This is a genomic window from Actinomadura sp. RB99 (assembly GCF_014706005.1).
Classification (GTDB): domain Bacteria; phylum Actinomycetota; class Actinomycetes; order Streptosporangiales; family Streptosporangiaceae; genus Spirillospora.
Map to the genome: position 1 here is coordinate 220,013 of NZ_JABMCA010000001.1, position 111,477 is coordinate 331,489.

General features: G+C 71.9%; 115 protein-coding genes, 3 tRNA genes and 1 riboswitch (2 of these 119 only partly in view). Of the genes, 52 read left to right on the top strand and 66 right to left on the bottom strand.

Annotated elements, in window-relative coordinates; genetic code table 11:
* Window positions 1-846, top strand: partial view of a HAMP domain-containing sensor histidine kinase gene (locus tag amrb99_RS01130; RefSeq protein WP_190850938.1) — the 3' portion only. Its footprint begins 504 nt before the window's first position; only the last 846 of its 1,350 coding nucleotides appear in the window; its start codon lies beyond the left edge, outside the window; it ends in the stop codon at window positions 844-846.
* Window positions 847-857: 11 nt separating this feature from the next.
* Here amrb99_RS01130 and amrb99_RS01140 read toward each other — a convergent pair whose 3' ends face one another.
* Window positions 858-1,691, bottom strand: coding sequence for a glycoside hydrolase domain-containing protein (locus amrb99_RS01140; RefSeq protein WP_241755114.1), 834 nt, complete (start codon window positions 1,689-1,691; stop codon window positions 858-860).
* A 427-nt stretch (window positions 1,692-2,118) separates the two neighbouring features.
* On the opposite strand from amrb99_RS01140, the gene amrb99_RS01145 reads away from it, so the two are divergent.
* Complete coding sequence (locus amrb99_RS01145) at window positions 2,119-2,757, top strand: acetate uptake transporter (RefSeq protein ID WP_190850940.1); 639 nt, start codon at window positions 2,119-2,121, stop codon at window positions 2,755-2,757.
* 107 nt (window positions 2,758-2,864) lie between these two features.
* Here amrb99_RS01145 and amrb99_RS01150 read toward each other — a convergent pair whose 3' ends face one another.
* The 4 genes from amrb99_RS01150 to amrb99_RS52190 all read right to left on the bottom strand — a co-directional run bounded on the left by amrb99_RS01150 (window position 2,865) and on the right by amrb99_RS52190 (window position 5,365).
* A complete protein-coding gene (locus amrb99_RS01150) occupies window positions 2,865-3,263 on the bottom strand; it encodes a VOC family protein (RefSeq protein WP_190850942.1) in 399 nt (132 codons plus the stop codon).
* An 11-nt stretch (window positions 3,264-3,274) separates the two neighbouring features.
* A complete protein-coding gene (locus tag amrb99_RS01155) occupies window positions 3,275-4,486 on the bottom strand; it encodes an ammonium transporter (RefSeq protein WP_190850943.1) in 1,212 nt (403 codons plus the stop codon).
* A 115-nt stretch (window positions 4,487-4,601) separates the two neighbouring features.
* The gene (locus amrb99_RS01160) at window positions 4,602-5,123 is read right to left on the bottom strand and encodes an EF-hand domain-containing protein (RefSeq protein ID WP_347256483.1); all 522 of its coding nucleotides are present in this window, start codon (window positions 5,121-5,123) and stop codon (window positions 4,602-4,604) included.
* Window positions 5,124-5,233: 110 nt separating this feature from the next.
* On the bottom strand, window positions 5,234-5,365 hold the full coding sequence (locus tag amrb99_RS52190) for a hypothetical protein (protein WP_277819781.1): 132 nt from the start codon (window positions 5,363-5,365) through the stop codon (window positions 5,234-5,236).
* A gap of 443 nt (window positions 5,366-5,808) precedes the next feature.
* On the opposite strand from amrb99_RS52190, the gene amrb99_RS01165 reads away from it, so the two are divergent.
* Entirely contained in the window at window positions 5,809-6,576 is a 768-nt protein-coding gene (locus amrb99_RS01165) for an oxidoreductase (RefSeq protein WP_190850945.1), read from the top strand.
* 17 nt (window positions 6,577-6,593) lie between these two features.
* On the opposite strand, the gene amrb99_RS01170 is transcribed toward amrb99_RS01165, so the two are convergent.
* Together amrb99_RS01170 and amrb99_RS01175 are read right to left on the bottom strand one after the other, a co-directional pair.
* A complete protein-coding gene (locus amrb99_RS01170) occupies window positions 6,594-7,490 on the bottom strand; it encodes a LysR family transcriptional regulator (protein WP_190850947.1) in 897 nt (298 codons plus the stop codon).
* Window positions 7,491-7,577: 87 nt separating this feature from the next.
* Entirely contained in the window at window positions 7,578-8,405 is an 828-nt protein-coding gene (locus amrb99_RS01175; RefSeq protein ID WP_190850949.1) for an AraC family transcriptional regulator, read from the bottom strand.
* Between the two features lie 116 nt (window positions 8,406-8,521).
* Between amrb99_RS01175 and amrb99_RS01180 the strand changes: the two genes are divergently transcribed.
* Complete coding sequence (locus tag amrb99_RS01180; RefSeq protein ID WP_190850951.1) at window positions 8,522-8,875, top strand: VOC family protein; 354 nt, start codon at window positions 8,522-8,524, stop codon at window positions 8,873-8,875.
* Between the two features lie 78 nt (window positions 8,876-8,953).
* Here the strand turns inward: amrb99_RS01180 and amrb99_RS01185 are convergent, their stop codons facing one another.
* Window positions 8,954-9,916 (bottom strand): transcriptional regulator, encoded by a 963-nt coding sequence (locus amrb99_RS01185; RefSeq protein WP_190850953.1) that lies wholly within the window; start codon window positions 9,914-9,916, stop codon window positions 8,954-8,956.
* A 62-nt stretch (window positions 9,917-9,978) separates the two neighbouring features.
* Between amrb99_RS01185 and amrb99_RS01190 the strand changes: the two genes are divergently transcribed.
* From amrb99_RS01190 to amrb99_RS01220, 7 genes are all read left to right on the top strand, one after another.
* Window positions 9,979-11,115, top strand: a complete 1,137-nt coding sequence (locus amrb99_RS01190) for an epoxide hydrolase family protein (protein ID WP_190850955.1) — start codon at window positions 9,979-9,981, stop codon at window positions 11,113-11,115.
* Between the two features lie 100 nt (window positions 11,116-11,215).
* On the top strand, window positions 11,216-11,470 hold the full coding sequence (locus tag amrb99_RS01195) for a hypothetical protein (protein WP_347256484.1): 255 nt from the start codon (window positions 11,216-11,218) through the stop codon (window positions 11,468-11,470).
* A gap of 89 nt (window positions 11,471-11,559) precedes the next feature.
* Window positions 11,560-11,922: a BlaI/MecI/CopY family transcriptional regulator gene (locus amrb99_RS01200; RefSeq protein WP_190850957.1), complete on the top strand. Its 363-nt coding sequence runs from the start codon at window positions 11,560-11,562 to the stop codon at window positions 11,920-11,922.
* Window positions 11,919-12,809, top strand: a complete 891-nt coding sequence (locus amrb99_RS01205) for a M48 family metalloprotease (RefSeq protein WP_190850959.1) — start codon at window positions 11,919-11,921, stop codon at window positions 12,807-12,809. Before amrb99_RS01200 ends, amrb99_RS01205 begins: the two co-directional genes overlap by 4 nt.
* 51 nt (window positions 12,810-12,860) lie before the next feature.
* A complete protein-coding gene (locus amrb99_RS01210) occupies window positions 12,861-15,122 on the top strand; it encodes a sensor histidine kinase (RefSeq protein WP_190850961.1) in 2,262 nt (753 codons plus the stop codon).
* A gap of 97 nt (window positions 15,123-15,219) precedes the next feature.
* Window positions 15,220-15,873, top strand: coding sequence for a response regulator transcription factor (locus amrb99_RS01215; RefSeq protein WP_190850964.1), 654 nt, complete (start codon window positions 15,220-15,222; stop codon window positions 15,871-15,873).
* Window positions 15,874-16,002: 129 nt separating this feature from the next.
* On the top strand, window positions 16,003-17,280 hold the full coding sequence (locus amrb99_RS01220; RefSeq protein ID WP_190850966.1) for an alpha/beta hydrolase: 1,278 nt from the start codon (window positions 16,003-16,005) through the stop codon (window positions 17,278-17,280).
* Here the strand turns inward: amrb99_RS01220 and ftsH are convergent.
* The 7 genes from ftsH to amrb99_RS01255 form a co-directional block, all read right to left on the bottom strand.
* Entirely contained in the window at window positions 17,277-19,142 is a 1,866-nt protein-coding gene (ftsH, locus tag amrb99_RS01225) for an ATP-dependent zinc metalloprotease FtsH (protein ID WP_190850968.1), read from the bottom strand. The genes amrb99_RS01220 and ftsH overlap by 4 nt on opposite strands.
* 158 nt (window positions 19,143-19,300) lie before the next feature.
* On the bottom strand, window positions 19,301-20,440 hold the full coding sequence (locus amrb99_RS01230) for a site-2 protease family protein (RefSeq protein ID WP_190850970.1): 1,140 nt from the start codon (window positions 20,438-20,440) through the stop codon (window positions 19,301-19,303).
* Between the two features lie 109 nt (window positions 20,441-20,549).
* Window positions 20,550-21,116, bottom strand: a complete 567-nt coding sequence (locus amrb99_RS01235) for a dihydrofolate reductase family protein (protein ID WP_190850972.1) — start codon at window positions 21,114-21,116, stop codon at window positions 20,550-20,552.
* 54 nt (window positions 21,117-21,170) lie between these two features.
* Complete coding sequence (locus tag amrb99_RS01240; protein WP_190850974.1) at window positions 21,171-22,343, bottom strand: hypothetical protein; 1,173 nt, start codon at window positions 22,341-22,343, stop codon at window positions 21,171-21,173.
* Between the two features lie 37 nt (window positions 22,344-22,380).
* Window positions 22,381-24,609 carry a bifunctional glycosyltransferase family 2 protein/CDP-glycerol:glycerophosphate glycerophosphotransferase gene (locus amrb99_RS01245; RefSeq protein ID WP_190850977.1) on the bottom strand — a complete coding sequence of 743 codons (2,229 nt, stop codon included), beginning with the start codon at window positions 24,607-24,609 and terminating at the stop codon, window positions 22,381-22,383.
* 94 nt (window positions 24,610-24,703) lie between these two features.
* Window positions 24,704-25,912 (bottom strand): formaldehyde dehydrogenase, glutathione-independent, encoded by a 1,209-nt coding sequence (fdhA, locus tag amrb99_RS01250; protein WP_347256485.1) that lies wholly within the window; start codon window positions 25,910-25,912, stop codon window positions 24,704-24,706.
* Window positions 25,913-26,021: 109 nt separating this feature from the next.
* Window positions 26,022-26,348, bottom strand: coding sequence for an NUDIX domain-containing protein (locus tag amrb99_RS01255; RefSeq protein WP_206699750.1), 327 nt, complete (start codon window positions 26,346-26,348; stop codon window positions 26,022-26,024).
* A gap of 95 nt (window positions 26,349-26,443) precedes the next feature.
* Between amrb99_RS01255 and amrb99_RS01260 the strand changes: the two genes are divergently transcribed.
* Window positions 26,444-26,719 carry a DUF6225 family protein gene (locus amrb99_RS01260; RefSeq protein WP_190850981.1) on the top strand — a complete coding sequence of 92 codons (276 nt, stop codon included), beginning with the start codon at window positions 26,444-26,446 and terminating at the stop codon, window positions 26,717-26,719.
* A 114-nt stretch (window positions 26,720-26,833) separates the two neighbouring features.
* On the opposite strand, the gene amrb99_RS01265 is transcribed toward amrb99_RS01260, so the two are convergent.
* The 8 genes from amrb99_RS01265 to amrb99_RS01300 all read right to left on the bottom strand — a co-directional run bounded on the left by amrb99_RS01265 (window position 26,834) and on the right by amrb99_RS01300 (window position 34,572).
* Window positions 26,834-27,322 (bottom strand): RDD family protein, encoded by a 489-nt coding sequence (locus amrb99_RS01265; RefSeq protein WP_190850983.1) that lies wholly within the window; start codon window positions 27,320-27,322, stop codon window positions 26,834-26,836.
* 471 nt (window positions 27,323-27,793) lie between these two features.
* Window positions 27,794-28,825 carry an LLM class F420-dependent oxidoreductase gene (locus amrb99_RS01270; protein ID WP_190850986.1) on the bottom strand — a complete coding sequence of 344 codons (1,032 nt, stop codon included), beginning with the start codon at window positions 28,823-28,825 and terminating at the stop codon, window positions 27,794-27,796.
* A 10-nt stretch (window positions 28,826-28,835) separates the two neighbouring features.
* Window positions 28,836-29,636 (bottom strand): SDR family oxidoreductase, encoded by an 801-nt coding sequence (locus amrb99_RS01275; RefSeq protein ID WP_190850988.1) that lies wholly within the window; start codon window positions 29,634-29,636, stop codon window positions 28,836-28,838.
* Window positions 29,636-30,520, bottom strand: coding sequence for an amidohydrolase family protein (locus amrb99_RS01280; protein WP_190850991.1), 885 nt, complete (start codon window positions 30,518-30,520; stop codon window positions 29,636-29,638). The genes amrb99_RS01275 and amrb99_RS01280 overlap by 1 nt, the downstream gene beginning before the upstream one ends.
* A 45-nt stretch (window positions 30,521-30,565) precedes the next feature.
* The gene (locus tag amrb99_RS01285; protein ID WP_190850994.1) at window positions 30,566-32,161 is read right to left on the bottom strand and encodes an AMP-binding protein; all 1,596 of its coding nucleotides are present in this window, start codon (window positions 32,159-32,161) and stop codon (window positions 30,566-30,568) included.
* An 80-nt stretch (window positions 32,162-32,241) separates the two neighbouring features.
* Window positions 32,242-33,018 (bottom strand): helix-turn-helix transcriptional regulator, encoded by a 777-nt coding sequence (locus amrb99_RS01290; RefSeq protein ID WP_190850996.1) that lies wholly within the window; start codon window positions 33,016-33,018, stop codon window positions 32,242-32,244.
* A 540-nt stretch (window positions 33,019-33,558) separates the two neighbouring features.
* Window positions 33,559-34,197: a hypothetical protein gene (locus tag amrb99_RS01295; RefSeq protein WP_190850998.1), complete on the bottom strand. Its 639-nt coding sequence runs from the start codon at window positions 34,195-34,197 to the stop codon at window positions 33,559-33,561.
* Between the two features lie 111 nt (window positions 34,198-34,308).
* Entirely contained in the window at window positions 34,309-34,572 is a 264-nt protein-coding gene (locus tag amrb99_RS01300) for a hypothetical protein (RefSeq protein WP_190851000.1), read from the bottom strand.
* A 177-nt stretch (window positions 34,573-34,749) separates the two neighbouring features.
* Between amrb99_RS01300 and amrb99_RS01305 the strand changes: the two genes are divergently transcribed.
* Window positions 34,750-35,052, top strand: a complete 303-nt coding sequence (locus amrb99_RS01305) for a tyrosine-type recombinase/integrase (protein WP_347256496.1) — start codon at window positions 34,750-34,752, stop codon at window positions 35,050-35,052.
* Between the two features lie 105 nt (window positions 35,053-35,157).
* Here amrb99_RS01305 and amrb99_RS01310 read toward each other — a convergent pair.
* Window positions 35,158-35,250: transfer RNA gene (locus amrb99_RS01310), tRNA-Ser, on the bottom strand.
* 151 nt (window positions 35,251-35,401) lie between these two features.
* Window positions 35,402-35,833, bottom strand: coding sequence for a hypothetical protein (locus tag amrb99_RS01315; RefSeq protein WP_190851002.1), 432 nt, complete (start codon window positions 35,831-35,833; stop codon window positions 35,402-35,404).
* A gap of 192 nt (window positions 35,834-36,025) precedes the next feature.
* Here amrb99_RS01315 and amrb99_RS01320 point away from each other — a divergent pair.
* Window positions 36,026-36,098: transfer RNA gene (locus tag amrb99_RS01320), tRNA-Arg, on the top strand.
* Window positions 36,099-36,122: 24 nt separating this feature from the next.
* Here the strand turns inward: amrb99_RS01320 and amrb99_RS01325 are convergent.
* From amrb99_RS01325 to amrb99_RS01335, 3 genes are all read right to left on the bottom strand, one after another.
* Window positions 36,123-36,587 (bottom strand): site-specific integrase, encoded by a 465-nt coding sequence (locus amrb99_RS01325; RefSeq protein ID WP_190851004.1) that lies wholly within the window; start codon window positions 36,585-36,587, stop codon window positions 36,123-36,125.
* Between the two features lie 257 nt (window positions 36,588-36,844).
* On the bottom strand, window positions 36,845-37,147 hold the full coding sequence (locus tag amrb99_RS01330; protein WP_190851006.1) for a hypothetical protein: 303 nt from the start codon (window positions 37,145-37,147) through the stop codon (window positions 36,845-36,847).
* A gap of 172 nt (window positions 37,148-37,319) precedes the next feature.
* Window positions 37,320-37,613: a hypothetical protein gene (locus amrb99_RS01335; protein WP_190851008.1), complete on the bottom strand. Its 294-nt coding sequence runs from the start codon at window positions 37,611-37,613 to the stop codon at window positions 37,320-37,322.
* 292 nt (window positions 37,614-37,905) lie between these two features.
* Between amrb99_RS01335 and amrb99_RS01340 the strand changes: the two genes are divergently transcribed.
* Together amrb99_RS01340 and amrb99_RS01345 are read left to right on the top strand one after the other, a co-directional pair.
* Window positions 37,906-38,814, top strand: a complete 909-nt coding sequence (locus amrb99_RS01340; protein ID WP_206699738.1) for a DUF5919 domain-containing protein — start codon at window positions 37,906-37,908, stop codon at window positions 38,812-38,814.
* Window positions 38,811-39,623 (top strand): inositol monophosphatase family protein, encoded by an 813-nt coding sequence (locus amrb99_RS01345; RefSeq protein WP_190851011.1) that lies wholly within the window; start codon window positions 38,811-38,813, stop codon window positions 39,621-39,623. The genes amrb99_RS01340 and amrb99_RS01345 overlap by 4 nt, the downstream gene beginning before the upstream one ends.
* Before the next feature lie 1,111 nt (window positions 39,624-40,734).
* On the opposite strand, the gene tcmP is transcribed toward amrb99_RS01345, so the two are convergent.
* Entirely contained in the window at window positions 40,735-41,877 is a 1,143-nt protein-coding gene (tcmP, locus tag amrb99_RS01355; protein ID WP_190851016.1) for a three-Cys-motif partner protein TcmP, read from the bottom strand.
* 484 nt (window positions 41,878-42,361) lie between these two features.
* Between tcmP and amrb99_RS01360 the strand changes: the two genes are divergently transcribed.
* From amrb99_RS01360 to amrb99_RS01370, 3 genes are all read left to right on the top strand, one after another.
* A complete protein-coding gene (locus tag amrb99_RS01360; RefSeq protein WP_190851019.1) occupies window positions 42,362-42,805 on the top strand; it encodes a hypothetical protein in 444 nt (147 codons plus the stop codon).
* A gap of 214 nt (window positions 42,806-43,019) precedes the next feature.
* Window positions 43,020-43,373 (top strand): hypothetical protein, encoded by a 354-nt coding sequence (locus tag amrb99_RS01365; RefSeq protein WP_190851021.1) that lies wholly within the window; start codon window positions 43,020-43,022, stop codon window positions 43,371-43,373.
* Window positions 43,374-44,431: 1,058 nt separating this feature from the next.
* Window positions 44,432-44,899, top strand: coding sequence for a hypothetical protein (locus amrb99_RS01370; RefSeq protein ID WP_190851023.1), 468 nt, complete (start codon window positions 44,432-44,434; stop codon window positions 44,897-44,899).
* Here the strand turns inward: amrb99_RS01370 and amrb99_RS01375 are convergent.
* Entirely contained in the window at window positions 44,850-45,452 is a 603-nt protein-coding gene (locus amrb99_RS01375; RefSeq protein WP_190851025.1) for a TetR family transcriptional regulator, read from the bottom strand. The two genes, amrb99_RS01370 and amrb99_RS01375, sit on opposite strands and share 50 nt — an antisense overlap.
* A 97-nt stretch (window positions 45,453-45,549) precedes the next feature.
* Here amrb99_RS01375 and amrb99_RS01380 point away from each other — a divergent pair, with 97 nt between their 5' ends.
* Window positions 45,550-46,452: an SDR family oxidoreductase gene (locus tag amrb99_RS01380; protein ID WP_190851027.1), complete on the top strand. Its 903-nt coding sequence runs from the start codon at window positions 45,550-45,552 to the stop codon at window positions 46,450-46,452.
* On the opposite strand, the gene amrb99_RS01385 is transcribed toward amrb99_RS01380, so the two are convergent.
* Complete coding sequence (locus amrb99_RS01385; RefSeq protein WP_190851029.1) at window positions 46,449-46,763, bottom strand: hypothetical protein; 315 nt, start codon at window positions 46,761-46,763, stop codon at window positions 46,449-46,451. The genes amrb99_RS01380 and amrb99_RS01385 overlap by 4 nt on opposite strands.
* Before the next feature lie 170 nt (window positions 46,764-46,933).
* Here amrb99_RS01385 and lepB point away from each other — a divergent pair, with 170 nt between their 5' ends.
* Window positions 46,934-47,851, top strand: coding sequence for a signal peptidase I (lepB, locus tag amrb99_RS01390; protein ID WP_190851032.1), 918 nt, complete (start codon window positions 46,934-46,936; stop codon window positions 47,849-47,851).
* Between the two features lie 163 nt (window positions 47,852-48,014).
* On the top strand, window positions 48,015-49,256 hold the full coding sequence (locus amrb99_RS01395; protein ID WP_347256486.1) for an ion channel protein: 1,242 nt from the start codon (window positions 48,015-48,017) through the stop codon (window positions 49,254-49,256).
* A 14-nt stretch (window positions 49,257-49,270) separates the two neighbouring features.
* Here amrb99_RS01395 and hpnH read toward each other — a convergent pair whose 3' ends face one another.
* Window positions 49,271-50,272, bottom strand: a complete 1,002-nt coding sequence (hpnH, locus tag amrb99_RS01400) for an adenosyl-hopene transferase HpnH (protein ID WP_190851034.1) — start codon at window positions 50,270-50,272, stop codon at window positions 49,271-49,273.
* A gap of 117 nt (window positions 50,273-50,389) precedes the next feature.
* Between hpnH and amrb99_RS01405 the strand changes: the two genes are divergently transcribed.
* Together amrb99_RS01405 and pabB are read left to right on the top strand one after the other, a co-directional pair.
* Entirely contained in the window at window positions 50,390-50,992 is a 603-nt protein-coding gene (locus tag amrb99_RS01405; protein ID WP_190851037.1) for a TetR/AcrR family transcriptional regulator, read from the top strand.
* A gap of 70 nt (window positions 50,993-51,062) precedes the next feature.
* Window positions 51,063-51,144, top strand: a riboswitch (ZMP/ZTP riboswitch).
* Window positions 51,145-51,168: 24 nt separating this feature from the next.
* The gene (gene pabB, locus amrb99_RS01410) at window positions 51,169-53,283 is read left to right on the top strand and encodes an aminodeoxychorismate synthase component I (protein ID WP_190851039.1); all 2,115 of its coding nucleotides are present in this window, start codon (window positions 51,169-51,171) and stop codon (window positions 53,281-53,283) included.
* On the opposite strand, the gene amrb99_RS01415 is transcribed toward pabB, so the two are convergent.
* Entirely contained in the window at window positions 53,194-53,853 is a 660-nt protein-coding gene (locus tag amrb99_RS01415; protein WP_190851042.1) for an XRE family transcriptional regulator, read from the bottom strand. The genes pabB and amrb99_RS01415 overlap by 90 nt on opposite strands.
* Before the next feature lie 92 nt (window positions 53,854-53,945).
* Between amrb99_RS01415 and amrb99_RS01420 the strand changes: the two genes are divergently transcribed.
* The 4 genes from amrb99_RS01420 to amrb99_RS01435 all read left to right on the top strand — a co-directional run bounded on the left by amrb99_RS01420 (window position 53,946) and on the right by amrb99_RS01435 (window position 58,236).
* The gene (locus tag amrb99_RS01420; protein WP_190851044.1) at window positions 53,946-54,929 is read left to right on the top strand and encodes an FAD-dependent oxidoreductase; all 984 of its coding nucleotides are present in this window, start codon (window positions 53,946-53,948) and stop codon (window positions 54,927-54,929) included.
* Entirely contained in the window at window positions 54,926-56,128 is a 1,203-nt protein-coding gene (locus amrb99_RS01425) for an MFS transporter (protein ID WP_190851046.1), read from the top strand. The genes amrb99_RS01420 and amrb99_RS01425 overlap by 4 nt, the downstream gene beginning before the upstream one ends.
* 82 nt (window positions 56,129-56,210) lie before the next feature.
* On the top strand, window positions 56,211-57,293 hold the full coding sequence (locus amrb99_RS01430) for an FAD-dependent oxidoreductase (protein ID WP_190851048.1): 1,083 nt from the start codon (window positions 56,211-56,213) through the stop codon (window positions 57,291-57,293).
* A 37-nt stretch (window positions 57,294-57,330) separates the two neighbouring features.
* Complete coding sequence (locus tag amrb99_RS01435; RefSeq protein ID WP_190851050.1) at window positions 57,331-58,236, top strand: RNA polymerase sigma-70 factor; 906 nt, start codon at window positions 57,331-57,333, stop codon at window positions 58,234-58,236.
* 26 nt (window positions 58,237-58,262) lie between these two features.
* Here amrb99_RS01435 and amrb99_RS01440 read toward each other — a convergent pair whose 3' ends face one another.
* Entirely contained in the window at window positions 58,263-58,733 is a 471-nt protein-coding gene (locus tag amrb99_RS01440; protein WP_190851053.1) for an STAS domain-containing protein, read from the bottom strand.
* 420 nt (window positions 58,734-59,153) lie between these two features.
* Between amrb99_RS01440 and amrb99_RS01445 the strand changes: the two genes are divergently transcribed.
* The 5 genes from amrb99_RS01445 (at window position 59,154) to amrb99_RS01465 (ending at window position 62,572) form a co-directional block, all read left to right on the top strand.
* Entirely contained in the window at window positions 59,154-59,387 is a 234-nt protein-coding gene (locus amrb99_RS01445; protein ID WP_190851056.1) for a hypothetical protein, read from the top strand.
* 126 nt (window positions 59,388-59,513) lie between these two features.
* Window positions 59,514-60,449 (top strand): DUF5996 family protein, encoded by a 936-nt coding sequence (locus tag amrb99_RS01450; RefSeq protein WP_190851059.1) that lies wholly within the window; start codon window positions 59,514-59,516, stop codon window positions 60,447-60,449.
* Between the two features lie 25 nt (window positions 60,450-60,474).
* On the top strand, window positions 60,475-60,933 hold the full coding sequence (locus tag amrb99_RS01455) for a VOC family protein (protein WP_190851062.1): 459 nt from the start codon (window positions 60,475-60,477) through the stop codon (window positions 60,931-60,933).
* Window positions 60,934-61,117: 184 nt separating this feature from the next.
* Complete coding sequence (locus tag amrb99_RS01460) at window positions 61,118-62,074, top strand: sigma-70 family RNA polymerase sigma factor (protein ID WP_190851065.1); 957 nt, start codon at window positions 61,118-61,120, stop codon at window positions 62,072-62,074.
* Window positions 62,075-62,122: 48 nt separating this feature from the next.
* On the top strand, window positions 62,123-62,572 hold the full coding sequence (locus amrb99_RS01465; protein WP_190851073.1) for a MarR family transcriptional regulator: 450 nt from the start codon (window positions 62,123-62,125) through the stop codon (window positions 62,570-62,572).
* Here the strand turns inward: amrb99_RS01465 and amrb99_RS01470 are convergent.
* Together amrb99_RS01470 and amrb99_RS01475 are read right to left on the bottom strand one after the other, a co-directional pair.
* The gene (locus amrb99_RS01470) at window positions 62,544-63,734 is read right to left on the bottom strand and encodes a hypothetical protein (RefSeq protein WP_190851077.1); all 1,191 of its coding nucleotides are present in this window, start codon (window positions 63,732-63,734) and stop codon (window positions 62,544-62,546) included. The two genes, amrb99_RS01465 and amrb99_RS01470, sit on opposite strands and share 29 nt — an antisense overlap.
* 84 nt (window positions 63,735-63,818) lie before the next feature.
* On the bottom strand, window positions 63,819-64,826 hold the full coding sequence (locus amrb99_RS01475; protein WP_190851081.1) for an adenylate/guanylate cyclase domain-containing protein: 1,008 nt from the start codon (window positions 64,824-64,826) through the stop codon (window positions 63,819-63,821).
* Window positions 64,827-64,917: 91 nt separating this feature from the next.
* On the opposite strand from amrb99_RS01475, the gene amrb99_RS01480 reads away from it, so the two are divergent.
* Entirely contained in the window at window positions 64,918-65,685 is a 768-nt protein-coding gene (locus amrb99_RS01480; RefSeq protein ID WP_190851085.1) for a MerR family transcriptional regulator, read from the top strand.
* A gap of 42 nt (window positions 65,686-65,727) precedes the next feature.
* Here the strand turns inward: amrb99_RS01480 and amrb99_RS01485 are convergent, their stop codons facing one another.
* Complete coding sequence (locus amrb99_RS01485) at window positions 65,728-67,443, bottom strand: sigma-70 family RNA polymerase sigma factor (RefSeq protein WP_190851092.1); 1,716 nt, start codon at window positions 67,441-67,443, stop codon at window positions 65,728-65,730.
* A 251-nt stretch (window positions 67,444-67,694) separates the two neighbouring features.
* Between amrb99_RS01485 and amrb99_RS01490 the strand changes: the two genes are divergently transcribed.
* Both amrb99_RS01490 and amrb99_RS01495 read left to right on the top strand, forming a co-directional pair.
* On the top strand, window positions 67,695-67,940 hold the full coding sequence (locus amrb99_RS01490; protein WP_206699739.1) for a hypothetical protein: 246 nt from the start codon (window positions 67,695-67,697) through the stop codon (window positions 67,938-67,940).
* A complete protein-coding gene (locus tag amrb99_RS01495; RefSeq protein WP_190851097.1) occupies window positions 67,937-68,401 on the top strand; it encodes an SRPBCC family protein in 465 nt (154 codons plus the stop codon). The genes amrb99_RS01490 and amrb99_RS01495 overlap by 4 nt, the downstream gene beginning before the upstream one ends.
* Here amrb99_RS01495 and amrb99_RS01500 read toward each other — a convergent pair.
* Entirely contained in the window at window positions 68,362-69,984 is a 1,623-nt protein-coding gene (locus amrb99_RS01500; protein ID WP_190851099.1) for a long-chain-fatty-acid--CoA ligase, read from the bottom strand. The genes amrb99_RS01495 and amrb99_RS01500 overlap by 40 nt on opposite strands.
* Before the next feature lie 532 nt (window positions 69,985-70,516).
* Entirely contained in the window at window positions 70,517-71,005 is a 489-nt protein-coding gene (locus amrb99_RS01505; protein ID WP_190851101.1) for a SigE family RNA polymerase sigma factor, read from the bottom strand.
* A 283-nt stretch (window positions 71,006-71,288) separates the two neighbouring features.
* Between amrb99_RS01505 and amrb99_RS01510 the strand changes: the two genes are divergently transcribed.
* From amrb99_RS01510 to amrb99_RS01520, 3 genes are all read left to right on the top strand, one after another.
* Window positions 71,289-72,278, top strand: coding sequence for a hypothetical protein (locus amrb99_RS01510; RefSeq protein ID WP_190851103.1), 990 nt, complete (start codon window positions 71,289-71,291; stop codon window positions 72,276-72,278).
* The gene (locus amrb99_RS01515; RefSeq protein WP_190851105.1) at window positions 72,272-73,102 is read left to right on the top strand and encodes a MauE/DoxX family redox-associated membrane protein; all 831 of its coding nucleotides are present in this window, start codon (window positions 72,272-72,274) and stop codon (window positions 73,100-73,102) included. The genes amrb99_RS01510 and amrb99_RS01515 overlap by 7 nt, the downstream gene beginning before the upstream one ends.
* Before the next feature lie 67 nt (window positions 73,103-73,169).
* Window positions 73,170-76,427 carry a S41 family peptidase gene (locus amrb99_RS01520; RefSeq protein ID WP_190851107.1) on the top strand — a complete coding sequence of 1,086 codons (3,258 nt, stop codon included), beginning with the start codon at window positions 73,170-73,172 and terminating at the stop codon, window positions 76,425-76,427.
* A 3-nt stretch (window positions 76,428-76,430) separates the two neighbouring features.
* Here the strand turns inward: amrb99_RS01520 and amrb99_RS01525 are convergent, their stop codons facing one another.
* Window positions 76,431-76,817 (bottom strand): hypothetical protein, encoded by a 387-nt coding sequence (locus amrb99_RS01525; protein ID WP_190851109.1) that lies wholly within the window; start codon window positions 76,815-76,817, stop codon window positions 76,431-76,433.
* Between the two features lie 289 nt (window positions 76,818-77,106).
* A complete protein-coding gene (locus amrb99_RS01530; protein WP_190851111.1) occupies window positions 77,107-78,303 on the bottom strand; it encodes an AAA family ATPase in 1,197 nt (398 codons plus the stop codon).
* A gap of 378 nt (window positions 78,304-78,681) precedes the next feature.
* Between amrb99_RS01530 and amrb99_RS01535 the strand changes: the two genes are divergently transcribed.
* From amrb99_RS01535 to amrb99_RS01545, 3 genes are all read left to right on the top strand, one after another.
* Window positions 78,682-79,395, top strand: a complete 714-nt coding sequence (locus amrb99_RS01535) for a hypothetical protein (RefSeq protein WP_190851113.1) — start codon at window positions 78,682-78,684, stop codon at window positions 79,393-79,395.
* Between the two features lie 53 nt (window positions 79,396-79,448).
* Window positions 79,449-79,928 (top strand): macro domain-containing protein, encoded by a 480-nt coding sequence (locus amrb99_RS01540; RefSeq protein WP_190851120.1) that lies wholly within the window; start codon window positions 79,449-79,451, stop codon window positions 79,926-79,928.
* Window positions 79,929-80,035: 107 nt separating this feature from the next.
* Window positions 80,036-81,178, top strand: coding sequence for a serine hydrolase (locus amrb99_RS01545; protein ID WP_190851123.1), 1,143 nt, complete (start codon window positions 80,036-80,038; stop codon window positions 81,176-81,178).
* A 2-nt stretch (window positions 81,179-81,180) separates the two neighbouring features.
* On the opposite strand, the gene amrb99_RS01550 is transcribed toward amrb99_RS01545, so the two are convergent.
* From amrb99_RS01550 to amrb99_RS01560, 3 genes are all read right to left on the bottom strand, one after another.
* Entirely contained in the window at window positions 81,181-82,431 is a 1,251-nt protein-coding gene (locus amrb99_RS01550; protein WP_190851126.1) for a sigma-70 family RNA polymerase sigma factor, read from the bottom strand.
* Window positions 82,428-82,781, bottom strand: a complete 354-nt coding sequence (locus tag amrb99_RS49780; RefSeq protein WP_190851129.1) for a YciI family protein — start codon at window positions 82,779-82,781, stop codon at window positions 82,428-82,430. Before amrb99_RS49780 ends, amrb99_RS01550 begins: the two co-directional genes overlap by 4 nt.
* A gap of 161 nt (window positions 82,782-82,942) precedes the next feature.
* Window positions 82,943-84,094, bottom strand: coding sequence for an epoxide hydrolase family protein (locus amrb99_RS01560; RefSeq protein WP_190851131.1), 1,152 nt, complete (start codon window positions 84,092-84,094; stop codon window positions 82,943-82,945).
* A 63-nt stretch (window positions 84,095-84,157) separates the two neighbouring features.
* Between amrb99_RS01560 and amrb99_RS01565 the strand changes: the two genes are divergently transcribed.
* Window positions 84,158-85,135 carry a WYL domain-containing protein gene (locus amrb99_RS01565; protein ID WP_190851133.1) on the top strand — a complete coding sequence of 326 codons (978 nt, stop codon included), beginning with the start codon at window positions 84,158-84,160 and terminating at the stop codon, window positions 85,133-85,135.
* A 59-nt stretch (window positions 85,136-85,194) separates the two neighbouring features.
* On the opposite strand, the gene amrb99_RS01570 is transcribed toward amrb99_RS01565, so the two are convergent.
* Window positions 85,195-85,494, bottom strand: a complete 300-nt coding sequence (locus tag amrb99_RS01570; RefSeq protein ID WP_190851135.1) for a DUF6191 domain-containing protein — start codon at window positions 85,492-85,494, stop codon at window positions 85,195-85,197.
* 62 nt (window positions 85,495-85,556) lie between these two features.
* Window positions 85,557-86,300, bottom strand: coding sequence for a UTRA domain-containing protein (locus tag amrb99_RS01575; RefSeq protein WP_190851137.1), 744 nt, complete (start codon window positions 86,298-86,300; stop codon window positions 85,557-85,559).
* Between the two features lie 126 nt (window positions 86,301-86,426).
* Here amrb99_RS01575 and amrb99_RS01580 point away from each other — a divergent pair, with 126 nt between their 5' ends.
* Together amrb99_RS01580 and amrb99_RS01585 are read left to right on the top strand one after the other, a co-directional pair.
* Entirely contained in the window at window positions 86,427-86,813 is a 387-nt protein-coding gene (locus amrb99_RS01580; RefSeq protein ID WP_190851140.1) for an ATP-binding protein, read from the top strand.
* A gap of 186 nt (window positions 86,814-86,999) precedes the next feature.
* Window positions 87,000-87,293: a hypothetical protein gene (locus amrb99_RS01585; RefSeq protein ID WP_190851142.1), complete on the top strand. Its 294-nt coding sequence runs from the start codon at window positions 87,000-87,002 to the stop codon at window positions 87,291-87,293.
* Window positions 87,294-87,651: 358 nt separating this feature from the next.
* On the opposite strand, the gene amrb99_RS01590 is transcribed toward amrb99_RS01585, so the two are convergent.
* Complete coding sequence (locus tag amrb99_RS01590) at window positions 87,652-88,521, bottom strand: oxidoreductase (protein WP_190851144.1); 870 nt, start codon at window positions 88,519-88,521, stop codon at window positions 87,652-87,654.
* Between the two features lie 63 nt (window positions 88,522-88,584).
* On the opposite strand from amrb99_RS01590, the gene amrb99_RS01595 reads away from it, so the two are divergent.
* Window positions 88,585-89,166, top strand: a complete 582-nt coding sequence (locus tag amrb99_RS01595; RefSeq protein WP_190851147.1) for a TetR/AcrR family transcriptional regulator — start codon at window positions 88,585-88,587, stop codon at window positions 89,164-89,166.
* A gap of 98 nt (window positions 89,167-89,264) precedes the next feature.
* Here the strand turns inward: amrb99_RS01595 and amrb99_RS01600 are convergent, their stop codons facing one another.
* A complete protein-coding gene (locus amrb99_RS01600) occupies window positions 89,265-90,266 on the bottom strand; it encodes a pirin family protein (protein ID WP_190851149.1) in 1,002 nt (333 codons plus the stop codon).
* A 92-nt stretch (window positions 90,267-90,358) separates the two neighbouring features.
* On the opposite strand from amrb99_RS01600, the gene amrb99_RS01605 reads away from it, so the two are divergent.
* Window positions 90,359-90,817, top strand: coding sequence for a MarR family transcriptional regulator (locus amrb99_RS01605; RefSeq protein WP_190851151.1), 459 nt, complete (start codon window positions 90,359-90,361; stop codon window positions 90,815-90,817).
* A 64-nt stretch (window positions 90,818-90,881) separates the two neighbouring features.
* On the opposite strand, the gene amrb99_RS01610 is transcribed toward amrb99_RS01605, so the two are convergent.
* Window positions 90,882-91,313, bottom strand: a complete 432-nt coding sequence (locus amrb99_RS01610; protein ID WP_190851153.1) for a hypothetical protein — start codon at window positions 91,311-91,313, stop codon at window positions 90,882-90,884.
* Between the two features lie 164 nt (window positions 91,314-91,477).
* Between amrb99_RS01610 and amrb99_RS01615 the strand changes: the two genes are divergently transcribed.
* Window positions 91,478-92,236 (top strand): M15 family metallopeptidase, encoded by a 759-nt coding sequence (locus amrb99_RS01615; RefSeq protein WP_190851155.1) that lies wholly within the window; start codon window positions 91,478-91,480, stop codon window positions 92,234-92,236.
* 60 nt (window positions 92,237-92,296) lie between these two features.
* Here the strand turns inward: amrb99_RS01615 and amrb99_RS01620 are convergent, their stop codons facing one another.
* The 4 genes from amrb99_RS01620 to amrb99_RS52195 form a co-directional block, all read right to left on the bottom strand.
* Window positions 92,297-92,461 (bottom strand): hypothetical protein, encoded by a 165-nt coding sequence (locus tag amrb99_RS01620; protein ID WP_190851157.1) that lies wholly within the window; start codon window positions 92,459-92,461, stop codon window positions 92,297-92,299.
* Between the two features lie 71 nt (window positions 92,462-92,532).
* Window positions 92,533-92,621 (bottom strand) — tRNA-Ser (locus amrb99_RS01625).
* Between the two features lie 39 nt (window positions 92,622-92,660).
* The gene (locus amrb99_RS01630) at window positions 92,661-93,041 is read right to left on the bottom strand and encodes a signal peptidase I (RefSeq protein ID WP_190851159.1); all 381 of its coding nucleotides are present in this window, start codon (window positions 93,039-93,041) and stop codon (window positions 92,661-92,663) included.
* Between the two features lie 65 nt (window positions 93,042-93,106).
* Window positions 93,107-95,371, bottom strand: coding sequence for an AAA family ATPase (locus amrb99_RS52195; protein WP_347256487.1), 2,265 nt, complete (start codon window positions 95,369-95,371; stop codon window positions 93,107-93,109).
* Window positions 95,372-95,573: 202 nt separating this feature from the next.
* Here amrb99_RS52195 and amrb99_RS01640 point away from each other — a divergent pair, with 202 nt between their 5' ends.
* Complete coding sequence (locus tag amrb99_RS01640) at window positions 95,574-96,530, top strand: NAD(P)H-quinone oxidoreductase (RefSeq protein ID WP_190851161.1); 957 nt, start codon at window positions 95,574-95,576, stop codon at window positions 96,528-96,530.
* Window positions 96,531-96,543: 13 nt separating this feature from the next.
* Window positions 96,544-97,092 carry a bacterial proteasome activator family protein gene (locus amrb99_RS01645; protein ID WP_190851163.1) on the top strand — a complete coding sequence of 183 codons (549 nt, stop codon included), beginning with the start codon at window positions 96,544-96,546 and terminating at the stop codon, window positions 97,090-97,092.
* Window positions 97,093-97,138: 46 nt separating this feature from the next.
* On the opposite strand, the gene amrb99_RS01650 is transcribed toward amrb99_RS01645, so the two are convergent.
* Complete coding sequence (locus amrb99_RS01650; RefSeq protein ID WP_190851166.1) at window positions 97,139-97,942, bottom strand: HAD family hydrolase; 804 nt, start codon at window positions 97,940-97,942, stop codon at window positions 97,139-97,141.
* Window positions 97,943-98,116: 174 nt separating this feature from the next.
* Between amrb99_RS01650 and amrb99_RS01655 the strand changes: the two genes are divergently transcribed.
* Window positions 98,117-99,022, top strand: a complete 906-nt coding sequence (locus amrb99_RS01655; RefSeq protein ID WP_190851168.1) for a tyrosine-protein phosphatase — start codon at window positions 98,117-98,119, stop codon at window positions 99,020-99,022.
* Between the two features lie 48 nt (window positions 99,023-99,070).
* Here amrb99_RS01655 and serS read toward each other — a convergent pair whose 3' ends face one another.
* From serS to amrb99_RS01685, 6 genes are all read right to left on the bottom strand, one after another.
* Window positions 99,071-100,330 (bottom strand): serine--tRNA ligase, encoded by a 1,260-nt coding sequence (gene serS / locus amrb99_RS01660; RefSeq protein ID WP_190851170.1) that lies wholly within the window; start codon window positions 100,328-100,330, stop codon window positions 99,071-99,073.
* A gap of 102 nt (window positions 100,331-100,432) precedes the next feature.
* Window positions 100,433-101,248 (bottom strand): class I SAM-dependent methyltransferase, encoded by an 816-nt coding sequence (locus amrb99_RS01665; RefSeq protein ID WP_206699740.1) that lies wholly within the window; start codon window positions 101,246-101,248, stop codon window positions 100,433-100,435.
* 54 nt (window positions 101,249-101,302) lie between these two features.
* A complete protein-coding gene (locus tag amrb99_RS01670) occupies window positions 101,303-102,937 on the bottom strand; it encodes a hypothetical protein (RefSeq protein WP_190851172.1) in 1,635 nt (544 codons plus the stop codon).
* Between the two features lie 8 nt (window positions 102,938-102,945).
* Complete coding sequence (locus amrb99_RS01675) at window positions 102,946-104,571, bottom strand: hypothetical protein (protein ID WP_190851174.1); 1,626 nt, start codon at window positions 104,569-104,571, stop codon at window positions 102,946-102,948.
* Window positions 104,568-106,187, bottom strand: coding sequence for a hypothetical protein (locus tag amrb99_RS01680; RefSeq protein WP_190851176.1), 1,620 nt, complete (start codon window positions 106,185-106,187; stop codon window positions 104,568-104,570). Before amrb99_RS01680 ends, amrb99_RS01675 begins: the two co-directional genes overlap by 4 nt.
* An 86-nt stretch (window positions 106,188-106,273) precedes the next feature.
* Window positions 106,274-107,104 (bottom strand): NAD(P)H-binding protein, encoded by an 831-nt coding sequence (locus amrb99_RS01685; RefSeq protein ID WP_190851178.1) that lies wholly within the window; start codon window positions 107,102-107,104, stop codon window positions 106,274-106,276.
* Window positions 107,105-107,302: 198 nt separating this feature from the next.
* Here amrb99_RS01685 and amrb99_RS01690 point away from each other — a divergent pair, with 198 nt between their 5' ends.
* The gene (locus amrb99_RS01690) at window positions 107,303-108,232 is read left to right on the top strand and encodes an RNA polymerase sigma-70 factor (protein WP_190851180.1); all 930 of its coding nucleotides are present in this window, start codon (window positions 107,303-107,305) and stop codon (window positions 108,230-108,232) included.
* Between the two features lie 15 nt (window positions 108,233-108,247).
* Here the strand turns inward: amrb99_RS01690 and amrb99_RS01695 are convergent, their stop codons facing one another.
* The 6 genes from amrb99_RS01695 to pheA form a co-directional block, all read right to left on the bottom strand.
* The gene (locus tag amrb99_RS01695) at window positions 108,248-108,649 is read right to left on the bottom strand and encodes a hypothetical protein (RefSeq protein WP_190851183.1); all 402 of its coding nucleotides are present in this window, start codon (window positions 108,647-108,649) and stop codon (window positions 108,248-108,250) included.
* Between the two features lie 13 nt (window positions 108,650-108,662).
* Window positions 108,663-109,181 (bottom strand): EndoU domain-containing protein, encoded by a 519-nt coding sequence (locus amrb99_RS01700; RefSeq protein WP_190851185.1) that lies wholly within the window; start codon window positions 109,179-109,181, stop codon window positions 108,663-108,665.
* Between the two features lie 61 nt (window positions 109,182-109,242).
* Window positions 109,243-109,737: a hypothetical protein gene (locus amrb99_RS01705; RefSeq protein WP_190851188.1), complete on the bottom strand. Its 495-nt coding sequence runs from the start codon at window positions 109,735-109,737 to the stop codon at window positions 109,243-109,245.
* Window positions 109,737-110,060 carry a hypothetical protein gene (locus tag amrb99_RS01710; protein WP_190851190.1) on the bottom strand — a complete coding sequence of 108 codons (324 nt, stop codon included), beginning with the start codon at window positions 110,058-110,060 and terminating at the stop codon, window positions 109,737-109,739. The genes amrb99_RS01705 and amrb99_RS01710 overlap by 1 nt, the downstream gene beginning before the upstream one ends.
* Window positions 110,061-110,071: 11 nt before the next feature.
* Window positions 110,072-110,860 (bottom strand): hypothetical protein, encoded by a 789-nt coding sequence (locus amrb99_RS01715; protein ID WP_190851193.1) that lies wholly within the window; start codon window positions 110,858-110,860, stop codon window positions 110,072-110,074.
* A gap of 176 nt (window positions 110,861-111,036) precedes the next feature.
* On the bottom strand, window positions 111,037-111,477 hold the 3' portion of the coding sequence (pheA, locus tag amrb99_RS01720) for a prephenate dehydratase (protein WP_347256488.1). Its footprint extends 498 nt past the window's final position; the window shows 441 of its 939 coding nt (coding positions 499-939); its start codon lies beyond the right edge, outside the window; it ends in the stop codon at window positions 111,037-111,039.

Sequence of the window (111,477 nt, forward strand, 5' to 3'; positions counted from 1 at the left end):
CTGATCCACCGCGGGCTGCTGCCGCTGGACCGGATGGCCGCCACCGCGCAGGCGATCACCGCGGGCGGCGACCTCGGCGCCCGCATGCCCGGCCCCGGCCACCGCACCGAGACCGCCCGGCTCGCGACCGCCATCAACGTCATGCTCGACCGGATCGAGCAGGCGTTCTGGGCCCGCAGCCGCTCCGAGGCCCGCGTCCGCGCGTTCGCCGCCGACGCCTCGCACGAGCTGCGCACCCCGCTGACCACCATCCAGGGCTACGCCGAGCTGTACCGGCACGGCGCCCTCGGCCCGGACGAGCTGCCCGACGCGATGCGCCGTATCGAGGACGAGGCCGGCCGGATGAACCGGCTGGTCACCGACCTGCTCGACCTCGCCCGCCTGGACCGGGAGGCCGCCGTCCGGCCCGCCCCGACCGACCTCGTCGCGCTGGCCAGGGACGCGGTGGCGGACGCGACCGCCGCCGCGCCCGGCCATCCCGTCCGGCTCGACGCGCCCGGCGAGCTCGTCGCGGACGTCGACGAGGCCCGCATCCGGCAGGTCTTCGCGAACCTCCTCGCCAACGTCGCCGCGCACACCCCGCCGGGGACGCCCGCGACGATCCGGCTCGCGCCCGGCGTCATCGAGGTCTCCGACGAGGGCCCCGGGATGTCGCCCGAGGACGCGGCCCGCGCGTTCGAGCGCTTCCACCGCGCCGAGCAGGGCAGCACCGGCACCGGCCTGGGCCTGCCCATCGTCGCCGCCATCGCCGCCGCCCACGGCGGGCGCGCCGAGCTCCGCTCCCGCCCGTCGGGCGGGACGACCGTCCGCGTCACCCTTCCCGAGGCGCCCCCGCCCGCCGGCTGACCGGCGGCCCGTCAGGTGACCGGCGACTCCCACGCCGCCTTCCAGGTCGCCGGGCCGACGATCCCGTCCACGCCGAGGCCCTTCTCGGCCTGGAACGACCGGCACACCGCCTCCGAGGCCGGGCCGTACACGCCGTCCGCCGTGATGGACCACCCGCGCGCCTTCATCCGCGCCTGCCACGTCCGCACGTCGTCGCCGCGCATGACGGGCGGCTGCGTGAGGTACCGGCCGGGCCACGCGGGGGCGTGCGGCGCGGACGTGCCGCCCGCCTTCCACTGCCCGTAGTCGTCGTGGACGGCCCGGTCGTAGTCGACCCCCACGCCGTTGATCCGGTGGTCGTTCGAGTACTGCTGGAGCTGCGCCCGCGAGTCCCAGTTGCCGCCCGACCACGCGTACGTCTGCCACCCGAACGTGATCTTCTTGGCGTCGAAAGCCCGCTTGACCGGCCAGTATCCGCCGTAGAGCCCCACCCGACCGCGCCCGAGGACGGACGCCGCGCCGTCCGCGTACGCGTTGATCGCCGCCTGCTGCTCCGGCGTCGCGTCGAAGTCGACCGCGAAGTAGATCGGCCGGTCCGCGGGCATCCCGCAGGCCCTCGCCTGGGCCGCGGCGTCCCGCGCGTCCGCGGCGCCGCCGTCCCGCCCCGACAGCGCCCGCGACGCCGTGCTCTCCCACACGACGACCAGCCACAGGCCGGCCACCGACAGCTCCCGCGCCTCGGCGGCCGTCAGGTTCTTGCCGGTCGTGTCGTGCGAGAGGTAGCGGCAGACGAACTTCGCCCCCGCATCGCGCAGCGCGGACGCACCCGGGCGTCCCCACGCGTAGTCGACACCGAACACGCTCATCCCGCCGTCCCTTCCCCGGGGTCAGTCGAAGGCAGGCAACACCCTCCGAACCGCCACGACCACCGATGTTCCGCGATGTTCAACGCATGGCCGTCCGAACGCCGCATCGGGCGGCGGGGCTCCGTCATCTTCCGGCGATTCTTTGGTGAAGCGACGTCCAACAGGACAGTGACCTGAGACACATGCGGAGTTATGATCGCCTCGAGGCCAGCGACACTACGGGTCTCCGCAGTTACTGGGCGCATCTGACGCGCGTCCAACCTCGCGCCAGATGCACGGCATGACGGTGAGGTCGGACCAGCATGCGGCATGGCGAGTCCCTGTCCCGCCGATGCGGCCTTTCCGAACGTCTGTTCCCGCGTTCCCTCGTCCATCCCCGCCTGCTCCCGAGCAAGCCGCGACGTGGGGACTCCAACGAGGAGGCAACATGACCTACGTCGAGCAAGAGTCCACTCCTCAAACCCCGCCCTCGGCCGCCGACCCCGCCCCGCTCGGGCTGGCCGCCTTCGCCCTCACCACGTTCCTTCTCTCCGCCAAGAACGCCCAGTGGACGGACGGCACCGACGCCTGGCTCGGCTACGCGCTCGGCTACGGCGGCCTCGTCCAGCTCCTGGCCGGCATGTGGGAGTTCCGCAACCGCAACGTGTTCGGCGCGACCGCCTTCTCCTCGTACGGCGGCTTCTGGATCGGCCTCGGCCTCTACATCCTGCTCGTCGCCAAGGAGGGCAACGCCGACCAGGTCGCCAACGACCTCGGCTGGATCCTGCTGGCCTTCGCCATCTTCAACACGTACATGCTCCTGTGGAGCACGCAGGTGAACCTGGCCGTCTTCGGCGTCTTCCTCGCCCTGGAGATCACCGAGATCATCCTGTTCATCGGGAACTTCTCCACCAGCGAGACGACGATCAAGATCGGCGGCTACTTCGGGGTGATCACCGCCCTGGTCGCCTGGTACACCTCCGCCGCGGGCGTCATCAACGGCATGCTCGGCCGCACGACGCTCTTCGTCGGCAAGCCGATGCTCAACCTGACGCCGACGCCGACGCAGCCCCCCGCCCAGCCCTGACCCGTCCGGCCTCCGAGGCCCCTCGCGCACTCCGCGAGGGGCCTCGTCCGTGTCCGCCTCGCCCGTGTCCACCTCGCCCGTGTCCACCTCACCCCCTAGCCGCCTCGTCACCCGTCCGCCGGGCCGAGCAGGTCCCAGCGGTTCCCGGCGATGTCGAGGAACACCGCGACCCGCCCGTACGGCTCGTCGCGAGGCGCGGTGACGAACTCGACGCCCGCGCCCGCCATCCGCGCGTACGCGGCGTCGAAGTCGTCGACGCGCAGGAAGAAGCCCACGCGCCCGGCGACCTGGTCCCCGACGGCGCCGGCCTGGCGCGGGCCGTCCGCGCGGGCGAGCAGCACACCGGTCTCCGCCCCCGGCGGCCGGACGACCACCCACCGCTTCGGACGGCCGTCGTTGGTCAGCGAGGGCGAGTCCTCGACCAGGTCGAACCCGAGCGCCCCGGTGAAGTAGGCGATGGCCCGGTCGTAGTCGTCGACGACGATGGTGATCAGCTCGAGTCGCACGCCCGCCAGTCTCAGCCGTCGGCGAAGGCGGCGTCCATCCCCGCGGCCTGCTCGGCCTCGGTCGTGCGCATCCGGAACAGCCGGTCGATGACCTTGCCGATGGCGAAGGTGACGAGGAAGGCGTAGCAGCCGACGGCGGCCACGGCGACGGCCTGCTTGCCCAGCACCGAGGCGGATCCCCCGTAGAACAGTCCCGCCGCGCCGCGGTCCCAGCCGGTGGCCAGGAAGCCGAGGGACAGCACCCCGACGGCCCCGCCGGCACCGTGGATCCCGGTGACGTCCAGGGTGTCGTCGTACCCGGCGACCAGCTTCAGCTCCACCGCGTAGGTGCACACGACGGCCGCGACGACGCCGATGAGGAACGCGCCCTCGACGCTGACGAAGGCGCACGACGGGGTGATGGCGACCAGCCCGGCGAGCGCGCCGCTGGTGGAGCCGAGCCTGGTGAGCCGCCGGAACCGGAGCCATTCCACCAGCCGCCAGGTCAGCATCCCGGCGGAGCCCGCGATCATCGTGCTGACGAACGCCCGGGTCGCGAGCGCGCCGTCGGCGAGCGCGGAACCCGCGTTGAAGCCGAACCAGCCGAACCACAGCAGCCCGAGACCGAGCAGCACGAACGGGATGTTGCCCGGCCGGGGGCCCTCCCGGCGCCGGAAGGCGACGCCCGGCCCGAGCACGAGCGCCATCGCGAGCCCCGAGATGCCGGAGTTCAGCTCGACAACGAGCCCTCCGGCGAAGTCCATCACGCCCCACCTGTTCAGCCAGCCGGACCCGGCGAACACCCAGTGGGCGACGGGGATGTAGACGAGCGTCACCCACACCACGACGAACAGCATCCACGGGCCGAACCGGGCACGGCCCGCGATCGAGCCGCTGATGAGCGCGACGGTGATGATGGCGAAGGTCAGCTGGAAGCAGGCGTAGATCTGCTCCGGGATCCGGCCCTGCAGCGCCGTCGGCGCGATGTGGCCGAGCCGCCAGTCGCCCCAGCCGATGAGCCCGGCGCCGCCCGCGTCCTTGCCGAACGTCAGCCCGTACCCGTACAGGAACCACAGGACCGTGACGAGGCTGATGCTGATGAAGCTCATGTACAGCATCGTCAGCATGTTCTTCGAACGGACCATGCCGCCGTAGAAATAGGCGAGCCCGGGGGTCATCAGCAGCACCATCGCCGTGCTCACCATGAGCCAGGCGGAATCACCGGTATTGAGGCCCGTCGACATATTCGAACCAATCGGTCGATTCACCTGGCGGCGCGCGGCACCGCGGCTCCTACCGATGGTTCGCCATTCGCGTGGCGGCGCAAACCACGCCTTCCATACCTTGACCGGTGATTGGTCAGCCGGGGACGCGCCCGAAGATCCGGCTGCCCGGGGCGGCGGGGTCGTCCCCTGCCCAGAACTCGTACCAGTGGGCGGCGAACTCCGCCCGGGAGATCGCGCCGTCGCCGTCCGAGTCCAGCAGCGCGAAGGCGTCGCCGGCGTCGGCGCGGCCGCCGCTCCACGCCTCGATCATCCGCCGGTACTCGGCCGGGGAGACGCGGCCGTCGCCGTCCTCGTCCACCGCCTCGAACATCGCGTCGGCGGTCGCGGTGACCGCGCCCGGCATGCCGTCGAGCAGGTCGACGACGGTCAGGACGTCGTCGATCGTGACCGCGCCGGCCGTCCGGGAGTGCGCGGCCAGGGTGTCCCACCAGCCGCGCATGACCGCGAGGAGCCGCTCCTCGTCGCCCGCGGCCCGGACGGCCGCCCACCGACGGGCGAGGTCGTCGAAGTCGGCCTGCCGGAGGGCGCCGTCCCCGTCGCCGTCCATGGCGTCGAAGACCAGCCGGACCTTGTCTCGCTGAAAGGAGCTCGCCACGCTCCCGTCGTCCCCGTTCCCTCGCCGGGGAACACTGCCCTCACGGCCCCCTTGCCGTCACAGCGCGGTGACGAACCGCTGGCCCGGAGTGACGATCACGGCCGCCCCCGTCAGAGGGACGGGCCAGGGCCGTCGTCGTTCAGCCATTCCCAGGCGATGCGCACGGCCTCGAGCGCGAAGCGCCCGAGGGCGGCGAAGGCCGCGACCTGCCGCCAGTTCCAGCGACGGTGATGCTTCCCCATCCCGATCACCTTCCCTCTCCCGCCTGTTGACACTGCGTCCGTCCACCACCACTCTCCGCAAGGAGAGCGTACCCAGAACCATGCGGCAGATATCGAACACAAGTTCGAAGTCAGCTAAAATCAGACACCCGCGCCCTCAGGCCCCGCGACGCCGAGCGCCCGGCACACCCGAGCGCTCCGGACGGCCCCGGACGACCCCGCCGGCCACCGGGCGCCGCGCGAGGCGGCCGGGCGTCGCCTCACGGCGCGACCGGGCCGCCATAGGAATCTCCTATAGCCTCCGCTGTCTTTTCGTCTTTGCCTCTCGTCCTTTTCCGGCCGTACCGTGAAACGGCTCGACGAGGCGAGGTGCTCACCGCGATTCCTTCGACAATTCGCGGACCCGTGCACGTCGCTTCTTCTTCCGTCGAGCGAGCCAAAACGCTATCGAGAGGACCATTGGCATGACCACGATGGAGAACGAAGCGGGAACGCGGGAACTCGCGGGAAAGCGGGCCCTGGTCACGGGCGGCTCTCGCGGGATCGGCGCGGCCGTCGTGCGCCGGTTCCTGGACGCGGGCGCCGAGGTGCTCACGACCGCGAGGTCAGCGACGGCCACGGTGCCGGACGGGGCCGCCTTCGTGGCGGCCGACGTGCGGACGAAGGCCGGAGCGGAGGCGGTCGCCGAGGCCGCGCGGGAAAGGCTCGGCGGGGTGGACGTCCTGGTGCACAACGCGGGCGGGGCGCAGCCGTTCAAGGACGCCGCGGCCATTCCCGACGAGGAGTGGCGGGAGGCGCTGGAGCTGAACTACCTCGCGTCGGTGCGGCTGGACGCGCTGCTGGTCCCGGGGATGCGGGAACGGCGTTCGGGGGCGGTCGTGCACGTCTCCTCGGCCGCCGTCCTCACCCCGATGGGGCCGTTCCTGCACTACACGGCGGCGAAGGCGGCGCTGGAGAACTACAGCCGGGGGCTGGCCCTGGAGCTGGCCCCGTTCGGGATCCGGGTCAACACCGTGAGTCCCGGCAGGGTCGCCACTCCCGGCGGCGAGGCGACGCGGGAGCAGTGGGCGCGCCTGGACGTCGGGCCGGGCGCCACCGCCGCCACCCCGCTCGGGCGCGACGGCGAGCCCGACGACATCGCCCAGGCGGTGCTGTTCCTCGTGTCCGGCCGGGCGAGCTGGCTGACCGGGAGCAACCTCTTCGTGGACGGCGGCGAGTTCCCCCGGGGGTGACGCCGGAGGCCGGCCCGTCAGGACACCGGCGAGAAGGAGGCGGACGCCGACCAGGTCTCCTGCCGCAGGAGGTCGAGCAGGGCCGTCTCCGCCGGGCCCGCGTCCTGCCGGACGACGGCGATGACGGGCTGGGTGACGGCCGGGGACACCGGGCGGGCGAGGTGCTCGTGCCCCTGCGGGACCGCGGAGGCGGGGACGAGCGTCACCCCCAGCCCGTGCGCGGCCCAGCGCACGGCCGTCGCCGTCTGGGACGCGCGGGCGGCCGTGGCCGGGGACAGGTCGTTGCGGCGCAGCACGTCCAGCAGCACGGCGTCGAGCGCGCTGTCGCGGTCGAACCGCACCCACGGCTCCCCCTCCAGGTCGCGCAGCTCGACCCGGTCGGCGGCGAGGCGGGGGTGCCCGGCGCCCAGCACCACGACGAACTCCTCGCCGCCGAGGCGGTGGGCGTGGTCGGGGCTCTGGTCGCACGCCGCCATCAGGGCGAGGTCCAGCACGCCCCGGCGGCACAGCCGGTCCAGCTCGGCGGAGCTCGGCTCCTCGAAGACGGTGACCTCCAGCCGGGGGAAGCGGCGGCGCAGCGCGCCCAGCGCGCCCGGCAGCTGCCGCGTCCCGAAGCCCATCTGCGCCGCGACCACCAGCTCGCCGGCCAGCTCTCCGGCACCGGCCTGCGCCGTCGCCCTCGCCCGCCGCGCGGCGGTCACCGCGACCTCCGCCTCCCGCAGGAACGCGCGGCCGACGACGGTGGGCACCAGTCCGGTCGGCGTGCGGGCGAACAGCTTCACGCCGAGTTCCCGCTCCAGGCCGCGGATCTGCTGGGACACCGATGGTTGAGCGACGTGCAGCAGCTCCGCGGCCGCCGTCACCGAGCCCTCCTCGGCGACGGCCAGGGCGTACTCGTACTGGCGAAGGCTCATCGGCTCCCGTTCCCTCCCCTGCGGTGGACCGCGGTCCGGCCGGCCGTCATCGCGGTAATCACCATTACACCGGGGGAGCGGCGCGTTTTATTCCGGCCCGCCGGTCGCGCCGAGGCCCGTGCCCGCGGGACGGGCGGCGAGCAGCCGGCGCAGCGCGGTCGGCGTGCGGCCGAGGTGCTCGCGGACGGTGCGGGCCAGGTGCGCCTGGTCGGCGAACCCGAGATCGGCGGCCAGGTCGGCGAGGCGGGCTTCGCCCTGCGCCAGCCGGTCCATGGCCCGGCCGACCCGGACCCGGTTGCGGTAGCGGGTCAGCGACACCCCCATGTCCCGCGAGAACGCCCGGCTCAGCCGGTACGGCGAGACGTCCAGGAGCCGGGCGAGCGGGCACAGCCCCGCCGCCTCCGGCGCCCCCGCGATGATCGCCTCCCGGGCCGCCGCGACCAGCGTCCGGTCGGCGGGCCCCGGCCGCTCGGCCGGCCGTCCCACGGCCGCCGCGACGAGGCGGAGCAGCTCCTCCACCAGGGCATAGTCGACGTCGCCGCCCTCTGCGGCGGCGAGCAGGCGGCGGTGGGCGAGATCGACGCGCGCGTCCACGTAGACCGTCGCTCCGCGCTCCGCCGGCCCGTCCGTGAGCTCCTCTGCGAGCCACGGCGTGAAGCTCACCGAGGTGCAGGCGTCGCCGCCGGCCGGGTGCGCGAACCGTTCCTCCGCGCCCGGTGCGCCCAGGTAGCCGACCGTCGGGTCCAGGTCGGCGGCGGCGCCGTCGGCCCACCTGCGGAACCGGCCCCGCCGGACGAGCACCATCCGGTGGTCCCGGTGCGCCTCCGGCTCGGACCACCGGACGTGGTCGGAGCGGCAGTCCACCGAGGTCACGGCGAACTGCGGCCGGGCGGCGAGGGTCACGGCTGACAGCACACCGCGGACGCTACGCCGCCGGTACGACGGAACGGCCCGCAAGGATCTTCAAGACCCGGCGGCGCCCCGGGACGGATGCTGGGCGGGCAAGGCGACGACACCAAGGAGCCATCGATATGACCGCCCGCACGGAACTCACCACGATCATCCTCGACTGCGCCGCCCCCAAGGCGCTCGCCGAGTTCTACCGGCACCTGACCGGCTGGGAGATCACCCAGAGCGACGGCGACACCGCCTACCTGGGCGACGGCCCCGTCCAGCTGGCCTTCCAGCGCGTCGACGGCTACAAGGGCCCCGGCTGGCCCGCCGACGGCAAGCACGCGCACCTGGACTTCAAGGTCGACGACGTCGACGAGGCGGTCCGGCGGTTCGAGGCGCTGGGCGCGGCCAAGCCCGACTTCCAGCCGGGCGCGGGCGGGTGGACCGTCCTGACCGACCCCGAAGGCCACCCGTTCTGCATCATGTCCTGAACCGGAACGGCACGGCCGTGCGGCATCCCGGACGCCGCACGGCTCTGCCGACCGTCCGCCGCGACGTGCGGGAACCCCTCATCGCCCCGTCGCGTCGGACGCGGCGCGGAGGCGGTCGGCCAAGACGGCGATCCGCTCGACCAGTTCCGGCGGTTCGTGCACCTCGAACCCGATGTCCATCAGGGCGACCCACACGACGATCTCGTCCAGGTCGTTCGCCCCGCACAGCAGGGTGCAGGTGTCCGCGTCGACGGGCTCCACCGTCCCCATCGTCGGCGGCATGTGCCCGGTCACGACCTCCGCCGGGGCGTGCATGGTGAAGCGCGCCCGGTGGCGGTACGGAGCGCTGGAGATCGCCCGGGACAGGTAGGAGGCGAGGTCCTCGTCGGGCGGGTCCCGGGGGACGAAGCGCGGCCCGTTCGGCGTCCGCAGGCGCAGCCGGTCGACCCGGTACGTCCGCCAGTCCTCCTTGCCGACGTCCCAGCCCACGAGATACCACCGGCGTCCCGAATGCACGAGCCGATGGGGCTCGGCCGAACGGCTGCTCTCCCGGCCCTCGTGCGACCGGTAGTCGAACCGCAGCACCTCATGGTCGCGGCAGGCGGCGGCGATGGCGGTCAGCACCTCCGGGGCCACCGGCGCCGCCGCACCCGTCATGGGCACCGTCATCGACTGGAGCGCGTGCACGCGGTGCCGGAGCCGCGACGGCAGCACCCGTTCGAGCTTCGCGAGCGCCCGGACGGACGTCTCCTCGATCCCGGAAACCGTGCCCCCGGCGGCCGTCCGCAGCCCCACCGCGACCGCGACCGCCTCGTCATCGTCGAGCAGCAGCGGCGGCAGGTCGGACCCGGCGCCCAGCCGGTAGCCCGGCGCGCCGGGCACGGCGTGCACGGGATAGCCCAGCGCCCGCAGCCGCTCCACGTCCCGCCGGACGGTCCGCATCGTGACGCCGAGCCGCTCCGCCAGCTCCGCGCCGGACCACTCGCGGTGGGTCTGCAGAAGCGACAGCAGCCTGAGAAGTCGCGCCGAGGTCTCCGCCATGTCCCCAATCCTGCGGCAACCTAGGACCGAATCCGTCCTAAGCGGTTCCTAGCGTTCAGGGCATGGCGAAGATCAACCCGTTCCGCATCGACATCCCGCAGGCCGACCTGGACGACCTCCACGACCGCCTGGCCCGCACCCGCTGGCCCGACGACCTGCCCGGCGTCGGCTGGTCGTACGGCGTCCCGACCGCCTACGCCCGGGAGCTGGCCGAGTACTGGCGCACCGGCTACGACTGGCGGAGGCAGGAGGCGGCGCTCAACGAGCACCCCCAGTTCACCACCGAGATCGACGGCCAGAACATCCACTTCCTGCACGTCCGCTCCCCCGAGCCGGACGCGCTCCCGCTCGTCCTCACGCACGGCTGGCCCGGGTCGGTCGCCGAGTTCATGACGGTCATCGGCCCGCTCACCGACCCCCGCGCCCACGGCGGCGACCCGGCCGACGCCTTCCACCTGGTGGCGCCCTCGCTCCCCGGCTTCGGGTTCTCCGGCCCCACCCGCGAGGCCGGCTGGAACCTGCGGCGGGTCGCCCGCGCCTGGGCCGAGCTGATGCGCCGCCTCGGCTACGACCGGTACGGCGCCCAGGGCGGCGACACCGGCTCGTTGGTCTCCCCCGAACTCGGCCGCGTCGCGCCGGAGAACGTCATCGGCGTGCACGTCAACGGCTCCCTCGGCTTCCCGACCTTCGCGCCCGACGAGACGGAGGGCCTCACCGAGGCGGAGCGGGCCCGGCTGGCCGTCTACACCGACCAGGACCGCTCGGGCTACGCCATGATCCAGTCCACCCGCCCGCAGACGCTGGCCTTCGGCCTGCACGACTCGCCCGCCGGGCAGATGGCCTGGATCGTGGAGAAGTTCAAGGAGTGGACCGACCCCGCCCACGACCTCCCCGACCAGGCCGTGGACCGCGACCAGATGCTCACCGACGTCACCCTCTACTGGCTCACCGGCACCGCCGGGTCGTCCGCCCGCCTCTACAAGGAGGGCGCGACCGACTGGGGGCAGCCCGTCGGGAAGTCCGACGTCCCGACCGGCGTGGCGGTCTTCCCCGGCGATGCCGGGATCCGCCGCGTCGCCGAACGCGAGCACAACGTGGTCCATTGGTCGGAGTTCGACCGGGGCGGCCACTTCGCCGCCATGGAGGCGCCGGACCTGCTGGTCGACGACGTCCGCGCGTTCTTCCGGCTCGTCCGCTGAGGCGCGCCCCCTGCCGGAGGCGGAGAGCCCGTGCCACGGCGCCGCACATCTGCTACAAGTGTAGTTTCAAGCGCGTCCCGGGGAGGCCGGGACGCGCGGCGTGGCGATCGTGGAGCGGAGGCGTCGGACCGTGGCGGTGTCGATGGTCAAGGGGCAGCGGATCTCGCTGGAGAAATCCGGGGGCGCGCTGACCCTGGTCCGGATGGGCCTGGGATGGGACGCGGTCAAGAAGAAGGGGCTGTTCGGGGCCCGCCTGTACCGGCAGGGCGGCGGCTGGAAGATGAACGCCATCGGCGAACCGGGCCAGGGCCGGACGCTGCACGACCTGCTGCCCGCCATCGCCGCGCACGCGTAGCGGCAGGTCGTCGGACCGCCGGTAACGGCAGGTCCCCGGTCCGTGATCTCGGTTATCAGTACGCTTGTAGTAACCGAGGGGTGAGTGACGTGTCGCGTAAGGCGCTCGGGCAGTTGGAGGCGGAGGTCCTGGCGGCGCTCGCGGGACGGGGCGGTGAGGCCGGGACGGCCGAGCTGCTCCCGCACCTGGACGCCGACCTGGCGTACACGACCGTCAACACGGTGCTGTTCCGGCTGTACGAGAAGGAGCTCGTCACGCGTGTCCGCGTGGGCCGCCACTACCGGTACCGGCTGGCGGTGGACGAGTCGGAGCTGGTCGCCGGGCGCATGCGCGACCATCTGCGGCACGCCAGCGACCCGGGCGGCGTGCTGAGCCGGTTCGTCCGCACGCTCACCGCCGCCGAGGAGCGGAAACTGCGCGAGATCCTCGGCGGCCTGGACGAGCCCCGGTGAACGTCCTCACGTTCCTGCCCCTCGGCCTGATGGCCACGCTGAGCGTGGTCCTCGGTCTCGCCCGGTTACCCGTCCATCCGGTGTGGACGGCGCGGCTGCTCGCCACCACCGGCGCGATGACCGCCGTCGCCGCCCTCGGGACCGGGGTCTTCGTCGCCGTCAACTACGGGGCGTCGCTGGCGCCCGGAGCCGCCGCGCGCCTGCCGGAGTGGGCGCTGTTCGGCGACGACCGTCCGGTGCCGGGCGCGGTCGGGATCCCGGTGACCGCGCTGACGCTCGCCGGGCTGCTCGCCGTGGTCCGGGCCGGCGCCCGGTGGACGCGCGAGCTGCGCGCCGCCGGCGACGACGCCCGGCGCCCGCTGGAGACGCCGCTTCCGATCGCGGTCGCCGTCCCGGGTCGGCGCGGCGGGGTGCTGGTCTCCCGCGGCCTGCTGCGCGACCTGACGTCCGAGGAACTGCGGGTGGTGTTCGAGCACGAGGGCTCGCACCTGCGCCATCGCCATCACCGCCACCTGGCGGCCGGGACGGTCGCCGCGACGCTGCTGCCGTTCCTGCGGCCGCTGGAGGCCCGGCTCCGGCTCGCCGTCGAGCGCTGGGCGGACGAGGACGCCGCCGAGGCCGTCGGCGACCGCGCCCTGGTCGCCCGCACGATCGCCCGGGTCGCGCTCGCCCACCGTCCGGCGGCGGGTCCAGCGGCGGGGTTCGCCGATTCCGGGGTCGTGCAGCGCGTCGAAGCGCTGCTCGGCACCCCGCCCGCCAAGAACACCGTCACCGGGCCTCTGCTGCTGCTGGGCAACGGGTTCGTGACCAGCTCGCTGACGGCAGCCACGCTCCAACTCGACCATGCCGTCGCGTCCGTCCTCCTTCCCCTGCTCGCGATGTGGTGACGATGATCGTCCGCCTGGGGGAGGGACCGGCGCGACGGCTCGGACACGCCCATGGCCTGGGCGCCTGAGCCGGCGACCCGCAGGGACCTGCTCCTGGCGGCGGCCGTCGTCGCCGGGCAGGTGCTCGTATGGGCCGCGCCCGACGTGTCGTCGGCCCTCGCGCGGGTCTTCGACCTCGGGTCTCCTGGCTTCACCGACGAGACCGCGAAGACCTCGGCCGCCGTGCTCAGCACGTGCGTCGCCGCCGGTTCGCTCGCCGTCCGCCGGATCGCACCCGTGTGGGCGCTCGGCTGCGCGCTGGTGGCCGCGCTCCTGGCGGCCGGCGCCGGTGGAACCGCCGTGGTGTGGCCGTTCGCCCTGGTCATCGCCCTGTACTCGCTGGCCGTGCACCGCACGGCGGGGCTCGCCGCCGCCGGGGCCGCCGCGACCTCGCTGGCCGTGGCCGTGGCGACCGCCGTCGCGGGCGCGGCACCCCGAACAGCGGCGGGGGCGGGGCTCCTGGCGGCGGGCGGCGCGGCGATGCTCTGGGTCCTCGGGAGATCGCGGCGGCGCAGGCGGGCGGACCGGTCGGCGCTCGCGGCCTACCGCGCCGGAACGTCCGCGCTGCCGCGGTTCGCCGCCGAGGCCGAACGCGAGCGGCTCATGGCCGAACTGCACGACGTGGCGGCGCACCGGCTCACCGGAATCGTGGTGTCGGCCGGCGCCGCGACCCGCCTCGCCGATCGGGACCTGGCGGCCGAGGCCACCCGTCACGCCGCGAGCGCGGCCCGGCAGGCCGTGGCCGAACTGGACCGCCTCATCGAGGCCGCCGGGACCGTCACCTTCGACGACATCGACGCGCTGGTCTCAGAGCACCCGGCCGTCGACTACCTGCGCACGGCCGCCGACGCGCCGCCGGACGTCGTCGCGGCGGCCCACCGGGTGGTGCGCGAGGCGCTGACGAACGCCGTCAGATACGCCTCGGGCGCGTGCCGCGTCCGGGTCGAGGGAACCGCCGCGAAGCTCACCGTCACGGTCACCGACAGGGGCGGCCCGCCCGCGGCTCCCGGTCTCGGCACGGGACACGGCCTGGCCGGGCTGCGCTCCGCCGTACGCACCCTCGGCGGTTCGCTCTCCGCAGGCCCCGACGGAGGCGGCTGGACGGTACACGCCGAATTCCCTCTGGCCACACCCGCACCCGTTCCGGAGCACGGGACGGCAAGGTCGCGCGTCTCTGCCCTCGTCGCCGATCCGAACGGCCCGGGCGGCTGGCGGGGGCCGGCCGCGCTGGACGCGGTGCTGGTCGTGCTGGCGTTCGCGCTGTCCCTCGGCGCCGAACTGCCGCCGGGAGACGACCCGGACCCCTTCTCCTCGCCCGTTCTCGGCGCTCCGCTCGCGCTGCTGTTCACCGTGCACGCGTTCCCGCTGTGGTGGCGGAGGCGTGCGCCGCGCAGCGCGCTGACCATCGCCCTCGCGACGCTCCTGGCGTGGCTGGGCCTCGACCTGGCCGGCTGGCCCGGCCCGCCCCTCAGCGACGTGTTCCTCTGGTACTGGTGGGTCGAGCTGGCGCTGGTGTACGCGGTCGCCGCCTTCCCTCCGGGCGGCCGGACGTGGCCCGCGCCCCTCGCCGTCGCGGCCATGGGCGGGGCGGCCCTCGCCAGTGGCGACGGCATCACCGGGAACCGCGTCGCCGCCGGGGCCGTCCTCACCACGGCGCTCGCGATCCCGTGCTTCGCGGCCTGGGCGCTCGGAACGCACACCGCCGCGCGCCGGAGCCGGCGGGACGCGGCCGCCGCGAGAGACCGCGACCGGCTCGCCCGGGAGGTCTCCGCGGCCGCCGCGTCCGAGCGCCTGCGGATCGCCGACGGGCTGCGCCGGACCGCGCGGCGGCACGCGCAGAACGTGGCCGACGAAGCCGACGCCGGACGCCTCGACGCCGTTCTCGCCGAGGCCAAGGCGGGGCTGGCCGCGCTCCGCGAACTGCTCGCCGACCTGCGGACGCGGGACGACGGAGGCGACCCGCCGCCGACCGTCGACGGCATCGCCGTCCTGGCGGCCCGGCGCGGCGCCGCCGTCCGGTTCACCGGCGACCGCAGGCCGCTCCCGCCGGCCCTTGAGGTCGCCGCGTACCAGGTCGCGCGGGAGCTGCTGTCCGGCGGAGACGCGATCACGGTCGCGTTCTCCGGCCGGGGCGTCGCGGTGTCCGGGCGGGCGCCCGGCGGCACCGCGGCGGCGCGGCGCCTGCGCGCGCTGACGGACGCCTGCGGCGGTACGCTGGCGCTCACCGACGACGGTGAGGCACGGGGATGGCTGCCGGAGGTGTCCCGCTCTTGATCGGAACGACCGGTGCGGGCCTCACGGCCGCGGCCGGCACGGTGGTCGGTATGGCGGCCGGTACGGCGGTCGGAACAGCACCCGGCACGGTGGCCGCATGATCCGCGTGATGATCGCCGACGACCAGGCCGTGGTGCGCGCGGGGATCGCCGCCATGATCGGCGCCGAACCCGACATGACCGTGGTCGGCCAGGCGAGCGACGGCGAGACCGCCGTGGCCCTCGCCGCCTCGCTCCGCCCCGACGTCGCGCTCATGGACGTCCGCATGCCCGGCGCCGGCGGCCTGGCGGCGACCACCCGGATCACCGCCGACGTCCCCGCGACCCGCGTCGTCGTGCTGACGACGTTCGATCTCGACGAGTACGTGTTCGCCGCCCTGCGCGCGGGCGCGGCCGGCTTCCTGCTGAAGGACGCCGACCCGGAGCGGGTGATCGACGCGGTGCGGCTCGCCGCACGGGGCGACGCGCTGCTCGATCCGGCCGTCACCGGACGGCTGATCGGCCGCTTCGCCGGCGGCCCCGGTCCGGAGGAGGCCGAACGCCTCGCGGCGCTCACCCCCCGCGAGACGGAGGTGCTCCGCCGGGTGGCGCGCGGCCTGACCAACGTGGAGGTGGCCGCCGCGCTCGGCATCAGCCCGGCGACGGTGAAGGACCACGTCGCGGCGGTGCTCGGCAAGCTCGGCGTCCGCGACCGCGTCCAGGCGACGATCTTCGCGTACGAGAGCGGCCTCGTCCGCCCCGGCATCCGCTGACGCCCGCGCCCCGGTCGCCATCCGCCGGACGGCGGGGTCCGGGCCCCGCCGTAGCGCGGGGATCCGGCCTCCTGGAAATGGGCCGAAGGTCCCACGAGCAGGGCTTTCCTCGCTTCTAGCGTGATCCGCATGCCACGTACCGCCCTGCGCCGGCTGTCCGGCGCCCTCCTGCTCCCCACCGCCGCGGTGGCTGCCCCGCTCGCCGGGATCGCCGGTTTCGTCGGCCTCGCGGCCGTCACCGCCGCCATCCCGGTCCTCGCGGTCATCGGGCTGCTGGTCGTGGCCGGCGTCGGCGTCCTGCTCGGCCTCCCCGCGTTCGGGCTGCTCGGGGTGCGGCGCAAGCGGGGAGCCGCGCTGCTGCTCGGCGCCGGTCTCGCCGCCGCCGTCGCCGCGGTCGCCTCGATGACCGTCTTCCGGCCCGGTCCCGTCCCCGCGCCCGTCGCGCCTCCCGCGGGCGTCCGGTTCTGGAACCTGCCGACCGGCTCCCGGATCGCCTACGTCCACGCGCCGGCCACCGGCAAGCGCAAGCCGGCGCCCGTCGTGTTCCTCCACGGCGGTCCCGGCACCCCCGGCGAGGGCGTACCGGTCGGCGGCGCCGCGCTCGCCGCGGACGGCTTCGACGTGTACGCCTACGACCAGCTCGGCGCTGGACGCTCCACGCGCCTGTCCGACGTCACCGGCTACACGGTGGCGCGCCACGTCGCCGACCTGGACGCGATCCGCAGCGCCATCGGCGCGGACAAGATGATCCTCGTCGGGCAGTCTTGGGGCGGCTCCCTCGCCGCGCAGTACCTCGCCGCCCATCCCGATCACGTCGCCAAGGTGGCCTTCACCTCCCCCGGCGCCCTGTGGCCGCCCGCCCTGCCGGACGGCGACGGCGACCCCTGGACACGGCTCACGCCGTCGCAGAAGAAGCGCTATGACGAGCTGACGTCGTCGCCCCGGCTCCTCGCCGCCGCCCTCCTCCTGGACGTCAACCCCAACGCCGCCCACGCCCTGCTCGGCGACCGCGAGGCGGACGCGCGCTTCCACGAGCTGGGCCTCGCGGCGAAGGACGCCTCGTCCTGCCCCGGCGCGCCCCCGAGAACGCCCCACGGGAACCGCCAGGGCTTCTACGTCAACCAGATCACCAGCCGGGACTTCCGCGACGTCCCGGACCCCCGTCCGGCCCTGCGGCGACTCCACGTCCCGGCACTGATCATGCGCGGCGAGTGCGACTACGTGAAATGGGCGGCGACCCGCGACTACCGCCAGACCCTCCCCAACTCGACGCTCGTCTTCGTCAAGGGCGCAGGCCACGCCATAGCCGGCAACCAGCCCGCCGCGTACACGGCCCTGCTACGGGCCTTCCTCCTCGGCCACCGCCTCCCCCTCCCGGCCTATACCTCTCCAGCCGAACCCCATTAGGGGCGGTCCTGGGTCCCTTCGTCGCGGAGGATGGCGATGACGGCGCTCCCGTCCACGGATTCCTCCGTCATGAGGAGAGCGACGAGCCGGTCGAGCGCAACGCGGTGCGTGCGCAGTTGCTCTACCGCGCGGGTCTCCGCGTCGCGGAGGAGCCGCGACACCTCCTTGTCGATGAGCCGTTGCGTGGTCGGGGAGTAGGGGGAGGGCGCGGCGGTGATGGTGCTGAGCGCCTCGTGGCCGTCGGTGGCGTAGCCGACCGGTCCGAGGGCGGCGGACAGGCCGAACTCGCGGACCATGCGGGTGGCGACCTGGGTGGCGTCGGCCAGGTCGGCGGCGGAGCCCGTGGACGCCTGGCCGAAGACCAGCAGCTCGGCGGCGCGGCCCGCGAGCCGGATGGTGAGCAGGTCGGTGAGGTAGGAGTGGCTGTAAAGGTGCCGCTCGACCTCCGGCAGCTGCTCGGTGGAGCCGAGGGACATGCCGGCGGGCAGGATGGTCACCTTGGTGAGCGGGTCGGCGTGCTCGCAGAGCGCCGCCAGGAGCGCGTGCCCGGACTCGTGGACGGCGACCGAGCGGCGCTCGTCGGGCAGCAGGGCGTTGGCGGCGTCGCGGCGGCCGAGCATGATGCGGTCGCGGGCGGTGTCGAGGTCCTGCGCGGTGATCGTGACGCGGCCGTCCCGCGCCGCGTTGATGGCGGCCTCGTTGAGGAGGTTGGCCAGGTCGGCGCCGGAGAAGCCGGGCGTGGCGCGGGCCATGCGGTCCAGGTCGGCATCGGTGTCGAGGCGCTTGCCGTGGGCGTGGACGGCGAGGATCTCGGCGCGCTCGGACTGGGTCGGCAGCGGGACGACGACCTGCCGGTCGAACCGGCCGGGACGCAGCAGGGCGGGATCGAGGGTGTCGGGGCGGTTGGTGGCGGCGAGCACCACGATCCCGCTCTCCTGGTCGAAGCCGTCCATCTCGGCGAGGAGCTGGTTGAGGGTCTGCTCGCGCTCCTCGTGCCCGCCGCCGGGCAGCACGCTGCCGCGCTTGCCGCCGATGGCGTCGATCTCGTCGATGAACACGATCGACGGAGCGCGCTTGCGGGCCTCGGTGAACAGGTCGCGGACCCGGGAGGCGCCCACGCCGACGAACATCTCGACGAACGACGCCCCGGTCACCGACAGGAACGAGACCTCGGCCTCCCCCGCGACGGCCCGCGCGAGCAGCGTCTTGCCGGTGCCCGGCGGCCCGATCATGATCACGCCGCGCGGCGGCCGCGCGCCCGCCACCGCGTACCGGTCCGGCGCCCGCAGGAAGTCGACCGACTCGCTGATCTCCTGCTTGACGCCCTCGTAGCCGGCGACGTCGGTGAACTTGGTGGTGGGGCGCTCGGCCTCGATGACCCTGGCCTTGGAGCGGCTGAAGGCGCCCAGGCCGCCCGCGCGGCCCCCCATCCTCCGGCTCGCCCACAGCAGGAAGCCGCCGATCAGGACGAGCGGCAGCAGCCAGAGCAGCAGGCCGCCCCACGGGCTGCTCCCCGTCCGGGTCGCGGTGATCTTCACGTGCCGGGCCTGCATCCGCTGCGCCAGGTCCGAGGTGTTCAGCGCGGTCGGGATGCGGGAGGTGAACGCTCGTCCGTCGGTCAGCTTCCCTTCGACGGCGCCCTTGTTGTCGACGCTGACGGTGCGCACCTGGCCGGCGTCGACGCGGGCCGAGAAGTCGGTATAGGACAGGTTCTCGGTCTGCCGCTGCCGTGAGGTCACGAGGGCCGGGGCGAACAGGAACAGCACCAGAAGGATCGTGACGGCCAGCAGCAGCCACAGGCGCGCCGTGGGCTTCTGCGGCGACGGCTGCTGCTGCGGTGAGCCGGAGTTGGCGGACTTCATCCGGCTCAGGGCGGGACACTGCCGGCCCGGCGTCCCCGGGCAGCGTGACGTCGCAGGTCGGCGGCCATGCCGGGCCGCCGGGTCCACTCCTCTCGATGCTTCCTCATAGCACTAGGGCGACTACCCAAAGTGAGTGCCGTCATCCATCATCCGGCCGGTCAGGCGGCGGTGCCCCGGGAGTCGCCGAGCCTCGCCCGCTGGACGAGCCGCTGGAGGTCCTCGGTCGTGACGATGCCCAGCAGCCGGTGGTCGGCCGCCACCACGGCGAGGAGGCCGCCGGGCATCGGAGTCGCCTTCAGGACGGCCGAGGCGGGCTCCTCCGGGCCGACGACGCGGTCGGGGTCGAGCCGCGTCATGTACCGCGCGAGGGCCGTTCCGGCCTCCTCGGACCGCAGCCGGACCAGGCGGGCCGTCGTGACCGCGCCGACCGGGTCTCCGGCGGCGTCCACGACAGGGAAGACCGGCTGGCGGGATGCCTGGACGACGGTCTCGGCGAAGGCCCCGGCGGGCTGCCAGGTCCACCCGTGAGCGGGATGAGGCGTCATGACGTCGGCGACCTGCCGCCCCGCCGCCGCCTCCCGCAGATCGGTCCACCGATCCTCGACCTTCGCGGCGGCGACGATGAACCAGCCGACCAGCGCCAGCCAGAGCCCGTCGAGCCACGCGCCCGCCAGCAGGGCCAGCAGACCGCCGCCGATCATGACGAAGCCCAGCACCGTCCCGGCCCGGTCGGCGGTGTGCGCCGCGCTCACCCGGTCGCCGCGGGACCGCCACAGGAACCCGCGCAGGATCCTGCCGCCGTCCAGGGGAGCGGCGGGGAGCAGGTTGAAGACGGCGAGGAGGACGTTCGTCGCGGCGAGCCACCCCAGGCAGGCGACCGCCGTGGCCGGGGCCCCCGCCACGCCCGCCAGCGCCCAGGCACCGCCGAACGCCAGGGCCAGCGCACCGCTCATCGCCGGCCCCACGGCCGCGATCCGCAGATCGGCGCGGGCCGTCGGCGGCTCCCCCTCGAACTGAGCGACGCCGCCGAGCATCCAGAGCGTGATCGAGACGACCTTCACCCCGAACCGGCGCGCGACCACCGCATGGGCGAACTCGTGAGCCGCCAGGGACGCCAGGAAGAGCACGGCGGTGACCACCGCCGCGGCCCACCGGATCCCGCCGGACACGCCCGGAGAGGACGCGGGCAGGATCGACCGGGCCAGCACGTCGGCGACGAGGACCAGGGCCGCGGCGACCGACCAGTTCACGCCGACCGGGATGCCCATGACGGTGCCCAACCTGAGCGTCTGCCTCATCGAGAACCTCCCGGCGGCGTTCCCGGATCGCGTCCTGACGCTTCCAGTCTCGTCGCCGACCCGCCCTCGGTAACGGGACCTTCGGCCCGAACCGCGGGCGACTCCGGACCTAGCGCCCGGCAGGGGGCCGTACGTAGCGCCGGAACGTGATTCCCGACGCGAACGAACGTTGCTCGACCAGGCGCAGCGGCACGTTCTCCCCTACGGGCAGGTACGGCTTGCCACCCCCGATGATCACGGGGGCCGCGTACACCCAGAACTCGTCGATGAGGTCCAGCAGGGAGACGGCCAGCTCGGGACCGCCGAGCTGGAGGATCCCGTCGATCTCGTCCTTGAGGCGCGTCACCACGGACACGGCGTCCTCGCGCCGGACGAGCGTGACCCCTTCGGGGACGGTCTGGAGGGTGTCGGAGAAGACGTACCGCGGCGTCTCCTTGTAGAGCCGGGCGAACTCCCGTTCGACGGCCGGGGCGCCGTCCTTCCCGAGCTCCTGCGTCCAGGGCGCCTCCATCGCCTCGTACAGCCGCCGCCCGAACAGGAACGCCGAGATCCGGCGCACGTGGTCACTCGCCGCCTCCTGGAAGTCCTCGTCCGGCTCCATGAAGTCCATGCCGCCGTCGGCGTCCTCGATGTAGCCGTCGATCGAGGTGTTCATCCAGTAGATGACCTTGCCCATGAAGCTCCCTCTCGGTCGTAGCGGTCCAATGAAGACCCGAAGCACGACCGAAACTCATCGCGACGGGCCGATGCGCGGAAGCACGCTGATCCCGGGATGGTCGGCGCGGAATCCGGACAGCGTCGCGGGCGTCACCTCGGTATCGACGAGATCGAGCCGATCGAGGTCGTACCGCTCGATCACCGGAACGATCGCATCGCTGACGGGTGTCCCGCGAAGGCTCAGCGACCTGACCTGCGTGACGCCGTCGAGCAGCGTCATCAGGTCTTCATCGGCGGCGGCGGTGAGGCGGATGGACAGGCTGTCGAGCTTCGCCGGCAGCCTCGCCGATCCGGCGACGTTCGCCGCACTGAGGCTCATCCTGTTCAAGGACGAAGGGAAGGCGCCGTCCAGCCAAAGAGCGTCCTTCGCGCTGAGGTGCACGCTCGCAAGGTCGGGGGCGACGTCGGCCAGCACATCCTGGCCCCACGACCGCGGCGGAAGGCCGGAAACCGTCAGATCGGTGAGGGCGCCGAGCCGTCCTCGACCGGCGCCGGCATGGAAGGGACTCGCTTCGCCGAGATGCAGGCGCAAGACCCGCAGCCTTGGGAATCGCAGGAAGGCCGACAAGGCCTCGGCACCGATCGCGCACGAGTGATGCTCGAAGATCTCAACGCGGGGCAGATCCGGCAACGCGGAGAGCAGATCGTCATCGAACTCTCCGGTCGCCAGCGACAACGACCACACCTTGTCGGCGACCGCCGCCAGATGTCCGAGGTCGAAAGTATCCCAGCACTCGAAATGCCGGTGGATGCTGAACGGAGTGCCGTCATGCCGAGGCGGCAGAACCGGACCGAGGACATGAAATGGCGGCGCCCCCTCTTCGGAGTGATAGAGCCGAGAATCGTCACTCGTGAAGCGCCCGCAACACACGACTTCGACGACCGTCGCCGCACCCGTCTCGCCGACCACCGCGATGTTCACCCACTCGGGCACGTGACCGTCGCGCCATAATTCGGCCACGACGGTGTCCGCGTCGCATCGGTTCAACTCGGCGGCCCGACGGCGGCTGCCGTCCTCCGGAAACCGCAACTCGCCGGGCTTCGGAGGGTGCCCGTCATAGGACTGGTTGAGCCGTACCCGGAACACCAGCGGCTCTGGCAACTCTTCGGAGACCAGCGACTGGGCGAACCGCCACGCCGCCCGAGTCGACGCATCGAACCGTTCGGCGAACACCTCTCGATCCACCTGGCCAACCTACCGTCGCCCAACACCGACCACCCGATCACCGGACGATGGCATTCCGGACGTCGCGCTCATCGGATCCGCTGTTGCCGTAGACGCGGCGGACGATGCGTTCGGCGGCATGGCCGTCATCGAAGGTGCAGAACCGGCGGCGGAACGCAGCGCGCTTGGCGGCCGACGATGCGCTGCCGGGTTCGTCGCCCTTGAAGCACGCGATGAGTTCGTCCTCGGTGCGGGCCACCGGGCCGGGAGGTTCGGCGAGCAGGTCGAAGGTGACGCCCCTCGTGCGGCGGTAGGTCTCCCAGTCCGGTGCGTAGATGACGATGGGCCGGTCGAGGTGGGCGTAGTCGAACATGATGGACGAGTAGTCGGTGATCAGGATGTCGGCCGCCAGGCAGAGATCCTCGACGGCGGAATGGCCGGACACGTCCAGAATCGACGCCGAATCCGCGGAGGGCGCCGGAAGCGGTGTCGATTCGGTGAGGTAGTGGGCGCGGACGAGCAGCACGTACCGCGGGCCGAGCGCCGCCGCCAGAACGGCGGGGTCGAGCGGATACACGAGTTCGTCGAGGTGGTCCCGGTAGGTGGGCGCGTAGAGGACGGCGGTCCGGCCCGCCGCGATGCCGAGTTCCCGGCGGATGCGGTCGATGTCCTGGCCGCTCGCCTGGAAGAGGCGATCGTTGCGCGGATACCCCGTCTCCAGGATTTCGTAGTCACCGGGATAGGCGCGCCGCCATACCTGCGACGACAGCGGATTGGCGGAGACGACGTAGTCCCACCGGCGGCTGTGCTTCCGCAGCCGAGCGAAATTCATGCCGCTCGCGCCGACCGGATAAGGCTCTTGCTCCAACCCCATCTTCTTCAAAGGCGTTCCGTGCAGTGTCTGAATGTGGACGGAGCCGCGGCGCTTGGACATGGCATGCGGGAAGTTGACGTTGTTGACGAAGTACTTCGCGCGCCCCATGACCCGGAAGTAGCGCAGCGAGCCCTCGACGACGTGGTCGACACCCTCCGGCAACGACCCGGCGGCCTCCGGGCCGACCACCCACACACCGTGGACGTCGGGCGCCAGCTCCCGGGCTCTCTCGTAGATCGCCTTGGGGTTGCAGGCGTAGCCGCGGTACCAGTACGCCGCGTAGACCGCGAGACCGGCGTCCATCGGCAGCCGTTTCTGCAGCTGGTAGTAGGCGAGAGGCGCCGCGGCCTTGGCGCGCCTGGCGCCGGTGCGCGCCATGCCGCCCGCCCGGCGTACCGCGCCACGCAGCACGAGCCGCGTCCGATTGAGCGGCCCGAGCCCGCGGAACAGCCAGTACAGGTCGCGTTCGACCAGCCGGAACTTGATCCCGCGCGCCCCCGGCGGATATCGGTATGGGCTCGGACGGTGCGCCCGGAACTCCCGCGACACCCGCCGGAAGAAGCGCCGCCGCGAAGCCGCCGGCACCCGGGACGGGTCCTCGGCGATCGTGGTGTAGTGCCAGATCATCCGGTCGAACATCGCGGCCCGGTGGTCGCCCGCCGAGCCCGGCCGTCCGTCCATGAAGGCGAAGATCTTCCCGTACCCGTCGAAGACCTCGAAGTGCCGGTCGCTGGACGTCGAGGTGATCGCGCCCGTGCGCCGCACGCGGTAGACGTAGCAGACGCGGTCCAGGAGGGAGATGCGTTCGGCGGCCATCAGGATCGGATAGGTGACCGCGACGTCCTCATAGAACCCATCCCCGAATTCCAGGCCGAGGTCCAGCAGGTACTCCCGCCGGATCACCTTGTTCCACGCCGTCATCATCAGCCCGAGCACGGACGGTCGCTCGTCCAAGGTGAAGGACTCCTCCGGCGGCGGCTCGCGGAGCAGCCCGCCCCACGGGTTGGGAGCCAGCCGGCCGGGCGCGATCTCCCGCGCGTGATCGAACACCAGGACGTCCGGCCGGGCACGCTCCAGACGCCGGCGGATGGCGGCCAGCGCGCCGCTGGTCACCCAGTCGTCGCTGTCCACGAACCAGACATAGTCCCCATGAGCGCGGCGGAGGCCGATGTTGCGGGCCTCGCCCAGGCCATGGTTGCGGTCCAGATGCACCACCCGCAGGCGCGGGTCGCGGCGCGCATACTCGTCGAGCATCCGCCCGCAGTCGTCGGGCGACGCGTCGTCGACCGCCACCACCTCCACCCCGGAGGCGGCCTGCTGGAAGAGCGATTCCAGGCACTGAGGAAGGTAATCCCGCACGTTGTACACCGGCAGGACCACGCTGATCGTGACCGCCGCATCCGAAAATGCCATGGGACCTCCGGCCGTCCACGCGGAACCCGACAGGAGAGGGCGGGCGCCGGAACGGCGGCGCGGGCGCGCCCGTGTCGGCGGCCCGCGCCGGAGTTCACGCCGCGGCGCCGACCAGCCCGTGCGGGTCGAGGACGTACTTGCGCGCCGCGCCCCGGTCGAACTCGGCGTAGCCCTGGGGCGCCTGGTCGAGCGGGATGACCGTCGCGTTGACGTTGCGGGCGACCTGCACCCGGTCGTGCAGGATCGCCATCATCAGCTGCCGGTTGTAGGACATCACCGGGCACTGTCCGGTGGTGAAGGACTCGGACTTGGCCCAGCCGAGCCCGATCTTCAGGCCGAGCTGCCCGACCCGGGCGTTCTCGTCCGACGCTCCCGGGTCGCCGGTCACGTAGAGACCGGGGATGCCGAGCTTGCCGGCCGCCCGGGTGATGTCCATCAGCGTGTTGAGGACGGTCGCGGGCTGCTCTCCGCCCTTCGGACCGTGGCCGCGCGCCTCGAACCCGACACAGTCGACGGCCGCGTCCACCTCCGGCACGCCGAGGATCTGCTCGATCTGCTCGCCCACGTCGGCGTGCTGGGACAGGTCGATCGTCTCGCAGCCGAACCCGCGGGCCTGCGCCAGCCGCTCCTCGTTCATGTCCCCGACGATCACGACGGCGGCGCCGAGCAGCAAGCAGGCGGTGGCGCACGCCAGCCCGACCGGCCCCGCGCCCGCCACGTACACCGTCGACCCGGTGGTCACGCCCGCCGTGTAGGCGCCGTGATAGCCGGTGGGCAGGATGTCCGACAGCATCGCCAGGTCGGGCAGCTTGGCCATCACGGTGTCGCGGTCGGCCGGGAACTTCAGCAGGTTGAAGTCGGCGTACGGGACGACCGCGTACCGCGCCTGCCCGCCGTGCCAGCCGCCCATGTCGACGTAGCCGTAGGCGGCGCCCGGACGTTCCCGGTTGACGTTCTCGCACACGCCGGTGTGGCGCTCCTTGCAGTTCCGGCAGCGCCCGCAGGCGATGTTGAACGGGACGCTGACGAGGTCGCCCTCCTTGATGAACTCGACGTCCCTGCCCGTTTCGATCACCTCGCCGGTGATCTCGTGGCCGAGCGTGAGCCCGGCGGGCGCGGTCGTCCGGCCGCGCACCATGTGCTGGTCGGACCCGCAGATGTTGGTCGCGAGTACCTTCAGGATGACGCCGTGCTGGAGCTTGCGGCCGTTCTGCTCGGCCAGCTCGAGCTTGGGGAAGTCCAGCTCCTCGACCGTGACCTCGCCCGGTCCCTGGTACACGACGCCGCGATTGGTGTCCGCCACGGTTCCTCCCTCCGCATTGAGGATCGCGGGCGGTATACCCCGTTTCCGCAGGTCAACCAGATCTTCAGCCCCAAACTCACCACTGGGCACGGTCATGGGCGGGCTTGGATCATCCGCCCATGCTTGCGGACCAAGCCCACGATCGACGGGGCGATCCTGAGCCGCGGCAGGACGTCCGGCCGGAACCACGTTCCACCACTTCGTCCACAGCGAATGGCTCCAGGACGGGAAGCTCGAGCCCAGCCTCTTCCCGTAGTTCCCGCCGGATCGTCTCGGCCAGCGAACGGTCGCCAGGTTCACGCCCGCCCCCGAGCAGCGACCACGCGCCGGGCTCCACGATGCCGGGGATGTCGTCACGCAGGTGCAGCAGGTACTCGCCACGCCCGTTGAAGATCAGCGCCGAGGCCCTCGACGGCCCCACCCCGAATGACGTCATCACCCTTGCCTCCCCGAACCTCACCTCATGGTCACTGTCGACACCCAGCCAGGAGCGAAGAGTCGCCGCCCCGGTTCGGAGCGTATTCTGCCTGCGTGGATGGCGATCAGGAGCTGGAGCGATACCGTCACGAGGTACGGGAGTGGACGGTGGGCGAACTTCGCCAGGCGCTCGATGGGCTTCCGAGCGGAATGCGGCTGCGCATCGACGTGCCGGAAGCACCGCGGTCCAATGACTCGCTGGAAGCGGATCGTGAATTCGTTCTCGGCGGCGTGTTCGTGGACGACGCCGACTACCTCGCGCAGGACGAGTTCGTTCTCCGGGCCGATTTCAGCACGGACTGGTATATGCGCCCTCGGGCTGAATCATGAAGGTCAGGCGACGTTCACTCTGGCCACGCTCTCGCAGAGGCGTGTAACGGCAGGACTTCAGGAATCCGAACGGTTCTTGGTTTCCGTGACGTGCACTATCAGCCAGTCGTCTCACTACAGTTCGGGATTGGCCGAACTGTAGGGATTAGCCGAGGTGTGGACGTCCATCCTTGGGTCCCGGGCTTCGACGACCCAGGTGTCGGCCGCTTTGTCGTGCAGAGTCTGCGCGTCAGGGTCCCAGAGCAGCCAAGCCGCGTCGATCAACGAACCGATTCCGAGGGTGACGCCTCCAAGAAGCAGCATGAAGACATACCGCCAGGTTGCCCGCCCCAGGCCGATGTCACTGAAGTCCGTCCGGATTATTTTGATGCCCGCCAGCCACTTACCGGGTGTCCGGCCCGACACTGCCGGGATCAGGCAGTGGTACACAGCGTTGAGAACGAACGCTGCGACCGCAAAACCCTCAAGGTCGCAGGAACCGTCCCACCGCGGAACGGCGAATACCTCAAACGACACCCACAACAGCACTGCGAGTATGACGGTATCGACGACGTACGCGATCAGGCGCAGCTTGCCGCTCGCCAGATTGGCCCTGGTGCGCATGGTGAAGACCGTCCCGACGTGACTTCGGATGGCCAGTGTAAATCACCGTTCCCTGGAAGGGTGAGCCGATCACGTATCCGGATCGGCTCGCGGTGGGGAGGCGCTGTGCCCCAGGCGCCCTGGACCTGTCGGTCCCGGGTGCATCTGCACCGGGACCGACGCCTTCGCCCGCCCATATGACTTCGGAATCGGACCCGCGACCGCGCCGGGGGTTTCTTATCGATGGCTATCACCATTGCGCAGGCCTGCCTGCGGGACCGCTCGGCCGGTCAGCCAGTCCCGCAGGCGGGCGTGGAAGACACCACAAGAGTTCGAACAACACCACCGACCCAGGCCACCGTCTCCTCACACGCGTGACCGCAATGCCAGGGAGACATCAAGGGCCGGGGGAAGCTCAGGCCGGGAGGCCGCCATCTCGGGGCCGTTAACCGTCAAGCGCTGCAGGGGGCGTTGCGTGGGCAGAGGCGGAGGTCAGGCCGCCCACTCTTTGAGTTGGTGCACGAGTCCGGCGGGGTCGTCGCCGACCGGAGTCACCTGGAGATCGGTGACACCGGACTCGCGGAAGGCTTCGATCCGCTCCCGAACGTACGAGGCCGGGCCGACGAGGTTGATCTGTTCAAGGAGTTGGAAGGGGACCTTGGCCTCGGCTTCCTTCTTCTTGCCGTCGAGGTAGAGGTCCTGGATCTCCTTGGCCTCGGCTTCGTAGCCGTAGCGTCGGACGAGGTCGTTGAAGAAGTTCTTGCCGCGGGCGCCCATGCCTCCGATGTAGAGCGCGAGCATCGGCCGCGCGAGGTCGAGTATCTCCTTCACGTCCTCGCCGATGGCGACGATGCCGCCGGCGACGACCTCCAGGGGGGCAAGGTCTTCGGAGCGCTTCGCGGTTCCTGCGGCGAGCGCGTCGCCCCATACCCCGGCGGCGGCCTCGGGGAGGTACAGGAAAGGCAGCCAGCCGTCGGCGTACTCCGCCGCGCCTTCGACTGATTTCGGTCCCAGCGCGGCGATGTAGAGCGGAACCGACGGGCGCAGCGGCTTCGTCATGATCTTCAGCGGCTCACTGAGGCCCGTGCCCTGACCGGCCGGGAGAGGGATCTCGAAGGAGCGGCCGCTGTAGTCGACCGCCTCGCGCCGCAGGGCCGCGCGGATAATCTCGACGGTCTCCCTGGTACGGCCGGTCGACCGTACGAAGGGCATGCCGTGCCACCCCTCGATGATCTTCGGGTTGGAGGCGCCGAGGCCGATGATGGCGCGACCGCCGGACACGCTGTCCAGGCCGGCCGCGGTCGAGGCGAGCATGGTCGGGGTGCGGGAGTAGACGTTGAGGATGGCCGCGCCGATCTTCACGCGCGAGGTGCGGGCCGCCAGGTAGCCCATCAGGGTCGGCGAGTCATAGCCGTACCCTTCGGCGACCCAGACGGTGTCGAGCCCGGCGGCCTCGAGTCGAGCGATGTGGTCGGCGGCCTCGCGCGGGTCGGTGCCGTAGGTGAGCATCGTCGATATCTTCATGAGCAGTGCCTCATTTCGACGTCGGCGAGTCGAAGCTCGCGCCCATGCCGATGCCGGCGCCACCGTCGACCGGGATCACCGCGCCGGTGACGAATCGCAAGTTGGGCGACACGAGCGCGCCGACCAGGTCGGCGAACTCGGAGGGCGCCCCGATGCGCCCCATCGGTATCCCGTTCCCGAGGCTTGCTTTGGACAGCTCCGGCTGCCGTTCCAGCAGTCCGTTCAGCAGGGCGGTGTCGAAGAAGCCGGACAACAGAGTGTTGACGTTGATGCCCTGCCTGGCGACCTCCAGGGCGAGGGTCTTGGCGTAGCCGATCACCGCCGACCACACGCCGACGGACGCCGCCATGCCGACGGCCGGGCGCTCGACGACGCCGGAGACCACGTTGAGGATGCTGCCGCCTTCGGTGGTCATGTACGCCAAGGTGGCTCGCACAGATCGGACGACGTAGAAGAAGTGGCGCTCGAAGGCCTTCAGCCACACCTCGTCGGTGAGCTCGGAGATGCGCCGGATCGGCGGTCCGCCGTCGTTGGTGACCAGGACGTGAACGGCCGGACCGAACCGCTCAACGGTCGAGGCGGTGACGCGCTCGATGTCGGCGTCGGCCGAGCAGTCGGCGGCCAGCCCGAGGACCTTCTCCTCGCCGTATGCGCCGGCGAGCCGTTGCGCCGCGGCTGTGACCTTCTCCGCGCGCCGCGCGAAGATCGTGACGTTGGCGCCTTCCTTCAGAAGCCGATCGGCGATGGCGTATCCCAAGCCGCCGCTGCCGCCGCCGACGATGGCGACCTTGCCGGTCAGTCCGAGGTCCATCACTGAACTCCGATCGAGGTGAGGAAGGTCTCGGCGTTGCCGGAGAACACGTCATCGAGGACATCGGAGGAGAAGCCCTCCTCGCGCCATTCCTCGACCAGCCTGTCGTGGGCGAGCATCGGGTAGTCGGCTCCGAAGAAGACCTTCTTGCGCAGCCGCTTACCGATCTCGCGCTTGAGCTCGTCGGGGAAGTAGCGCGGTGACCAACCGTGGAGCTCCATCCACACGTTCGCCTTGTGCAGTGCGACCGCGATCATTTCCGACTGCCAGGGCCATGCCACCCGGGCCGCGATCACGTTCAAATCGGGATGCCTGGCCGCGACACGGTCGACGTAACGGGGGTGGCAGCCCTCTAGGGTGATGCCCATGCCTCCGCGGGTACCGGCCCCGGTGGCCGACATGCCGACATGGACCAGGACGGGACGGTTGGCCTCGATGCACATGTTCAGACAGGTCTCCCATTCCGGCTGGTCGGGTGTCCCGGCCGGTGTGAACGAGTGGACCGTCAGTCCGACGAGTCCCGTCCCCTCGCTCAGGCAACGCTCGAATTCCTTGACATGAGCCGGCTGCGTGGGGTCGATGCCGATCCAGTTGCCCAGTACGACGTCGGGGTGCTTGCGCGCGTAGTCGAAGGCGTAGTCATGCTGGTCGCGTAGTGCACCGACGTCCATGGTGTAGGTGAACGCGAAATCGAGCATCGCCCTGACGTTGGCGCGGCGGAACTGGACGGCCTGCTCCTCGTCGCTGACGAAACTCATGTCCCACTTGAAGTAGCCCCGCAGGGCCTCGCGATCCTCGGCCGTCTCGTAAGGGCTTCCCTTCCATCCGCGCTCTGTGCCCCAGTGGGAATGGAAGTCGATCAGCCGGGCCGGTGGTACGTTCACATTGAGCGCCTTTCGTGAATGGCTGCGGGAAGGGCCTCGCGATGATCAGTGGACATTGCGGGTCGAGTCGGCCCAGAACGGCGCACGCAAGCGCTTCTTGTCGATCTTTCCCACCGGCGTGGCGGGAAGCGAGTCCACGACCACGACCTTCTTGGGCGCGTACATCGAGCCCTTGGCCTGCTTCACGTAGGACTGGAGCGCGGGAATGTCGACCTGCCGTCCCGATCGCGGCACCACGAACGCGGTGACGAGCTCGCCCCAGCGGCTGTCCGGCACGCCGATGACGGCGGCTGCGCCCACCGAAGGGTGCGCTGTGAGAACGGCCTCGACTTCGCTTGCGTAGATGTTGAAACCGCCCGAGATGATCATGTCCTTCTTGCGGTCCACGATGTAGATCAGGCCCTCGGCGTCCTGGCGGGCGAGGTCTCCGGTGTGGAGCCATCCCCCCTTGAGCGCCGCTTCCGTCTCGTCGGGGAGGTTCTTGTAGCCCTGCATCACCCCGCGGCTCCGCATGGCGATCTCGCCCACCTCGCCCAAAGGAACGTCGTGGCCCTCGTCGTCGATGAGCCTGATGCGGTTGCCGACCACGGGACGGCCGCAGGAGGCGAGTTGCTCAAGGCTCGCGGTCTCGTGTGCGGCCTTGGTCAGGACCGTCCCGATGCCGGCCGACTCCGTCTGCCCGTAGATCTGGGAGAAGACCGGACCGATCCGCTCGCGGGCCTCCGCCAGCCGCACCGGCGACATCGGCCCGGTGGCGTACCAGATCACCTCGAGGCTGGAGAGGTCCCTGGTCTCCGGACGCTCCTGATCCAGCAAGGTGTAGATCATCGTCGGAAGGCCGCTCACGCAGTTGATGTGCTCGGCCTCGATGACGTCGAGGAACCGGCCGGGTTCGAAGCCCTGCTCGATCACCACCGTGCCGCCGCGCAGCAGGGTCGGGATGACGGCCAGCCCGGCCGCGTGGGTGAGCGGGGCCGCTGCCAGGTACCGCGGGAGGTGCGGCTGCTCGAAGTCGGCCATGTGCGCATAGACCATCTGCACCATCGACCGATGAGGCTGCATCACGCCCTTGGGCCTGCCGGTCGTCCCGCCGGTGTACTGCAGCCAGGCGACGTCCATCTCCGTCGCCGGACCACGGTCCAGCGACCGGACCGCCGCGGGCTCGCCCTCGGACAGACCACCGGCGGCGGGGATCACCATCAGGTGTCGCAGGGAGTCGACCTCGGCGAGGACCTGGCGGCCATGCTCCTCCAGGGGCGCGGTCACCACCAGCACCGTGGCCTCCGCGTCCTCGCAGACGGTGATGTGGTCCGTGACCGAGGCCAGGGCCTGCAGCCCGGTGAAGCGGCCGCCCAAGAGATACGTCGCGGCCTGGACGACCCACGATTCCGGCATGTTCGGACTGAGCATCGTGACCCCCACGCCGAGACCCACTCCCCGATGGGCCAGCGCGGCCACATACCGCGAGAGAAGGTCCCTGACGTGCGCATAGGTCAGTCGCCGGTCACCGGCCACGAAGGCCTCGGACGAGCTGTGCCGGCTGAGCGCCTGCAGGATCAGGTCACCTAGCGTGACTCCGGAGGATGCCGCCGTAGCGGCCGCCGAAGCCGCAGCACCGTGACCCGGAAGGTGGTGGGACATGCCTCAAAGCGTGGCCGCCGAGCAGGCGGGCGTGCCACCGATGTTCCGCCCCGAATTTCCGATAACCCGCCAGACCGACGTCAGCGGTGAGCCGCACCCGCTGTGGAGCGGTAACGACCGGGCGTCTGGCCGACGAGATCGGTGAAGGCGCTGATGAAGCTGCCGGGATTCGACCAGCCGAGTCGCATCGCCGTCTCGGTGACCGAGGTACCTTCAGCGAGTTCAAGCAGCGCTCGCTGAATCCGCAGCAGCGTGCGCCACTGATGGAAGCTCATCGACAATTCGCTGCCGAACAGCCGGCTGAGAGTCCGTTCACTCGAGCCGGTTCGGTGCCCCAACTCCGCCAGCGTCGCCGGAATGGCCGGGTCGGCGTGCAGCAGGTCGGTGACGGCCTTGAGGCGAGGATCGCTCGGCTCCGGCAGCCGCAGTGGCTCCTGCGGGGCGCGGGCCAACTCCGCACCGATCACCGCGAGCAGCAGACGGCCACGCTCACTGCCGGCCGGCTCATGCTCGCTGCTCATCACCAGGTATGCCTCGCGCAGCAGCGCACTGGCCACGAAGACCGACGGCTCGGGCGGCAGTTCCTCGGACAACGCTGCCGGAACCGCGAGCACGCGGACATCGGTCTCGCCGTAGGAGTGACTGCTGTGGACATAGAAGGGCGGCACCCACGTGATGCGGTTCGCCGGCGCCACCCAAGTACCGACCTTGGTCGTCGTGACGAGCGCCCCGGAGGCGGCGTACCTCAGCTGGCCGTAGTCATGGAAGTGCGCGGCGATGTCCTCACCATGCGCCATGGGCTCGCAGACCGGCGAGTCGTCGGTCCAGAACACCGGCTGCTGCGCAACCTCACTCATCAGCAAGCAGCGTAGCTCGCGTTGGCGGACAGCCAGAATAAGTGGCCACGAATCCAGCAACGCGCCCATGAGAGGTACGGGCCAGCGCTCCGGCAGGTCGGCCGCATTCCCGAACCGACGGGGCCAGACAGTCAGACCCAGCAGTGGACGAGCTGGACTCGGCGACCACGCGGCACCTCGGCCAGGGCCTCGCTGGAGTCGACAACCGCGAACTCCCAAGTGCCCTTCTCCCATGCAGGTTCATGGAGTCCACGCTCAAGTACTCCAGGGTGCACGCCCGGTTGAAACGGTGCCCGACGTGGTGGGCTGGCCTTGCCCGATGTGCGGGGAGCTAGTCGCCGCAGGCAGCATCCTCACCCTTGCCGCCCGAGAATGCGGCGCTCGACCCGCTGTACCGCGCCTACGCCGAGTGCGACCAGTCGCGGACGTCCCGCACCGGCGCAAAGACCCTGCCGCACTGTGCCCGCCAGCGCCGTCAAGTCGTCCGACCACCGTCCCGTCTCGGCGATGATCCGCTTCCGCTGACCGCAGCGGACCCCGCTACCCCTGGCGGGCGGGATTCGGGAAGGCGCGGTCCGCGAGGCGGCTCAGCAGGAACCACGGCACCGTGAACGCGACCAACACCTGCGGCACGCGCAGGGCCGGCGCCAGCGGCAGGGCGAGGATCGCCAGCATGCCCGCGAGGCCCACGAGGATGAGAAGAAAGCCCGTGAGGTTGTAGGACGGCTTGCTGCGGGAGCGCCGCGCCAGCCAGACGGCCAGCACGGCGGCCAGCAGCCCGCTCGCGATCGCCGCCTGGACGACCGGATTGCCGGACACCAACTCGAGGAGCGTTGTGATCGCCGCCGTGATGACCATCGAGAAGAGGAACGACTTGCGCGTGCTCGCCATCCACCAGGGCAGGCGCTCTACGGAGTCCGGCGCCGGCGGAGGCGGGACCGGACCGGGCTGGGGCTGCTGGGGCTGCGGGTACGTGGGGTATTGCGGGTACGTCGGCTCCTGCGGGTACGTCGGATAGGGCGCCTGGGGCCCGGCCGGAGGCTCGCTCGGGGGCTCGGGCGCCGTCCGGTCCGGAGGGGCGAAGCGCCGCTCGCCGTCCTTGCGCACCTGGAGGACCCCGAAAACGATCGTCGTCCCGAGGGAGGCGATCGAGATGCCGTTGGCGACCCAGTCCGTCACGCAGCCAGTCTCGCGAGGCCGGAACCGGATGTCACCGTGTTGGCACGTTCCGCTGTGGCCGCTGAGGGACACCCGGACCCCGGCGGCTGGCGCACGGCGTGAGCACTGGGGCTAGTGGACGCCGCGGTCGCGGCCCTGCCAGTAGGGGGCGCGCAGCCCCCGCTTGAGGATCTTGCCGGTGGGGTTGCACGGGATCTCGTCGCGGCGCTCCACCGACGTCAAGCACTTGAAGTGCGCGAGGCGCTCGCGGCAGTAGTCGATGATCTGCTGCTCGGCGCCGTTCTCGGAGAGCACCACCAGGGCCTTCGGCGTCTCGCCCCACCGCTCGTCGGGCACGCCGACGACCGCGCAGTCGGTGACGGCGGGATGCCCCATCAGGACGTCCCATCAGCACGCCGGTCGAACTCACGGTAAGGGCACTACGTCACCCAGCGGTTCAACAAGATCCTCAAGCTCTACAACGCCATCCGCCGCCGCCGTCACGAGGAAGGCCGGGACGTCGACAAGATCGCCCGTCGGCACCGCACGACACCCGAACGGGTTCAGGCCGCGATCAACGGGCTCATCCTGCCGCCGGTCCGCCTCCACGACCTACGCCACGACGCGGCGACGATGGCGCACGCGGCCGGAGTCAGCATGAAGGGCGTCTCGGAGATCCTCGGGCACTCCCACGAGACGTTCACCGCGAACGTCTACGCGGTGGTGACGAAGGAACTCGCCGAGCAGGCCGCCACGTCGATCTCCGGCGTCCTCCAGCGCCACCGGCGCCGAGGAACGTCGGGGCTCGCTCCAACTGCCGAGCACAGCGCCGACGTGCGGCTGCGCACCTCGTGTGCAGCCCAGCCAGGGGCGTGACCTGCGGTTTCCCGCTGTTGACCCGGTTGTGCAGCCACGGGCCCGTTTCGGGCCCTGAAACGCGACTGCGGGGATGCGTCTGTCGATGCATCCCCGCAGGTGAGGTGGCGGAGGATCGGGGATTTGAACCCCGGATGGGCGGTAAACCCAAACCGCATTAGCAGTGCGGCGCCATAGACCGGACTAGGCGAATCCTCCAGGAGCCATCAGGCTCAGCACAGGGTACCGGTTCGGCGCAGCAACCGGCAAAGTCTGGCCTGTGGCACTGAAGCATAGTGCGAAGACGCCCTCCGGGCGACGAGGTTGCCGGACGATTCGCTCCCGGGGCCGCGGGAGCGAAGCGCCGCGATCAGCCGATGTGGAAGCCGGTGTAGCCGCAGGCCTTGCCCAGGTCCTCACCGTGCTGCTGCATCTGCGTGAAGTTGGGCGTGCCGCCGGACAGGTTGCCGGAGCTGAGCTTGCGGAGCGTGGCCGCGGTCTCGTCGAGGTCGCCGGCGAACGCGGTGGCGGCGGTCTCGACGTCGCCGCCGGCGTTCTGGCCCTCGCTGCGGATCTTGGCGGCCGCGTCGGAGAACGTCTGGGCCGTCGACTCGGCGCCGCCGGTGCCGGTGGCCGAGCCACCGCTCGAGGCGACGCTCTTCAGCTCGGTCTCGATGTTCTTGCAGGCGGTCTTCTTCTTGCCGCCGCCGGTGATGGAGTCCACCGGACCGCAGGCCGTGGAGCCGATCAGCAGGCCACCGATGGCCAGGGCGCCGACGAGCTTGGCGGCAGACATGCGCATGAACTTTCTCCTTCAGGGGGGTTTGGGACTTCGGACGAGGGTAAACCGCAGTGGTCACATCCGTCTCGAATACCCCTTTGGCGTTATTCCGCCACAGACGGTTCCGTGACCCAGCTCACACTCTCGCGAACGCCTCTTTGGACGCCGATTCGCCGTCCGGTGCTGGGAGCCGGTACAGTTGGGTCCGAACGGGCACCCGTAGCTCAATGGATAGAGCATCTGACTACGGATCAGAAGGTTAGGGGTTCGAATCCCTTCGGGTGCGCAGCAGGTCAGAGGTCTCTCGCGATCATCGTGAGAGGCCTCTTGCGTTAGCGCGGGAGCCACGGCACCGCTCACGCTTCGAAGAGCGCCCGCTCATCGCTTCGGCCGCTGCCCGCTTGTCGTCCACCGGGAGATGCCCGTAGACGTCCTTCGTGATCGCGATGGACGTGTGCCCGAGGATCTCGGAGACGACGTGCAACGGCGTCCCCTGCGCCAGCATCAGCGAGGCGCCCGAGTGCCGCAGCTCGTGCGGGTGCCAGTGACCGAGGCCAGCGCGCTTGGCGAGCTTGGAGAAGATGTGCGAGAAGTTGTCCGGGTCCATGGGCGTCCCGATCTCGCTCGCGAAGACCAGCCCGTGATCCTGCCACAGCTCACCGGCCGCGATCTTGGCCTTGGCCCGCCGAGTGTGGAGCGTCCGGAGCTTGGCCACGAGCTGGGGAGTCAGGACGAGCGTCCGGCGTGACTTGGGCGTCTTCAACTCCCCCACCACCAGCCGCGTCCTCCGTCCGCTCGCCGTGTCGCGATCTTTGATCCGCCAGGCCCGCTACGCGCGGGGAGCCTCGCCCATCCGTTCAGCCAACTGCATTGGCGTAGCTGCCTCCACCAGGACCCACCTCCGCGCCCGCGGCAGCATCGCCCACCAGTGGAAGGTGTGCTTCCCGAACCACACGGTCGACCCGGGAAAGCGCCGCTGCAACGTCAGCACGGCTGCCGCCACGTCGTCTATGACGGGACCAACCGGCCGGGTCACGACCGCGACCGTTCGTGCGCGGGCACCGGCGGTTCGGCGAGGAACGCCGTGATTCGATCGGCTGCGCCGTCGACGTCGCGCAGGGCGTGGAAGTTGTCGACGCGCCACCAGGAGAACCCGCCGGTCCGCCGGTTCACCACGACGTAGGCGATGACATCGGTCGCCGTCCCGCCAGGCCGAGTGATGGTCAGGCCCGGGATCGCGTCCCGCATCTGGACGCACACACCACGCCGGACCAGGGCGCGGCACATGTCGCCGAGCAACCGGAGTTCGATCTCGCGGGGGACAGGGGTGTTCATCGCTTCTCGCTTCCTGGTGGAAGCAGAGCCGGAGGCGCGGGGACGCTGACCTACCCCACCGCACGTGATCGCCCCGGGGGCGGGCACAGATCACGCTAGGGGACGCCCTCACCGCGCCGCCAGCTCTGCCATTCGAAGCGCCCGGCACTGCTCGTCATGCCAGACCAGAGCGCTAGTCGGTGTGGCCGCTCGCCGAGCCGTTCAATTGGCCGCCTTGAGCGGTCACGAAGTGCGCGACCTTGGTGGCCGCGCCCGGCACGTCGTCGACCGGATGTTTGCTGTCATCGCGTCGCCAGGTGAACGTTCGCCCCGAGGCACCGACGAAGACCCATACGAACAGGCCCGGATTGGCCGTACTGACCATCAGTCCCGGCAAGCCGTCATGCAGTCGGACGCCCAACCCCAGCCGAGCGAGCGACGCCCGCAGTTCCCCGAGAAGCCGCAACTCGTTCCCGCGACCGCTCACGACGCCACGTCCTCACACGACGGGCGTTCCTCGCCGGTGCCCAGGCAGTCAGGGCACTGGTCCTGACGGCTCTCGGCCGGAACACCCGCGACGTGGCCGCGTGCCAGTGTCCGCCGGGACACCCGCCGCTTGACCCCGCGTCCCCCGCAAGAGGTGCAATCACTTGCCATGACGCAACCGTGCCAAGGAGTTACGTTGCGTCACTAGGCCGTGATCATCTCGCCCCGGACGTCAAGGTCTTACAACCGTCTCGACTTTGTCTCGTCTTCGATGTCACGTCGCGTCTAGCCTGGTGACGTCCATCAGGAAGGACGGCCCGGTGTCTCCCCAACCGATCCTGCTTCACGTGATGATCCGCCAGCGCCGCCTACAGCGCTACGGCATGTTCCAGGCCGCCTACAACGAGGCCGCCAAAAAGATCTCGCCCGACCTGGTCGGCACCGCTCCCAGCCGCGCCCAGCTCCACCGCTGGACGTCCGGCGGGCTCAAGCGACTGCCCTACGTCGATCACTGCCGGGTCCTTGAGGCGATGTTCCCCGAGTGGACCGCCGACGACCTGTTCGCGCCGTGCCCTCCACACCTGCTGAACGGCGAAACGGCCGCACCCGGCGCGGAGGAGCGCGCCGACCTGGAGGCCACCGCCGACCGCATCGGCCCCGGCACCTACGCCGACGTCACCGCCGTCTACCCGACCCGAGCAGAGTTCTCCTTCGCCCACCCGCCACACGAGCTGCTCGACGGTGCCACCACCATCCGAGCCGCCGGCCTTTCCCTCAACCTGTTGTGCCAGCAGTACCCCGACCAGCGCCTGGCCCGGCTCATCGAGGACGGCACCACCCTGCAAGCCCTCTTCCTAGACCCCGAAGGCCAGGCCATCCGAGCCCGCGAACAGGAAGAGGGCTACACCGACAACCACCTGACCACCCTCACCCGCCTGAACATCGAGGTCCTGACCCGCCTACGCAAGCGCCTCTCGCCCGAGGCCCAAGAGCGCCTGTCCGTCGCGGTCTACGACGAGACAATCCGCTTCAACATCACGCTCGTCGACGACCGCCTGTGCGTGATGCAGCCCTACCTACCGCAGGCCCGAGGCGTCGACTCGCCCACCTTCCTCGCAGAACGCGACTCGACCGGCACTGGTCTATATGCCACCTTCGAAGAGATCTTCCGCTCCCTCTGGACCCGAGGCAGGACCGTATGACCGACGCACCCGCATCGCTGCTCCCCGTCGCACTCAAAGCCGCGGAGATAGCCAGTGATCTCGTGCGAACCCGCGTCCCCGGCCTGCTCACCGCCAAGGGCGACCGCGACATGGCCAGCGAAGTCGACTACGCCGTAGAACGCGCGGTCCGCGACTACCTGAAAGAGCGCACCCCGAACATCGCCATCCTCGGCGAAGAAGAAGGCATCACCGGCGACACCAACAGCGATCTCCTCTGGGCCATCGACCCAGTGGACGGCACCGCCAACTTCGTCCGCAGCATCCCCCTGTGCAGCTTCTCGCTCGGCCTCATCGAACGAGGCCGCCCCGTCGTCGGCGTCATCGACCTGCCGTTCCTGGGCACCCGCTACCACGCCGCCCAGCACACCGGCGCCTACGCCGGAGACCTCCGCATCCAAGCCAGCATGACCACCGACCTCAAAGACGCCATCGTCGCCATCGGCGACTACGCCGTAGGCGACGGCGCCGAAGCCAAGAACCGCATCCGCATCGCCCTCACCGAGCGCCTGGCCGCCAACGTCCAACGCGTCCGCATGCTCGGCTCAGCCGCCATCGACCTCGCATGGGTCGCCGAAGGCAAGCTAGACGCCAGCATCACGCTGTCCAACAAGCCCTGGGACACCGCCGCCGGCGTCATCATCGCCCGCGAAGCCGGAGCCCAGGTCACCGACCAAGACGGCACCGACCACACCTTCACCTCAACCGCCACCATCGCCACAGCACCGGCAGTCGCCGCAGACATCTCCGTCCTGCTCAGTGCTACTGCTCACCACACGTCCAGGAGTTGAAGCGATTGGGAAGCCTCCGCCCCTGACACGGTCTGCCTGCGTCGGAGGACCTGGCGGACGTGCTGCCTCTCAGGGCCGCCAGGCCACGCCGAACTCGACGCACCCCGTCAACTTGGCGGTCCAGAGATTCGGAGGACGAATGCACGAGAACAGTGCTAAGACTGCCTAGCAGCGACTAGGGTTTCGGATCTTCCTGTAGTGCCAGTGAACCTGTCTGAGGCTGGACTTCCAGGGCGATCGAACGTACGTTTGATACACGAGGTCGACGTTTAAGCAAGCGCTTTGGGAGTGCTGATGGGTGACCGGAGTTCGATCGAGTGGACCGAGACGACCTGGAATCCAACAACCGGCTGTGACAGGATCTCTCGTGGCTGTGACAACTGTTACGCCCTGACATTGGCTAAGCGGCTCAAGGCAATGGGGCAAGCTCGTTATCAAAATGATGGAGATCCGAGAACGTCTGGACCGGGTTTCGCGATCACTCTACACGAAGACTCGCTCGATCTGCCGTTTAAATGGAAGAAACCGCGAACGGTATTCGTTAATTCGATGTCGGATCTCTTTCATGCCAGAGTTCCTTTGGATTATGTACGTCGAGTCTTCGACGTCATGGAGCAGACACCTCAGCACACCTATCAAATCTTGACTAAGCGTGCACGGCGTCTTCGGCGAGTGGCTAATGATCTCCGATGGCCTCCTAACGTTTGGATTGGCGTGTCCGTTGAAGATCGAGAAGCTTTGGACCGTGTCGACGAGTTGCGGCAAGTTCCCGCATCCGTCCGCTTCCTATCTTGTGAGCCATTGCTCGCACCTCTCAGCGGGTTGGACCTACGCGGAATAGATTGGGTCATCGCAGGCGGCGAAAGTGGGAAAGGGGCACGACCGATGAACGCTGAATGGGTACGGGATCTGCGCGATCAATGTACCGAGACAGGGGTCGCCTTTTTCTTCAAGCAGTGGGGTGGAATAAGGCCCAAATCGGGTGGCCGCCTTCTAGATGGTCGCACCTGGGATCAGATGCCCGACAGGGCTGACCACTCGGATCAGGCGAAGCCGGAACTTACTGTATCGGGCGCCGCCGGGTAAGCCTGTGGAGGCTACTTGCCACTCGTTAGGCAGGCTCGATGACTTTGGGAATCAAGTCACCCTTCGAGTCGGTCTTTGTGATTCCTTCTCGAAGAAGGTTCTTCCACGCGGCACGAAGATGCTTTACGCGTGCTTTTCCAAGCGTATCTCCGTAGACCTCAGCGTAACGATCTCGGATGCGAAAGCCGCCGTGCTCCGAGAGCAACTCGCGGAGATTATCGGTTATCTCCTTTACCCACTTGTCTGAAAGCGCCTTCTCTTCTGCTTTGAACTCTTCTTCGTCGCCCTCAAAGAGGGAACCGGCAGACTCGGTATCGAAGATCGCCCTTCGCCACTTCTCCAACCCAAGGGAGAGTGATTCGCCGAACAGGTACAGGCCATCTCGGTGACGAGAAAGGAACACGAGATGGTAGGCGGATCTATAGTGTTCACGATTCCGGACATCCGCTGTCCAGTAGCCTGCCTTGGCGGCTGAACTGAGTCGGGTGGCGTAACCTTTTACAACAGCCTCTTCTGCGGCTTCCCGCTGTCGATCATCCGCCTCTTTTGTAGGCGCCTCATCCAGCCAAGCAGAACGCCACCAGTCGCCATCGCAGACTCCGTCCATGCGACGCAACGTGGCTTCATTTGCGTTCGAGCTCGTCAAATGTCCGGCGATTCGACGAAGTGCAATCGTTGAGAAATTGATTAGCACTTCCGTGGGCATGCCAACCCCAGTGGGGCGCATGAGAATTTTTCTGACGTCTTCAAACGGGATCATTAGGCCAAACGGATCAAGGAAGACGAAGAGGGGGATCCCTTGCGTTTCGTCGAGGATGAGAGTTAGATTATCGGCGACGTCGCCAAGGAATATCTTTACATCTAGGCCCTTTCCTTCGTCTTCTGTGAACCGTGAGAGCTTCTGAAAGGACTCGGAATCCTGCTCGACGAATAGACATTCAAGCCGTCGGCGACTTGACATTTCTCTTGCCTTTCGCAGTAGCAGCCCGGGTGATCCTTCGCTGCCATCTTCATAAGTTCCAGTGCCCGCATATCCGTCGACGATCGCAACGCGGCCCCCCTGCGATGTACTGCCCGTCTTCATTGCGAAGGGGCTGATGTATTGATCCAGAATGGCGTGCTTCAAAATGGCGGCTGCCTTCTTGCTTTGAAAAAATGGTGTGGCCAAGATTCACTCCTCGTCAGAGCATGGGTCGAGGTTCAATCTTCGCAGTGACCGAACCATCAGGTCCATAGCTGCCCGAATCCGGACAGAGCGAGAGTGAGAGTGCTGGCAATAACCGTAGGCTCGTATAGGATGGATCGTTTGGTCTCGGGGCTGGTATTGGCGTTGACAAGCGTGAAAGCTGGGCTTCGCGGCCTCTGCCCTTGCGGGCCGGTGGGTACGCCCATGGGAAGCGGCTTGTCGCATCGTTCCGCCGTTCCACAGGCGCTGCCGAATTGGGCTGTTTGAGATCAAGGGGCGGCGGCGCTTGGGCCGCTGGCGCGGCCCTGCGCCTGGCCGCCCGGAGCGTGCGGCGTGGGCGCCGGTCACCGGGCGGCCGCGCCCGGCCGCGCATCGCGACGCGTCCGCCGGCCCCGCCCCGTTCGGCCGCCGCGGGGTCGCGCCGCCGCCGGTAGGCTCGCACTCCCCATCGCGACAGTGGAGCGTCATGCGAGTCGAGGATGCACAGCCGCAGTTGCTTACGTGCCTACAAGAGGCAGGCCAAGAGCCGAGTCGACTCGACCCGCAGCCGACGTGGAGAGCATTCGGCCGCTTCATGCGTCACCCGGTTGAGGCCGAGGAAGACGCCCTGCTGTACGAGTACGGCATCTTCTCTTTCCGAGGACCACGACGCTTCACTCTGAGCTTCTGCCGTCAGTTCGACGTCGACGAGGACAACCCACCGGCTCTCATCCAACTGCGCTGCGAGATCGAATACGAGCCGACACCTGCGCTTGAAGCCCTAGGTTCACACAACCAATGGTGGTCAGGTGCGGAGGGTGAGCCGTCGCTTGCCGTAATGCTGGACAAGATCGAATGCAGGTCGGAATGGAAGGTCATCGGCGCACACCGACCGGTGTGCAGCTCGGTGTATCAGGAGCGTCCATGCTGAACCTGGCCCGAAGGCTCGGTCCCATGCGGTCGAGGTTCGTCCCACGGGATCATTGAGCGAGCTCGAACCAGGAGGCTGCGCCGCCCCCTGGACCCCCGCGCCCCGGAGGGCACTCCCGCGCGCATCTGTCTGTCAGGGGTTGAGCGCCGTTCGCGCGGGAGCACCCTCCGGACCGGCCCCCGCGTCCGTTGCGGTACGCGCCTAGGCTGCGAGCGTGGCCGATACGAAAGGGGCTCGACCGAGGATCCGCCCGGTCGAGCAGTGGAGCGACGCATACGGGTTCCTCGACCAAGTCCGGGCGCGCCCAGGGATGTGGGTTCGTGACCACTCATTGCACGAGCTGGAGACTCTCCTGTGCGGATACGGCGTCGCGTTGCTGATCCACGGGGTCGATGAGCGCTTCGCGTTCGGTCCCAGAGGCCCCTTCTCCGACTGGCTGGAGCAGCAGTACGGCTGGTCACTGGTGCTCGGGTGGGCTACGGCGATCGGAGATCATGCCGAAGGTGAATCCCCGCTCGAACGGTTCTTTCAGCTCGTCGAGGAGTTCCGTCGCTCTGCTCAGACCTGAGGAGTTTTGGGAGCCACCGTGGAGCCACGGGGGTGGATGATCTTGGCTCGGGGTGAACTAGTTCGGACGCAGTGCCGGTCATCGGGCCAGTGGGCGGACGGGTTCGGACGGCGACAGTGATCGTTTGGGAATCTACGGATCAGAAGGTTAGGGGTTCGAATCCCTTCGGGTGCGCAGCAGGTCAGAGGCCCCTCGCGATCATCGCGAGGGGCCTCTTGCGTTAGTACGGGAGCCACGGCACCGCTCACGCTCCGAAGAGCGCCCGCTCATCGCTTCGGCTGCCGCCCGCTTGTCGTCCACGAGGAGATGCCCGTAGACGTCTTTCTTGATCACGAAGACGTGTGGTCGAGGATCTCGGAGACGACGTGCAGTGGTGTCCCCTGTGCCGGCATCGGCGAGGCGTCGGATGCCAGTGGCCGAGGCCAGTGCGCTTCGCGAGCTTGGAGAAGATGTGCGAGAAGCTCGGCTCAGCGGATCCCGCTGTCGTAGCCGATGTCTACGCGTGCGTACGCGTGTAGCGGCCGGGGGCTAGGCGCACTCGGAAACGCCCTTGGCCATCCGTCCGGACGAAGGCCGCCACTCCGGGCCAGTCATGCCGCGTCACCACCGCCGACATCCTCACATGGCCCACGGGGCACACTTGCCCGACCCTCTGCACAGGGCACATTGGCCCTACCGTCGTCTGCCCAGCCAGGCCACTGCCCGAAGCCGTCGAGAAGAGCCAGACCGGTTCGACCGCACCCAAGGCCAGCACTCCCAGCGCCGTCGCCGCAGTGATCTTCCAAGCTCTTCGCATGGCTCTGGGACGCTCGGGATCCGCCGACGAGTTCCCGGGGCGAACACAGTCATTGGCCGAGCTCGAACCAGGGGGCTGCGCGGCCCTGCGGACCCCCGCGCTCCAGGGGGCACTCCCGCTTCTGTCACGGGGGGGCGCTCCGTTCGCGCCGGAGCACAGTGATCGCGGGCGTATCTCTTCGGGTGCCCTTCGCGGTCGTTGCGAGGGGTCTCTCGCGTTCGCGGAACGTGGGGGTGGGGGCTGGCGTCTTAGGGAGGTGAGTTTGAGTGCGACGGTCTTGCCGTTGGCGGGGGTGGCTCTCGGGTCGGCTGGGACGCTGGTCGGTCAGTACCTCTCCACGCGGGTGGACGCGCGGCGGGCGCGGTTCGAGCGGGACAGTGCGGAACGGGCGGAGCGCAAGGAGGCGCTCATGGAGTTCCTGTCCGCGGCCCAGCAGGTGGAACTGTGCCTGGACCGCCTCTCCTTGGGGGAGCACATCGAGGATTCCGAGAAGTGGCAGCATCTGCATGCGCTCTGGCTCGCCAAGAAGGTTCCGGAACTCGTGTGCACTCCTTCGGTGGCTCAGGCTGCTCACGACTACACGATGGCTCTCCATGCGCTGCTTCGCGGGGCGGGCGCGCCGGCCAAGCGGGAGCTCCGGTTCGCGTTCATGGAGGCCGCCAGGGTGGAGCTCGGTGTGGCTAGCGAGCCGTTGAGGCGGGATCCTCCGGCGGTGGAGTCCGGCCGGTAGCGGAGAGGGCGCGCAGGTCGTCGAAGGCCTGGAGGAGATGGGCGTCCAGGCTCTGGGACGGGTCGTCGATCCAGGCTTGGGCGGCGTGGTGGAAGGTGGCCCAGCCGGTCTGGGCGGCGAGGGCCGCCAGACGGTCGGGGACGCCGCGCCGGCGGAGGGCGTCCGCCAGGGCGTCGGTGAGCGAGGCGGCCTTGGCCAGCTCCCGTTCGCGGAGCGCGGGCGTCGCGGCGATGATCTCCAGCCGGGGTTCGGAGAACGGGCGGTTCTCCTCGAGGACGCGTCCCGCCTTGCGGAACGTGCCGAGCAGGACGTCGAGCGGTTCCAGGTCGGCGGGCGCCTCGGCCACCGCGCGGGTCATCGCGTCGCGCAGGTCGGCCTCGCCGTCGAAGAGCACCTCGCGCTTGTCGGGGAAGTGCCGGAAGAACGTGCGCTCGTTGACGCCGGCCCGGGCGGCGATCTCGGCCGCGGTGGTGCGGTCGTAGCCGCGTTCCCGGTACAGCTCCAGGGCCGCCTGGCGAAGGCGGCGGCGCGCTTCTGCTCCGCTCCGTGGCACGCGTCGAGACTACCGCATGTGTCAGTGGCTGGCGCTACGTGTAGAGTCAGCGACTGGCGCTAAGAAGCGTCAGTCACTGGCTTTATGAGGAGTCGTCATGCATGTCTTCGTCACGGGCGGTTCGGGACTGACCGGTCCGGCCGTCGTCGCCGAGCTCATCGCCGCCGGTCACACCGTCACCGGGCTCGCGCGCTCGGACGCGGCGGCAGCGCGGCTGGAGTCGCTGGGCGCCATGCCGCACCGGGGGTCCCTGGACGATCTCGACAGCCTGCGCAGCGGCGCCGAAGCCGCCGACGGCGTCCTGCACATGGCGTTCGGGGGCGACTTCGCCGACCCCGACGACATGATGAGGCGCGACCGGACCGCGATCGAGACGCTCGGCCGGGCACTCGGACGCTCGGGCAGGCCGCTGGTCTGCACCTCGGGCACGCTGGTCATGCCCGCCGGACGGGTGAGCACCGAGCAGGACGAGCCCGATCCGTCCGGGATCGCCGGCTTCCGGCTCCCGGGCGAGCGGGCCTGCCTGGGCTTCGCCGCCGAGGGGGTGCGGTCGAGCGTGGTCCGGCTCGCCCCGACCGTCCACGGGCCGGGGGACTACGGGTTCATCGGCATGCTCGTCGACACCGCACGGAAGACCGGTGTGTCGGCTTATGTCGGGGACGGCGGCAACCGGTGGCCCGCGGTGCACCGGCTCGACGCGGCGGTCCTGTTCCGCTTGGCGCTGGAGAAGGCGCCCGGTGGCAGCGTGCTTCACGGGGTGGCGGAAACCGGCGTCACGTTGAGGAGCGTCGCGGAGACGATCGCGCGGGGGCTGGGGCTGCCCGCGGTCTCACTGTCCCCGGACGAGGCCGCCGCCCATTTCCCCAGCCCGTTCATGGCCATCGTGTACGGCTTCGACGCGCCCGCGTCCGCGTCGTCCACGCGGGAGTTGCTCGGCTGGACGCCCGTCCACCCGACGCTGCTCGACGACCTGGAGCACGGCGACTACCTCAAGGGCTAGCGGGACCGCGAGCGGCGCCGCTCCGCTACGGCCGCCGCCAGGAACAGCGCCACCGTCACCCCCGCGGCCACCTGTCCGGGACGCTTGACCTGGTCCCTGGCCTCGCCGCACCGGACGTCGCGCTGGAGATCGACCTCGCCGGTCGGGTCGTTCTTCGCCGGGTGATCGTCGCTGGGCGTCCGGGAGAACCACACCGAGCCGCAGCTCTCCGTCTCGACGCCCACCTTGATGTGCGTCGGCCAGAGACCGAAAACGGCCACGGCGAGCAGCGAGCAGAACCCGAGGACGGCGAGGAGGCGCGGCAAGGACATAGAGGCATCATGGATCACTCGCCGCCGCCGAGACAGGGGCTTGAACCGGGCCATCACTAATCCCCGGGTTTCGGACAGGGGCGCCGGCGGAGAGCGGCTCTTCATGAAGGGACGGGGCGCGGCGACAGTAGGATCCGGCTGGAGGGCAGGCGCGAGGCGATCGGAGAGACATGCACCCCAGCTCTGACGGCGCGGCGCCCCGCGAGGAGGACCTCGACAGGTCCGCACCCGCAGACGAGGCCTCGGAGCGGCCGTCCGGCGGAGCGGACACCGGGACGGACGGCGAACGGCCCGGTGACGGCGCGGCGGAACCGGCGAAGGGGAAGAAGAAGGGGTCGTTCTGGAAGGAACTGCCCGTCCTCATCGTCGTCGCCGTGGTGCTCGCCCTCGTGGTGAAGACGTTCCTTGTGCAGGCCTTCTACATCCCGTCGGGCTCCATGCAGAACACGCTGGAGATCGGCGACCGGGTCCTCGTCAACAAGATCGTTTACCACACGCGGGACGTCAAGCGCGGCGACATCGTGGTGTTCAACGGCATGGACTCGTGGGACCCCGAGGTGACGTACACGACGCCGAAGAACCCGGTGGCGCGGTTCTTCCGGTGGGTCGGCGGCGCCTTCGGGGTCGCCCCCGGCGAGAAGGACTACATCAAGCGGGTCATCGGCGTGCCGGGCGACCACGTGAAATGCTGCGACGCGCAGGGCCGCGTGTCCGTCAACGGGGTGGCCCTGGACGAGCGGTCGTACCTCTACACCGATCCCGTCACGCACGAGCAGAACAAGCCGTCCGAGCAGCCGTTCGACGTGACGGTGAAGCCGGGGACCCTGTGGGTCATGGGCGACCACCGGGAGCTGTCCGCGGACTCGCGCGCGCATCGGAGCGACCCCGGCGGCGGCGCGATCCCGCGGGGCCGGGTCATCGGCCGCGCCTTCGTCGTCGTGTGGCCCGTGAACCGGATGAAGATGCTCCCCATCCCCGGCACGTTCGATCGGGCCATCGGCGCTCTCGCGCCCGCGACGCCGGTCGCGCTGGGACTGGCGGCGGCGACGCCGGTCGTCCTGCTGCGGCGCCGCTCGCGTAAGGGCTGATGAGCGGGGCCGTCAGGTCTCCAGTCGGCGCGGGAGACGTCCTTCCCCTCGGCCCCCTCGACGCCTGACCGCCGCAGGAATTTGACCGGGGGTTTCTGCGCAGCGCGATCTTCGCGGGTAGGGAGGAGGAAGATCGATCGCGTCGGCTCCGGGGGGAGGGCGGGTGGCCGGCACCACCGCGACCCAGCCTCGCGCGCTGCTGGCGCTGTCGCTGCCCGCACTGCTGATCGGCGTGGGGGCGAGCCTGCTCCTGCTCGGCGTGAGCACGGTCGCCGAGGCGCTGCAGAAAGCCGTCTGGGACCGGCTCCCGCACGCCCTCGGCATCGGCGGGGAGCCCGCCTGGTGGACGGTCCTGATCCTCGTCCTGGCGGGCGTCGCGGTCGGCCTCGTCGTCTGGAAGGTGCCGGGCCACGCGGGACCCGACCCGGCCACCGAGGGCCTCGTCGCGCCGCCGATGCCCGCGCCCGTCGTCCCGAGCCTGCTGCTCGCCACCGTCCTCACGCTCGCGGGCGGGGTCAGCCTCGGCCCGGAGAACCCGATCACCGCGGTCAACGTCGCGCTGGCGTTCGCGCTCGGGCGGCGCTTCCTGCCCAGGGTCCCGGGCGAGGCGTGGGTGGGGCTCGCGGCGGCCGGGACGATCGGCGCGCTGTTCGGCACTCCGGTCGCCGCGGCGCTCATCCTGTCGGAGACGATGACGGGCGAGTCCGGCACCCCGCTGTGGGACCGCCTGTTCGCGCCGCTCGTCGCCGCCGGCGCCGGGGCGCTCACCACCGTCGTGCTCGCCGCGCCGGTGCTGGCGGTGGACGTCCCCGGCTACCCCGGCTTCACGCTCGTCGACCTGGTCAGCGGCTCGGTCATCGCCCTCGCCGCGTGCGCGCTCGGGCTGGTGCTGGTGTACGCGTTCCCGTACGTCCACGCCGCCTTCCACCGGCTGCCGGGCCCGGTCGCCGCGCTCGTGGCCGGCGGGGCGGCGCTCGGCGTGCTCGGCGCGATCGGCGGCCGGATCACCCTGTTCAAGGGCCTGAGCGAGATGAAGACCCTCACCGAGCACGTGTCGTCGCACTCGACGGGCGGGCTGCTGCTGATCGTCGTGGTGAAGCTGGCCGCGCTGCTGATCGCCGCGTCGTGCGGGTTCCGCGGCGGGCGGATCTTCCCGTCGGTGTTCACGGGCGTCGCGATCGGGCTGCTCGCGAACCGGCTGGTGGACGACGTCCCGGTGTCCCTCGCGATCAGCGCGGGGGTGCTCGGGCTGCTCGTCGCCGTCACCCGGCAGGGCTGGCTGAGCCTGTTCATGGCGGTCACCGTCGTCACCGACATCAAGCTGCTGCCGCTGATGTGCGTCGTCATCCTGCCGCCGTGGCTGCTGGCCGTCGGGCGCCCGCCGATGCTCGTCAAGGAGGGCTGACGAGGCGCGGAGCGTCAGCCCGCCAGGGCCCGGAGGCTCTCGCGGAGCGACTGCGTGGTGGCGAGGACGGCGGTGGGCTCGTAGCCGCAGTGGGCCATGCAGTTGTCGCAGCGCGGGTCGCGGCCGCGGCCGTAGGCGTCCCAGTCGGTGGTCTCCAGCAGCTCCTTCCAGGAGGCGGCGTAGCCGTCGGCGAGCAGGTAGCAGGGCTTCTGCCAGCCGAGGAGCGAGTACGACGGCACGCCCCACGGCGTGCACGCGAACTCGCGCCGGCCTTCGAGGAAGTCGAGGTAGAGCGGGGAGTGGTTGAGGCGCCAGCGCCGCCGGCGGCCGCCCGCGAACGCCTGCCGGAACAGGTCGCGGGTCTGCTGGACGCCGAGGAACCGGTCCTGGTCGGGGGCCTTCTCGTAGGCGTAGCCGGGCGCGATCTCCATCCGGTCGACGCCGAGCTCGTCGTTCAGGTAGTCCAGGGTCTCCCGGATGGTCTCGGGGGTGTCGGTGTTGTAGAACGTCGAGTTCGTGTAGACGGTGAACCCGGCGGCCTTGGCGGCCCGGATCGCGTCCACGGCCTCGTCGAAGACGCCGTCCTTGCTGACGGACTCGTCGTGGCGCTCCTTCAGCCCGTCGATGTGCACCATCCAGGCGAAGTCGCGGTGCGGGCGGAAGCGGTGCAGGTGCTTGCGCAGCAGCACCGCGTTGGTGCACAGGACGACGAACTTGCGGCGCCGCAGCAGCTCGACGACGATCCGGTCGATCTGCGGGTGCATGAGCGGCTCGCCGCCGGCGATCGACACCATCGGCGCGCCGCACTCCTCGACGGCGGCCACCGCCTGCTCCACCGGCATCCGCTGCTTGAGCAGCGACGCGGGCTGCTGGATCTTGCCGCAGCCGGCGCACTTGAGGTTGCAGGCGAACAGCGGTTCCAGCTCCATGATCATCGGGAACTTCGCGGTGCCGCGGATCCGCTGCCGCACCAGATGGGTCCCGATCTTGACCGCCAGCCGCATGGGCAGTCCCATGTGCGCCTCCCTGAGCCGCGGGTGTCGTCCGTGCGCCGGACCGTCCCGGCATCCGGACGATGCTCCATACAGCGAGTATGAAACATGGTGGCTGTACGTCAATATAGGTTCGCGGGTATGACGCCGTCCCGACGCGCCGAGCACGCCGCCGACACCCGCGCCGCCCTGCTGGCCGCCGCCCGCGCGCTGTTCGCCGAGCGCGGCTACGCCGCCACCGGCACCGAGGACGTCGTCGCCGCCGCCCGCGTCACCCGCGGCGCGCTCTACCACCACTTCCGCGACAAGGCCGCGCTGTTCGCCGCCGTGGTCGAGCAGGTCGGCGCGGAGCTGGCCGAGCGGCTGATCCGCCAGCAGCTCGACCGGCCCGCGGCGGGCGGCCCGCTGGCCCAGATCCGGGACGGCCTCGCCGCGTTCCTCGACACCTGCGTCGACAGCGACTTCCAGCGCCTCGTGCTCGTCGAGGGCCCCATCGTGCTCGGCGCCGACGCCTGGAACGACCTCGCGGAACGGCACGGCCTGCGGCTGCTCACCGAGTGGCTGGAGCGCGCGATGGACGCCGGCGAGCTCGACCGGCAGCCGCCGGGCGTGCTGGCCCGGCTGATCGTCGCGATGATCATCGAGGCGAGCCTCGTCATCGCGCGCGCCGCCGACCATGCCGCCGCGCGCGCCGAGGTCGGCGCCGTCCTCGACCGCACCCTCCGCGGCCTCCGGCCGGCCTGAGCGTGCCACCGGCCGGCCTGAGCGGGCCTCCGGCCGGGCTGACCACCGGGCGCCGCCTGCGGTTACAGTGTGGGCGGGCCGTGACTGGCGCCTAGGGTGGAGCACCACCGGGGAGCGGCCCGCCACCGCCGCCGTGCGCCTGGGCGATCCATGACGACGCCCGGGAGCGGTCGCCGATGCGGACACTTCTGATCGACAACTACGACTCGTTCACGTTCAACCTGTACCAGCTGCTGGGCGAGGTGAACGGGCGGCCGCCGACGGTCGTCCGCAACGACGCCGACTGGTCGGGGCTGTCCCCCGCCGACTTCGACAACGTGGTCATCTCCCCCGGGCCGGGACGTCCCGACCGCGACCGCGACATCGGCATCGGCGCCCGGGTGATCGACGAGTGGTCGCTGCCGCTGCTCGGGGTGTGCCTGGGGCACCAGGGCATCTGCCACCGGCTCGGCGGCAAGGTCGAGCACGCGCCGGAACCCGTGCACGGACAGGTCTCCCAGGTCGTCCACACCGGGGAGGGGCTCTTCGCGGGGCTGCCGTCGCCGCTGCCCGTCGTCCGGTACCACTCGCTGGCGGTCACGGCGCTGCCCGACGAGCTGGAGGCCGTCGCGTGGTCGGACGACGGCGTCCTGATGGGGGTGCGGCACCGGTCGGCGCCGATCTGGGGCATCCAGTTCCATCCCGAGTCCATCCGCACCGGTCACGGCCGCGAGCTGCTGGCCAACTTCCGCGACCTCACGCGCGCGCACCACGGCGCGGGGCCCTACCGGCTCCACGTCCACCGGCTGGCGGCGGCACCCGACCCCGAGGCGGCCTACCGGACGGTGTTCGCCGGACGTCCCGGCGCGTTCTGGCTGGACAGCGGCACGCACGCGGAGGGGACGTCGCGGTTCACGATGATGGGCGACGGCGACGGCCCGCTCGGCGAGCTGGTGACGTACCGGGTCGCGGAGCGGCGCGTCCGGGTGGACGGGCACGGCACCGTGTCGGAGCAGCCGGCCGGCTCGTTCTTCGACTACCTGGAACGGGAGGTGACCCGGCGGGCGCTGCCCGACGACGGCGATCTCCCGTTCGGGTTCCGCCTGGGCTACGTCGGCTACCTCGGGTACGAGCTGAAGGCCGAGACGGGCGGCACCGCCGCGCACGCCTCGCCCACCCCGGACGCCGCGATGGTGTTCGCCGACCGGGCGCTGGTCATCGACCACGCGGAAGGCGAGTCCTACCTGCTGCGCCTCAGCCGCCTGGCCCGCGACCCGGAGGTGGACGCGTGGTTCGCCGCGACCGCCGAGCGCGTCCGCGGCCTGCCGTCCGAGCCGGCTCCGCCGCTGACCGGGCCGCTGACCGGCGACGCGGCGGAACCGCCCGTCGAGCTGCACCACGACCGGGAGGCGTACCTCGGCCTGGTCGCCGAGTGCCTGGACGAGATCCGCGACGGGGAGTCGTACGAGATCTGCCTGTCCAACACCGCGACGGCGCGCACCGCCGTCGACCCCGCCGCCACGTTCGCGCACCTCCGGCGGGTCAGCCCCGTCCCGTACGGCGCGCTGCTCGCCTTCCCCGGCGTCGCGGTGCTCAGCGCCTCGCCGGAGCAGTTCCTCGCGGTGACGTCCGAGGGGCTGGTGCGGTCGAAGCCGATCAAGGGCACCCGGCCCCGCGGCGCCGCCCCCGGGCACGACGACGCCCTCCGCCGCGAGCTGGCGGCCAGCGAGAAGGACCGCGCCGAGAACCTCATGATCGTGGACCTCGTCCGCAACGACCTGAACACCGTCTGCGCCGTCGGCTCCGTGCGCGTCCCGCGGTTGTTCGACGTCGAGTCGTTCGCGCCCGTCCACCACCTGGTGTCCACGGTCGAGGGCAGGCTCCGCGACGGGGTGACGGCGGTCGGGTGCGCGCGCGCCGCGTTCCCGCCGGGGTCGATGACCGGCGCGCCGAAGGTCCGCACGATGGAGATCATCGACCGGCTGGAGGGGCGGGCCCGCGGCGTCTACTCCGGGGCGCTCGGCTGGTTCTCCCTCGGCGGCGCGTGCGAGCTGAGCGTCGTCAACCGGACGATCGTCGTCGCGCCCGGCGGCGCCTCCTTCAACGTGGGCGGCGCGATCGTCGCGCTGTCCGACCCGGAGGAGGAGTTCGCCGAGACCCTGGTGAAGGCCCGCGCGATGATCGCCGCCATCGCCGCGTCGGCGCCCCCGGCGCCGGAGCCGTCACCGGCCGGCGTCGCGGGGGCGCGGCCGGGCGCGGATGTGGACGCGCTCCCCCTGGCGGCCGAACAGGTTGAGGACCTCCACGGGTGAGTCCCCGGCGGGGCCGAACCAGTGCGGCAGGCGGGTGTCGAACTCGGCGGCCTCGCCCGGCCCCATGACGAGGTCGTGGTCGGCCAGGATGAGCCGCAGCCGCCCGGACAGGACGTACAGCCACTCGTAGCCCTCGTGCGTGCACGGGTCGGGGGTGTTCTGGTCCGCCGGGATGATCGACTTCCACGCCTGGAGCGGGCCCGGGTGCGGCGTCAGCGGGATCACGGTGCGGCCGTTGCGGACGACGGGCTTCGCGCGCACGCGCGGGTCGCCGACCTGCGGCGCCCCGACCAGCTCGTCCAGCGGCACCTGGTGGGCCTGCGCGATGGGCAGCAGCAGTTCGAGGCTCGGGCGGCGCTGTCCCGTCTCCAGCCTGGACAGGGTGCTCTTGGAGATGCCGGTGGCCTCGGACAGCGCCGCGAGGCTCACGCCGCGCCGGGTGCGGACGCGCTTGAGGCGGGGACCGACCTGGGCCAGCGTGTCGGCGATCGCGGCCGCCGGAGCCGGCGCGCTTGCCGGAGCCGGCGCGCCCGCCGGGGCGGGCGCGAAAGGCGGGGAGTGCTCGGTCATCCCCCCATTCCACCTCCCGCGTCCCGGAAACGGCAACGGAAGTTGTCGGGTCGGGATGCCGGGCCGGAGCATCGGCGGCGGAGGTGATCGCCGTGAACGAGGCGACGAACGACCGGGCCGGCGGCGCGCCGCGCGCCACCGGGGACGGGTCCTACGACGTGGTGGTGGTCGGCGCGGGTGCGGCCGGGCTGAACGCGGCCCTGGTGCTCGGACGGGCCCGCCGCAGGGTGGCGGTGATCGACGCCGGTGAGCCGCGCAACGCGCCCGCCGCGCACATGCACGGCTTCCTGTCCCGCGACGGGCTGCCCCCGGCGACGCTGCTGGAGCTCGGCCGCGCCGAGATCGCGCGGTACGGCGCCGGGCTGATCCGCGGACGGGTCGAGCACATCGACCCCGGCTTCCGCGTCCGCATGGACGGCGGGCCGGTGCTCGCCGCCCGCCGGATCCTCGTCGCGACCGGGCTCCGCGACGAGCTGCCGGACATCCCGGGCGTGCGCGAGCGGTGGGGCAAGGACGTGCTGCATTGCCCCTACTGCCACGGGTTCGAGGTCCGCGACCGGCCGCTCGCCGTCCTCGGCACCGGTCCCGGCGCGGTGCACCAGGCGCTGCTCCTGCGCGGATGGAGCGACGACGTCGCCTTCTTCGCCCACACGCTCGACCTGGCGGAGGAGGACTGCGAGCGGCTGGAGGCGCGCGGGCTCCGCATCGTCGAAGGCCGGGTCGAGCACCTGGTCGCCGACGGGGACGGGCTGCGGGGCGTCGCGCTCGCCGATGGCCGGGTGATCCCCCGCGCCGCCGCGTTCCTCTTCCCCCGGATGGTCCCGAACGATGCGCTGCTGACCCGGCTGGGCTGCGAGAAGGACGGCGGATGGGTCGTCACCGACCGCACCGGACGCACGAGCGTCGCGGGCGTGTGGGCGGCGGGGAACGTCGTGGACCCGCGCGCCCAGGTGGTCACGGCGGCCGGGATGGGCTCCGCCGCCGCGTTCGCGATCAACAACGACCTGCTGGACGAGGACGTCGCCGAGGCGGTCGCACGGCGCCGCGCCGCCACCGTTGGCGGTGGGGTCCGGTGAGCGCGGCGTTCAGGGGAAGGCTGCCGCTCGGCGTCTATCTGCTCGCGTTCAGCCTGTTCGCGATGGGCAGCGCGGAGTTCCTGCTCGCGGGGGTGCTGCCGGACATCGCCGACGACCTCGGCGTCGGCCTGTCGTCGGCGGGCGCGCTGATCTCGGCGTTCGCGATCGGCGTCGTGATCGGCGGGCCGCCGTTCGCGATCCTGACGCTCCGCTGGCCGCGCCGCACCACGCTCGTCGCCACGCAGGCGGTCTTCGCCGTGGCGGTCGCCGGGGGGCTACTGACCAGCAGCTACACGGTGCTGCTGGGGTGCCGCTTCATCTGCGGGCTCGCCTACGCGGGGTACTGGGCGGTCGCCGCGGTCACCGCCGTCGGCCTCGTCGCCCCCGACCGCACCGCACGGGCCTCCGGGGTCGTCGTCAGCGGGCTCAGCCTCGCGATGATCGCGGGCGGTCCGGCGGGCGCGCTGCTCAGCCACTTCACCGGATGGCGGGGCGGGTTCTGGGGCGTCACCGCGCTGACCGCCGCCGGCGCCGTCCTGAGCCTGACCGCCGTGCCCGCGACCGGCGGCGGCGAGGAGCCCAGCGTCAGGCGCGAGCTCGGCGCCCTGAGGCGGCCGCAGCTGTGGGTGGTCTACGCGGCCACCCTGCTGAGCACCGCCGCCTACATGATCTCCTTCAACTACCTCGCGCCGCTCCTGACCGGCGTCACCGGCGTCCCCGAGGTGTGGGTGCCCGCGCTCCTCGCGCTGTTCGGCGCCGGCGCGTTCGCCGGGCTGTCGGTCGGCGGGCGGATCGCCGACCGGCACCCCACGCCCGCGCTGCTCGCCGGGGCCACGGGGATCCTGGCGTGCTCCGTCCTGCTCGCGCTGCTCGCCCGGCACGCGTGGGCCGTCGTCCCGCTCGTCGCGCTCCTCGGAGTAGCGGGGTTCGTGCTGAACCCGGCGATCTACGGGCGGGTGTTCGCGATCGCCGGACGGGCGCCGACGCTCGCGGGAGCCACCACCGTCTCGGCGTTCCAGCTCGGCATCAGCCTCGTCCCGGCGCTCGCCGGAGCCGCGCTGAACGCCGGCGCGGGCATCACCGCCGTCGCCTGGATCGGCGCGGCCCTCGCCGCCGCCGTCGTCCCCGCCGCCCTCCTCGACCGGGCGCTGTCCCGGCGCCGGTCGCGGCCGGTGCCCGCCCAGGTCACGGCGGTGTGACGCACGTTACCCGCGGCGCTGTTATGGACCGGGCGCCCCCGGTGTCTCATGGGCAGACCCATCCGAGACGCAGGAGGCGGACATGAAGGTGATCGTGGCAGGCGCCGGATACGCCGGGACGCTCGCGGCGAACCGGCTGGCGAAGAAGGCGCCGGGCGCGGAGATCACGGTGGTGAACCCCCGGCCCGACTTCGTCGAGCGGGTGCGGCTGCACCAGCAGCTCGCCGGGACGGGCCGGGCGGCGACCCCGCTGGCGGAGATGCTCCGCGACGGGATCCGCACGCGGCAGGCGGCCGTGGAGAAGATCGGCGACGGGTGCGTGGTGCTCGACGGCGGCGAGGCCCTCGACTTCGACTACCTGGTCCTGGCCGTCGGCAGCACGCTCTCGCCGCTGCCGGGCACCGTCCCGGTCGGGACGTGGGAAGGGGCGGAGCAGGCCCGCGCGGCGCTGGCGGCCCTGCCCGCGGACGGCGCGGTGACCGTCGTCGGCGCAGGGCCGACCGGCATCGAGACCGCCGCCGAGGTCGCCCACGCCCGCCCCGGCCTGACGGTGCGGCTCGTCGGGCGGGACTTCGCGGCCTCCCTCTCGGAGAAGGCCCGCGCGCGCGTGCGGACCGGCCTGGAACGGTTGAATGTGACGGTGCTGGACGACACGGTGACGGAAGTGCGGGACGACGGCGAGGTGCTGCTGGGCTCGGGCGGGCGGCACGCGTCGGACCTCGTCCTGTGGGCCGTCATCGGCGGCGTCCCCGACCTCGCCGCGCGCAGCGGTCTGGAGGTCGACGAGCGGGGCCGCGCCCTCGTGGACGAGTACCTGCGCAGCATCGGCGACCCGCGCATCGTCGTCGCCGGCGACTGCGCCGCCGTCCCCGGCTCGCGCATGTCCTGCCAGACGGCGGAGCCGCAGGGGACGCACGCCGCCGACACGGTGGCCCGGATGATCCAGGGACGCCCGCTCAAGCCGTACTCGGTGGACTACGTCGCCACGTGCATCAGCCTCGGCCGGCGCGACGGCGTCATCCAGCCGTCGCACCGGGACGACAGCCCGCGCCGCCGGTTCCTCGCCGGACGGGCGGCGGCCCTGACGAAGGAGGGGGTCGTCCGCAGCGCCCGGTTCAGCGCCAGGACCGGCATCGGCGCCACCGGGCTCCCCGGATCGAAGTGACCGGCCGGCGGAGCCGGCACACGACAGGGACGAGGACATGACCGACGACCACGCCACCGACGCGGCGACCGACGCCTTCGTCGCCCACCGCAACCTCCTCTTCACGGTCGCCTACGAGATGCTCGGCTCCGCGGCCGACGCCGAGGACGTCCTCCAGGAGACGTGGCTGCGGTGGGTCGGGGTCGATCTGGACCAGGTGAAGGACCCGCGCGCCTACCTGGTCCGGATCGCGACCCGGCAGGCGCTCAACCGGCTGCGCACGATGTCCCGGCGCAAGGAGTCCTACGTCGGCCCCTGGCTGCCGGAACCGCTGCTCACCGCGCCGGACGTGGCGGAGGACGCCGTCCTCGCCGAGAGCATGTCGATGGCGCTGATGCTGGTGCTGGAGACGCTGTCGCCGACCGAGCGCGCGGTGTTCGTGCTGCGCGAGGCGTTCGACGTGAGCTACGAGGAGATCGCGGCCGCGGTCGGCAAGAGCCCCGCGGCCGTCCGGCAGATCGCCTACCGCGCCCGGCGGCACGTCGACGCCCGCCGTCCCCGCGAGGCGGTCTCGGCGAGCGAGAGCCGGGCGGTCGTGGAGTCGTTCCGGCGCGCGCTCGACACCGGCGACCTGCAGGGCCTGCTGGACGTCCTCGCGCCCGAGGTCGTCCTGATCGGCGACGGCGGCGGCGTGAAGCAGGCCGCGCCGCGGCCGATCGTCGGGGCGAGCAAGGTCGCGCGCTACATCGTCGGCGGCAGCGGCAAGGTCAAGAGCACGGTCACGATCACGACGGAGCTCACCGTCGTCAACGGCGCGCCGGCGCTGCTCCTGCGGCTCGACGGCGAGATCGACGGTGTCATGGCGGCCCGCGTGGAGGGCGGCCGCATCACCGGCCTCTACTACGTCCGCAACCCCGCGAAGCTGACCCGCGTGGACTCCGAGACCCCGCTCAGCCTGGGCTGAGCGGGCCGCCCGCCCTGGCGGCCGGTTCAGGGGCCGGTGCGCGGCACCGTGGTCTGGTGCACGGCGACCGCAGGCTCCACCGTCGAGTAGATCGGCACGAACCGGGTGAAGCCGGTGGTGCGCAGGACCTCGCGGATCCGCAGGTTGACCGCGGCGAGGGCGAGGGTCCCGGACGCGCGGGCGCCCTCGCCGGAACCGTCCGCGCGGGCGCCCTCCTCGCCGGACCCGGCCCCGGAGCCGGCGGCGCCCTCGCCGGGGCCGGGGCGCTCGGGCGCGGACAGCAGCCGGTGGATCCCGGCCAGCACGCTGAGCCCGCTGGAGTCGATGAACGCGACGCCCGCGAAGTCCAGCACCAGGTGGCGCGCGCCGCGCGCGATCAGCGCGGCCAGGTGGTCGCGCAGGCGGCCGGCGGTGGCCACGTCCACCTCGCCGGTCAGCGTGACGACGACCAGATCGGTGTGCACCGGGTCGGCCCGGCTCTCCACGGTCAGGCCCATGGTGGCTGCTCCATACCCGGACAGGAGCCGATCACTCATTTCTCTTGTTTCGGACGTATTTGACGGAAAGACCGGAATTCCACTGCCAGGGAAACGGGGCTTTTTTCGGCGGTTGCGCGGCCCGCCGGGAATCGCCGCGCTCCCTCGCGGTCGCCCGTCCGGCGCGCTCTCCCTGGAAGACTCGACGGTCGACATCGACGCGACGAAGAAAAGACGATGAGCAGCGAGGCGCAGCGGAACACGGCACCGGGGGTCCGATACCGAGGGGACCGCCGGGACCCGCGCGCGCGAACGGGCACCGCCGGGCCGCCCGCCGCCGTCGCGGACCTCGCCCCGCCCCGCCCGCCGGGAGCACCCGGCCCTGCGTCCGCGCTCCGCCCGCCCGCCTCCCCGCACAGGACGCGGGCCCGCCGGGCGGCCGTGGGCAGGGCCATCGCCCGCACCGTACTGATCATCGCCGCCGGCCTCGCGACCGGGCTGCTGACGACGCTCACGTTCGTCCTGCTGCTGTTCGCGGTCGGGTACCTGCTCCAGGGCACGTGGCGGACGGGCCTGTGGCTGCTCGCCGCCGCGCCGGCCGCCTTCGCGTCCGCGCTGGCCGCCGGCGGCTGCCTGTTCCGGCTGATCCGCCGCGCCCGCTTCCGCCGCATCTGAACGCCGCGCGGCGGCTCCGGGGCCGCCGCACCGGACGGTTGCCCGAGGGGAACCAGGGGTAGGGGGCGACCATAGGAGGCGGGCGGTCCCCCAGCGCCCGCGGACGCGTGCGCGAGGGGGACTCCAGTGGGGGAGCACAGGCAGGAGGAATGGCCGCGGCTGCGCGTCGCGGACTGGACCGGCACGCGGGAGACCCTGCACATGTGGGCGCAGATCGTCGGGAAGATCCGCATGGCGCACGCGCCGCTGGTCAACCACTGGTGGCAGGTCACGCTGTACGTGACCCCGCGGGGCCTCACCACCTCGACGATCCCGTTCGCGGCCGGGGCGTTCGACATCGAGTTCGACTTCGTCGGCCACGTGCTCCGCATCCGCTCCAGCAGCGGCGAGGAGCGCCGGGTGGCGCTGGAGCCGAAGCCGGTCGCCGACTTCTACGCCGAGACCATGGACCACCTCGTCGGGCTCGGGATCGAGACGACGATCCAGGCGCGGCCAAACGAGGTGGAGCCGTCGATCCCGTTCGCCGACGACCACCAGCACGCGTCCTACGACCCGGACGCGGCGCGGCTGTTCTGGCGGCAGCTGCTCCAGGCGAACCGGGTGCTCGGCGAGTTCCGGTCCCATTTCGTCGGCAAGGTGAGCCCGGTGCACTTCTTCTGGGGCGCGATGGACCTCGCCTGCACCCGGTTCTCCGGACGCGACGCGCCCCGGCATCCCGGCGGCGCGCCGAACTGCGGCGACTGGGTGATGGTCGAGGGGTACTCGAAGGAGCTGAGCAGCTGCGGGTTCTGGCCCGGCCTCGACGAGGGCGCCTTCTACGCCTACGCCTACCCCGAGCCCGACGGGTTCGCCGAGCGTCCCGTGGCGCCGGACGCGGCGTTCTACAGCCGCGAGAATGGGCAGTTCCTGCTGCCGTACGAGGCGGTGGCCACGGCGGACGACCCGGACCGGACGCTGTCCGCGTTCCTCCAGAGCACCTACGAGGCCGCCGCGGACCTCGGCGGCTGGGACCGGGCCGCGCTGGAGGACGACCCGAACCGCTGGGCCCCGTACCGGGTGTAGCGCGCGACGAGAGAAGGGAGCCGGGATGCCCGGCCAAGGTGGTTTCCCCGCACCGACCGAAGGGCTGGTGCTCACGCACTTCCTGACCGTCCGGGACGTGGCCGTCTCCAGGGACTTCTACGTGAACGTCCTGGGCGGCGAGGTGATTCTGGAGGAGAACCCCGCCACCGTGAAGGTGGCGAACAGCTGGATCATCATGAACCCCGGCGGCGGACCGACACCGGACAAGCCGGACATCGTCCTTACGCCGCCCTCGCCGGGCGACCCGGTGTCGACCTTCATGAACGTCCGGGTGGCGGACATCAACGCCTTCTATGAGCACGCCAAGGCCCAGGGCGCCGAGTTCGTCACCGAGCCGCTGGACCGCAAGGCCGAGATCCGCTGCTACATGCGCGACCCCGATGGCTACCTCATCGAGGTCGGTCAGGCGACCGGCCTGCTCCAGGGCATCTTCGCCGACCCGCCGGCGTCGTCGTCCGGCTGAGGGATCGTCCCGCCGCCCCCGGTTCCTGGGCGCTCCGGCGGTATTTCTTCGCCGGGAGCGATGAACGGACGGGAGCCGGCCGGTATATCCGACGACCTGACGCGTGCCCGGACGCCCGCGCACACACAGCCCGTCGCGCGAGCGGGCGTTCCAGCGCGGCGGACGCCCTTGGAGGAGGCCCGGTATGGACGAGGACTTCGAGGCCCGTGTGGAGCCCTACCGGCGTGAGCTGCTGGTGCACTGCTACCGGATGCTCGGGGCCGTCCACGAGGCCGAGGATCTGGTCCAGGAGACGATGCTGCGCGCGTGGCGGGCCCGCGAGCGCTACGACGCGGGGCGGGCGTCCGTCCGGACGTGGCTGTACCGGATCGCGACGAACGCCTGCCTGACGGCGCTGGAGGGCCGGTCGCGGCGGCCGCTGCCGTCCGGCCTCGGCGCCCCGAGCGAGGATCCGCACGCGCCGCTCGTCCCGGCGCTGGACGTGCCGTGGCTCCAGCCGTTCCCGGACGCGCTGCTCGGCGATCCGGCGGAGCGGGCCGTCCGGCGGGGGACCCTGCGGCTGGCGCTGATCGCGGCGATGCAGGCGCTGCCGCCCAAGCAGCGGGCGGTGCTGATCCTCCGCGACGTGCTGGAGTTCCCGGCGGCGGACGTCGCGGAGCTGCTGGAGACGAGCCCGGCGGCGGTGAACAGCGCGCTCCAGCGGGCGCGGGCCGGGCTGGAGGAGGCGTCCCCGGCGGAGGACCGGGTCGCCGAGCCGGACGACGGCGCGATGGACGCCCTCGTGGACCGCTACGTCCGGTCGTTCGAGGCCGCTGACGTGGCGGGGCTCGTCGCTCTGCTGACGGAGGACGCGGTGCTGGAGATGCCGCCCGTCCCGCTCTGGTACCGCGGCAAGGACGCCTACGGACGGTTCATGGAGCGGCTCTTCGCGATGCGGGACGCCGACTGGCGGATGGTCCGGACGGCGGCGAACGCGCAGCCCGCCGTGGCCGCCTACCATCGGGACGACGACGGCGGCCACGTGCTCCACACCCTCCAGGTGTTCGACGTCCGCCCCGACGGGCTGGCGCGCAATGTCGTCTTCCAGGACGCGCGGGTCTTCGCGGCGTTCGACCTGCCGCCGCGGCTGGAGGCCCGCTGAGATTCCGGTTGCGGGCAACTCAATGGGCGCAAACGTAGACTGCCGGGCATGACCGGGATCCCCGACGGCGACCTGATGCGGCTCGACCACCAGGTCTGCTTCGCCCTGCACACCACGTCCCGGGCCTTCGACGCGCTCTACCGGACGGAGCTGAGCGGCCTCGGGCTGACGTACCCGCAGTACCTGGCGATGCTCGCGCTGTGGGAGGCGGACGGCCCGACGGTCAAGCGGCTGGGCGAGCGCCTGCGGCTCGACTCGGGGACCCTGTCGCCGCTGCTCAAGCGGCTGGAGTCCGCGGGCCTGGTGGAGCGGCGCCGCAGCCGCGACGACGAGCGCTCGGTGACGGTGCACCTCACCGAGCGGGGCGACGCGCTCAGGGCGCGCGCGGCGGACGTCCCGCGCCGGATCCTGGAGGCGACCGGCCTGGACCTCCAGGAACTCCTCACTCTGCGCGAGACGTTGCGCCGCGTCACCGCGAACCTCGACGCCGCTCGTTGAGTCGCCGGTCGTTGAGTCGCCGGGCGGGGATGCGGTCGAGGACGGGGAGCGGGACCAGCCCGTACTGGTAGAAGTCGACCGTGTCGGCGCCGGACGCGCGGGCCGCGTCGATCTTGGCCGCCAGGTGTTCGGCGGACGCGGTGTCGGGATGCCCTGGGCGCAGGACGGCCCTCAGCCGGGTGTCCGGGCCTAGTGCGGCCCGGTAGGCGGCGACGTCCTCGGCGATCCGTGCGGTTTCCCGGGCGTAGCAGAGAACGGCATAGGACAGGACGGCGCCCGCCAGAGAAGCGGGGTCGATGCCGACCTGCCAGGCGTCGGCGGCGGCAGGGGCACCGCTGGGGAGGCCGTCCGCGTAGCCCTTCATGGCGCCGGTCAGGTCCACGAACGTCAACCGGGAGCCTTCCGCCGCCACGGCGTCGGCGACCTCGGCGGCCAGGGACGTGACGACCGGCGTGCGCGCGCGGGCGAACGCGGCCAGGGCGTCCGGGATCTCCTCCGCGGGCGGCCCTCCGTCGAGCACCGACGCCGCGAGCCGGGCCGCGACGTCGCGGGCCTGATCGGCGCCGGGGACGCGGCGGCGGCAGTGCTCGCAGAAGCACAGGCCGAGGGCGAACTCGGCGGCCGGGCCGAGTTCCACGAACGAGCGTTCGTGGTGGTAGCCGTGGCCGAACGTCCCGAAATGCAGGGACTCGGCGACGACGGAATCCATTCCCTGCCGGGCTATGGCGCGGCCTAGGGCGACGGCGTAGGCGCGGACGTCCGGGTGGGACGGGCAGAGGTCGGCGGGCGCGGCGCGGTCGCCGAAGCAGTTCTCCTGCGTCACGTCCGGGAACGCCAAGCCGAGCGTGGTGTTGTGCAGGAAAACGCCCCACCCGTGCAGGGGGACGCCGAGCGCGCGCGTCTCCTCCCGAAGCGCGTGCAGCGGCTGCTCGTCCGCGCCCTCGCGCACGGGCGGGACGAGCCGGAGCCCGTCGAAGTGGCCGTCCAGCGGGAAATGGACGCCGTCGTGGCGGAACGTGACGCGCGAGCGGCCGTGGGGCGTCACGTCGCGGGCGCGGTGGTAGGAAGCGCCGACCGTGATCGAGGAGACCCCATGGGCCAGGATCCGCGCGGCGTCGACGCCGCGCAGGTCCTCCACCAGGACATAGAGGGAGGAGTCCATCAGCTCTTCTCGTGGACGGCGACGTCGGGCCCGACGAGGATACGGCGCCCTCACCCTCGCCCTCCCCCGACCGCGCCCAGCGCTTCAGCGCCGGCCGTCGGAGGCGCGGCGCAGGAGCCGCGGCCTGACCCGCCCCAGGCCCTGCAACGGGCGGGGCCGGAGCGACGAGATGTCGAAGCGGCCGCCGCTGGGCAGCGCGGACGCCAGCTCGCCGTCGATCAGGACGGTGCCGGGGTAGGCGGTCGCGGTGAGGCGGGCGGCGAGGTTGACGGGCGTGCCGAAGACGTCGCCGAGCCGCTGGATGACCTCGCCGTAGGCCAGGCCGACGCGGACCTTGGGGAACTCGGGGTCCTCGTTGAAGCGCTCCGCGACGCGCAGGCCGATCTCGGCGGCGGCGGACGGGTCGGTCGCGACGAAGAGGACCTCGTCGCCGAGGGTCTTGACGACCCGGCCGCCGAGGTCCGCGACGATCTCCGCCGTCGCGGACTCGAACCGCTCGACGAACGCGGCGAGCGCGTCGGCGTCGAGGCTGCGGCTGAGCCGGGTGAACGAGACGACGTCGGCGAACCCGACCGCGAGGTGGGCGAGGCCGGCGCCGGGGTCGGACGGCGCGGCGGCCGTGACGGCGGCGGCGCGCATCCCGGCGGCGGTGAGCTGGCGGCGCCAGCCGTGCAGCAGCAGCCGCTCGAACGCGGGCCGCAGCTCCTCGGTGGCGGCGAGGGCCGCGGTGACCAGGTCGGGCGTGACGGGCTGGTCGGCCGGCAGCACGCTGAGGCGCTGCAGCCAGACGTCGCCGAGCCAGCTCGCGAGCCGCCCCATCGTCTGGCCGACGGCGCGGACCAGCTGCAGGACGGTGTCCTCGTCGACGAGGTCGTGGCCGAGCACCTCGTTGATCTCGCGGAGGGCGGTGACGTCGCCGTCGGTGAAGGCGACCTCGTCGTCGGGCGGGATGGGGAAGCCCAGGGCCTGCCAGATGCGGCGCGCGTACGCGTCCGGGACGCCGGAGAGGGCCTCGACGTCCTTGCGCGTGTAGCGCAGGGGCCCGCCGAGGAGGGTCTCCTCGATGTCCAGGGGTCCGCCGGGGTCCGTCATGGACTCCCCCTCTATGTCTCATTGATCAATGTCACAATGATGGCGGAGTAAGATCGCGGCGGTCAAGATGGACGCAACCGGCAGGCGGGGCATGGCCGAGTACCGAATCGACGACCTGGCGCGGGCCGCCGGGAGCACCGTGCGCAACATCCGCGCCTACCAGGACCGGGGGCTGCTGCCGCCGCCGCGGCTCGCCGGCCGGGTCGGCCTGTACGACGACTCGCACCTGGCCCGGCTGCGGCTGATCGGCCAGCTCCTCGGCCGCGGCTACACGTTCGCGGTCATCAAGGACCTGCTGACGGCGTGGGAGACCGGCCGGGACGTCGGCGACGTCCTCGGCCTGGAGAAGGTGCTCACCGACCCGTGGTCGGACGAGATCCCCGGCACCGTCGGCTACGACGAGCTCATCGCGATCTTCGGCGCCGGGCTGGACGAGGCCGAGCGGGAGCGGATGCGGGAGCGCACCGTCGCGCTCGGCCTGATCGAGCCGGACGGCGAGAAGTTCCGCGTGCCGAGCCCCCGGCTGCTGCACGTCGGCGCCGAGCTGGTCGCGGCGGGCATCCCGCTGGACGCGGTGCTCGACATCGCCGAGAGGATCCGCGGCGACGTCGACGTGATCGCGGGACGGTTCGTCGGCCTCGTCCAGGAGCACGTCTTCGCCCGGCTGGAGGACCAGCCGGGCGGCGAGGAGGTCACCGAGGTCGCCGCGGTGGTGCGGCGGATGCGGCCGCTGGTGAAGATGGTCGTCGACCCGCTGATCGCGCGGGCGATGGAGGCCCGCGTGCAGGCCGCGCTCGGTGAGCACCTCGAGACGATCAGGGACCACCTCGCCGGCGACGGCCGGCCCGCCGCCGGCTGAGCCCGCGGCCCCGAGGGCCGCGCCGCCGGGCGGGCCTGCGCGTCACAGCAGCGAGGCGCCCCACTTGACGGTGACCTGGTGGGCGGCGCCCTCGGAGTCGGTGAAGGTCAGCGTGCCCTGGCCGGGCAGGCCGATGAGCGCGGTCCGCAGCGTGACCGTCACGTGCGCCGTCCCGCCCTTGGCGACGCCGCCCTGCATCTGCGACAGCACCAGCTCGCCGTTGGACGTCATCGCCGTCCAGGTCACCGGCCCGTTCTTGGCGGACAGGCTGACCTGCGCGGTCTTGGTGCCGTACATCTCGACCGTGCCGGGGTTCACCACGAGCACGCCCGGCCGCGCGGGCGGCTTCGGGGTCGTCGGCGTGGGCGTCGGCGGCGCGGACGTCACCGGGGGCGACGGGCTCTTCTCGTCGGTCTGCGGCTGGACGGGCGCGCCGGACGGGCCGCCCGGCACGCCGGACGGGCCGCCGGGGCCGTCGGGCGCGCCGGACCGGTGGCCGCCGTGCTCCTTGCTCCCGCCGCCGTGCCCGCCGTCGTGCTTGATCGTCGGCTGGTTCAGGAACGGCGGCCACGACAGCGTGCCGCCGCCGATGCCGGGCCCCATGAGGAGCGCCGCCACGACCGCCGCGACCAGCGCGCCCGCCATCCCGCCGCCGGTGAACAGCCACCGCCGGGTGAACGGCGACGGCACGTCCGGCTGGCTCGGCAGGCCCTCCGGGGTCAGCGGCCCGCCACGCGCGGCGATGTCCGCGCGGTAGCCGGCCAGCTCCGGGTCGGTCGCGGTGTGCATGACGCGGTGGCGCAGCGCGGCGGGCAGCACGGGCGCGGGCGCCCGGCGCAGCAGCGGCGCGGCGCGGACCCGGCCGCGGGCCCGGCAGGCCGGGCATCCCTCGACGTGCTCGGCGACGGCCGGATCGGCGGCCTCGTCCGCGCCGGCGTCGCCGCGGCGGTGGAACGTCCGCCACAGCGCGGCGGACAGCGGGCCGCGCCTCGCCCCCTCGCGGGCGGCGCCGGACGCGCCGTCCGCCGTCTCAGGGCCGTCCACGGCGTCCCGGCGATCTTCGCCCTCCGGCGTCTCGGCGCCGGGCGGCCGCTTCGCCGGCGGGGTGCGGGCCGCCAGGACCGCGATGGCGGCGGGCCGGGTCTCCTCGGCCGCCTCGTCGTCGGGTTCCGGGACGGGCGCCGAGAAATCGGCGCAGGAGCGGGCGGCCCGGACAGCCTCGGCGGCGAGCGCCGCCTCCATCGCGGCGCCGCCCTCGCGGACGCGCGCGGCGGCGCGGCGGCCCGACATCCCGAGCGCGGCGCCGAGCCGCGCGGGCCGCAGGTCGTGCCGGAACGCCATCAGCACGGCCTCCTGGTCGACCGGGTCCAGGGCGTCGAGGGCGGCCCGCAGCAGGCGGTGCAGCTCGGCGGACGGCGGCCAGCCGGAGACGTCGCCGGCGTCGGCGCGCTCCAGGAACGGGGTGTCGGAGAACTCGGCGTCCCGGTCCCAGTAGAGGTGCCTCGGGCGGCCGCGGCGGATGCAGCGGCGCCGGGCGGAGCCGTAAAGCCACGAGCTCAGGTGCAGGTGGTCGCGCATCCGGGGGGCGCGGCGGCTCGCGTCGATGAAGGTGTCGTGGACGATGTCGGCGGCGGTCTTCTCGTCTCCCGTCATTGACAACGCGTAGTCGTAAAGGCGCTCACCGTACTCGTCATAGAGCGTGCCCAGCGCCGCCTCGTCGCCTTCGTTCAGACCCTGGACCAGTTTTCGGTCCGCCACGTCTTCGGAGGGAGACAATCTGGGCATACACGCTCCCCGACACCGGCATGAGAGTCCGCCCCCAAAGGGGCCGTCCGGACATTCAGCCCACCTTGCATACACCCCTTGGCCCGTTCGACACCACTCGATCCCCCGAAAACGCCGATACCGGTGACCGAACGCCGAAGCGCCCGCCCCTCTCGGCGACCACTCCGTTCATGACCGAGCGTCAGAATCCGGTCAGATGATGTTATGTTGGTACCATGGTACATGTGGACCGCGTTCAGACCGGCATGCGGATCGAGCGGAACGTGCTGAAGGTGCTCAAGGGGCTGGCCGAATACCTCGACATCTCGCTCGGCGACCTGGTCGAGGGCATCGCCCTGCACGCCTTCGACGGCAGCGCCCCCTTCTCCCCCGAGACGCTCGGCAAGATCCGGCAGCTCAAGTCCGTGTACGGGCTGACGCTCACCGCCGCCGACGCGCACGCCCTCACCGAGGACGGAGCGGCCCGATGAGGCGCCGGCTCACCGGGACCGTCCGGGTCCCGCTGCCGCCCGGCGAGGCGTTCGCGCTGTTCACGCCGCGCGGCGAGGAGCGCTGGGTGCACGGCTGGCGGCCGCTCTTCCCCGCCGGCGCCCCCGACGACACCGCACCGGGCACGGTCTTCGAGACCGTCCACGGCACCGAGCGGACGACCTGGGTCGTCCTCGCCCGCGACCCCGGACGGCACGTCTCCTACGCCCGCGTGACACCGGGCCTCCGCGCCGGGACCGTCACCGTCGACGTCGTCCCGCACCCGGACGGCGGGAGCACCGCCGAGGTCGTCTACGACCTGACCGCCCTCACCGCCGACGCCGCGCCCGGCCTCGCAGCGTTCGCCGACGGGTACCCGGCGTTCCTGCGGTCATGGGAGGACGCGATCGCCGCGCACCTCGCTCAGTCGACCCGCTCGACCTCCAGCCCGCCCTCCGCGTAGCGGCGGCGCAGCACCTTCTTGTCGAACTTCCCGACGCTCGTCTTCGGGACCTCGGCGATGAACGTCCACCGCTCGGGCAGCTGCCACTTCGGCACCCGGCCGGTGAGGAACTCCCTGAGCTGCGCCGCCGTGACCGACGCGCCGTCCCGGACGACCACGGACGCCAGCGGGCGCTCCTGCCAGCGGTCGTCCGGGACCCCGACGACGGCCGCCTCGATCACGTCCGGATGGGCCATGAGGTGGTTCTCCAGCTCCACCGAGGAGATCCACTCGCCGCCGGATTTGATGACGTCCTTCGCCCGGTCGGTGAGGACCATGTAGCCGTCGGGGGAGAGGTTGCCGACGTCGCCCGTGCGCAGCCAGCCGTCGTGGAACCTGCCGGGGTCCTCGTCGCGGTAGTAGGCGCCGGTGATCCACGGGCCGCGGATCTCCACCTCGCCGACGGCGTCCCCGTCGTTCGGCAGCACCACGTCGCCGTCCCCGACCACCCGGATCTCCAGCCCGGCGAGGACCCGCCCCTGGCTGACCCGCGCCCGCCACGCCCGCTCGCCCTCCGCGCCCGCCGGCGCGTGCGCCATCGTCGCGACCGGCGACGTCTCCGTCATCCCCCACGCCTGCACGATCCGCACGCCGATCTCGTCGAACCCGCGCATGAGCGCCTCCGGCACCGCCGACCCGCCGCACGGGACGAGCCGCAGCGAGCTGAGGTCCGACCCGTGCTCCAGCGTGTACCGCAGCACGTCCGACCAGATCGTGGGAACGGCGCCCGCGATCGTCGGACGCTCCGCCTCGATCAGCCTCACCAGCGGCTCCGCCTGCAGGAACCGGTCCGGCATCACCAGCGCCGCGCCGGCCAGCATCGCCGCGTAGGGCAGGCCCCACGCGTTCGCGTGGAACATCGGCACGACCGGCAGCACGACGTCGGCGCCGCTCATCCCCAGCGCGTTCCCGGTGCACACCGACAGCGAGTGCAGGTACGCGGACCGGTGCGAGTAGACGACGCCCTTCGGGTTCCCGGTGGTCCCGCTCGTGTAGCACATGGCCGCCGCCGACCGTTCGTCGATCTCCGGCCAGTCGAACTCCGGCGGCGCGGCGGCGAGCAGCTCCTCGTACGAGTGCAGCTCCTTGCCCGCCGCCTCCAGGGGCGCCGTGTCGCCGTCGCCCACCACGACGACGTGCCGGACGGTCTTCATCTGCGGCAGCACCGGCGCGAGCAGCGGGATGAGCGACCCGTCCACGATGACGGCGTAGTCCTCGGCGTGGTTCGCGATGTACACGAGCTGGTCGGGGAACAGCCGCAGGTTCAGCGTGTGCAGGACGGCCCCCATCGACGGGACCGCGAGGTACGCCTCCAGGTGCTCGGTGTTGTTCCACATGAACGTGGCGACGCGCTGGTCACCGTCCACCCCGAGCGCGCGCAGCGCCCCGGCGAGCCGGGCGGCGCGCTCCCCGACCTCGGCGTACGTCCGGCGCCGCGCGCCGTCCCCGGTCCAGGTCGCGATCTCCGCGGACCCGCACACCTGCGTGCCGTATCGCATGATCGTGGTGATGGTCAGCGGGAAGTCCTGCATGGTGCTCCACACGGCACACCTCCGGCTCAGCTGCGGAACTCCGTTCTAGCCCACCACCCCCCATTTGCCCAGAGCCCGACCCCAGCCCGGATGATCCGAACCTCAGCCACGCAAGCCTGAACCCGAGCCACGAAGGCTCGAACCCCAGCCCGAAGGCTCGAACCCCAGCCACCCTCACGGGCAGGCACGCGGAGCGAGCGCCAGCGAGTGGAGCGGGCCTGCCCGACGACTGACGGGCTGTTTCACGCGGAGCGCCAGCGGAGCGGGAAACAGCCCGTCAGTCGCGACGGGGGTTCCAGGGGGTCGCCCCCCTGGGCTAATTGGGCGTTTCGCGCGGAGCGCCAGCGGAGCGGGAAACGCCCTGCCCGTCGCGACGGGGGTTCCAGGGTCGCCCCCCTGGGCAATACGGGCAGGCACGCGGAGCGAGCGCAGCGAGCGGAGCGGGCCTGCCCGGCGGTCGGCAGGCTGTTTCGCGCGGAGCTCTAGCGGAGCGGGAAACAGCCTGCCGACCGTGACGGGGGTTCCAGGGGGTCGCCCCCCTGGACTAATACAGTCCGTCGTCGTCGCGGAGGCGGGCCATGGCGCGGGAGACGGTGCTCTTGACGGTGCCGACGCTGACGCCGAGGACGTCGGCGACCTCCGCTTCGGACATGTCCTCGTAATAGCGGAGCATGACCGCGAGGCGCTGCCGTTCGGGGAGGCGGCCGAGCGCGCGGCCGAGGGCGTCGCGCATTTCGGCGCGCCGGGTGTGATCGTCCACCGGACGGTCGGGAACCTGATCCGTGGGGTAGATATCCAACTTTTTCCGGCGCCACCACGAGATCTGGGTGTTGGCCATGGCGCGCCGGACGTAGCCGTCGACGGCGGCCCGGTCCTGGATGCGGTCCCAGGCGAGGTAGGTCTTGGCGAGCGCGGCCTGCAGGAGGTCCTCGGCCTCGGCGCGGTCGCTGGTCAGGCGCATGGCGGCGCGCAGCAGGGTGGGGCCGCGGTCCGCCACGTAGGCGCGGAACTCCTCGTGCCGCGTGCTGTTCACCGTCACCACCGAACCAGGGGTCGTGGAGTCGGCGCGGCTTGTGGATCTTGACCGCGCCGGTTCCCGGTACAGTTGACGATCTCAGGTTGATCGTAATTCCGGTCCTACTTAAAGTACATATCCGGGTCAACCAGTTAATAATCCTCATCCGAGGTGGATGGAACATCTCCCGTCCCTCGACTTATCGCGACAAATCCGTCGACAGCGCGTGCACGGCGCGTGACTCTTGACTGGCCGTCCTAACAGACGTCACCCCCCGTGAAGTTCGAGCCGGAGTGCCGCCATGCCGCTACCCCACCGCCGTGGAGCCAGGCGCCGCCGTCTCCGCGAGGCCGTGCTCGGCGCGTCGCCCGAGGCCGGCGGCCTCCCGGAGAACGCGGCGAGCCCGCTCGGCGCGCTGTCCGGGACGATCCTGGACGCGAGCCCGCACCTGCTGGTGCTGGACGCGGACGGCGCCGAGCTGCGGCTGGCGATGAGCGGGGACACGACGGTGTGGCACGGCGGGCGCGGGGGCCTCGCCGCGCTGCGCCCGGGGCGCGAGGCGGTCGTCCGGCCGAAATCCGGCGGGCCGGGCATCGACCGGATCTGGGTCGACGCCGACCGGGTCGCCGGCACCCTGCTGGCGTGCGGGCGGGACGCCTGGGAGGTGGACATGGGCCCCCATCGCGGGCGCGCCCATGTGGCGATCCCCCCGCACGCCCTCCAGCAGGTGCTGGTCCGGCACCCGCGCCTGGAGCCCGGCTATCTGGTCGACGTGATCTGCGTGCGCTCCCCCGGCGGGCCGCAGGCGGTGCGTCCGGGCACGTCGCAGCCGGGCTACCGGGCCGACGACCTGGCGGGCCCCGAGGCGGCGGAGCCCGCGCCGGCGGTGCTGCGCGGCACGGCGACCTGGTTCTCGGGCCCGCCGGTGCCGCGCGGCGCGGCGTACCCGGCGGTCGATCCGGAGGGGGACGGCGGCGGGTGCGCGGACGCCCCGTCGGGCTGCGTCGCGTTCCCGTACCTGTCGATCGGCAGCGAGATCACGGTGCACAACGAGTGCAGCGGGCGGGCGGGGCGCGTGCCGGTGGTGGAGTGCGGCTGCGCGGCGGCCCGGTTCTGCGACCGGTGCGTGGAGTGCGGGGCGTCGCCCCGGGGCCGGATCGTGGAGCTGACCCCGGAGACGTTCGTGGGGCTCGGCGGCGATCTGGAGGCCGGGTGCTTCAACGTGCTCGCGCGGCCGGACGTCCCGGCCATCGGTTTCGGCGGCGCCGCGGAGGAGGGCTCGTCATGGTGACGTTCCAGAACACGCAGGTGCTGCTGCTGGCGATGGTGCTGCTGGTGGCCTGCCTGGCGAAGCTGACGATCCGCGAGCGGGCGGCGGACGCGCCGGACCACGTGCACGGGGTGCCGGTCCCCGCAGGGCTCGCGGGGCTGACGGCGCTGCGCCGCAGCCGCGGGCTGAACCTCGGGCTCGGCCTCGGCGAGGGCGTGCTCGGGCTGGCGCTGCTCGTGACCTCCCAGTTCTCGGTGCGGCTGGCGACGACGCTGGCGTTCGCGGCGGCGACCTGGGTGGTGGGGGAGCTGCGCGTGCGGCGGCCGGACGCGGGCTGCGGCTGCTTCGGCGGCCTCAGCGCCAAGCGGGTCGGCCGCCGCAGCGTGGCGCGCGCGCTGCTGTTCACCGGGGCGGGCATAGCGTCGCTGGGCGCGCCCATGGCGGGCCTGGACGTGCTGCGGGACGAGCACACGCAGGTCGGGCCCGTGCTGGTCCTGGAGCTGGCGCTGTTCGCCGCGCTGTCCCCCGAGTTGCCGGAGCTGCTGGACAGGCGGTCCCGCGCGCGCGGGCTTGGGCGTCCGGAGACGCCGTGCGAGCGGCGCCGCAGCCCTATCGCGGAGACGTACGCGGCGCTCTATGACAGCGCCGCGTGGGCGGAGCACGAGAACGTGGTGGCGAGCGCCGTGCCGCTGGACGTGTGGCGCGAGGGCTGCTGGCGGTTCGTCGTGTTCCCGGCCCGCGCGGACGGGCGCGATCTGGAGGTCGTGTTCGCGGTGTCGACGGCGGAGCGGAGCCGGACCGTCCGGGCGGCGCTCGTCCCGGCGCCGGTCGCGACCGCCGTCTAACCGTGTATTGGACGCGTCCAAGACGGCCGTAGAGATTCCTCGCGGGGAGAGCGGGCACTGACCGCGCGTGGGGGGAAACGGCGGCTACCTGCGGTTCCCGTCGATCCACGGGGACGACGTCGTCTTCGTGTGCGAGGACGACCTGTGGACGGTGCCCGCGTCCGGCGGCCGGGCCTACCGGCTGACGGCCGGGGTCGCGGCGGCCGCCTATCCGCGCCTGTCCCGGGACGGGCGGCTGCTGGCGTTCGTCGGGCGGGAGGAGGGCCCCGCCGAGGTGTACGCGATGCCGGCGGCGGGCGGCGCGGCGCGGCGGCTGACGTTCCACGGGACGTCCTGCACGATCACCGGCTGGGACCCGGACGGACGGATCGTCTACGCCAGCGACGTCCGGCGCCCGTTCCGCGATTACCAGTGGCTGTACGCGATCGACCCGTCCGGCAGCGGCATTCCCGCCGAGCTTCCGTACGGGCCGGCGAGCAGCGCCACCCACGGGCCGGACGGCGCGGTCGTCATCGGCCGCAACACCGCCGACCCGGCCAGGTGGAAGCGGTACCGGGGCGGGACCGCGGGCGACCTGTGGATCGCCCCCGGCGGGACCGGCGGCTTCCGGCGGTTGATCGAGCTGGACGGCAACCTCGCGGCGCCCTGCCAGGTCGGCGGGCGGATCTACTTCCTCTCCGACCACGAGGGCGTCGGCAACGTCTACTCGTGCCTGCCCGACGGCGGTGACCTGCGCAGGCACACCCATCACGAGGACTACTACGCGCGCAACCTCAGCGACGACGGCCGCCGGCTGGTCTACCACGCCGCCGCCGACCTGTACGTCCTCGACCCGGACGACGGCGGCGGCCCGCACCGGATCGACGTGCGGCTCGGCAGCTCCCGCACGCAGCGGAACCGGCGGTTCGTGCCCGCCGCCGAGTACCTCGACACGGTCACGGTGAACTCGGCGGGCGACGGCCTGGCGGTCACCGCCCGCGGCAAGGCGTACTCGTTCGCGGCGTGGGAGGGGCCGGTCCGCCAGCACGGGCGGCAGGACGGCGTCCGGTACCGGCTGCTGACCTGGTTCAACGACGACCGGCGGCTGATCGCGGCGGCGTCCGGCGAGGACGGGCGGGAGCGCCTCGTGGTGCTCACGGCGTCCGGCGCCCGGGACGCGGCGCACGCCGAGACGTCCGGGGACGCCGGCCGGGTGCTGGAGCTGGCGCCGTCGCCGGCCGCGGACCGGTTCGCGTTCACCAACCACCGCAACGAGCTGTACCTGCTCGAACCGGCGGGGGACGGGCCGCTGGAGCCGGTGCCGCTGGACGTCAGCCCGTACGGCGCGATCAGCGGCCTGGCCTGGTCGCCCGGCGGCGAGTGGCTCGCCTACGCCTGCCCGACGTCCGCGCAGACCACCGCGATCAAGGTGTGCAACGCCGAGACGGGCCTGGTCGCGCCGGTCACCCGCCCCGTCCTGCACGACCGCGCCCCGGCCTGGGACCCGGAGGGCCGCTACCTGTACTTCATCGGGCAGCGCGTGTTCGACCCGGTGTCCGACACGCTCCAGTTCGACCGGGGCTTCCCGCTCGGTGCCCGCCCGTACGCGGTCACCCTGCGCAAGGACGTGCCGTCGCCGTTCACGGCCGCGCCGCGTCCGGTGGGCGGCAAGGCCGCATCAGCCCCCGCGCCCGGCGAGGCGAGCCTCGCGGAGGGGTCGGACGCGCGGGACGTCACCGGTCCCGGCCTCGGCGCGAGCGTCGCGGCGGCGGCGCGGCTGCCGATCGACTTCGACGGGATCGAGCGGCGGGTCGTCGCGTTCCCCGTCGCGGAGGGCCGCTACGGGCGGATCGCGGGGATCAGGGGCCAGGCGCTGTACTCGGTGTTCCCGGTGAAGGGCGGGCGCGGCGACGACCCGGCGCTCGGCCGCGTCGACGCGTTCGACTTCGCGGCGCGGCAGGCGCGGACCCGGCTGCGCGACGTCGGCGACTTCTGGCTCGCCCGCGACGGCGCCACGCTCCTCTACCGGTCGCGGTCGCGGCTGCGGCTGGTCGCGGCGGGCCGCGAGCAGCCGCAGGACGACCGGCCGGGCCGCCGCAGCGGCTGGATCGACCTGGACCGCGTCAAGGTGTCGGTGTCCCCGGCGACCGAGTGGCGGCAGATGCTCCGGGAGACGTGGGTGCTGCAACGCGAGCACTTCTGGGACGAGGACATGGCGGGCATCGACTGGGACGCCGTGTACCGCCGCTACCTCCCTCTTGTCGACAAAGTGACAACTCGTGGGGAGTTCTCCGACCTGCTGTGGGAGATGCAGGGCGAGCTCGGCACGTCCCACGCCTACGAGATCGGCGGCGAGTACCGCAGCCGCCCCGTCTACGCCCAGGGCTTCCTCGGCGTCGACTGGGCGATCCGGGACGGCCGGTTCGTGCTCGCGCACATCATCGAGGGCGACCCGTGGGACCCGGCCGCCACGTCCCCGCTGAACCGGCCCGGCATCGACGTCCGGCCCGGTGACGCGGTCGTCGCGATCAACGGCGAGCCCGTCGCGCCGGGCGGCGTCGTCCCCGGCGAGCGGCTGGTCAACCTCGCGGGCGAGGAGGTGCTGCTGACGATCCGGCGCGGCGAGGCGGCACCGTTCACCGTCGCCGTCCGGACCCTCGCCGACGAGCGCCCCGGCCGGTACCGCGACTGGGTCGCCGCGAACCGCGCGCTCGTCCACGAGCGGACCGGCGGCCGCGCCGGCTACCTGCACGTCCCCGACATGGGCCCGGACGGGTACGCCGAGTTCCACCGCGGCTTCCTCGCCGAGTACGACCGCGAGGCGCTGATCGTCGACGTGCGGTTCAACGGCGGCGGCAACGTGTCCGGGCTGCTGCTGCAGAAGCTCGCGCGCCGCCGGATCGGCTACAACTTCCCGCGCTGGGGCGTCCCGATGTCGTACCCGCGCGAGTCGCCGCGCGGGCCGATGGTCGCGATCACCAACGAGCGGACCGGCTCGGACGGCGACATCTTCAGCCACGCGTTCAAGCTGCTCGGCCTCGGCCCGCTCATCGGCCGCCGGACGTGGGGCGGCGTCGTCGGCATCCGGCCCCGGCACCGCCTCGCCGACGGCACGGTGACCACCCAGCCCGAGTTCTCGTTCACGTTCGACGACGTCGGCTGGCGCGTCGAGAACTACGGGACGGACCCCGACATCGATGTCGACATAACGCCACAGGACCACGCGAACGGCACCGACGCCCAGCTCGTCCGCGCGATCGACGAGGCGCTCGGCCTGCTCGACCGGTTCCCGCCGCACACGCCCGACCCATCCACCCGCCCGGTGTTCAAGGCGGGGGGCGCCTGACCGTCACCAGTTCTCGCCGGTCTCGTCGTCGCGGTCGCGCATGTCGTCGAGCTGGTTGCCGTACAGCTCGTCCTCGTCGTCCTGGCGGCGCGGGCGGTGGCTCGCGATGCCCTGGTCGTGCATGCCGCCCATGTCGGACGAGTACTGGTCGTCCTCGTCATAGAACCCCTGGTCGCCGCCCTCGAAGCCCGGCTCGTCCTGGTAGCCGCGCGGGCCGGGGCCGCGCCCCTGGCCGCCCTGCTCCTGCTGCATCGACGGCTCGTCGGCGCCCCGCGACTCCGAGGACCCCATCGACGAGCTCATCTCGTCGCCGCTCGCGTAGGCGTCCTCCTCGCGCGTCGAGTACAGGTCGTCCGGGTCCTGGCCCCGGTAGCGGTGCTGATCGCCCATCATGATCCCCCCGACATCGGCTTTTCGCGCCTGGTCCGGCGCATTGACGCCCATACCCAGATAACTCCGCGTAACAACCGTGATGCCGGACAACACCCTCTGCATCTTTATAGGGATACCTAGCAGCACGGCTAGAAAGCCTTAGAGAATCCTCGGAAGGCAGGGCAGGAGAATCTACGGCTTTCTAGCCCGCATGCTAGAAAGCCGAATAGACATCAGACGACATGAACCGATGCGGTCTTATAACGGCTTCTAGCGTCACGGCTAGAAACCCGTAGAGAGGTCTGAGCTAGGCGGGCTGGGAGCGGAGGAACTTGCCGAAGTGCGGGACCGTGAACGCGACCATGCCGCGCTCGGCGCTGTAGATGAGGCCCTTCTTGATCAGGCCGTCGCGGGCGGGCGACAGGCTGGACGGCTTGCGGCCCAGCTCGTCGGCGACCGCCGCCGTCGGCACCGGGTCGTCGCCGAGCATCGCCATCGCGCGCATGTAGTCGCGCTCGGCGGGCGTCGCGCGCTCGTAGCGGCTGCCGAAGAAGCCGACCGCCAGCTCGCTCTCCGCCTCCGGCGCGGCGACCCGGATGTCCTCGGCGGTGATCGGGGTGTCGGGCGCGACGTCCCAGACGACCTTGGCGTACGCCTGCACGAAGTACGGGTAGCCGTCGGCGGCGCCGTACAGCGCGTCGAGGGCGTCCTCGGTGAAGGTGACCTCCTCCCGCTCGGCGGGCGCGAGCAGCGCGACGTCGGCGGACTCGCGGTCGAGCCGGTCGATGCGCGCGTACCGGAACAGCCGCTCGGAGTAGGACTTGCTCGCCGACAGGACGGCCGGCAGGTGCGGCAGGCCCGCGCCGACCACGATCAGCGGCCCGCCGATCTGCGACAGCTCGTGGCACGCCGCGCACAGCGCGGACACGTCGTCGGCGGGGATGTCCTGCATCTCGTCCACGAACAGCGCGATGCCGGCGCCGACGTCCGTGGCGACGGACGCGGCGTCCACGAACAGCTCGGTGAGGTCGATCTCCAGGTCGCCGGAGTCGGCGCGGCCGCGCGAGGCGGGCACGTCGATCCCCGGCTGCCAGCGGTGCGCCCGCGCCTTCGCCTTGGTGCCGGTCGGCTCCGGGCCGGCCTGCGCGAACGCCTTCAGCACGCCGAGGAACGCCTCGATCCGGTCGGGGGCGCGGTGCCGGGGCGCGAGCTCCCGCACCGCCATGTGCAGCGCGGACGCGACCGGCCGCCGGATCGACTGGTCGGGCCGGGCCTCGATCTTGCCGGTCCCCCAGAGCTTCTGGATCGCCATCGAGCGGAACGCGTTGAGCAGCACGGTCTTGCCGACGCCGCGCAGCCCGGTGATGATCATGCTGCGCTCGGGGCGGCCCCGGGCCACCCGTTCCAGCACGACCTCGAACTGCCTGAGCTCACGGTCGCGGCCGGCCAGCTCGGGAGGGCGCTGCCCGGCGCCAGGGGCATAGGGATTGCGCACGGGGTCCACGCTCTCGGACTCTATGAGGCGATATAGCTGCGGCCGTAGATTTGGGTAGAAACCGCTGCGGCGTGTCGCGGGCTCATGGCGCCGGGGGTGCCGGGCGGGGGCGTCCGCATGGCGGGCACCGCCGCGCGAATGCGCGCCGCCGACGTGTGCTGGGCCGTTGACGTGCGCGGTGCCGTTGAGAGGTGGGGCCGCCGTCGCCACCATGTCGCCTCCCGGGCGAGCGGGTCCGAACAAGTCGAACTTCTGTTCGACTATTCGAACACAGTAGCGCACGCCCTCCACCCCGTCACCCGAACCCGCCAACTCCTCCGCGGGCGGCTTCCGCAACCGGCCACGCCCCGGCCGAACCCGCCGCCGGGCCGTCCCGTCGAACCGGGCATGTTCGCCGGATCCAGCGCATCCCACCGCCCCGCGCTCGCCGCCCCGTCCTCCCTCGGTCTCCACGACCTCACCCACTCCAACGGCCTGTTCATCGCCCTCGCGATCCTGACCGGGGTGGTCATCGTGGGGTCGGCCGTGCGCGACCGGCGGCGTGCGAGGAGGTTCCGCGCGCATGCGGCCGCATGCGGCTGGTGGCCGCTCACCGCGGACCAGCCGGTCCCCGGCCCGGTCGCCTCGGCCGCCCGGTCCAGGCGGACGAAGCTGGCGTTCGCGGCCGAGCGGGAGTACCCCGTGTGGCTGGTCTGGCACCACTGGATCGAGACCAGCGGCACCGGCGACAGCCGCTCGACGAAGACCCACGACCTGACCCGCTACTTCCTCCCGCTCGGCCCCGGCTTCCAGGACGTCGAGGTCGTCGGGCGGACCGCGCTCGGCGGGTTCTTCAAGCCGGTCCGGGGCGTCGGCACCGGCGATCCGGACTTCGACAAGAGGTTCCTGGTCCGCGGGCTCGGCGAGCAGCAGGCGGTGCGGCTGCTGTCGCCCGAGCTCCGCGCGGCGATGCTGGCCGGCGACGTCCCGGCCTGGCAGGTCTCGGCCCGCGTCCTGATCTCCTCCTACTCCACCCCGCCGTCCGCGGAGACCCTCGAACCGCGGGCGGACGCGCTCATCGCCGTCGCCCGCATGCTGACCGCCCCCACCACCGGCGGCTAGCGGCGACGAGCCGGCCCGCCCGTTCGTCGGTGGGCGGCGATAACGTCGCGATCATGGCGGGCATCCGGTACCTCAAGGGCGACGCGACCTCGCCGCAGGCCAAGGGCCCGAAGGTCATCGCGCACATCTGCAACGACCGCGGCGGCTGGGGCCGGGGCTTCGTGGAGGCGGTCTCGCGGCGCTGGCCCGAGCCCGAGGCCGCCTACCGGCGCTGGCACCGCGAGCGCGCGCGCAACGACTTCGCGCTCGGCGCCGTCCAGATCGTCCAGGTCAAGCCCGACACCTGGGTCGCGAACATGGTCGGCCAGCACGGCATCAGGACGAGCCGCAGCGCCGGCCCGCCGATCCGCTACGAGGCGGTGCGCGCGTGCCTGCGCCGGCTCGCCGCGGAGGCCGCCGATCTCGGCGCGTCCGTCCACATGCCCCGGATCGGCTGCGGCCTCGCCGGCGGACGCTGGGACCGCGTCGAACCGCTCATCACCGCCGAACTCACCGGCCGCGGCGTCGAGGTCACGGTCTACGACGCGGACTGACCGCGCCTCCGCCTCGGGCGCCACGCGGACGTTGGCTCTCGCGGGTGAGGCGCGTCCGGCACCGCGATTCCTAGCGTGAGGGCTCCAACGATCAAGAAGGAGTCCACGTGATCCGGAACAGGCGTGTCATGGTCGGCGCACTCGCCACGGGCCTCGCGGTCGGCGCGCTGGCGGGCACGGGCGTGCCCGCGCGGTCCGCCGCGGCCGCCGACCGGTCCCGGCTGCCCGCGATCCTGCAGCGGCTGACCACGGACGACGGCGCGCCCGGGGCGCTCCTCGAAGTCCGGGACCGGAACGGCCGCACGGTGCTGACCAGCGGCGTCGGGGACGTGCGGACCGGCACGCCCGTCCCCCGCGACAGCGCCTTCCGGATCGGCAGCGTGACCAAGCCGTTCGTGGCGACGGTCGTCCTCCAGCTGGTGGGCGAGCACCGCGTCGCCCTGGACGCGCCGGTCGAGCGCTACCTGCCCGGCGTCATCCGCGGGCACGGCAACGACGGGCGGCGCATCACCGTCCGGCAACTGCTCCAGCACACCAGCGGCCTGCCCGACTACCTGGACTACGTCACCCCGCAGGACATCCTCAAGGACCCGCTCGCCCACCACGACCTCCGCCAGATGGTGGACGTCGCGATCGCCCACCGCCGCGTGTTCAAGCCCGGTAGGGACTGGAAGTACTCCAATACCAACTACCTGGTGGCGGGCCTGCTCATCGAGAGCGTGACCGGCCACCCGTACGGCGACGAGATCCGCCGGCGCATCATCGAACCGCTCGGCCTGACCTCGACGTCCGCGCCGGTCGACGACCCGGCGCTCCCCGCGCCGCATCCGCGCGGGTACGTGCGGCCGGGCGAGGGCGCGCCACTCATGGACGTCACCGAGCTCAACCCGTCGGTCGCGGGACCGGGCGGCGGGATGGTCTCCAGCGCGTCCGACCTCGGCCGGTTCATGGGCGCCCTGCTAGACGGCCGCCTGCTGCGCCCCGCCGAACTGCGGGAGATGATGCGGACCCGTCCGACCGGCAACGCGGACGGCCGCGCCTACGGCCTCGGCCTGGAGAGCAGGCCGCTGCCCTGCGGCGGCCTCTACTGGGGCCACACCGGCGACATGCTGGGATTCGAGACGGTCACCGGCGCCACCGCCGGTGGCAGGCAGGCGACGGTCATGGTGAACCTCGACCCGGGCGGCTCCGACGCGCAGGACGCCGACATGGAGACCGCCGTCCAGACGGCCCTCTGCGACGCCCCGTGAGGTCAGCCGCCGGTGAGGGCGGCGAGCTTGCGCCGGAACGTGGCGCGCTCCGGTTCGTTGCCGGCGAGCGCCAGCGCGGCCCGGTAGGAGGCGGCCGCCTCCTCGGTGCGGCCGAGCCGCCCCAGCAGGTCGGCGCGCGCCGCGTGGAACAGCGGGTAGCGGCGCAGTTCTGGGGCGCCGGTCAGCTCGTCCAGCAGGACGAGTCCCGCCTCCGGGCCGTCGCGCATGGCGACGGCCATGGCCCGGTTCAGCGCGACGAGCGGGGACGGCTCGATCCGCAGCAGCACGTCGTACAGCGCGGCGATCTGCGGCCAGTCGGTGGCGTCGAAGTCCGGCGCCTCGTCGTGCAGCGCCGCGATCGCCGCCTGCACGGCGTACGGCCCGGCGCCGGGACCGGTCAGCGCCGCCATGACGAGTTCCCGCCCCTCGGCGATGAGGCCGGCGTCCCACAGCGCGCGGTCCTGATCTTCGAGCAGCACCTGGTTCCCCGCCGCGTCGACCCGCGCCGCGCGCCGCGCGTCGGTGAGGAGCAGCAGCGCGAGCAGCCCCGTCACCTCCCGCTCCCCGGGCAGCAGCGCGTGCAGGATCCGCGCGAGCCGGACGGCCTCGTCGGCCGGCCCGGGGCGCAGCAGGTCGTCGCCGGAGCTGGCGGCGTAGCCCTCGGTGAAGACGAGGTAGACCGCGCGGAGCACGCCGGGCAGCCGGTCCGGCAGCTCGTCCGGCCCCGGCACGCGGAACGGGATGCGCGCCTCGCGGATCTTGCGTTTCGCGCGCACGATCCGCTGGGCCATCGTCGCGGTCGGCACCAGGAACGCGCGGGCCACCTCGGGCGTGGTGAGGCCCGCGAGGAACCGCAGCATCAGCGCCGTCCGCGCCTCCTCCGGCAGCGCGGGATGGCAGCAGGTGAAGAACAGCCGCAACCGCTCGTCGGGGATGTCGTCGAAGCCGGGCTGCGCCGGCGCGGCGGCGGCCCGGTCGCTCTCCACCCGCAGCTCGGCGAGCCGCGCCGCGTGCGCCCGGTCGCGGCGGATCCGGTCGAGCGCCTTGCGCCGGGCCACCGTCAGCAGCCACGCGAGCGGCTTGTCGGGCACGCCGTCGACCGGCCACCGCTCCAGCGCGGTCTCCACCGCGTCGGAGACGACCTCCTCGGCGAGGTCCAGGTCGCCGAACCGGGCGGCGAGCAGCGCGAGCAGCCGGCCCCCGTCCTCGCGGAACACCGCCTCCACGGAGCGGGCCGCCCGCGCTCCGCTCACGACCGGTCCGGCTCCCAGACCGTGCGGACCTCGACCGTCCCGTACCGCGCCCCGGGACAGCGGGCCGCCCAGTCGAGCGCCGCGTCCAGGTCGGGGACGTCGATCAGGTAGTAGCCGCCGACCATCTCCCGGGTCTCGGCGAACGGCCCGTCCGTCACGACGCGCTCCCCGCTCGGCCGGACGTGCACGGTCGTCGCGGTCGCGAGGTCCAGCGCGTTGCCGTCGAGCCTGACCCCGGCGTCGGTGACGGCCTTCTCGTACGCCATGAACTCCTCGACGGTCGGCTCCCCGGCCGGCGGCTCCTCGGTCGACTCGGGCGACCACGTGTTGATCAGCAGCAGGTACTTCACCGCGCGCTCCTCACGCCTCGGGACGATTGCACGGTAATGACGCACCCCCACCCCCCGAATCGACACACCCCTCCGAGAATTCTTCCGGACGTCGTGACGGCCGCACCGCAACGGCGCCGACGATCCACGCCGACGCCGAGGCGGGCACGGTGCCCGTCCGGTCAGTCCAGGCTCCGGAAGAACGCCCGGAGGTCGGCGACCATCAGGTCGGGGGCCTCCAGTGCCGCGAAGTGGCCGCCCCGCTCGAACTCCGTCCAGCGCACCACGTTGTGCACCTGGTCGGCCAGGGGGCGGACCGAGAAGTCCGTGGGGAACACCGCGACCGCGGTCGGCACCTTCCCGCGCTCCTTCGGCGCCCACATGGTGAAATCGTTGAACCGCTCGTAGTAGGTGTGCGCGGCCGAGCCTGCGGTGCCGGTGAACCAGTAGATGGCCACGTCGGTGAGGATCCGGTCGCGGTCCACGGCGTCCTCGGGGAGTTCGGCGGCGGGGTCCGTCCAGTCCTTGAACTTCTCCACGATCCAGGCGAGCTGACCGGCGGGCGAGTCGTGCAGCGCGGCCGCGACCGTCTGCGGGCGCGTGCCCTGGACCTGCATGTACGCGCCCAGCTTCTCCTGCCACTCCTTCATCCCGGCGAGCCGTCCGCGCTCGGCCTCGCTCAGCGAGGCCATGACCTCCGGGTCGCCGCCCGGGAACGTGAGCAGGCCGTTGACGTGCACGCCGATGACGGCGTCCGGCGCGGCGCGTCCGACCAGCGGAGCGATGAACGCGCCGACGTCGCCGCCCTGCACGCCGTACCGGTCGTAGCCGAGCCCCGCCATCAGCTCCGCCAGCGCTGCGGCGGTGCGGCCGTCCGTCCAGCCGGTGCCGGGCAGCGGGCCGGAGAAGCCGTACCCCGGCAGCGACGGGATCACCAGGTGGAAGGCGTGGGCGGCCGTTCCGCCGTGGGCGACGGGGTCGGTGAGGGGGCCGATGAGGTCGAGGAACTCGACGACGGAGCCGGGCCAGCCGTGCAGAAGCAGGAGCGGGGTGGCGCCGGCCTCAGGGGAGCGCACGTGCAGGAAGTGCACCTGCGTGCCGTCCACGGTGGCGGTGAACTGCGGGTGCGCGTTGAGCGCCGCCTCCTCGGCGCGCCAGTCGAAGCCGTCGGCCCAGTAGGCGGCGAGTTCCCGCAGGTAGCCGGTCGGCACGCCGCGCTCCCAACCGGTGCCGGGCACCTCGGGGGCCCAGCGGGTGCGGCGCAGCCGCTCGCGCAGGTCGTCGAGGTCGGCTTGGGGGATCTCGACACGGTAGGGCTGGATCTGGTTTGTCATGTCCGTCACGGTAGGAACCATTGGTGTCAGGTTCCGGCACCGATCGCGCCGAGAATGGCGCCCATGGTGGAGACCTCGGCGCGGCTGCTGCGCCTGCTGTCGCTTCTGCAGGCGCGCAGGGACTGGACCGGCGCCGAACTCGCCGACCGGCTGGGGGTCGGCCTGCGCACCGTGCGGCGCGACGTCGAACGGCTGCGCGAGCTGGGCTACCCGGTGGACGCCACCCCGGGTGCGGCCGGCGGGTACCGGCTCGGCGTGGGGGCCGCGCTGCCGCCGCTGCTGCTGGACGACGAGGAGGCCGTGGCGGTGGCGATCAGCCTGCGCATGGCCGCGACGGGCGGCGTCGCCGGCCTGGAGGAGGGGGCGGTGCGGGCGCTGGCCAAGCTCCAGCAGCTCCTGCCCTCCCGGCTGCGGCACCGGATGGAGGCGTTCCGCGCCGCGACCGTGGCGCTGCCCGGACAGGCCGATCCGGAGGTCGGCGCCGACCTGCTGGCCGCGCTCGCCGCCGCGTGCCGCGACCGCCGCCGGGTCCGGCTGCGCTACCGGGGCCGCGACGGCGTCACCGCCCGCGAGGTCGAGCCGCACCGCCTGGTGCACACCCCGCGCCGCTGGTACCTGGTGGCATGGGACGTGGCCAAGGACGACTGGCGCACCTTCCGGGTCGACCGGATCGAGGAGCCGCTCGGACCGCCGGGCGCGCGTTCCACGCCGCGCACGCCGCCCGCGGACGGCACGGCCGCCTACGTCTCGCACGCCATCACCTCTGCGCCGTACACCTACCAGGCCCGCGTCCTCTTCCACGCCCCGCTGGAGGAGGTGGCGCCGCGCACGTCCCCCGGCGCCGGACGGCTGGAGGCGGTGGACCCGAGCACCTGCCTGTTCACCGCCGGCTCGAACTCGCTGCACGAGCTGGCGGTGCACGTGGCGGTGAAGGGCTTCGACTTCGAGGTCCTGGAGCCGCCGGAACTGGTCCCGGTGCTAGCCGAAGTACGCGACCGCCTGGACCGAGCCGCCACCGCATCGGCCCCGAATCCCCGCTGAACACCCGGCGCACCGACCGTCCACGCCCGACTGCGAACCCTCGGGCCGCCGATCAACGGTCAGGCGGACGCGGGTGGACGCCGCACGACGGCGGTCCCGGCGTCGAGGTCGACGCGGCCGCGCGGAGGCGCCCCGTCGTGCTCCTCGTCCCGCAGCATCAGCGAGGTGCGGCGCTGTTCCTGCGCGTGGCGGTGAGTGCCCTGGAAGAAGGCGTCCAGCTCACCCACGGCGACCGCCGACACCGGCCGCCCCGCCTCGTCCCTCCTCCACGGCATCCGGAACCTGCGGTGCGCCCACAGCCCCGCACGGTCGAGCACGGCGAACCCGACCAGCGCGATGACCAGCCCGGGAATCGTCAAGAACACAAGGAGCGCCACACCCCACCAACGACCGACCCCCACCACCGGTTGCGGCAAGCCACCTATCCAACCGGAACGAGGTACCCCAGCTCGTAGCGATCCGTGGGGATGACGATGTCCGCGGTCTCCACCGGGCGGTCGGCGGTGCGGTACGTCCGGCGGATCACCATGACAGTGGCGCCGACCGGCTCGCCGAGCTCTTCCGCCTCGGCCGCGAGGATCGGCCGGGCGGTGACGATCTCCTCCGCGGTCTCGATCCGCTGCCCGATCGCCCGCATCCGCGCGACGACCCCGACGCCCGCGTACGGACCTTCCTCAGGGAACGTGACCTGCGTGCCCCGCGTGATCGCGAGCGGCTCCCAGGAGACCGACACCATGACGGGCCGCCCGTCGGCGAGGTAGGTGTAGCGGCTGCACATGACGTCGTCACCCGCCGTGATACCGAGCCGCTCCGCGACCGCCTCGGTCGCCTGCTCGGTCGAGGACGAGACGCGCCAGTCGCCGGTCCGGCCCTGCCGGGCCATCTCCTCGCGGAACGGGCTGGTCGTCCGGCCTTCCTTGTACCAGTAGCGCGCGAGCCGCTTCAGCTCCGGCCGGCGGCGCACGTACGTGCCGGACCCGGAGCGCGCCTCCAGATGCCCCTCGGAGGTGAGCAACCGGACGGCCTGCAGCGCGACCGCGTCCGAGACGCCGTACCGCTCGCGGAGCTGCGGCCGCGACGGGATCTTGTCACCCGGCGCCAGCACCCCGTCCACGATCTGACGCCGCAGGTCATCCGCTATGCGCTGGTATGCGGGCTGCGTCACGGTGGCTCCGGGTGGCCGGGGGCGGGTGATGTCCAGGAACAGCTTGACAAGCTGTGCGCACTGCAAGCAAGCTGTGCGCACAGCTTTGACGGCCCAGCGTACAAGATCGCACGGCGGAGGCAACCCATGGAGTGGACCCAGGACTACCCCGGTCTCCCCTGCATGATCCCGGCGATACGCGCCTTCGTCCGGGGGTTGCTGGTTGACACCCCGCGTGCGGATGAAGCCGAGAGCGTCATCGCCGAGTTGGCCGCCAACTCGCTACGGCATACGCCGAGCGGCGCCCCGGGCGGCGTGGTCACCGTCGCGGTGACCGTCCGCCCGGGCTGGGCTCGCGTCGCCGTCTCCGATTCCGGCAATGGGGCATGGTCCCGCCCTGCGTTCACTGAATGCAGCGGCGACTACGGGCGCGGCCTGCTCCTTGTCGACACCTTCGCCGACAAGGTCGGCCACGACGCCGACGAGCGGGGACAGACCATGTGGGCCGAGTTCACGTGGGGCGACGATGCGTGATCAGCCGGGCCGGCGCGAGCGGGGAAGCAGCGGCGGCCCATAGAGCCGGGGCGGCGCGTCGCGGTAGGTCATCGGGCGCGCCGCCCCCTTTTACGGCCGGGCGCATGCCCTGCCGACGACACCAGGCGGCCCTGGGGCGGCGATTGCTGCGCCGGCCGGGCCTGACCAGGAAACGAGGTCCTGGCTGTGGCGAATCGTACGATCTCCGGCGACCCGCTGGCGGCGCTTGCGGCGCATCTGTCGGCGCACCGGCTCACGGTGGAGCTGACGTCGCGCGGATTGCGGGTCGTCAACCCGGACGTTCCGGGCTGCTGTGCCGAGGTGGGGCGGGCGTCCGACCTCGTCACCTGCCGCGCGCGGCCCGAGGACTTCGGGAACGCGTGGTTCTGGACGTCGTGGGGCGAGCCGATCGCGCGCGCCGACCGCATCACCGACGCGGCCGTCGTCATCCGCGGCTACCTGGCCGGAGCCGGGCGGTGACGGCGCCGTGGGCGGCCGTCGAACTCGATCCCGAGCGGGTGGCGGCGGAGCTGGCGCGGCGGTTTCCGGGTGTGTCGGCGTGGTGGGGCGAGTTCACCGGCCGGTGGTGGGCCTTCGCACGTGACCAGTGGGGACGTGAGCGGCTGGTCGAGGCGGCGACTCCGGTGGCACTGGCGCACCTACTGGACGAGATCGGTGCAGGGTGGCGTCCGTCGCCCTATGTGCGGGGTGGCGTGCCGGGACAGGGTGCCGATGTGGCTCCTTGTCGACGTAGCTGCGGAGACGGGGCGTCGCGGCGGCGGTCGCGCCCGGACGGGTGGTTCCGCAGGCTGTTCGGCTGAACAGGGGGGTCGGCGGGTCAGAGGGGGCTGGGGGTGTTGGTGAGCTGCTCGGACAGGGTCCAGAGGCGGCGCGCCAGGTGCGGGTCCCGTGCGGTGGTGGAGCGGTTGATGAGTTCGGGGGTGCCGCGCATGTGGAAGAGGCGGCTCGGCCCGGCGAAGCTGTCACCGGGGATGTCGGCGACGGCCGCGAACAGCACGGGCAGGGCGCCGTGGTCGGCGTCCTGTGCCAGCCGCTGGTAGGCGAGCTTCCAGAAGCGCGCGGACAGGCCGTCCCCGCCGTTGTCGTAGATGTCGGTGGCCACCAGGCCGGGATGGGCCGCGTTGGCCAGCACACCGGACCCGGCGGCGGTCAGCCGGCGTTGCAGCTCCGCGGTGAACAGCAGGTTCGCCAGCTTGGAGTCGTTGTAGGCGCGTGAGGGCCGGAAGCGGCGGCGTTCCCAGCCGACGTCGTCGAGGTCGAGCCGGGAGAGCCGCTCGGCCTGGGAGGCGACGGTCACGATCCGTCCGGTGACGTGCGGGAGGAGCAGGTTGGTCAGGGCGAAGTGGCCGAGGTGGTTGACGCCGAACGTCGACTCGAACCCGTCGGCGGTGCGGGCGAGCGCGGGCGCCGAGATCCCGGCGTTGTTGATCAGCAGGTCGATGGGGCCGTCCCAGCCGGCGGCGAAGGCGCGCACCGAGTCCAGGCGGCCGAGGTCCAGCTCGCGGACCTCGGTGGTGCCGGGCATTCCGTCCGCCGCCGCCTTTCCCTTCCCCGCGTCGCGCACCGCGAGCACGACGCGGGCGCCCGCCTCGGCGAGCGCGCGGGACACCGACCGTCCGATGCCGCCGCTCGCCCCCGTCACGATCACCGTGCTGCCGGTCATGTCAGGCATGTCGAAAGTGGCCATGAGCCGCAATGTAGACAGCGGGTACATTGTTGTCAATGACTACATAGGGATACGCTGCGGGCCATGGCCGATCGCCCCTACCACCACGGCAACCTGCGCGCCGTCCTGCTGGACGCGGCGGAGCGCACGCTCCGCGAGCAGGGGCTCGACCGGCTCTCGCTCCGCGAGCTCGCACGGCAGGCGGGTGTCAGCCATGCGGCGCCGCGGCGCCACTTCGCCGACCGCCGGGCGCTGCTGGACGCCCTCGCCGACACCGGGTTCGCGCGCCTCGGCGACCGGATGCGCGCGGCGATCGAGGGCGCCGGTCCGGACGTCGAGGCGCAGCTGCACGCGGCGGCGACCGCCTACGTCCGGTTCGCGATCGACGACGGCCCGCTCCTCGACCTGATGTTCGCCAACAAGAACGCCGACGAAGCGGCCGCGCCGCCGGAGGGCGCGCTGCGCCTGTTCACCGCGGTGGGCGATCTGATCGTCCGGGGGCAGCAGGCGGGGGCGCTTCCTCCCGGCGACCCCGAGCGGCTCCGGTTGCTCCTGGTCGCCACCCTTCAGGGCATCGCCACCCTCGTCACGTCCGGCCGGGCACCGGCCGAGCAGACCGGCGCGCTCGTCGAAGACGCGGTCGCCCTCTTCAGCCGCAGGTCGTAACGCAGCGGCGCCACGGCCGCCGGTCTGTCTCAGGCCGGCGGCCGTGGCGCCGCGAAGGTCGGGGCGACGGCGGCGTTCGGCCGCCGTCGCCGTGAAAATCAGGCCAGGTTCTCGTCGGCCGCAGAGAGGTGCGGGACGGGGACCGTGCCCATGCGGCCCGCCTGGAAGTCCTCGAACGCCTGCACGATCTCGTCGCGGGTGTTCATGACGAACGGTCCGTAGCGGGCGACCGGCTCCCGGATCGGGAGGCCGCCGAGGATCAGGATCTCCCAGCCGTTCGCGCTCGCGACGGGCTGACTGTCGGCGGCGCGGACGACCAGGCCGTCCTGCGAGCCGTGGTGGTGCGAACCCGCGAAGACCGCGAGCTGCCCCTCGTCCAGGCCGACCTCCTCGACGCCGACCGTGCCGCGTCCGGACAGGACGTAGACCATCGCGTTGAAGTCGCGCGGCCACGGCAGGGTGAGCCGGGCGCCCGGCGCGACGGTGGCGTGCAGGTAGTTGATCGGCGTGTAGGTGACGCCGGGGCCGTCGTGCCCGGCGACGGAACCGGCGATCACCCGGACGAGCGAGGAGCCGTCGTCGGCCGCGAGCAGCGTGACGTCGCGGGCCTCGATGTCCTGGTAGCGGGGCTCCACCCACTTCTGCGCGCGCGGCAGGTTCACCCAGAGCTGGACGCCGTGGAACAGGCCGCCCTTGGTGACGAGCTCGGGCGGCGGCTGCTCGATGTGCTGGATGCCGGACGCGGCCGTCATCCACTGGGTGGCGCCGTCGGAGATGAGGCCGCCGCCGCCCGTGGTGTCCTGGTGCTGGAACGCACCGTCGATGATGTAGGTGACGGTCTCGAAGCCGCGGTGCGGGTGCCACGGGGTGCCCTTCGCCTCACCGGGCGCGTACTCGACGGCGCCCATGTGGTCGAGGAGGAGGAACGGGTCGGCGAGGGACAGGTCGATGCCCGGGAACGGGCGGCGGACCTCGAAGCCCTCGCCCTCCAGGTGGCGCTTCGCGGTCACGGTCTTCGCGACGCGGCGCCAGTCGGTGTCGGCGTCCGGCAGCAGCGGCAGCCGGGGCAGGGTCAGCGGGTCGGCCATCACGGCTGGCATGGGGTCCTCCTCCGTCGGGTGCCCGTCCGTGGCGGGCGTTGCCCCCTACAATCTAGTTGATGCTTCAACTATTCCCCCACTATACTGATCCCATGAGCGAACCACGCTGGCTCGATGCCTCCCAGCAACGCGATTGGCGGGCCTACGTGGACGGCAGCGTCCGGCTCACCGAGATCATGGACCGGGACCTGAAGACCAAGCACGGGCTCTCGGTGTCGGAGTACGAGATCCTCGTCCGGCTGTCCGAGGCGTCCGGCCACCGGCTGCGCATGGCGGAGCTCGCCGAGAACGCCAGCCAGTCCCGCAGCCGGCTGTCCCACACCTGCTCCCGGCTGGAATCGAAGGGCCTGGTCAAGCGGGACAACTGCGGCACCGACAAGCGCGGCGTCTACGCGCAGCTGACCGAAGAGGGCTTCGCCACGTTGGAACGCGCCGCCCGCGACCACGTCGAGGTCGTCCGCGAGTACCTCATCGACGTGATCGAACCCGAGGACCTGGAGGCCATCGGGCGCGCCTTCAGCGCCGTCCTCAAGCGGCTCGGCGCCACGTGACCCGCGATCGGCGCACCGGCGTGCGGCGCGGAAGGCGCGTCCAGAGCGTTCGGAGCGTTCGGGTCTAGAGCGTGACCGTCACCCCGGTGAGGAACCCCACCGACACCAGGGTGAGGAACACCCACGCCAGCATCATCCCCGCGCCGAACGACCGCCACCGGCCGCCGACCTTCCACATCAGCAGCCCGCCCAGCCCGAACGCCAGCACCAGCAGCGTGACGAACTGCGGCAGCAGGCTCGGCCGCCGGCTCGTCATCAGCGGCGCGTACATCATCACGAAGTCGACGAACACGAACAGGCCGAACCCCGCGGCGATCGCGCCGACCTCCCGGCCGCTCAGCGACCGCGTGCGCTCGGCGAAGTCCAGCGCGCGCTCCGACCGCAGCCGCAGCCGCGGCCGCTCCGCGTCCGCGGCGGGCTCCTCCTGCACGCTCTGCGCGACGGCGAAGATCTCGTCCTCGAGGCTCGGGACGTCCCTCTCCTGCGGATCCGCCATTCCGGCTCCCTGAGGGCCGGCGGATGCCGGGCGACATGCCCGGCGAGGTGGACGACGTTCGCGGCCCGTTCGCCCCGGCCCCTTTCCGGCGGACGCGCCGTCAAACGCACCGTAGCGAATCCGAGGTCCAACGCGAAGGCCACGCGACGTGCGATCCTGCAAAGATGCCAGCTAGAGGGCCACTTCGCAGTGCGGCGTTCGCCGCCGTGTTCATCGCCGTGTCGGCCGCCGCGACCGGATGCGGCAACGGATCCGACAACGGGGGCAAGTCCGGGACGGCGACTCCCGCCACGCCGCCGACCGCGACCGGGACCGGGACCGGCACGGCGGCGCCGTCCGCGAAACCGACGAACCAGAAGTTCGAGGCGCAGATCAAGAAGGTCACCGCCGCGGACCTGAAGTACTCCTGGCACCGGGGCTGCCCGGTCGCGCCGTCCGGGCTCCGGATGATCCAGATGACGTACTGGGGCATGGACCACAAGCCGCATGACAACGGGCAGCTCGTCGTCAACGCCAAGGCGGCCGACGACCTCGTCACGGTGTTCCGCAAGCTCTACAACATGCGCTACCCGATCGAGCGCATGGAGCCGGTCGACAAGTACAAGGGAAGCGACTTCGCCTCCATCGAGGCCGGCAACACCTCCGCGTTCAACTGCCGCAACGCCACCGGGTCCAGCTCGTTCTCCCAGCACGCCTTCGGCCTCGCGGTCGACCTCAACACGTGCCAGAACCCGTACGTCTACGCGGACGGGCACGTCGCCCACAAGAACTGTGCGAAGTACGCGAACCGGAAGAACCGCGATCCCGGGGTGATCCACGCCGGCGACCGGGTGGTGAAGGCGTTCGCGTCGATCGGCTGGGGCTGGGGCGGCGAATGGAGCGGCGCCCGCGACTACCAGCACTTCAGCAGCAACGGCCGCTGACCGGGGCCCGCGCACGGGGATGGACGCGCCGTCGCGTCCGCGCGGGCGGCCGCCCGGGGATCAGACCATCATGAGCGCGATCACGCCGACCACGACCACGACCGCCACGACGGCGAGGCCGACGATGAGGGGCATGTTCGGGCCGGACTTCTCCGCCGGCGCGCGATTGGCGAAGTTCTGAAACTGGTGAGTGGTGCCTGCCGGATCATTCGGTGTCTGCGACATGCCGAAGAGAGTAACGGATGCCTTCCGCCCGATTCGGGCGGTTTCACGGGCCCGCGTCGCCCGATTCCGAGCGGAGAGTGTGGGATTCGAACCCACGAGGACTGTCCCCAGCCCTGGGCGCTTTCAAGGCGCCTGCACTAGTCCACTATGCGAACTCTCCTCGGCCACGCCCGGGTGGCCACGGCCAACGATAGCGGGCTCACCCGGCCGCCTCGACCGCATATCCCGGGATCGACGGCCACCGGACGGTCATGACGACGGACTCCTCCTCGGCCTCCCAGGAGTGGTCGACGCCGCGTCCCCACACCACGTAGTCGCCGGGCTCGGCGAGCACGACGTCGCGTCCGGGGAACTCCAGCCGGAACCGGCCGCTGATCAGGACGAGCAGCGCCGTGCGCTTCTCGCCGTCCGTCCAGCGCGCGCGCCGCTCGCCCTTGGGGTGGACGCCCCATTTGATCTCGACGTCCTCGCTGTGCCGCAGGTCGCCGGGCGGCTTGAAGTGGCCCAGCAGCCAGCCGCGGTCCCCCGCCGCGTCCGCCGCGGCCTTGCCCACGTAGACGCCCTGGTCGTCGCTCTCCACGGGAGGCGACTCTAGCGGCGGCGGCACGCGGGCCGGGTCAGGCGGAGCGGGCGGGGACCGCCGGATCAGGCGGAGGGTTCGGGGCGCGGGAAGGCGAAGCCGTCGCCGACGATCGCGGCGAGGGTGAGGTACGCCTCGCGCGTCGCCGGGGCGAGCTGCTCCAGGTCCACTTCGGCGCCCTCCTCCAGGTGGTCGTCGTAGGGGATGCGGACGACGGCGCGGCAGCGGCTCTCGAAGTGGGCCTGCAGCTTGTCCAGGTCGACCTGGCTGCGGGTGCGGTTGCGGACCATCGACAGCACCACTACGCCGTTGCGGACGAGGTGGCCGTGGTCGTGCGCCTCCAGCCAGTCGAGGGTCGCGCTCGCGGACCGGGCACCGTCCACCGACGGGGAGCTGACCAGGACGAGCTGGTCGGCGAGGCGCAGCACCCCGGACATCGCGGAGTGCAGCAGGCCCGTCCCGCAGTCGGTGATGCAGATGGAGTAGTACTGCTCCAGGACGGCGGCGACGGCCTCGTAGTCCTCCGCGCTGAACGCCTCGCTGACCGCGGGGTCGCGGTCGGACGCGAGCACCTCCAGGCGCGCGGCGTTCTGCGAGGTGAACGCGCGGACGTCGGCGTACCGCTGGATCTTGTCGCGGCTGTTGAGCAGGTCGCGGACGGTCGCGGCGGTCTCCAGCCGGACCTTGTCCGACAGCGTGCCGCGGTCGGGGTTGGCGTCCACGGCGATGACGGTGTCGCCGCGCATCGAGCCGAGCATCGAGCCGAGACCGGTCGTGGTGGTGGTCTTGCCGACGCCGCCCTTCAGCGACATCACCGCGACGCGGTGGTGGCCGCCCGTCACGGGGGTGCGGGCGCGGGCGATGAGGTCCTTGCGGCGCATCTCGCTCTGCGACTCGCCGGGGTGGACGCTGCCGCCGGTGGCCTTGTAGACGGCGCGCCGCCAGCCGGAGGACGGCGCGATGCGGCGCTCGCCGAGGAGGTTCTCGGAGCTGAGGCTGTCGGCGCTCGTCGGGTCGGCCTGCTGCGGCTGCCCCGGGTACTGGTGGCCCGGCGGGACCTGCTGGTACGCGCCGGGCTGCCCGGGCTGCGGCTGGCCCGGGTACGGCGGCTGCCCCGGCCGGCCCGGCTGCGGGTAGCCGTAGCCCTGGTGCGGCTGGGCCGGGTCGCCGCCCGGCGGCATCTGCGCGTACGGCCGTCCGGTGCTCGGGTCGATCGGGTAGGCCTGGCCGGTGTTCGGGTCGACCATGTACGGCTGGCCCGTGTTGGGGTCGACCGGGTAGGGCTGCCCGGTGTTCGGGTCGACCGGGTACGGCTGGCCACCCGGGTTCTGCGGGTAAGGGTGGCCGGTGTTCGGGTCGACCGCGTACGGCTGCGCGTTCGCGTTCGGGTCCTGCGCGAACGGCTGGCCGCCGGCGTTCGGGTCCGCCGGGAACGGCTGCGCGCTCGGATCCTGCGCGAACGGCTGAGCGCTCGGATCCTGCGCGAACGGCTGCGCGTTCGGTTCCTGGGGGAACGGCTGCCCGGCATTCGGGTCTTGCGGGAAGGGCTGCGCGTTGGGGTCTTGCGGGAACGGCTGACCGCCGTTCGGGTCTTGGGGGAACGGCTGTGCGTTCGGGTCCTGCGGGAACGGCTGACCGCCGTTCGGGTCCTGCGGGAACGGCTGGACGCCGTTCGGGTCGACGGGGAACGGCTGGGCGCCGCCCGCGTTCGGGTCCGGCGGGGGCGGGAACGGCTGGTCGGGCATGTAGGGCGGCAGCTGGTCGAGCGGCGGCGCGCTCTGGCCGTTGCCCGCGTCGTACGGCTGCGGCGGCCCGGTCTCCCAGGGCTGCCGGGGCTCGAACGGCTGGTAGCCGCCGTACGGCGGGGGCAGCATGCCGCCCTCGAAGGGCTGCGGCATGGGGCCGCCGTCGTAGGGCGGCAGGTTCTGCACGGGCGGCGCGGTGGGCGGCGGCGGGCCGAACCCCTCGGGGCCGAAGTTGTCGGGGCCGAAGTTCTCGGGGCCGTAGTTCTCCGGGCCGTAGGTCTCCGGGCCGAAGTTCTCCGGCGGCTGGAGCGGCGGCGCGGCCAGCCACGGGTTGGCGTTCGGGTCCTGCGCGGGCTGCTGCCCCGGCTCGCCGGCGGCACCCTCCGGCGGCGCCGCGGGCGCCGGCTGCTCGGGCTGCGGTTTCTGCTGCTCAGGGGGCGCGGGAGGCGCCTGCGCCGCCGGTTGCTCGCCCTCGGTGGCGGCAGGCGGGGCGGCGTCGGACGGCCCCGTCGACTCGCCGCTCATCGCGTCGAGTGAGGCCAGCCGCTCCTCAAGGGAACGCCCGTCGTGCTCGTTCCTCGCCACCGATTTCTCCCCTCGGGCACACCTCAGATGATCATTACGGAGCAGGAGGGCAAAACGGCCCCCAGGCAGGATACCCGCGCGTCAATACCACGCATCACGCCGGTAGATCCACTTTGCCCGGGACGCCCGCGCGGAGGGGCGCCGGAGGCGGGGTCCGGACGCGCGGAACTGCGCCGACCCGTCGCCCGGTAGCGTGACCGTTATGCATGCGATCGTGATTCGCGAGCCGGGGGACGCCGACGTCCTGGAATGGACGCGGGTGCCCGATCCGGAGCCGGGGCCCGGCGAGGTGCTGGTGGAGGTGGCGGCGAGCGCGGTGAACCGCGCGGACGTCATGCAGCGGATGGGCTTCTACAACCCGCCCGAGGGCGCCTCGCCGTATCCGGGGCTGGAGGTGTCGGGACGGGTCGCCGCGCTGGGCGACGGCGTGACGGGCCTCGCGCCGGGCGACGAGGTGTGCGCGCTGCTGTCCGGCGGCGGCTACGCCGAGCTGGTCGCGGTGCCCGCGTCGCAGGTGCTCCCGGTACCGTCCGGTGTGGACCTCGTGGACGCGGCCGGGCTGCCGGAAGTGGCGTGCACGGTGTGGTCGAACGTGTTCATGCTCGCCGGGTTGAGCGCCGGAGAGACGTTCCTGGTGCACGGCGGCGGCAGCGGCATCGGGACGTTCGCGATCCAGCTGGCGAAGGCGCGCGGCGCGAAGGTGGCCTGCACCGTGGGCAACGCGGAGAAGGCGGACCGCTGCCGCGAGCTGGGCGCCGACGTCGTCGTCAACTACCGCGAGGACGACTTCGTCGAGAGCGGCCCGTACGACGTGATCCTGGACGTGATCGGCGCGAAGTACCTGGCGCGCAACGTCGAGGCCCTCGCGACCGGCGGACGGCTGATGATCATCGGGCTGCAGGGCGGCACGCGGGCGGAGCTGGACATCAACGCGCTGCTGCGGAAAAGGGCGCTCGTCCACGCAACGGCGCTGCGGTCCCGTCCGTTGGAGGAGAAGGCGGAGATCGTGGCGGCCGTCCGCGAGCACGTGTGGCCGCTGCTGGAGTCGGGGGAGGTCCGCCCGGTGGTCGACCGGCGCGTGCCGATCGTCGAGGCCGCCGCGGCGCACCGGCTGATGGAGGAGAGCGGCCACGTCGGCAAGATCCTGCTGACCGTGTGAGGATGAGGGAGATATGAGCGAGCCTTCGAAGAACCAGTCGGAACAGGAACCGCACGTGCTCGTGGTCGGGCCGAACGGCATCGCCATGGAGGGCGCGGGCGAGGGCGGCGAGCACGAGGGCAAGTCGATCACCGAGATGGTCGAGCAGCCCGCGAAGGTCATGCGGATCGGCGGGATGATCCGCCAGCTGCTGGACGAGGTCAAGGCCGCCCCGCTGGACGAGGCGAGCCGGGCCCGGCTGCGGGAGATCCACAAGTCGTCCATCAAGGAGCTCGAGGACGGCCTGGCCCCGGAGCTGGTCGAGGAGCTGGAGCGGCTGTCGCTGCCGTTCGCCGACGAGTCCGTGCCGAGCGAGGGCGAGCTGCGGATCGCGCAGGCGCAGCTGGTCGGCTGGCTGGAGGGGCTGTTCCACGGGATCCAGACGACGCTGTTCGCGCAGCAGATGGCGGCGCGCGCGCAGCTGGAGCAGATGCGCCGGGCACTGCCCGCGGGCATGATGCCGCAGGGCGTGGAGCAGCAGCAGGAGGAGCGGGGTCCTCGCTCGTCCGGCCCCTACCTGTAGGACGTCGGAACGACGGCCGCGCCCGGTGCGACGGGTGCGGCCGTCGTCACGGGAACAGGCGCTCCAGGATCTGCGCCACGCCGTCGTCGTCGTTGCGGGACGTCCTGTGCGTGACCGCGGCGAGGACCAGCGGGTGCGCGTTCGCGACCGCGTACGACGTGCCCGCCCAGGCGAGCATCGGCAGGTCGTTGGGCATGTCGCCGAACGCGGTGACGTCGGCGGGGCCGATGCCGTGCTCGGCGCACAGGGCGGCGAGGGCGCTGGCCTTGGTGACGCCGTGCGCGCTGATCTCCAGCAGCCCCCGCCCGGACGAGTGGGTGACCGTGACGAGGTCGCCGACGGCCTTCTCGGCCCGCGCGGCCAGCTCGTCGGGGTCGGCGTCGGGGTGGAAGGCGAGCAGCTTGGTGCCGGGGCTGGCGACCAGCTCGGCGCCGTCGACGGGCCGGCCGCCGAGCGCCTCGGCGTCCCAGCGCGACAGGTCGTAGCTGGTCTCGAACACGAAACCGGTCGGGTACTCGACGGCGAACCGGAAGCCGGGCGAGACGCCGCGCAGCCGCCCGATGGCCTCGGCGAGCACGTCCGGCGGGATCTGCCGGGCGTGCACCACGGTCTCGGAGTGCAGGTCGTAGACGAGGGCTCCGTTCGCGCAGATGGCGAGGCCGCGGTGCCGGACGGCGGCGGCGATCTCCGTCATCCAGCGCGGGGGCCGGCCGGTGACCATGACGAGCATCGCGCCCGCGCGCTCGACGCGCTCGAGGGCGGCGACGGTGCGGGCGGAGATGGTCCCGTCGGAGCGCACGATCGTGCCGTCGAGGTCGGTGGCGATCACGCGCGGCGCAGGTTCGGTCATGTCACCTTCCAGGTCGGCTCGGACACACCATAGGCGACGGGTCCGACGGGATATCCGCCCGGTCGCCCCCTTCCGCCCGGTCGCCCCCCTTCCGCCCCGTCCGCCGCGCGCCTAGGGTGTGGGTCCACCCGAATCTTCTTCACGTTCCCTCCCCCCGCGTGCGGAAGGCAGCAGATGCCCCCCCGAACCCCCCGCCTGGTGTCGGCCGCGCTCGCGGGCGCCGTCGCGCTGGCCCCCTTCGCCCTCCCGGCCCCCGCGTCCGCCGCCCCGGCCCCCGCGTCCGCCGCGCCCCCGGTCGCCGCTCGGACCGCCTCCACCGTCCGCGACATCGCGGTGGACGGCGCCGTCAACGTCCGCGACGTCGGCGGCTACACGGCACGGGACGGCCAGCACGTCCGCTACGGCCTCGTCTACCGGTCCGCGTCGCTCAGCAAGGTCACCGCGACCGGCGTCGCGCAGCTCCAGCGGCTCGGGCTCACGGCCTCCGTCGACTTCCGCTCGCCGCTCGAAGTCGGCATGTCGGGCGCCGACCGGCTGCCCGCCGGGGTAGCGCCCGTCGCCGCGAACATCAACGCGTTCTCGCCGACGCTGCTGACGATGGTCCCCGACCTGCTCAAGGCGATCCTCGCGCAGGACAAGCCCGGCGAGTTCATGGCGCTGTCGTACCGCGGGTTCGTCCATGACGCCGACTCCCGCAAGCAGTTCGCCGCCGCGCTGACCCGCATCGCGTCCGGCGAGGGCCCCGTCCTCTACCACTGCACCGAGGGCAAGGACCGCACCGGCGTCATGACCGCGATCCTGCTCACCGTCCTCGGCGTCCCCAAGGCCCAGGTGTACGCCGACTACCTGCGCTCCAACCAGGAGCTCGCCGACCAGAACGCCGCCGAGCTCGCCGAGCTGAAGAAGATCGGCATCGACCCGGCCCTCGTCGAGCCGTTCCTGACCGTCCGCGCCGCCTACCTGGACACCGCGTTCGACCAGATCGCGCGGGACTACGGGACGTTCGACGCGTTCGTCGCCAAGGGCCTCGGCATCGACGCCGCCACGCGGGCCGCACTCCGGAAGCGGCTCCTGCGGTAACGGGAAGGGCCCGTCCGGCAGGCGGGCGGGCCCTCTCGCTCCGGTCGTTCAGCGCTTGACGGGCTCCAGGACCTCCAGGCCCAGGAACTTCTGCAGCGCCTCCGGGACGCGCACCGAACCGTCCGCCTGCTGGTGGTTCTCCAGGATCGCGACCATCCAGCGCGTCGTCGCCAGCGTCCCGTTCAGCGTCGCGACGGGCTGGTTCTTCCCGTCGGCGTCCTTGTGCCGCACCGACAGGCGCCGCGCCTGGAAGTCGGTGCAGTTCGACGTCGACGTCACCTCGCGGTAGGTGTTCTGCGTCGGCACCCACGCCTCGCAGTCGTACTTGCGCGCCGCGCTCGCGCCGAGGTCGCCCGCCGCCACGTCGATCACCCGGTACGGGATCTCGACCTTCGCGAGCATCTCCTTCTCCCACTCCAGGAGCCGCAGGTGCTCGGCGTGCGCGTCCGCCGGGTCGCAGTAGGAGAACATCTCCACCTTGTCGAACTGGTGGACCCGGATGATGCCGCGCGTGTCCTTGCCGTACGAGCCGGCCTCGCGGCGGAAGCACGACGACCACGCCACGTACCGCCGCGGCAGCTCGTCGATGATCTCGTTCATGTGGTACGCGGCGAGCGGCACCTCCGACGTCCCGACCAGGTACAGCTCGTCCTGCGGGAGCTGGTACACCTCCGCCGCGTGCGCGCCGAGGAAGCCGGTGCCCTCCATCGCCTCCGGCTTCACCAGCACCGGCGGGTACATCGGCACGAACCCGCTCGCGACCGCCTGTTCCATCGCCAGGTTCAGCAGCGCGTACTGCAGCCGCGCGCCGACCCCGGTCAGGTAGTAGAACCGGGCGCCCGACACCTTCGCGCCGCGCTCCATGTCGATCGCGCCGAGGCTCTCGCCCAGCTCCAGGTGGTCCTTCGGCGCGAAGTCGAACGCGGTCGGCTCGCCGACGTGCTCCAGGACCACGAAGTCCTGCTCGCCGCCGGGCGGGGCGCCCTCCTCGATCAGGTTCGGCACGCCCTTCAGCGCGGCGTCCAGCTCCTCGCCGAGCCGGTCGGCCTCCGCCTCGCGGTCCTTGACCTGCTGCGCCAGCTCCTTCGCGCGGGCCAGCAGCGCCTGCCGCTCGTCGCCCTGCGCCCGGGACACCGACTTGCCGAAACTCTTCTGCTCGGCGCGCAGCTGCTCGAACGAGGTCAGCGCGGAGCGCCGCCTCTCGTCCAGGTCCAGCAGCCGGTCGACGACGGCGTCATCCTCACCGCGGGCGCGCTGCGAGGCGCGCAGCCGCTCGGGATCCTCTCGAAGAGCTCGCAGGTCAATCACAGACCCGAGGCTACCGGCCCCGGGCCCTCCGGCGCGCGCGAGTATCGCGGTCCGGTCCGGTCGCCGTCCGCCCGCGGCCGATGCCCGCCGGCGGCGGTCTGGTCAGCGGCGCGCGCTCGCCAGCAGCGCGTGCGCGGGCAGCGCCACGGACCCGCCGTCGGCGCCGTCCGGCAGCGCGTAGCCCGCGACGATCCGGTCGTACTCCGCCTTGATCCGCGCGACCGTCGCCGCGTCCTGCCGGCTGATCGCGACGCCGTTGCTGCCGACCCTGGACAGCGCGCCCGTCTCCCACCACTCCTCGGGGTCGACGACGTGCTCCCAGGTCACCTCCTCGACCGCCACGTCCGCGAACCCCGCCTCCGTCACCAGCCGCTGGAACGCCATCGCCTCGCCGTACTCGACGAACGGCGACGGCGGGATGTCGTCCGGCCACGGCACCCCGGCCGCGTCCATCGCCTCCCGGACGACCGCGAGCGCGCCGACGCCCGGCATCACCCAGCAGCTCAGCGCCAGCCGCCCCTCCGGCCGCAGCACCCGCCGCAGCTCGGCGAGCGCCGCGTCCGGCGCGCCGACGTGGTTGATGACGAAGTTGCCGACGGCCGCGTCGAACGTCCCGTCCGGGAACGGCACCTCCGGCAGCACCGCCACCTGGACGTCCAGCCCCGGCACGTTCCGCCGCGCCGTCTCCGCCATGCCCGGCTCGGCGTCCAGCGCCGACACCTCCGCGCCGCGCCGCACCGCCTCCGCCGCGACGAAGCCCGGGCCCGTGCCGACCTCGAGCACCCGGGTCCCCGCCGCGACGCCCGCCGCGTCGAGCAGCGGCCCGACCATGTACCGCGTCATCCGGGCGAATCCCCGCTCGTACGCCGGAGCCCGCCCGGCCCACAGCTCGCGCTCGTAAAGATCAAAGTCGACCACGGAGGCAGCGTACGCCAACCTACGCCCCCGTAACCGGCGGACTTGTCAGCGTCCTTACCGCACGTCCACGTAGTCGTCCCTGTAGGTCTTCACGTAGGCGGACGAACCGCCGTAGTAGGCGCGCCACGTACCGTCCTTGGACGCCTTGAACCCCTTCCGGAAGCGGCCCAGGCCGTCCGTCGTGGTGGCGCCCAGATAGGTCCACTTGGAAGACCCCTTGGGCAGGAAGTAGAACGACACCTTCTGCTTGCCGAACGTCGTCCACTTGGTGGTCTCCCGGTAGAGGGACCCCACGATCGTGACAGTGCGGCCCTTGACGACCGGCTCCGGGCTCGCGGTGAAGTCGAGGATCTTCGTCCGGTACCGGACGTCCACATAGTCGGCGGGGCCGGTGGACGCCAGCGAGGAGTAGCCCTCGTCGCGCACGACGGCCCGCCAGTACCCGTCGCGCGACGCGCGCGCCGGAACGGCGAAACGGCCGTCGATGTCCATGGACCGCGCCGCGACGTCGCTCCACTTCTTCTTGTCGGTGGAGAACTGCAGATGCACCACGCCGCCCTGTGCCCCGTCCCACCGGCCGTCGGCCATCTTGCGGAGGACCCGGCCCGTCGCCGTCACCGTGTCGCCCCTGCCGACCGGCTCCGGACCGGCGTCGAACCCGCTGATGGACGTCCGGTAGTAGACCGGCATGACGTTCGTGCCGGCGGACGACATGTCGTAGCTCTGGTAGTCGTCCGGCAGGTTCACGTCATTGGCGAAGGAGGCGTCCCAGGCGCCGTCATCGGTGACCAGGACGGGGACGCTGTAGACACCGTTCGCATCCGTCTTCGGCGAGGCGATCGTGTGCCAGTCGCCGCCGACCGCCTTGTCGAACTGCAGGTCGACCTGCTTGCCCGCCAGCGGCGCCCACGCCCCCGCGCGGTCCTGCCGCTCGAGCTTCCCGGTGATCGTCACCGTGTCGCCCACGATGAGCCGGCCCTTGACCACCAGGCTGATGCGGGTCTTCAACTGCTGCCGGGAGACCCGCACGGCCGCGCTCCGCACCGGCCGGTGCAGGAAGTCGCCGTAGTACGACACGACGACATCACCCGAATGGGCGAAGACGGCTGTCCCCTGAGCGCGCCCATCGGCGCCGGTGACCGCGGTGACGCTCTGGCCGTTCGGCTGGTCCACGGAGAGCCGGGCGCCTTCGACCGGCGTCTGCGTGCCGTCGGCGTTCCGGGCGAGCAGCCGGGCGCTGAAGGACACGTTCGGGTGGTCCACGTCCACCGTCGCGGGCGTGACCTCCACGTCGGCGAGTGCGGTTTCCAGCCCGTTGTCGATCACGGCCCGCCCGGGCAGGTTCCGCGTCATGGCGGCGTTCGTCAGCTCGACGTCCACCGTCCAGCGGCCCTGCGCCACCGTCACCGGCCGGCTCGTCCGCCAGACTCCGTCCGTGGCCGTGCCGCCGACCAGCTCGAAGTCGTCCACCGGAACGGTCTCGGGCCCGCCGCCCAGCGGCCGCAGGACGGCCCGCACCTTCGTGATGTCGCTACCGGAGGCCGCCGCGACCTCGATCTGCGTGGTCGCCCCCGGCGTCAGGATCTTGACGGACCGGATGTTCGGGTAGTCCGCCGCCTCGGCGGACGGAGCGACGGCGAGCGCCGCGACCGTCACCAGTCCCGTGAAAAGCGCCAGCAACCGGCGCACCCGAATTCTCATTGCACGTCCACGTAGTCGGTGGGCTTGTCGGAGGCGAGGTAGTTCGCGCTGCCGTTGTAAGAGGCCATCCAGGTGCCGTCCTGGGACGCCTTGAACGTCTTGCTGAACCAGCCGTTGGACGCCGTCTTCACCACGGCCATCTGCGTCCACTTCGACGAGCCCTTGGCCTGGAAGTAGATCGACACCGGGGCGTTCGGTCCCGGCAGCTTCTTGTCCATGTACCGGAACAACTGCCCCTTGACCGTGATGCTCTTCCCCTTCTTCACCGGCTCAGGAGAAGCGTTGAACCCGGCAATGGACGTCGCGTAGCGGACATCGATGAAGGTCGGAGTGGTGACGAGCGGCTTGTACAGCGCGTCCCCCGGATACCGGACCCGCCAATAGCCGTCACGCTCCGTGCGCTCGTCGGAGGTGAAGAGGTCGAAACCGCCCGCCGCCGTCGTCCCCGTGCTGTACGTCGCACGCGTCCACGTCTTGCGGTCGGTGGAGAACTCCAGGAACACCGGGGCACCGGCGATCGGGCCCAAGTCGCCGACGAGCGTTCCGGTCACCTCCAACGAGCCGCGGTACGCGAGCGGCCGCGTCGCGTAGGTGAGGCCCGAGATCCGCGCGGTCCTGGACAGGTCCACCGTCCCGAGATCGACGGACCCGCCGGTCAGGAAGAACGTCCCAGGCGTCTCGATCACCAACCGGCCCGAGCGGGTCACCGAGAACGAGGCGTCGAACGTCCCGTCGGCCCCCGTCGTCGGCCACCGATCGCCGCTCACCGCCGGCGCGGCGGCCGCACCCGAAGCGTCCTGCTGGTAGTCGACCGTGAGCGAAAGGCCGCTGACGGGCACGAGTCCGGCGGAGCCGCGCCGCATGACCCTGCCGTGGACCGTGATATCGGCCCCATCGCGCGTAGGCCGCACCGACACCAGTTGCGCCGTCGTCTCGGTCGCCTGCTTCACGACCGTCAGCGGGGTCGACTCCGTGGTACCGCACAAGGCCCCTTGCCGTGCGACCGCCACCGACATCGACGGATCCGTGGCGGTGAAGGCGAACCCCCCGTCCGCTCCGGTGCGGGCACTGCCGTTCCCCGCCTTCACCGTCGCCCCCTCAGCGGGTTCGAGCGGTTCGTCGCGGTACTTCTGCACCATGACGCGCCCTTGGTAGGTCACGTCCGGGTGCTCGGTGTCGATGGTCTTCGGCGCGTACTCGACGTCGGTGACGGACGTCAGATAGCAGTCGACGAACGCGGCGGCCGGGCGCAACGTGGAGCCATCGGCGGACCGGACGGTCGCTTGGACGACGTTCGCGCCCGGATGGTGCTCCACGTCCGTCTGGAGCGTGGCCTGCCAGGTACCGTCCTTGTCCGTGCCGTCGACGAGCGTGAACGACAGCGCCGCATAGGGCGCGGCGTCGGCCGGATTCCGCACTGCGCCCTCGACGGCGACGATCCCGTCCGACGACTTCGCCTTGAGCGTGAAGGTCGCCACCCGGTCGTGCGACAGCCGGTCGAAGGCCGACGTCAGCTGGGCGTCATGGATCTCCGCGTGGGCGGCCGCCGGAGCGACGACACCCGCCGCCGTCAGGGCGGCGGCCGCCAGACACGCCTTGGCGGCCTTTCCGCGGCGGCTCATCGGACGTCCACGTAGTCGCTGGGCTTGTTGGAGGCGATGTAGTTCGCGCTGCCGTTGTAGGAGGCCATCCACGTGCCGTCCTTGGACGCCTTGAAGTTCTTGCTGAACCAGCCGTTGGACGCCGTCTTCACGACCGCCACCTGAGACCACTTCGTCGAGCCCGACGGCTTGAAGTAGATCGACACCGGGGCGTTCGGACCGGGACCCGCCTTGTCCATGAAGCGGTACAGCAGGCCCTTCACCGTGATGGTCTTGCCCTTCTTCACCGGCTCAGGGGAGGCGTTGAAGTTGTAGATCTGCGTCCGGTACTTGATGTCGACGTAGACGGCGTCGCTGACGGCCGGGCCGACGAGCGTGCTGCCCGCGTACCTGGCCCGCCAGTATCCGTCCTCCTTCGGAAGCTTGTTCGGCGAGAAGAAGAAGGTCCCCGGGTACTGCAGTTCTCGCTGGAACAGGCTCCACTTCTTGCCGTCCCGGGAGAACTCGAGATCCACCGGCAGGTTCGTGATCCCGTTGGAGTTCGGGAGCAGCGTCAGCCGTCCGGACGCCTCGATCGGGTCGCCGTAAGGCAGCGGATGCCGCCCCGCGGTGAAGTCCGTGATCCGCGTGGCGTCGCCGATGGTGAACGGACCCAGCTCCGCCTTGCCCTCGGTGAGGAAGCCGCTGCGGTCGGAGGCGCGCACCGTGAGCTTGCCGGACTTCCCGACGGTCCATCCCGCTTTGAAGGTGATCTGGAACGTCCCGTCCGGCCCGGTCGACACGGCACCGGGCGGGTCGAAGTACAGCAGGTCGCTCGGCACCTCCACCCACACCGGGACACCGGCGACGGGGACCGTGCCGGCGGCTCCGTGCCGCACGACCTTTCCCTTCACCACCACGTCCCCCTGGGCGGTCATCGGCGCGGACGGCGTCACCTGCGCGGTGATCTCCATGGCCTGCAGGTTCACCGTCGGGTTCGCGGATGCGCTCACGGCGCACAACCGTCCCTGCCGCTGGACGTAGCTCCCCGGCCGGGGCGTGCCGGTGAACCGCTGGACGTACCGGCCGTCCTGGTCCGTCGTCGCCTCCGGGTTCGTCGCCGGCCCGACGACCCGGACGCCCGCAACCGGCTCCGGCGCGGTGTCGCGGCTCTTCTGGACCATGACCCGGCCGCTCAGCGCCACATCCGAGTGATCGATGTCGATGACGGCGGGCGAGCTCGTGAAGTCGTCGATGGTCGTCCGGTAGCAGTCGTCGAACGAGGTCATCTTCCTGACCGTGGCTCCGTCCGCCGTGGTGACGAGCACCTCGACGTAATTGGGGCCCGGACGGCTCTGGACGTCGGGCCGCAGTTCGGCCCGCCAGACGCCGGCGTTGTCCGTCCCCTCGGCCCGCGTGAACTCGAGCGCGGCGTACGGTTCCGCGCCGGGGGACCAGTAGTGCACGTTCGCGCGGACACCGGTGACTCCGGTCGCCGAGGTCGCGGCGACCTCGAAGGTGGCCACGCGGGCCGGATCCAGGACGTCGAAGCCTGTGGTCACCTTCACTCCGATGGCGTCCGCGCGGGCGGCGGCCGGGACGAGGAGCGCCGACGCCGCGAGGGCGGTGGCGGCCAGGAAGGACGGCGTACGGCGCAAGGAAGGGCCTCTCCGCTGACGTTCAGGAAACGATCAGGAGACGCCCAAGATCCACAACCGGTTGGCGCGTCCGGAAAGCCCGATGATCACATTTCGGTATCCGAACTTTCCGCCGCCGACCGGTCACGAATCCGCAGCCCGGCCGGAGGCGTGCCGGGTCGGGACCGGGCTTCGAGCCACTCCTCGAAGGTGGGGCCGGCGAGCCGGGCGTGCGGGCCCGGCAGCAGGCCGCCGGCGGCGGCGTACTCGGCGTCGGGCAGGCCGGGATCGGCGACGCCGACGACCTTCACGCCCCGGCGGGCGCCGAGGAGTGCGGCCGCCTCGGAGACGATCTCCTCGCGGGGCCCGGCGATCTCGGGGATCGGCGTTCCGGGAGCGGGCCCATCGGGGTCGGTGGCCAGGTCGACCAGCGCCTCGGCCACGGTGCGGGCCGCGACGAGCCGGCTGGGCCAGTTCGGGATGTAGGCGACGTCGCCTTGCTGCCAGTCCATGAGCTGTCCGACGAACTCGTGGAACTGCGCGGCACGCAGGATGCGGGCGGGGAGGAGCCCGGACAGGTGCAGCTCCTCGTGCACCTTCTTGGCGGCGCCGAAGCCCGCGGTGGTCTTGTCGATGCCGATGATGGACGCCACGGTGATGTGCGTGACCCCTGCCGCCTGGCCGGCCTCGTGCAGGTTGCGCGCCGACGTCCGGAAGAACTCGGTCGCCGCCTCCTCCTCGGAGGCGTGCCACGACGCGACGTCGATGATGGCGTCGGTCCCGGCGAGCGCCTCGGCCAGGCCCTCGCCGGTGATGACGTCCACACCGGTGGCCCGTGCCATCGGCACGACCTGGTGACCCCGTTCGGTGAGGACGTCGACGACGTGGCGTCCCAGTCGTCCGGTCGCTCCTGCCACGGCGAACTTGCTGCTGCTCATGGTTGCTGCCTTTCCTGGAAGGGGCGCCGCGAGCCCGTCAGGCGCGGCGTCCTGACGAACACGAGACGACGGCCCCCCGGCCCCCGTAACAGCACCGGTCATGTGACCTAGGTCATCGCCAAGGGCGTGTTACGCGACGGCGCTGACCGTCGTCTAGTGCATGGAGCAGGACTGGGAACCGACGGGCAGGAGCCGGGCATGAGCGAACGCACTGTGGACACCGCCGAGCCGCTCGCCGACGCCGACCCGATGGAGTCCGCCACCGAGGCGTTCGTCGCACACCGCAGCCTGCTGTTCACGGTCGCCTACGAGATGCTCGGTTCAGCGACCGACGCCGAGGACGTCCTGCAGGAGACCTGGCTGCGCTGGGTGGGCGTCGATCGGGCCACCGTGCGGGAGGAGCGTGCCTACCTGGTGCGGATCGTCACCCGCCAGGCCCTGGACCGGCTGCGCGCGCTCAGGCGGCGCAAGGAGTCCTACGTCGGGCCTTGGCTGCCCGAGCCGCTGCTGACCGCGCCGGACGTCGCCGAGGACGCCGAACTCGCCGACAGCGTCTCCATGGCGATGCTGCTGGTGCTGGAGACGCTCCAGCCGACCGAACGGGCCGTGTTCGTGCTGCGCGAGGTCTTCGATCTGGACTACGACGAGATCGCCGAAGCCGTCGGCAAGAGCCCGGCCGCGGTCCGCCAGCTCGCCTACCGGGCGCGGTCGCACGTCGCCGCGCGCCGACCCCGTGGCACCGCCACCCCGGCCGAGACGCGAGCCGCCCTTCAGGCGTTCCAGCGGGCCGTCGAGACCGGCGAGCTCCAGAGCCTGCTCGACATCCTCGCGCCGGACGTCGTCGCCCTGAACGACGGCGGCGGCGTCAAGCACGCCCTCCTCCGGCCCATCGTGGGGGTCGGCGACGTCGCCCGCCTGCTGGCCGCCGGCTGGTGGAGGCGCGACGCGGAAAGGGTGCTCGAACCAGCCGAGCTCAACGGCGCCCCCGGGCTGCTCGTCCGGGTCGACGGGGAGATCGACGGCGTGGTGGCGGTACAGGTGGAGAACGGCCGCGTCGCCGGCCTCTACCACGTGCGCAACCCCGAGAAGCTGTCCCACGTGGAACGCGAGACCTCCATGACCCGCTGACCCTGGGCCGGGCGGTCAGAGGGCGGAGCGGAGGGGGTGGGGACGGGCGTGCCTCTCCTCCCATTTGGTGAGTTCGCGCTGCTTCCAGCCGCTGCTCGAATGGTCGGCGAGGAACGCCCAGTACCGCAGCATCACTTCGATCGCGTCGGCCGCCGCGTAGTGGCCTTCCCAGTCGTCGGACATGATGTCGAAGAGGTGCAGGCCGTCCGGCCTGACCTGCGCGGCCCACGAGTTGCCCGACCAGTCCTCCTCGCGGCTGCGGCCGGCCCGCACGTCGTCGACCCTGGCCAGCATGTCGAGCAGCCAGTCGCCGGCGGTCTGGACGTCCCCGACCAGGAACGCGCCGAGCGCGGTCTCGGACTCGTCGGTGAAACTGTAGTCCGGGGTGTTGTGCACGCTGTTGACGAAAGAGATCATCGGTTGAGTCGCCTTAGCTGTAGGGCATGACCGGCCAAGCCGAGTCCCAGGCGTTCTTCATGCCGTTCCGTTTGAACGACCCCTGGATGACGATGCCGTCCACGGTCCCCGACCATCGCTTCCCGTCGGAGCTCACCGTCTTGCTCGCGAACGCCTTCTCGATGGCCGAGTTCACCCGCTGCGGGGACCAGTTGTCGGGGAAGAACGTGCTCCCGTGCGGCTTGGTCATCCACTGCCCGTTGGGGCCCTTCATCTGGACGTCACCACGATAGACGCCCGTGTGGGGGTCGCGGTCCAGCACGGTGACGCGCCGGTCGAGGTCGTCGCGGCCCATGAACCGGTGGTGGTACCCGGTGGGCGTCAGCCCGTTCTTCGTCTTCCGGATCTCGCCCTTGAAGACGTGGTGCCGCCCCCCGTGGTTCTTGATGGCCTTGCGCATCCATCGCATCGCGGCCTCGAAGATCCCAGAGGCGGCCTTGCCCTCGCCGGACTTGAGGAGGAGGTGCAGCGCCAGGAAGAGGACGGCCAACATGAGGCCGGCCGCGGATCGCGCGGTGGCCGCGCGCGCCGGGGTCCCGCGGCCGGAGTACGGGTCACCCATTGAGGATCGCGTCTATGGCGAGGTTGATGAGCTGGTCGATGAGGGCGCCGGTGATCTCCTTGAAGACAGGGATCTCGGTGAGGGAGGCGCCGAAGGTCTCGGGGGCGGTGGCGATGGCCTGGGCGATCTCGGCGGCCAGCAGGGCGAGCTGGACGATCGTGTTGATCTTCAGGCCGAGGACGATGCCGCCGCAGACCATCAGGCCCGCGCCGATGATCTGGGCGGCGGTGCGGGCGTCCTCGAGGTTGGCGTGCGGGGCGTCGGCCTGCGTCCAGGAGTCCTTGAACGCCTGGACGCCGTCGGCCTCGTGGGTCGTCCAGACCTGCTGGGCGTGGCCGTGGGCGTCGGCGACGGGGCCGCCGAGGGTGCCGGCGAAGCGCAGCCAGGCACCGCCCATCTCCATGAGCTTGGTCTCGTCCGCCTCGGGCCAGGAGTAGCCCAGCATCGACAGCAGCGAGCGCAGCTCGCCGGGGAGTTGCAGGCCCATCAGAGGAAGTCGTTGACGCGGTTGACCTCGATGGCGGAGGCGTCCTCGGACTCGCGGTAGCCGGCGGCCATCGCCTGCACGCCCTCGCCGTGCTCCGCGACGCCCTCGATGTTGTCGTCCAGGCAGTCCTGGAAGACCTCCAGGACCGCCTGGTAGCAGCCGCCGATGATCGAGCCGATGTCGTCGCTTCCCCAGGGCTCCCCATAGGAGGACAGTTCGCCCTGGAATTGCTGCCAGTGGGAGCGGAGGCCGTTGGCCGCGCCGCCGATGTCGCGGCCGCTCTTCAGCATCTGCTCGTGGTCGACCTTCAGTTCCGGAGCCATGCGGCCTCCCGTTACCTGGGCTGGATGTCGCTCATCAGGGACTGCAGGGACGTGACGTACCGGGCGAGCTCCCGGACTCCGGCGTCCTGGGCGGCGCGGACGTTCTCGGTGAACTCGGCGGACGGGGCGGCGGACCGGCGCGCTTCGGTCTCGGCGCGGGCGAGGGCGTCGTTGACCGCGGCGCGGGCGCCGTCGGCGATGTCGGCGGCGCTCAGCCCGTGCTCCCAGACCAGCCGGACGACGCGGCCGGCGGACGACGCCTTCGCGTAGAGCCGGTCGTCCACCGCCCAGGCTTCGCCCTCGGCCGCCCCGCCGGTGGTGCCGGCGGCGTCCAGGGCGGCGCGGGTCCGGGCGAACAGGCCGTCGAAGTCGGGCGGTTCGAAGCCGCCGCGCATCACGGCGCGCTCGTTGACCTGGGCGACGGCGTCGCCGATCGCGCTGGTCATCCGGCGCATGCCGTCCTGGCCCTGGGTGAGGACGGCGTCGAGCCCGGCGCGGATCGCGTTCAGGTCGACCGGCGGGACGTCCTGCGCGGCGGGCGGGGCGGGACGCGCCCGGTCGAGGGCCGCGTTGATCACGGTGGTGAGGTCCGCGGCGAGGTCGTCGGCGTCGAGCCGCAGCAGCCGGGGGTCGAGGTCGACGGCGGTCAGGCGGCGGCCCGCGGCGGTGACGCGGATGCGCTCGTCCTCGGAGACCGCGGTCGCCGGTTCCGTGGCCGGCGCGCCGGGCTCCTGTGGCGCGGCCGGAGCCGTGCGCAGCTCGTCGAGTCGTCGTCGTGCGCGGCTGATCTGCTCGTCCATGCCGTCCCCGTGCCCCCGGAAACAAGATCAACGGGCGACGACCCTAGCAGTCAAAACGGCATTAAGGAAAGGACGATGACATATCGGCTGGTCAGTGAAATGGACCAGAGATCAGGTGAATTGAACGGCTTTCCCGATAGGGGAATTACGGACTTTCCAGAAAGGCGACGGTCGGGTCAGGCGCGGCCGGTGCGGATGGTACTGAGCCAGGCGGCGGCCTCGGTGAAGTCGTCGTCGTGCGTGCCCCGGCGGATCTCCGGACGGACCTGGTCGGCGCGCGGGTAGGATCCGACGAAGCGGACGTCCGCGCAGATGCGGCGCAGGCCCATCAGCGCCTCGCCGACGCGGGCGTCGTCCACGTGGCCTTCGAGGTCCATCCAGAAGAGGTACGAGCCGAGGCCGGCGCCGGTCGGGCGGGACTGGATCAGCGACAGGTTGATGCCGCGCACGGAGAACTCGGTGAGGATCTCCAGCAGCGCGCCCGGGTGGTCCTCGCCGATGAACGCGACGACGCTGGTGCGGTCCATGCCGGTGGCGGCCGGCGGCGCGCAGGGGCGGCGCAGCTGGACGAACCGGGTGACGGCGTCGGCGACGTCGTGGATGTCCTCGGCGAGGAC

Coding starts and splice junctions, on each gene's coding strand:
- amrb99_RS01655 (WP_190851168.1), top strand. CDS start 98,117: ATGCCCCCCCGAACCCCCCGCCTGGTGTCGGCCGCGCTCGCGGGCGCC.
- amrb99_RS01430 (WP_190851048.1), top strand. CDS start 56,211: ATGAAGGTGATCGTGGCAGGCGCCGGATACGCCGGGACGCTCGCGGCG.
- amrb99_RS01185 (WP_190850953.1), bottom strand. CDS start 9,916: ATGGCGGAGACCTCGGCGCGACTTCTCAGGCTGCTGTCGCTTCTGCAG.
- pabB (WP_190851039.1), top strand. CDS start 51,169: ATGCGGACACTTCTGATCGACAACTACGACTCGTTCACGTTCAACCTG.
- amrb99_RS01560 (WP_190851131.1), bottom strand. CDS start 84,094: ATGACAAACCAGATCCAGCCCTACCGTGTCGAGATCCCCCAAGCCGAC.
- amrb99_RS01230 (WP_190850970.1), bottom strand. CDS start 20,440: ATGAGGCAGACGCTCAGGTTGGGCACCGTCATGGGCATCCCGGTCGGC.
- amrb99_RS01705 (WP_190851188.1), bottom strand. CDS start 109,737: ATGGGCCTGCAACTCCCCGGCGAGCTGCGCTCGCTGCTGTCGATGCTG.
- amrb99_RS01380 (WP_190851027.1), top strand. CDS start 45,550: ATGCATGTCTTCGTCACGGGCGGTTCGGGACTGACCGGTCCGGCCGTC.
- hpnH (WP_190851034.1), bottom strand. CDS start 50,272: ATGGGACTGCCCATGCGGCTGGCGGTCAAGATCGGGACCCATCTGGTG.
- amrb99_RS01595 (WP_190851147.1), top strand. CDS start 88,585: ATGGCCGATCGCCCCTACCACCACGGCAACCTGCGCGCCGTCCTGCTG.
- amrb99_RS01580 (WP_190851140.1), top strand. CDS start 86,427: ATGGAGTGGACCCAGGACTACCCCGGTCTCCCCTGCATGATCCCGGCG.
- amrb99_RS01180 (WP_190850951.1), top strand. CDS start 8,522: ATGACCGCCCGCACGGAACTCACCACGATCATCCTCGACTGCGCCGCC.
- amrb99_RS01465 (WP_190851073.1), top strand. CDS start 62,123: ATGACCGGGATCCCCGACGGCGACCTGATGCGGCTCGACCACCAGGTC.
- amrb99_RS01525 (WP_190851109.1), bottom strand. CDS start 76,817: ATGGGCGATCAGCACCGCTACCGGGGCCAGGACCCGGACGACCTGTAC.
- amrb99_RS01190 (WP_190850955.1), top strand. CDS start 9,979: ATGGCGAAGATCAACCCGTTCCGCATCGACATCCCGCAGGCCGACCTG.
- amrb99_RS01405 (WP_190851037.1), top strand. CDS start 50,390: ATGACGCCGTCCCGACGCGCCGAGCACGCCGCCGACACCCGCGCCGCC.
- amrb99_RS01145 (WP_190850940.1), top strand. CDS start 2,119: ATGACCTACGTCGAGCAAGAGTCCACTCCTCAAACCCCGCCCTCGGCC.
- amrb99_RS01515 (WP_190851105.1), top strand. CDS start 72,272: ATGGTGACGTTCCAGAACACGCAGGTGCTGCTGCTGGCGATGGTGCTG.
- amrb99_RS01685 (WP_190851178.1), bottom strand. CDS start 107,104: ATGAGCAGCAGCAAGTTCGCCGTGGCAGGAGCGACCGGACGACTGGGA.
- amrb99_RS01590 (WP_190851144.1), bottom strand. CDS start 88,521: ATGGCCACTTTCGACATGCCTGACATGACCGGCAGCACGGTGATCGTG.
- amrb99_RS52190 (WP_277819781.1), bottom strand. CDS start 5,365: ATGGGGAAGCATCACCGTCGCTGGAACTGGCGGCAGGTCGCGGCCTTC.
- amrb99_RS01170 (WP_190850947.1), bottom strand. CDS start 7,490: ATGAGCCTTCGCCAGTACGAGTACGCCCTGGCCGTCGCCGAGGAGGGC.
- amrb99_RS01565 (WP_190851133.1), top strand. CDS start 84,158: ATGGTGGAGACCTCGGCGCGGCTGCTGCGCCTGCTGTCGCTTCTGCAG.
- amrb99_RS01620 (WP_190851157.1), bottom strand. CDS start 92,461: ATGTCGCAGACACCGAATGATCCGGCAGGCACCACTCACCAGTTTCAG.
- amrb99_RS01235 (WP_190850972.1), bottom strand. CDS start 21,116: ATGGGCAAGGTCATCTACTGGATGAACACCTCGATCGACGGCTACATC.
- amrb99_RS01600 (WP_190851149.1), bottom strand. CDS start 90,266: ATGCCAGCCGTGATGGCCGACCCGCTGACCCTGCCCCGGCTGCCGCTG.
- amrb99_RS01415 (WP_190851042.1), bottom strand. CDS start 53,853: ATGACCGAGCACTCCCCGCCTTTCGCGCCCGCCCCGGCGGGCGCGCCG.
- amrb99_RS01285 (WP_190850994.1), bottom strand. CDS start 32,161: ATGTCCCACCACCTTCCGGGTCACGGTGCTGCGGCTTCGGCGGCCGCT.
- amrb99_RS01275 (WP_190850988.1), bottom strand. CDS start 29,636: ATGGACCTCGGACTGACCGGCAAGGTCGCCATCGTCGGCGGCGGCAGC.
- amrb99_RS01675 (WP_190851174.1), bottom strand. CDS start 104,571: ATGAGCCGCCGCGGAAAGGCCGCCAAGGCGTGTCTGGCGGCCGCCGCC.
- amrb99_RS01610 (WP_190851153.1), bottom strand. CDS start 91,313: ATGGCGGATCCGCAGGAGAGGGACGTCCCGAGCCTCGAGGACGAGATC.
- amrb99_RS01605 (WP_190851151.1), top strand. CDS start 90,359: ATGAGCGAACCACGCTGGCTCGATGCCTCCCAGCAACGCGATTGGCGG.
- amrb99_RS01270 (WP_190850986.1), bottom strand. CDS start 28,825: ATGAAGATATCGACGATGCTCACCTACGGCACCGACCCGCGCGAGGCC.
- amrb99_RS01265 (WP_190850983.1), bottom strand. CDS start 27,322: ATGCGCACCAGGGCCAATCTGGCGAGCGGCAAGCTGCGCCTGATCGCG.
- amrb99_RS01495 (WP_190851097.1), top strand. CDS start 67,937: ATGAGGCGCCGGCTCACCGGGACCGTCCGGGTCCCGCTGCCGCCCGGC.
- amrb99_RS01210 (WP_190850961.1), top strand. CDS start 12,861: ATGGCCTGGGCGCCTGAGCCGGCGACCCGCAGGGACCTGCTCCTGGCG.
- amrb99_RS01215 (WP_190850964.1), top strand. CDS start 15,220: ATGATCCGCGTGATGATCGCCGACGACCAGGCCGTGGTGCGCGCGGGG.
- amrb99_RS01220 (WP_190850966.1), top strand. CDS start 16,003: ATGCCACGTACCGCCCTGCGCCGGCTGTCCGGCGCCCTCCTGCTCCCC.
- amrb99_RS01540 (WP_190851120.1), top strand. CDS start 79,449: ATGGCGGGCATCCGGTACCTCAAGGGCGACGCGACCTCGCCGCAGGCC.
- amrb99_RS01480 (WP_190851085.1), top strand. CDS start 64,918: ATGGCCGAGTACCGAATCGACGACCTGGCGCGGGCCGCCGGGAGCACC.
- amrb99_RS01435 (WP_190851050.1), top strand. CDS start 57,331: ATGACCGACGACCACGCCACCGACGCGGCGACCGACGCCTTCGTCGCC.
- amrb99_RS01510 (WP_190851103.1), top strand. CDS start 71,289: ATGCCGCTACCCCACCGCCGTGGAGCCAGGCGCCGCCGTCTCCGCGAG.
- amrb99_RS01165 (WP_190850945.1), top strand. CDS start 5,809: ATGACCACGATGGAGAACGAAGCGGGAACGCGGGAACTCGCGGGAAAG.
- amrb99_RS01460 (WP_190851065.1), top strand. CDS start 61,118: ATGGACGAGGACTTCGAGGCCCGTGTGGAGCCCTACCGGCGTGAGCTG.
- ftsH (WP_190850968.1), bottom strand. CDS start 19,142: ATGAAGTCCGCCAACTCCGGCTCACCGCAGCAGCAGCCGTCGCCGCAG.
- amrb99_RS01710 (WP_190851190.1), bottom strand. CDS start 110,060: ATGGCTCCGGAACTGAAGGTCGACCACGAGCAGATGCTGAAGAGCGGC.
- amrb99_RS01385 (WP_190851029.1), bottom strand. CDS start 46,763: ATGTCCTTGCCGCGCCTCCTCGCCGTCCTCGGGTTCTGCTCGCTGCTC.
- amrb99_RS01140 (WP_241755114.1), bottom strand. CDS start 1,691: ATGAGCGTGTTCGGTGTCGACTACGCGTGGGGACGCCCGGGTGCGTCC.
- amrb99_RS01255 (WP_206699750.1), bottom strand. CDS start 26,348: ATGACGTCATTCGGGGTGGGGCCGTCGAGGGCCTCGGCGCTGATCTTC.
- amrb99_RS01645 (WP_190851163.1), top strand. CDS start 96,544: ATGAGCGAGCCTTCGAAGAACCAGTCGGAACAGGAACCGCACGTGCTC.
- amrb99_RS01715 (WP_190851193.1), bottom strand. CDS start 110,860: ATGGACGAGCAGATCAGCCGCGCACGACGACGACTCGACGAGCTGCGC.
- amrb99_RS01315 (WP_190851002.1), bottom strand. CDS start 35,833: ATGCGCATGTCTGCCGCCAAGCTCGTCGGCGCCCTGGCCATCGGTGGC.
- amrb99_RS01440 (WP_190851053.1), bottom strand. CDS start 58,733: ATGGGCCTGACCGTGGAGAGCCGGGCCGACCCGGTGCACACCGATCTG.
- amrb99_RS01330 (WP_190851006.1), bottom strand. CDS start 37,147: ATGAACACCCCTGTCCCCCGCGAGATCGAACTCCGGTTGCTCGGCGAC.
- amrb99_RS01155 (WP_190850943.1), bottom strand. CDS start 4,486: ATGTCGACGGGCCTCAATACCGGTGATTCCGCCTGGCTCATGGTGAGC.
- amrb99_RS01690 (WP_190851180.1), top strand. CDS start 107,303: ATGAGCGAACGCACTGTGGACACCGCCGAGCCGCTCGCCGACGCCGAC.
- amrb99_RS01345 (WP_190851011.1), top strand. CDS start 38,811: ATGACCGACGCACCCGCATCGCTGCTCCCCGTCGCACTCAAAGCCGCG.
- amrb99_RS01360 (WP_190851019.1), top strand. CDS start 42,362: ATGCGAGTCGAGGATGCACAGCCGCAGTTGCTTACGTGCCTACAAGAG.
- amrb99_RS01650 (WP_190851166.1), bottom strand. CDS start 97,942: ATGACCGAACCTGCGCCGCGCGTGATCGCCACCGACCTCGACGGCACG.
- amrb99_RS01695 (WP_190851183.1), bottom strand. CDS start 108,649: ATGATCTCTTTCGTCAACAGCGTGCACAACACCCCGGACTACAGTTTC.
- amrb99_RS01475 (WP_190851081.1), bottom strand. CDS start 64,826: ATGACGGACCCCGGCGGACCCCTGGACATCGAGGAGACCCTCCTCGGC.
- amrb99_RS01300 (WP_190851000.1), bottom strand. CDS start 34,572: ATGGGGCATCCCGCCGTCACCGACTGCGCGGTCGTCGGCGTGCCCGAC.
- amrb99_RS01700 (WP_190851185.1), bottom strand. CDS start 109,181: ATGTTGGCCGTCCTCTTCCTGGCGCTGCACCTCCTCCTCAAGTCCGGC.
- amrb99_RS01470 (WP_190851077.1), bottom strand. CDS start 63,734: ATGGACTCCTCCCTCTATGTCCTGGTGGAGGACCTGCGCGGCGTCGAC.
- amrb99_RS01615 (WP_190851155.1), top strand. CDS start 91,478: ATGCCAGCTAGAGGGCCACTTCGCAGTGCGGCGTTCGCCGCCGTGTTC.
- amrb99_RS01535 (WP_190851113.1), top strand. CDS start 78,682: ATGTTCGCCGGATCCAGCGCATCCCACCGCCCCGCGCTCGCCGCCCCG.
- amrb99_RS01290 (WP_190850996.1), bottom strand. CDS start 33,018: ATGAGTGAGGTTGCGCAGCAGCCGGTGTTCTGGACCGACGACTCGCCG.
- amrb99_RS01640 (WP_190851161.1), top strand. CDS start 95,574: ATGCATGCGATCGTGATTCGCGAGCCGGGGGACGCCGACGTCCTGGAA.
- amrb99_RS01455 (WP_190851062.1), top strand. CDS start 60,475: ATGCCCGGCCAAGGTGGTTTCCCCGCACCGACCGAAGGGCTGGTGCTC.
- amrb99_RS01245 (WP_190850977.1), bottom strand. CDS start 24,609: ATGGCATTTTCGGATGCGGCGGTCACGATCAGCGTGGTCCTGCCGGTG.
- lepB (WP_190851032.1), top strand. CDS start 46,934: ATGCACCCCAGCTCTGACGGCGCGGCGCCCCGCGAGGAGGACCTCGAC.